Genomic DNA, 115,343 nt, shown 5'->3' with positions numbered 1-115,343 from the left:
GCAAGAAAAACGCTATCACTGGTTACCCGATATCCTTTTTTCGGTTGATAAAGCTTTATACGGCCACCAAGAAAATCATCGTGTGTTTTTTCAAAGTTAGCCATCTTTCAAATCCACAACATTTTCAAGGTTTTCCGCGCGAATCAGGCTGACGGCGCGTTCATGGTTTTCTTCATCCACCATCATACGAGACTGGATTCCCTCTAACCCGACACCATAAAGGCTGGCATGACCGCCAAGCACCACATATTCAATGTTTTCGGCCTCTAACATGGCGGAAATACGTGATATGACGACGGGGTTATCGCTAAAAAGCAGATCTTTCACTAAGCCAAGTCCTTTTTTTCATTGGTTTATCGTTTGTATCCTTGCCATTCGGCGCGGTTCGGACTATTTTGCATTAAATTTTAATGGTCACAAGGAAAAGTGTCGTGGGTGTTGTAATTAATCTGGAAGAAGAAAAGAAGGACAAGGGAAAAGAGGCCCTTACCAACCTTCTTGAACTCGTTCAAAATGATCTGGATAAAGTGAACCAGACCATTATGCAAAAAATGCAAAGTCCGGTTGCACTGATCCCGCAACTTGCCGGTCATTTGATTGCATCCGGTGGCAAACGTTTACGCCCAATGTTGACATTAGCATCAAGCCGACTTTGCGGTTACGAAGGCGATCGCCATATCCAGCTTGCGACATGTGTGGAATTTATCCATTCTGCAACGCTTCTTCATGACGATGTTGTTGATAAAAGCGAACTTCGCCGCGGCGAAGATACCGCCAATGCCATCTGGGGTAATAAGGCAAGCGTTCTTGTGGGTGATTTCCTTTTCAGCAGGTCATTCGAACTAATGACCGAAGACGGGTCACTTGAAGTTTTAAAAATTCTTTCCAATGCATCATCCATCATCGCAGAGGGCGAAGTGATGCAGCTGGTGACCGCTAACGACACCGACACCACAGAAGAAGCTTATATGGAAGTGATCTGTGCCAAGACGGCTGCATTATTCGCGGCCGCCTGTGAAATCGGCGGCGTCATTTCCGAACGTCCAAAATCAGAATGCGATGCGTTAATGAGCTACGGTAAAAACCTTGGTATTATTTTCCAGCTTATTGATGATGTGCTTGATTATTCCGCGGAACAGAAAACACTTGGTAAAACCATTGGTGATGATTTCCTTGAAGGGAAAATCACGCTCCCGATCGTTCTTGCTTTCCGCCGCGGTACTGACGAGGAACGTGAGTTCTGGAAACGCACCATGGAAGATCTTGATCAAAAAGATGGCGATCTGGAACATGCCATTGAATTGATGAATAAATATGACGCCCTTACTGATACCATTGAAAGAGCACGTCATTATTCAAAAATCGCCCAAGATGCACTGGCGATTTTCCCGGATAATGAATACCGCAAATCATTAATCGGTATTCTGGATTTCTGCATTAACAGGGCTTATTAAAGCATGGATGATTTCAAACCCCCATATGGGGAAATGGAAATCATATCCCCAAACATTCGCCGCATCACGGCCAATAACCCTATGCCCTTTACATTTAAAGGCACTGGAACCTATATCATTGGATATGGTGAAGTGGCCGTCATTGACCCCGGGCCCGCGCTTGAAGATCATATTGATGCCATCCTTTCTGAACTCGGCAGTGAAAAGATCAGCCATATTCTGGTAACTCACAACCATATGGACCATTCACCGGGGGCAAAATTATTATCGGAAAAAACAGGCGCAAAAATATTTGGCCCAGATACATCAGATCAGCAATATTCCAATGAAAAAATCGAAGAAGGCATCGATAAATCATTTAAAGCCGATGTCATCATTAATGATGGAATGATCATTCAAGGAAGTAACTGGACCATAGAGGCCATTCACACACCAGGCCACTTGTCCAATCATTATTGCTTTGCATATAACCAAGAAAAGGCATTATTCACCGGTGATCATGTTATGGGATGGTCAACCACCATTGTGTCACCGCCAGACGGTAATATGCAGGATTATATGAATAGCCTTGAAATGTTATTAGGACGCGATGATAAAATATATTACCCAACCCATGGCTGGCCGATTGAAAAACCACATCAGTTCGTCAAACAACTTTATGGTCACCGCTTAAGGCGGGAAAAGGAAATCATCCGCGCAATTGAGGATGATGCCAACACAATCAAAGATATCGTCTTAAAGATTTATGTGACCATTGACGAAAGACTTTATCCCGCCGCAGCCAGAACCATATACGCTCATTTAATCCGGTTGGTTGGACTTGAACAGGTTATATGCGACGGCGAACCATCAGAAGACACACATTACAAACTTCCAAAATAAAAAAACCCCGCAAGCAACGCTTACGGGGTTTTAATTCGTATCAGAAACTGATTAATGAAGCTTTGCGTCAAGCTTGTCTGTGCTTGCCTTAATCAGGCTTGCATGGTCAGCTTTCTTCATATTCGCTTCGATCAGGTCACGTGCAGCATCAGTTGCAACTTTAACTGTCAGTGTGCGAATTTCTTTCAGTGCAGCTGCTTCTGCTTGAGCGATCTTCTGTTCGGCAACTTCAGAGCGGCGCTTGGTCATTTCTTCCACTTGCGCTTTACTGTCGTTTACCATCAGCTTCACTTCTGCTTCAGCGTTTGCCATAAGTTCCGCAGCCTGTTTTTCAGCAGCGTGTTGATCACGCTCGTATTTTGCTAATAGTGCTGCCGCTTCTTCACGAAGGTTTCTGGCGTTATCCAGTTGGTCTTCGATTTCTTTTGCACGATCATCAAGCATTTTTGCAAAGATAGCCGGAACCTTTTTCCAGATAATCAAAACAAAAAATACAGTAATCGCAAGCGACACCCATGTTGATGGGTCAGTAAAGAAAGTTACATGTTCTTCCATTAACCTTCTCCCTTAAGAGCAGCATCTGTTTTAGCATTAACGGTTTTGGCAACTGTTTCACCATCAAGTGAAAGGCCAGAAACCTGAGAAACAATCTCTGCGCAAACTTCGGTTGCTACATCGCGTACTTCACCAAGAGCTTTTTCTTTTGCGTCATTGATGCGTTTTGCTGCTTCGTCTGCTTTGGCTGATAATTCATCAGAAAGCTTTTGATAGTCAGCTTCTGCTTGGGCCTTTAGTTCTTCACGTTTTGAAAGAACAAGTGCCGCCGCATTGTTACGCGCATCTTCTTGTGATTTTTCAAATGCTACACGCGCTTCTTCTGCTTTCGCTTGAAGGCTTTCAGCATTTGCAAGATCATCCGCAATGGTATCCTGACGTCTTTTTAGAACTTCTGAAATTTTCGGTGCCGCATTACGGGCAACAAAAATGTAAAGCGCTGCAAAGACAACAGCTAACCAAAAAATCTGTGGTATAAATACCGCTGGATCTAATTGTGGCATCGTTTCCTCCTTGATCCTTTTATAGGATCAGGCCTGATCATTAATAATCTAAAGTTTCTTGGGGTAGATTATTATACGAACAGGATAATAAAGGCGATAACCAGACCAAATAGACCTGTTGCTTCAGCAAGCGCGAAACCAAGCATAGCTTGACCGAATACTGGGCCAGCTGCAGATGGGTTACGAATAGCTGCAGAAACGTAGTTACCGAAGATCACACCGATACCAACACCAGCACCGATAAGAGCTGTACAAGCAAGACCAGCACCGATGTAACGAGCTGCTTGAATGTCTGCATTAGCAGCAAGAGTTGCGATTTCCATTTCCATTTTATTTTCCTTTAATTATGAAAAGTTCAAATTCAAATTCAATTAATTAATAGTTATACCCCATACACCCTTAGTGCATATGAAGAGCATCATTTAAGTAAATGCAGGTTAGTACCGCAAATACATATGCTTGCAAGCAAGCAACAAGTAGTTCTAGTCCGGTTAGTGCAACAATGAATGCGAACGGTACAATTGAACCAACCGCAAGTACACCACCCGCCGCAGCAAGGCTTACGACGAAACCACCGAATACTTTAAGCATCGTATGTCCAGCAACCATGTTAGCGAACAAACGAACAGAAAGACTGATTGGACGTGAGAGATAAGAAACAACCTCAATCACAACAAGTAACGGTAAAAGCGCAATCGGCGCATCGCCCGGTACAAAGAATTTTAGAAAGCCGATACCGTGTTTGATAAAACCGATAATCGTCACACCGATAAAAATAAAGAAAGCCATCGCGAATGTTACGGCAATATGGCTTGTTACGGTGAAAGCGTGTATCCAAGGAACCATACCAATCAGGTTGGCCGCTAGAATGAACATAAACAGCGTAAAGACGAATGGGAAATACTTGCGGCCTTCCGGTCCGGCTGTATCACCGAGCATCCTAGCTATAAATTCATAACACATTTCAACACTTGACTGCCAACGTCCTGGCACAAGTGCTGTTTTACGCATACCGCCAACCATGAAAATCATGATCGTTGCTAGTGTAATCACCATATATACGGCTGAATTAGTAATAGAGATATCGTAACCAGCAACTTGCAAAGGCACATGCGTAATTACTTCAAACTGTTCGAGCGGGCCTGCCACTTTATTTACCTCAGTATTTAATCGTCATCTTCATCATGCGGTTCGCTTGGCGCTAATTGCTTCGCAGCACGCATAACATTCATTATACCTGCCGCAGCACCTATAATGATCAAAATGATCATCAACCACGGCTTTGTATCCAACCACTGGTCCAAATACCAGCCAAAAAGCACCCCTACCAGTATCCCGGCAATCAATTCTGCAACCAATCTTGTGGCAACGCCATAAGTGGTCGCTTCTTTAAATCCGCGGGCCTCTTTCGGTTTCGAAGCCTCGCGCGCGGCACTTAATCGGGTGTTTAAATCATCCAATGATGCTTTCATTTCTTCCGACTTTTTTTTATCGTCAGCCAAGGAAAGCTCCTTAAAAATCATGGGAAAAAGCGTCAAAAAGACACACCATCCCTACACCCTTAAAATTGTGTGCAACATAGTTTCAGAGACGTGCGGTGTCAAGCACCAAAAATCACAGTTTTTTCACTCTTTATATATTTTTTAACTTATTGATTTTAAAGGATTTTTCAAAACGTTATTTTCAGGGCTTTTTGTGAAAATATTATTACGCGTTCTGAAAATGAGAATCCCCTACCCGATCACGTATTCTTTCAGCACTTTCAAGATCCACTGAAACAAGCTGTGAAACCCCTCTTTCCGCCATTGTTACACCGAATAAACGGTTCATGCGGCTCATGCTGATGGCATTGTGGGTTACGATAAGGAATCGGGTTGATGTATTTTTTCTCATTTCATCAAGCAAGTCACAGAATCGTTCCACATTTGCGTCATCAAGCGGGGCGTCGACCTCATCAAGCACACAAATTGGTGACGGGTTCGTCATGAAGACCGCAAAAATAAGTGATAGTGCGGTTAGAGCCTGTTCACCACCGGATAACAGACCAAGATTCTGCATCTTTTTGCCGGGTGGTGAGGCCATAATTTCAAGACCAGCATCAAGCGGATCATCAGATTCGGTTAATTCAAGATACGCGTCACCACCGCCAAACAGTGATGTGAATAGATTTTTAAAGTGGTTATTCACTTCTTCAAATGCAGATAACATTCTGGCGCGACCTTCACGATTTAGATCCGAGATCGCTTTATTTAACCGTCTGATCGCTTCTTCAAGCTCTTCACGTTCTTTTATCGATGCGTCTAACTGTTCATTAATTTCTTCAAGCTCCGTTTCAGCACGCAGATTAACTGCACCTAAACGTTCACGTTCAATTTTAAGACGCTCTAATTTGTGATGTGATTTATCCTCATCCGGAAGTTCTTCATCTTCTTTAAGCTCTGCCATCGCAAATAGTGCGGCCGGTTCACAATCGAACTCTTCGTGAATACGGCGCACAAGATTATCTTTCTGATCTGTGAACTGCTCAAGATTGGTTTCAAGACGGACTTTATGTTCACGTGCCTCTGCAACTTCGCCTTGAACGTCACGCATTTCACGTTCTTTGGTTGCCAGCGCTTCTTCTGCTTCAGCTAGAATTTTTGCCGCTTCCTGTCTTTCTGTTTCTGCTTCGTCAATCAACTGATTAAGCTTACGACGTTCAACAACAATCTCACCCGGACGATCTTCAAGCTCTTTAAGTTCTTTTGCGGCTTGCTCTTTTCGCACGACAAGATTTTCAAGATGATCATTCACATTACGAATGCGGCCTTGCCAATTTTCATATTCGAGCTTGATTTGCTCAAGGCGATTACGCTTCATTTCGCTTTGGCTTTTATGACTATCGTGCGCGATACGTGCTTCGGAAAGTTCACCACGTTTTGCCTCAACGATCTCACGATTCTTTGCGATATCATTTTCCAGCTCAACTGATTCAGGTAATTTTTCCAGATTTTCGATGGCCGCTTTATAACGAATATTATGTGCTTCCAAATCTTCGTTTAGATGCGCCAGCCTTTCTTTTAATGCACTTTCTTCCGATTGATGACGAGCCGCGAGTTTTTCTGCCTCGGTCAGTTCACGGCGGGCGATGTTTGCTTTTTCATCCGCATCGCGCCATTCATCACGTGCCTTGCGGCTAATCTCTTTGATGGCTTCTCGTTCTTCCTGAATTTTGGCGTGCGCTGCTTCTGCGTCTTCCGCTTCTTTCGTGCGCGCTTCAAATTCTGCCGTCAGATTTTCAAGTCTGTTTTTTTGTGAAAGCCTAATCGCCGCACCACTTGGCGCGTCCGGTGATACACAAAGACCATCCCAACGCCAAACACCACCAGCCATGGTTACAAGACGTTGACCAGCTTTTAATGCGCCCATTAATTCCAGCGCTTTTTCTTCACTTTCGACGACCCCAATATGGCTAAGACGGCGTTTAAGAACCGACGGCGCCTTAACAAATTTATCAAGTGTATCAATCCCGTTTGGAAATGCCTGATTATCTGATAACGGCGGAAGATCACGCCAATGCATGGCCGCAAATTCATCATCGCTTGCGTCCAGGTCACTATCCAGTGCTGCACCAAGTGCGGTTTCATAACCCTTTGTCACTGTTAATTTTTCAAGGATTGGCTCGCCGCCATCTTCGAAATCAACCTTGAGCACTTCTTCTAACGCTTGTTTTTCCGCTCTTACGCGGGCGAGCTTTCCTTCACATGCCTGAAGATGGTTTCTCGCATCTTGTTCTTTTTGCTGAATGGCCTGACGTTTGTCTTCTGCTTCGTTAAAGGCAAGACGCATTTTTGTTATCAGCTCTTCAGCGTCATTTACTTTTTTCTCTGCACCATCCAGATTTTGCGTAAACAGGTTGCTTTCCTGTAACGTTACAAGTCTTTCTTCAACGGTAATGCGCTGGTCCTGCAGGTTTTGAATTTGCGCGCGGCGCTCTTCGATTTCACGGGCGAAGTTCAATCTGTCCGCATTACGTTCCGCTTGACGGCCCATTAATTCTTCAAGCACCAGTTCTGCACTTAATGTATCGGCCTGTTTTTCCGCAAGCAATTGCGCCAGTTTTTCAATATTGCCGCTGGCGCCGTCCATCGCGTCTTCTAATGAACCGCGTTCAAGTTCCAGTCTCGCAAGCGTTTCTTGGCTATCTTTTACAGCCTCTTTTTCACGGATTTCATCGTGGCCGATTTGTTCGATTAGTGCACGAAGTTTTTCCTGTGTTTCAAGTATACGGGCTTCTTCCCCGTCAAGGCCGTCTCGGCTTACGGTGATCCGATGAAGTTTCGCAGCAAGTTCTGCTTCATTCTGGCGCAATTCAGGAAGCTTCGCCGCCAAGATTGCTTGCTCTTTACTCAGTGCAGCAAGCATATTGGTCACTTTAGAAACTAGAATGGAAATTTCTTTATCTTCGCTTGAAGTTTCAAGGATATTTTCCTGAATTTTCTTCCACTCTATATAAAGAAGCAAAGATTGTAATTTACGAATATCTTTGGCGACATTCTTATACCGTGTTGCTTGGCGCGCCTGGTTCTTTAAGCTTCTGATCTGATCATTAAGACCGATTTCCACATCACCAAGACGTTCCAGATTTTTATTGGCGCTTCTTAATTTGCTTTCCGCTTCCTTACGTCTTGAATGTAGACCACTGATCCCGGCGGCTTCTTCCAAAATGGCGCGGCGTTCTTTTGGTTTTGCGCTGATCAATGCACCAATGCGGCCCTGGCTGACAAGCGATGGTGAATGGGCACCGGTTGAGGCATCCGCAAACATCAGCTTCACATCTTTACCACGGATTTCTTTTCCGTTTAAACGGTAAGCAGAACCGCTATCCCGTTCAATACGTCTTGAAATTTCCAGCAGTTTTTCATCATTAAATGCTGCGGGTGCGGTGCGTTCTTCGTTATCAAGGGTCAGGGTAACTTCGGCCAAATTCCGGGCCGGGCGGCTGTTGGTACCGGCAAAGATCACATCGTCCATGCCGGAACCACGCATGCTTTTGGCGGAATTTTCCCCCATCACCCAGCGCAATGCTTCAAGAAGATTTGATTTTCCACAACCGTTTGGCCCTACCACACCGGTAAGGCCAGGCTCGATTACCAGTTCGGTTGGGTCAACGAATGACTTAAACCCAGATAATCTCAGTCGCGTAAAATGCAATTTTCTCCCTTTCTAACCACACTTATTAATTAAGTGCTGCTTCAATTGCCCTTTCAATCGATGCATAATCATTTCCAACCTTATTTTCGTTAATTATGATGGTTGGTGTTGCATTGACTTTATAATGCTGAACGGCGTGTTGCTGCACTTCGAACAGGTATTTGCCAACCTCTTCGTTTGCAAGACATGCATCAATTTTCGCTTTGTTTAGGCCAGCCTGACGCGCGTATTTTTCGATTTCACCCATCACACTTTCAACAAATAATCTATTTGCTGTTTCCTGATCATTGTTTGCTGAAAGTTCCTGATACTTGGCAACATCATACCATTGCATTTGGCGTTCAAACAGCATGTTCATAAACGGAAAATATCTTCTTTCTGGAAGACAGCGTGAAATCGATGATGCCGTCATATCAATGGCATTTAACATATAACTGCGGAATACGATTTTCACTTTTCCTGTATCAACATACTTTTCTTTAATACGTGGAAGAACATTATTATGAAATGTAGCACAGTGATTACATGTTAACGATGCATATTCGATAATTTCAATAGGCGCATTCGGATCGCCCATAACCATATCATGATTTAAGAACCCGGCTTCCTCAGCAGATACGGTCTCAGCTGGTGTTGTATCAGCCACCTGTGCCGTTTCAGCTGGCGCAGATTGCGCAGCCTGTTGTGTTTCTTGTGCGATATCAGCCGCAGCCTGATTATCATCAGCTGCATCACCACATGCTGCTAGCAGCATGCTCGCTGTTGCCAATAATGTAATTTTTATCGTTGAGCCAATTTTTGGCGTATATAGTTGTTTGGTCATACCTCACCTACAATATGTTGTTAATAATATAAAAATGAAAAGTTCGACAAATCAAGTGTCGAATGTAAGAAAATCCAATTTTGTCTTTAAAATATTTATTTCGTTTTCGTGCTGCCCATGCCTCTTCTGGTGAAACGCTTGGCCTGCTTTGGTTTTTTGCGTTCTTGCTGTCCTAGAATCTCTGCACCGACTTTATATAAACTTTTACGAAGTTCATCATCTTTTACATCTTTTAACGTCATTTCCAGCGCATTTTTTTGAGAATCGGAAAGAATCGGCTCACTATATTTAGTAGCCACATCCTGTTTTTCCACATTTCCATGGTGAAATACCAACCGGTCAACGGCTTTAAACCCGAAATAAGAATTGATTCGGTCAATCACCAAATGTTCAAGGTGCTGCATCTCGAGTGCGTAACTGCCCTCAACACGGATGTGAAGCGTTCCGACATTATTCGCATTTTCTTCTTGTGATTTTGGCCTGACTAATCGTTGTGGAATACTTGATTTTGAGAGCACTGGCCCCACAATTTCCGCCCAATGCATATGAATGTCGCTTTTCGCAAAACCAAACCGACGAAAAGCGCGTCCTTGAATCCCTTGCGCAAGTTCGGCAATGGATAATGTCTTATATGTTCTTTTAATTTTCTTTTCGTCTGACATAGAGGGATAATACCCTTAATTTTCCACACAGGATATAAAAATTGCCTTAAAAATAAGACCTTAATCATTTCTATTACAGAATAGTTTCTGGAAAAGGCCCCTCTATATTGTATAGTTCCAAATAAGAATCACTTAAACAGGGTGGAAATGAACTCCATTGCCGAAATAACAGATAAAAAGCCCGAATTCGTGGATGCGCTTCTTGACTGGTATGACCATAATGCCAGAACCTTGCCATGGCGTATTTCCCCCGAAGCAAAACGTGGCGGCATCAAACCGGACCCTTATCACGTATGGCTTAGCGAGATCATGTTGCAACAAACCACTGTTGCAACCGTAAAATCCTATTTTGAAAAATTCATGGAAAAATGGCCGACGCTTGAAAAATTAGCAGAAGCGGATCTTGATGACGTTCTAACCGAATGGGCCGGGCTTGGATATTATGCAAGAGCAAGAAATCTTTATAAATGTGCACGCACCATTCATGATGACCTTGGCGGCAACTTTCCCAAAACCAATGATGAACTGTTAAAATTACCGGGTATCGGTGTCTATACCGCAGCGGCCATTAGTTCCATTGCCTATGATATTCCGGAAACCGTCGTCGACGGAAATGTTGAACGCGTCCTTTCAAGGTTATGTCAAATTGAAACCCCACTACCGGATTCGCGCCCGGAAATCAGGGGGCATGCAGAAATATTAACCCCAGATTATCGTCCAGGTGATTATGCACAGGCCTTAATGGATCTTGGTGCAACCATCTGCACACCCAAATCACCAAAATGTGGAAGTTGCCCTTTACAAGAAGACTGTCTTGCGCGCAAAAATGATCTTGTAGCTGATCTTCCGAGGCGTAAAAATAAAAAAGAAAAAGAAACCAGACGCGGATATGTTTTCTGGGCCGAGTATGATGGCAAGGTTTGGTTAAGACGAAGACCAGAAAAAGGATTGCTCGGTGGCATGATGGAAGTGCCATCGGATGAATGGGCACCAAGCAACAGCTGGCAAAATATTCCAACACCACGCATTCCGATCATTGCAAACTGGAAATTGCTGCCGGGTGTTGTGCGCCATACTTTTACCCATTTTCATCTGGAACTTAAGGTCGTCAAACTGCAGCTTGAAGAAATGATCAACCTGCAGGAAGGGGAATGGTGCGATATTGATAAACAAGATCAATATGCGCTGCCCACTGTAATGAAAAAAGTATTTAACCACGTCGGACAACCATTATTGGATTTATAAAATGTTGATACTCCATGACAATATTGAATCAGGTAACGCCTATAAAGTAAGACTTTTATTATCATTACTGGGTAAAGAATATAAATGCATCCAGTATGATGTTGTAAACGGTGAAACCCGCACACCGGAATATCTAGCGAACATCAATAAAAATGGACGTATTCCTGTCCTTGAATTTGAAGACGGTAGATGCCTGCCGGAATCAAACGCCATTCTTTATTATATGGCAAAAGGGACAAAATATTTTCCTGATGATGACTGGGAACAAGCCAAGGTCATGGAATGGATGTGTTTCGAACAATATTCACATGAACCATTTGTCGCTGTGGCTAAGTTCATCCTGACCATGTTACCAAAAGACACACCACGTCGCGCGGAAATTCCAACGCTTCATGAAAAGGGATATGCCGCGCTTCAAATTATGGAAGATCATTTAAGCGAGCATAAATGGTTGGTTGGTGAACATATGTCCATCGCGGATATTGCCCTTTATGCCTATACCCATAAAGCACATATGGGTGATTTTGATATGTCACGTTTCAAAGCCATTGAAAAGTGGTGCAAAAATATTGAAGCCGAACCCAATTACATAAAGATGTTTTAACATGATCCATAAAGCAAAATGCCTATGTGGAGCCATTGAAATAGAAGCCACGGGCGAGCCAAACTATGCAGAATATTGTCATTGCAATATGTGTCAGAAATCATCTGGTTCCAGCTTTATGGTATGGGTGGTTTTTGATAAAGAAAATGTGCGTGTTACAAAAGGCGACATTAAAAAATATCAATCCAGTGCGGCCCTCGCCCGCGGGTTTTGTGAAAATTGCGGATCAAACGTTTCTATCCATACTGATAAATGTTTTGATTTACCAATTGGGGTTCTTGAAAACCCGGATGACATCGAAATCACGCAACATATCTGGTCAAGCGGTGCGCTTAAACATGTGAAGTTGGATGATGATTTGCCGAAATATGAAAAAGACGCGCCTAACTAAAAAAGGCCGATACCTTATCATAAGGGTCAATATTCATAAGCGGGCCAATCGCGCCAAAGCTTAAATCACTTTTTGAAAGAAATCTTTCCGTGACGCGTTTGATTTGTGCTGCGTCAACAGCTTCGATTTTCTCGATGATTTCTTCTCTTGGAATATGACGATTAAAAATCATTTGCTGACGGCCAAGTTGTTCCATGCGGCTGGTTGTGTTTTCAAGCGACATTAAAATGCCTGCTTTTAATTGTGCCTTGGCACGCATAATTTCCTGATCAGCAATATGATCTGCCATCTTTTTAAATTCTGTCGCCACAACAGGGATTAATTCCGCCGTTTGGTCAGGTCCCGTACCCGCGTGAATTCCAAATGTACCGCCATCAACATATGAAATATTGTATGAATAAATGGAATAAACCAGACCACGTTTTTCTCTTACCTCTTGGAATAGACGTGATGACATGCCGCCACCGAAAATCATCGACATGACTTGTGCCGCGTAATAATCAGGATCGTCGTAAGACACCCCTTCAAACCCGAAAAGCAAGTTTACTTGTTCCAGTTCCTTTGAAACGCGTTTATCGCCACCAACATATTTAGCGGTATTTTTTTCGTAATCACGAACGGCAGCAAATGATGAGAAACCCTTCTCCACCATTTTTACAAAATCATCATGATCAAGGTTACCGGCACCGACCACGGCCATTGTATCAAACCGGTAGTGCCCTTTCATATAACGGTTAAGGTCATCACGGCTATAGGCATTGACGAGATCAGTTGTTCCAAGAATGGGGCGTCCGAGCGGTTGATCAGGATAAGCAGCATCTTGCATCAAATCAAAAATGATATCATCCGGCGTGTCTTCGGCTTGGCCGATTTCCTGAATAATGACGCCGCGTTCACGTTCAAGTTCATCCTGTTCAAAAGTGGAATTTTGCAGAATATCCCCAAGCATATCAACGCCAAGCGCCAAATCATCTTTTAATAGGCGTGCATAATAGGTTGTCTGTTCACGGGATGTATAAGCGTTGAGATAACCACCAACATTTTCAATTTCTTCCGCGATATCAAGCGCACTTCTGCGATCAGTCCCTTTAAACGCCATATGTTCCAGCATATGCGAAAGACCATTTTCCGATGCAGATTCAAATCGACTGCCTACATCAACCCATGTGCCCACCGTCACTGTTTCCACATGTGGCATGTGATCCGTTACAACACGAAGTCCATTATTTAATGTGGTGGAGCGGACGCTCATAAATTTTCCAGAATATATTTTTTAAGCTGTTCCAGATCATTCGAAAGAACATCAAATTTTTCTTCACGGTCAAAAAGATCAGCCATATGCGCCGGAAGTTCCGGATGAATTCCAGTTACTTCTTTCACAGCATCCGGGAATTTTGCCGGATGGGCCGTGCTTAATGTCACCATAGGTGTTTTCTTATCAGCCCAATTTTCACGGGCTGCTTTAACACCAACCGCAGTATGCGGATCGATTAAATGACCGCCATTTTCAAACACGTCAGCGATTGCTTTTTTGGTTTCATCTTCAGAAACGCGCATGGCAACAAATGATTCTTTTGCTTTCTCAAGCTGCGCTTCACCAATATTGAACTGGCCGCTTTGTTTTAAGTTTTCCATCAGATTGCGAATGGCCGCGCCATCACCATCATAAATGTTGAACAGTAATCTTTCAAAGTTACTGGAAACCTGGATATCCATGCTCGGGCTGATGGTTGGGATTGTTTCACCAACTTTATATTCACCACCATTGATAGTACGCGATAAAATATCATTCACGTTTGTTGCCACTACAAGCTGTTCAATCGGAAGACCCATTTGTTTCGCGATATAGCCGGCATAAACATCACCGAAATTCCCGGTTGGTACACTGAATGAAACCTTTTTATCAGGTGCGCCAAGAGCAATGGCAGATGTAAAGTAGTAAACGATCTGCGCCATCACACGGGCCCAGTTGATGCTGTTCACTGCGGATAGGTTAATCTGATCACGGAATTCAAGATCATTAAAGAGCGCCTTCACAAGTGCCTGACAATTATCAAAATCGCCCTCAATCGCGATGTTATGCACGTTGCCTTCAATCACTGTGGTCATTTGGCGACGTTGAACATCGGACACGCGTCCTTTTGGATGCAGCATAAAGATATTGGCGCTATCACGGCCACGGACACAATCAATCGCCGCCGAACCCGTATCACCGGATGTTGCACCAACGATCGTGATTTTTTCGCCGCGTTTGGTCAGTACATAATTAAATAAATGGCCAAGAAGCTGAAGCGCAACGTCCTTAAACGCAAGTGTTGGCCCATGGAATAATTCAAGGATCCATTCATTGTTATCAACCTGACCCAGTGGCACAACCGCATCATGGCGGAATGTTGAATATGCTTTTTCAATTAATCCTTTAAAATCATCTTCTGGAATTTCAGGACAAACAAAAGGTGACATTACCTTAAATGCGATATCCTGATATCGCATTCCTTGCATTTCAGCAATTTCATCACTTGAAAATGTCGGCCATGTTTCCGGCAGATAAAGACCGCCATCACGCGCCAGTCCGGTTAATAGAACTTCTTCAAATGTTAATTCAGGTGCTTCACCACGTGTACTTATATATTTCACTGATTTGTCCTTCAGATTTAAATTTCGCAACAGACATTAGCGATATGTAAATTTCTTTCAAGCTTTTCTGTAGAATTACTGTTCTTTTTTACGGATATGGGCAATCAAATAAATAACAATCAATACAATCGATAGTCCATACCATGTCATTGCATAATCAAGATGATTATTCACAATGTTAAATTCCGTTCTTCCGGCAACCGGGAAACCATTATCCGAATCGATTTTGTCGGCATAAAGGAACATCGGGAAATAGGCATTAATTCCCATATGCATGGCCATACCATTAACATCCCCATAAAACCACATATTGCCGGCCGGATCATTTTCCGGACCATACCATAATTTTTCCCATGGCTTTCTAAGTAACCCTATGATGGTCACTTCACCATCCACCAATGTTTCCGGCCTTACGTTTTGATCTTTGATTTGTTCAGGAACCCATCCACGATTGATTATAATACTGCGTCCATCGGTTAACTTTAACGGGGCGTACAAGTCATATCCCGGCTCCCCATTTGGACCAACGCTATACATGGTGACTTCCGCAGCATTATCGTACCTACCCGTAACCGTCACATGTAGATATTCAAGCTCATCCTGATCCGCCATCCCTTGTGGCAATTCAACCGGTTCGCTTGTTGCACGTGCCTCAATTTTTGAAATTAGGTCTAATTTCCAATCAAGTCGTTCAACCTGCCAATTGCCCAGCAACAGTAAACAAACAAGAATAGGTAAAGTGATGATGGTCGGCCATAGCCGTGGTTTAAATGTATAGGAAGACATATTATGTATCCTGGTCGGTATCCTTATTGACGAGCTGCCCTTCTCTTGCATTATAGCTATATTGCATTGCAATAATAAATGCTTTCATCGGGCGTAACATCCAAATTGATCCACCAATAATCATAGGGCCCCATAAAATAGCATGTAACCATAATGGCGGTTCATAAATCACTTCAACCAGTAAAGCAAAACCCACCACAATAAAGCCAAGAATTAAAATAATGAAAACGGCGGGGCCATCACCCTTTTCAAATTCTGCGTAATCAAGATCACACACTTTACACCCTTCCGCGAATTCAAGAATACCGTTAAATAGTTTTCCTTTTCCGCATCTAGGACAACGACACCCCAGCCCCGCTTTTATTGGCGAGACTGGGGTGTCAGAATTTGAATAATCAGACAAGTGTCTTAACCTGTAATTCCTACGTAGATGCAGAAGAATAGTACGAGCCACACAACGTCAACGAAGTGCCAGTACCAAGCTGCTGCTTCAAATCCAAAGTGGTGATCAGGTTTAAAGTGACCTTTAATACCACGGAACAGATTTACGCACAGGAAGATTGTACCAATTAGAACGTGGAAACCGTGGAAACCGGTCGCCATGTAGAATGTTGAACTGTAGATACCATCAGCAAAACCGAATGTTGCATGGCTGTATTCGTATGCCTGAACACCCGTAAATAAACCGCCAAGTAATACAGTATATAATAGCATTTGAATGAACATCTTACGGTCACCTTCAACAAGTGAATGGTGAGCCCATGTTACCGTACAACCAGAAAGAAGAAGGATCAGAGTATTCACTAGCGGCAGATGCCATGGATCAAGTGTTTCAACACCTTCTGGCGGCCATACAAAACCAACAGCTTCTACTGGGAAGATGCTTGCATTAAAATATGCCCAGAACCATGCTACGAAGAACATTACTTCTGAAATAATGAACAGGAACATACCATAACGAAGACCAAGCTGTACGATTGGCTTATGGTGTCCTTCATGTTCACCTTCACGGATAACGTCACCCCACCAGCTGTATGCACCGAATAGTGTTGCTAGCAGACCAACCGCAAATAACCATGGGCTTTCAAAGTGCATGTAAATTACAGCACCAAAGAATAATACGAATGCTGATAATGAGCATACAATTGGCCATGGACTTGGATCAACCAAGTGGTAATTATGATTTGGAGCATGTGAATCTGACATAAATGATTCCTTACTTTTCTAGTTTAATTATTCAAATTGTTTATTGTAATCGTCTACTGGGAAAAAAGTATATGATAGGGTCAATTCTTTAATTTCATCCACATCTTCGTCTTCAACGAATTCTGGATCAATGTAAAAACTGATTGCCATATCAACTTCTTCGCCAGGTTGTAATGTTTGTTCTGTAAAACAGAAACATTCAATCTTATTAAAATAATATGCCGTTTTAAATGGCGTAACATTATATGTTGCGACACCCGTGATCGGCTTATCACTTTCGTTAATAGCTTTATAAAAAACGAGCGCCTCTTCGCCGACTTTAACTTTTACACGGCGCTGCACAGGTTTAAATTTCCACGGAAGATTTCCGTTAATATCGGAATTGAAAAGCACTGTAACTTCACGGTCAAGAATTACATCCGGTGCATATTCAGCCTGATTTGTTGTTCCGCCGATCCCTGTTACCTGACATAGCATCTGATAAAGTGGTACGGACGCTGCCACAAGGATCGCCATACCGAAAACGATACCGAGCGTTAAAATCAGTGTCTTTGTATGAACATTACTCTGGTTAGCAGGTACAGACATATTTAAATAACCTCTAACTTAACCAAAGTGATAATAAAAAACAGGAACACAAGCCCGCCCAGCACGGCTGCTAGTGCAAAATTGCGACCTTTTCTTTTTTTATGCTCTTCATGAAGTGGCATTTATAATACCCTCCCGATCAAGTTTTCAATCCCAAGTACCGCGAATAATGCAAACAGATAAAAGACAGAAAAGAAAAAGACTTTCTTTGCCTTTGCTGCATTTTCATCAACAGATACTTTATCCGTATAAAGCGCAAAAGATAACCAAATGAACATACCGCCAAGCAGTGCTGCCGTCGCACCGTAAAAGACACCGGCAAAACCGAAATACCAAGGCAAGATGCTTACTGGCACCATCGCAAGCGTATAAAGCATAATTTGTGTTTTGGTCGCTTTTTCACCGCTGACAACCGGCAACATCGGAATGCCTGCATTTTCATAATCTTTACAGGCAAAAAGTGATAGCGCCCAAAAATGTGGCGGTGTCCACATAAAAATAATAGCAAATAGTGTAATGCTTTCGATACTAACATCACCAGTAACCGCAGCCCAAGCCACCATCGGTGGGAACGCACCAGACGCACCACCGATCACGATGTTTTGTGCTGTACGGCGCTTAAGCCACATTGTGTAAACCACAACATAAAACAGAATCGTAACAGTAAGCAGTACCGCCGACATAACATTAACCATTAATCCCATAATAAGAACGGAACCAACAGCCAGTGCTACACCAAAATGCAGTGCAGACGTTGCATCAATTTTCCCAGCAGGGATTGGACGGCTCGCTGTGCGTTTCATTTTCGCATCAACGTCTGCTTCGTACCACATGTTAAGACAGCCCGAAGCACCCGCAGCAACCGCAATACAAAGAATTGCAGTAAATCCAATCACAGGGTGAATTTCACCCGGTGCAACCAAAAGACCAATAAAAGCTGTAAAAATAACAAGAGACATCACCCGCGGTTTAAGCAGGCTAAAATAATCACCCGCAGTCGGCAGATAATAATCCGTCATTTCCTGTTCGTTTGTGATTTCCATGTTACTCATAATTCTATTTGGCTTCTATCAGGTAAAACTGCCGGGCTTCGTTAAAAGCCCGGCAAATTAAAATTATTTAATTCGTGGCAATTCATTGAATTGGTGGAATGGTGGTGGTGAAGATAACGTCCACTCTAGTGTGGTCGCTGCTTCGCCCCATTGGTTATCACCAACACGTTCTTTTGAACGAAGTGTCATCCAGATACCGATGAAGAAGAACACCAGACCAACTGCCATAATGCCATATCCAACTGATGACCAGAAGTTCCATAGCGCATATGCATCAGGATAATCAGGAATACGACGTGGCATACCAGCTAACCCAAGGAAATGCTGCGGGAAGAAGATCACGTTAACACCGATGAATGTAAGCCAGAAGTGAATCTTGGATACAAGCTGCGGGTAAGGTTTACCACTGATTTTGCCAATCCAGTAATACCAGCCAGCATAAATCGAGAATAGCGCACCCATTGACATTGTGTAATGGAAGTGAGCCACAACATAATATGTATCATGCATTGATTGGTCCACACCGGCGTTCGCAAGTACAACACCTGTTACACCACCGATGGTGAATAGGAAAATCATACCGATCGCAAATAGCATAGGTGTTTCGAAGCGGATTGAACCACCCCACATTGTACCAAGCCATGAGAAAATCTTAATACCTGTTGGTACCGCAATAACCATGGTTGCAGCAGTAAAGTATGCTTTAGTATCAACGTCCATACCAACAGTGAACATATGGTGAGCCCACACGATGAAGCCAACTACACCAATCGCAACCATCGCATATGCCATACCAAGGTAACCAAAGATCGGCTTGTTAGAGAATGTTGAAACAACATGACTGATAAGACCAAAACCAGGAAGGATAAGAATATACACTTCTGGGTGACCAAAGAACCAGAATAAATGCTGATAAAGAATTGGGTCACCACCACCTGATGGGTCAAAGAATGCAGTACCAAAGTTACGGTCTGTCAGAAGCATGGTGATCGCACCAGCAAGAACAGGAAGCGCAAGAAGAAGCAGGAACACTGTTACAAGAACTGACCACACAAATAGTGGCATCTTGTGAAGTGTCATGCCTGGGGCACGCATGTTAAAGATTGTACAAATAAAGTTGATCGCACCCATAATCGATGACGCACCAGCAACGTGAAGCGAGAAGATCGCAAGATCCATCGCCGGTCCAGGCTGACCACTTGTTGAAAGCGGTGCGTAAACGGTCCAACCGCCACCAACACCAGTTTGTCCCGGAGGTCCTTCAAACACTGTTGAAAGAACAAGCAGTAATAGAGCTGCAGGAAGCAACCAGAATGAAATGTTATTCATACGTGGGAAAGCCATGTCTGGCGCACCGATCATGATCGGAACAAACCAGTTACCGAAACCACCGATAAGCGCAGGCATAACCATGAAGAAAACCATGATAAGACCGTGAGCTGTAATCAGCACGTTAAAGTAATGATATGCCGCATCAACATCACCACCTTTTAACATCGGTAGGAAGTCCATGCCCGGATACATTAATTCCGCACGCATAAGTCCAGAGAAAATACCGCCAATAACGCCGGCTACGATCGCAAAGATAAGGTAAAGTGTACCAATATCTTTATGGTTTGTTGAAAGCATCCAACGACGCCACCCCGTAGGAGTGTGATGATCGTCATGATGGCCGTCAGCTGTGTGTGCATCGTTACTCATGTAAGATTCTCCAATTATTCTGTTACGTCAGCAGACGCGAACTGCTGTGTACGTGGTGCATCTACAGATGCATATTCTTCTTTAGCCCACTCTAGCCACTCTGCATATTCAGCTTCGGATACAACCTCAACCATGATCGGCATAAAGCCGTGGCGGATACCGCAAAGTTCTGAACACTGGCCGTAGTAAAGACCTTCTTTTGTTGCTTTAAACCATGTCTCGTTCAAAAGGCCAGGTACCGCATCGATTTTCGCACCGAATGCTGGGATGGTCCAAGCGTGGATCACGTCGGTCGCTGTTACTTGCATACGAATAACCTTGTTTACCGGCACAACAACTTTTGTATCTGTACCAAGAAGACGAGGATGTCCTGCCGCTGCAGCTTCTTCATCCGTTAACATGATAGAATCGAACATAATTTCTTCGTGATCAGGATATTCATATGACCAGTACCACTGGTTACCGATCGCCTTAACAGTCACATCCGCTTCTGGAAGGACGTCCTGATTGTAAAGAAGTCTGAATGATGGCACCGCAATCACAACAAGGATCAGAACCGGAACAGCTGTCCAAACGATCTCAAGCAAAGTGTTGTGCGTTGTTTTTGATGCCACAGGATTAGATTTGGCGTTAAACTTAATAAGAATGTAAGCCAAAATCGCAGTCACGAATATAGTGATTGCAGTAATAATCCAAAGCAGAAGATTATGGAAAGCGATAGTTTCTTCCATAATCGGTGACGCAGCTTCCATAAAACCAAGCTGGCCTGGCGCGGCACTATAAAGTCCGTCTTCAGCTGCGACAGCAGAGAAGATCGAACCCACAAATGTTGCTAGCATTGCAGCAATCATCAAATATGTTTTCTTGAACAACATGTTCCTCTTTACCCCTTAAATACGGATATGAACGATTATTTTGACGTAAAATGTATGCGAAAAGAGCTCTTTATAAATATATAAAGATGTTCCCCTTCCTCCACATCAAACGACCTTCGGGTGAGTTTATACCAGAATTTTGATCTAGCTCAAGTCTACAAGTGCAAAAAATATTATTATTTTTGCCCCTTTGATCTATATCAATTGAATAGTTACGCCCCTTTAGCCATACCACAGTTGTAGAATCATTCTCAAAACCGCTCTTTTTCTATGCTTGAAATACAATAAACAAATGGATATTACTGATTTTGTCTATATAATATTCCCAAAAATTACGAAGTATATAAACACCTATGACCATAATTTCAGACGAAAATTCTCACTTTTTTGCAGAATCTAGCGATGATTCTGATATTTCATCATTAGAGACACAGCGCATTGTCGATGAAGCCTTGCATGGCATGGATGACGGCGAACTATATTTACAATATTCGCAATCTGAAACTTTCTCATTTGATGATGGCAGGCTAAAAAATGCCGCATATGATACGTCAAAGGGTTTTGGATTAAGAAGTATACTGGGCGAAGTCACCGGATTCGCACATTCTTCGGAAATAAATAAAGAATCACTTAAACGTGCGGCAGACACAGTCAGTAGTATTAAGTCAGGTTCAGGCGGCACACTTGCCATTCCACCGATCCGAACTAACAAAAAACTATATAGCGACGAAAACCCGCTTGGGGGTGTAGCATTCAAAGATAAAATCAGACTTCTTGAAGAAATTGATGAATATGCCCGTTCTAGAGATCCAAAAGTTTGCCAAGTCAGCTGTTCAATAGCGGGTGAATGGCAAGTCGTTGAAATTATCAGACCTGGTGGTCATCGCGTTCAAGATATCAGACCGCTCGTCAGGTTAAATGTCAGCGTCGTTGCAAAAGACGGGGACCGCATGGAAAGCGGTTACGAAGGCGCAGGTGGAAGATACACATACACCGAACTCTTATCCGAAGAAAACTGGAAAAGACAAACCGATGATGCCATCAGACAAGCAATATTAAATCTGGATAGCGTTCCTGCCCCAGCTGGTGAAATGGATGTTGTTCTTGGGCCAGGATGGCCCGGCGTCCTTCTTCATGAAGCCATCGGACATGGCCTTGAGGGCGACTTCAACCGCAAAGGGACGTCTGCCTTTGCTGGTCTTATGGGTGAACAAATCGCTGCAAAAGGCGTAACAGTTGTTGATGACGGCACTCTAGAAAACCGCCGCGGTTCATTAAGTATTGACGACGAAGGCACGTCGACCAATTGCACAACGTTAATTGAGGACGGCATTCTTGTTGGATATATGCAAGACCGCATGAATGCCCGCCTTATGGGTGTGGAATCAACCGGCAACGGAAGACGCCAAAGTTATGCACACCAACCCATGCCACGCATGACCAATACATATATGTTAAGTGGCGATCAATCACCTGAAGAAATTTTGGCTGGTGTTAAAGACGGCCTTTATGCCGTTAATTTTGGGGGTGGTCAGGTTGATATTACCAACGGTAAATTTGTTTTCAGCTGTACTGAAGCCTATAAGGTAAAGAACGGTAAAATTGATGCACCCGTTAAAGGGGCGACACTGATCGGCAATGGACCTGATGCTCTAAAACGCATTACCGCAATTGGTAATGACCTCAAACTTGATAATGGTGTTGGAATTTGCGGCAAAGCCGGACAATCTGTTCCAGTTGGTGTCGGGCAACCTACGCTTCGCTTAAACGGTATTACTGTGGGCGGCACAGATTTTTAATAAGCTTTAATATATAAATCTAATTTCAATCACATTATAATTTTTCCATAAAAAAAGCCGACCCAATGGGTCGGCTTTCTTCTTATTATTTTCTAGTCTATTAGAACTTAACTCTAAATGTTGCTTGACCGTTATGGCTTGTATAGCCACTTGCAAAGTCACCATTATATCCAACGTTAATTGAGATATTTTCTGAAGTCTGAATATTCAAGCCTGCACCGACAGTACCCATCCAGCGGGATTTATCGTTACCAATTGACAAGAATGTTGCAGTACCACTTGTGAAGCGTGATGTCACATTAACACCGTTATCCAGCAGGTCGTATGACATATGTGCTTCAACATATGGTGTAATGGTTGAGCTATCTGAACCAGTGATTGTTGGTACAAATCTACCGCCCACACTTGCCTTTAATGTTTCTAGTGAATGCTCAAGCACTGTCAGTGATAAATTACCTGCTCCTGTTTCAGAGTATGTATCAACATCGATTTTACCATAGTGCAAGCTCACAATTGGAGTAAATGAACCATTGTCACCAAAGGCAAATCTATGACCCATGTCAGCTTTCGCATGAACTTGTGAGCCAGAGTAATCACCCATTGCTGTGGCAGCATATGATCCCACTTGAATTCTACGAGAGCTTTCATAATCACTGTCACCGTAACCCGCAATCACACCAATGTATGCATTACCGATATTCTTACGTGCGTAACCCGCGATTTGCTTCGTTTCAACCTCTAGTCTGCCACCAGTAAAGCTACCTTCGCCATCAACAGTTGTTTCAGCGAATGAAGCCGCGATTCCGACACGCATATCATCGAAATCTTTATCGAAACCGAATGCTACTCCGTAATCTTTGGATTTAAAGCCATCGACACCAAGACGAGTTTTCTGTCTATCACTTCCGCCAAATGGTCTTACCCATAGATTGTTACCAGGATCAATATCAACACCAATTTGTCCGCTGATGATACCAGCAAAATTCATGATGCTTTCTTCACCCATACGAAGGTCAGCACCTGGCATTACTGATTGAAGTGTATCAACTGCATCTTCACGATCACCTGCATCAGAAATATCATTCAACGCACTAATCAGGTCACCGACCTCATCATCTCCCATATTTTCATCAACCAAATCATCAACAGCATCAGCCACGTCAAGTGTTGGTGCAGATGCATTTGGTGTCAGCACTGTTTCAACTTCGTTCAGTGTCGCGATAAGGTCAACATTACCGTCTGCATCTTCTACCGCTTCGAAGGTATACATTACGTTGTCATTTAGATCATCAACCATAATGTCACCAGATAATACATCCGTTGCATCAATTACATCTTGATATGTTGTTGTCGCTGCAAACGGAAGATTATCCGCTGATACCTGAAGGCTATCATTTGCTGATAGATCAGCATTTCCGCCTACAGTCATTTGACCATGATCCGTACCATCGATACCGATATTAACCGTACCATCACCCACTTGAGTATAATCACCTGTTACATCAAGTGTTTCATTGGCAGGAATTGTTACCGTGCCGGAGTTAGTGATGGACGCAGAACTGAAGCTACCGCCATTCATTTCGATATTCGCACCAGCTGCAACATTAACATCACCGATTGTTGTTGTTTGACCAAAGTCACCAGCAACCATCAGGTTACCCATATTAACATTCATTGTGCCAAAACCATCAACAGATGTTGCACCACTTAGGTCAGCGTTAATGTTAAATGTACCAGCTGCGCCACCTGTAATGGCGCCAACGATATTGCCACCATCAACAGTCAATGTGCCGTCATTCATCATAACATCGCCGTTAATCATACCAGCAGATGTAACATCACCAGCACCCATTGAGATATCACCATTAATGATACCCGAAGCGTTGTTCACTACATTTACACCCGCTGCGGCATTATCAATCAAGATCGCATCGCCGCCGTTACCATTGATGGTACCGGAGTTATCAATGTCACCAGTAATGTCACTTGTTCCATCAACATATATGGCTGTTGAACCGGTAATAACACCGCCAGCCATATTCATAACACCACCAGAGATATCAGATGTTGCAAGCACTTCGATCGCTCTTCCTGCGCCGCCATCAATGACACCGCCATCTTCGTTCGTAATACCACCAGAAATATCAGATGGATCATCTACTGAGATACCAGCATCACCACCGAATATTGTTCCGCTGTTTGTTACACCACCAGAGATATCTGAAGTGTTTGTTACGTAGATACCATAATGTCCGCCAGAAATTGTTCCGCTATTGTTAATGCCACCTGAAATATCAGAAGAGGACGTAACACGAATACCAGCAGAGCTAACATCGATCATGCCTGTATTTATGACACCGCCTTCAATATCTGAAGTGCTGCTTACGACAACGCCTGAGCTTCCGTCGCTAATCGTACCATGATTTGAAACAGCGCCGGTTACAGTACTTCCTGATTCAATGTGAATAGCAATATCAGCATTAATCGTACCGCCAGCAGCGTTCGTAACGCTGTCGACAATGGAACGACCATCAATATTGATACCGGATTCTGCATTAATATAACCACTGTTAACAATGCCGCCAGTTACAGTAGAACTTGATGTGTAAATACCATTAAACCTGGCACTGATTGTACCGACATTGGTGTTTACAATACCGCCCTCGACGTTTGAACTGCTTGTTACCGCAATACCAACTTCAGCATCAATGTAGCCAGCATTGGTAATCGCGCCTGTAACACGACTTCCAGAATCGATCTGAATACCTGTGCTATAGGCTGTGATATCACCGCCAGCTGCGTTCGTGATAAAGTCTACTGTTGATCCATCATCAATTTCAATTGCATCATTATCAGAACTAACAATCGTACCATGGTTTGTAATACCGCCAGTCAGAATTGAACCATCATCAAGTTTAATCGCTTCATTCGTTGCTGAAATTGTACCAGTAACTTGGTTTACAATACCGCCATGCAATTCTGAAGGATCAGGATCACCAATTAGTGCCGCTTCCGGAGCAAGTGATGCTGGGGGTGGCGGAGGAGGAGGTGGCGGAAGAATGACACCGCCCTCAGTATCCATATAGATACCATAAGAACCCTTAATCAAACCGCTATTGGTAATACCGCCATTAACAACGGAACCATTAGTAATCCAGATCGCATTGCTGCTACCAGAAATCGTGCCGCCAGCAAGGTTATTGATACCGCCGGAAATCGTTGAAGGTGTCCCTTCGATATCAGATTCTAGCTTGATACCATGGCTATTCATACCAATGATTTTACCACTGTTGGTAATGCCGCCAGTTACGCTTGATGCGGATTCAATTTCGATACCGGTTGAGTAACCTTGGATCGTACCGCTGTTAGTGATACCACCAGTAACTGATGCACCATCTTCAAGATCGATACCCTGTCCAGATGTAGTCGCAGAAATTAGACCAGTATTAATAATACCACCAGATTCTGCATTACCCACCATTGAACCGTTACGGATATTAATACCGCCACTTTCACCAATAATGTCACCATGGTTGGTAATGGCGCCAGTAACCGTTGATGTATCATCCATATCGATACCAGCAGAGTAACCATCAATCAGGCCACTTTCCGTATTCAGGATAAAGTCAACCGAACCTTCAGTATCAAGTTGGATTGCATCATTATCAGTTGAAATAATATCACCACTGTTTGTGATACCGCCCGTTACTGATGAATTGCTAGCAACTCTGATCGCAGAGCTTGATGCACTAATTGTTGCAGATGCATTATTGGTAATGCCGTTTGTTACGACTGAAGATCCTTCAACGTCGATGGCATAGTCATCGCCATAAATCTTACCATTATTAACAATACCGCCAAGTACTTCTGATGAAGATGCAATTCTAATTGCCGCATCACCAGAAGGTGCAGAAATTGTACCGTTATTTGTAATCGCACCGGTGATTGTTGCTGTATCCTCAATCAGGATCGCTGCATCCCAAGACGATGAACCTGTAATGAAGATATTGCCATGGTTGGTGATGAAATCCACTGATGATTCGTCATCAACGTAAATTGCATGTTCTTCAGCATTAATATTACCGCTGTTGGTAATACCGCCAGTTACTGTTGAGCCGTCATTAATCTTAATGGCTGTATTCGTTGCACTGATTGTCGCGCTTACTGCATTTGCAATACCGCCAGTGATACTTGAAACACCACCTTCTGAATCTGTATCAACATAAATACCGCGATCATCACCAAAGATCGTACCCGTATTATTAATACCGCCGCTAACTGTTGAACCATCTCTAATTTCGATACCAGTTGAATATGCGTCGATTGTACCACTGTTATTAATACCGTATCCGGATGCGTTACTGATACCGGATTCGTTATCAACAACAATACCAGAATCATCTTCTGAACGGATTAAACCAGAGTTTGTAATACCATTTAGAACATCTGAACTTCTATTAATTACAATTGATGCACCTTCAGTATCGATTGTGCCATGGTTCGCGATACCGCCTTGAACCTGTGAACTATCTTCGATCTTGATACCGACACCTTCGGTATCGATTGTGCCGTAGTTGGTAATTGCACCAGTAACAGTTGAACTGCTATCAACTCTGATACCAGTTGCACTGTTATAGTCCGGTGTATAAATCACACCGCTTTCAGCGTTCGTAATGAAATCAACCGTTGATTCATCGCGAATACTAATTGCCGCACCTGATTCCGCCTCAATACGACCACTGTTTGTGATGCCGCCTGTGATTGACGCGCCATCATCAATTGAAATTGCTGTATCTGTCGCAGAAATTGTTGCACCAAGCGCATTATTGATACCACCCGTGATAGATGATCCCGTTGTATGACTACTTAGCGGAATACCTTCAAGGTCATTACTTAAACGAATACCGTAACGGTCACCTGTAATATCACCATAGTTCGTAACACCACCCGTGATGGAACCGCCATTGCTCACGAAGATACCAGCTGTATCGCCGTCAATTTCACCACCCACTTGGTTCATAATACCGCCAGCAACCGTTGTTGGGTTACCTTCGATATCGGTGCCATCTACGCGGATTGCATGATCACCTTCGATACGACCACTGTTATTGATGCCACCTGTGATTGACCCTTGTCTTGAAACATAAATACCTTGATCATCACCGGAAATCGTACCCGCGTTTGTGATGCTGCCAACAGTAGTTCCAGAACCACTTATATCGATCCCATTGTCTAATGTGCCTCGAATCATACCGCCTTCAGCATTAATGATACTTGTTACGGATGAACCATCTACTGAACCACTTTCGATAACGATACCTGAAGTACCGGAAATCATGCCACCTTCTGCATTAGTGATTGTACCAACCGATGATCCTCTTACGCTAACTGCCATCGACACACTAGAAGTAATTGTACCGCTGTTGGTGATGCCGCCATTCACTGTTGAGCTATCTATGAATAATGCTGTGCTATTCGCATCAATATCACCGGTATTAAGGATACCGCCATTTATTTCACTTCCTTCGCGTAAAACTATACCATATCGCGCCGGGTTTGATGGCGCTGTACCGTAAGAACCGATTGTCCCATGGTTTGTAACACCACCAGTAACAGTGGACGCATTACTAATGAATAATCCAGCAGAATCCCCGTGAATTGCACCACCAATATTATTCACAATACCGCCAGAAATTGAGGATGACGAATCAACCACAATAGCGCGGTAACCTGTGATCAATCCTGAGTTCGTAATACCACCAGAAACATCACCGCTACTATCCACATAAAGTGCTGTATGCGTACTACCTGCGTTGATTACACCTGAGTTTGTTAACCCACCAGAAAGATCACCACCCATCACAGAAATATCCGCAGAAATCGTGCCTGTGTTAGAAATCCCAGCATTTGTCACGCCCGAGCCAACAACAATATCTCTTACAAGAGCTGGGCCTGTTTGGTTAACAAGAGTACCGTCATAAATATTGATCTCGCCATCTGCAAAACCGTTTAGGTTTAAGCCACCTGCGTTATTAGTAACCGTTGTATCCGCATCAATACCAATTGAACCAAAACCAGAAACCGTACCAGATACGCCAGATGCACCAGCCGCACCGTCAGCAAATACAAATTCGCCACCATGGCCAGTAACGTTTCCTTCAACAGTACCACCCTCGGCGCGATAATCACCTGTACCCATTGTGACATTACCTTCGATGTCACCACCAGTTTTGTTTGTAACACCAACATCGGAACCAGATGTACCACCATCAATCAGAATTGCATTATCCGCACTTTCCGGATTAATTGCCTGGATTGAACCGCTATTGATAATTGTTCCCGTTACATCAGAAGAGGTACTGATATAAATTCCAGGACCTGTACCACCCGAAATAGCGCCGCCAGCTTCGTTGATAATATCACCATCAATTGTTGAGCTTTGCGCCACAACAATACCGGCTTCACCATCAATCGTGCCGCGGTTAACAATATCGCCATCCATTGTTGAACCACCGCCAAATGAAATACCAGATCTTTCACCAACGATTAATCCTGAGTTATCAATATTTCCGATGATCGCACCACCTTCAACATCGATACCGATATCGGCTAATCTAGTGCCGTCATCAATATTATGGCCAACACCAATTGAACCGCCAACCGCATTGGTAATCGCATTACCGACAGGATTACCTTCGATATCTGCCGTCCCAACACTTGAACCAGCCGTTACAATAATACCAGCAAGATCACCGTAAATTTCACCGCCTGTTTGGTTATTGATGCTACCAATATTTGAACCCATCGCAGTTCCAACACCAACCATACCATAGATATCACCAGCATTTGTGATGCCTTCTGTAACTTCGGAACCAAACAACACAGAAACACCGCCTGCAAATGGTCCGCTATCACCACCGGCAATCGTGCCGCCAGCACTATTTGTGATGCTATTCACTGAAGCATCACCAGCGAGCAATACGGCTACACCTTCCGGATCATTAACCGCAATGCGGCCCGCGTTATTAATTGCACCTGTAACACCAGAACCAGATGCCACAACAATACCGTGCTCGGAACCAGCAATAACGCCACTGGAATGATTAACAATATCACCCGCAACTTGACCATCTTCTACGATAGCCATACCAGATTCACCGTTCGCGATCACACCAGAGTTAACAATATCACCATCAATCTGACCACCTGCAACAAGCACACCAGTTTTTGTCGACAGAATCGAACCTGAACCCACATTGTTAATAGCAACACCAGTGTTAGGACCAGTCGTTGGCGCAACAATAGAGCCACCTTCCAGAACGTTAACACCTGTATCAGACATAATCAGCCCGGTATTCGATACGCCACCATTGACAGTACCGCTTTCGATACTAATGCCGTACATTGATGCATTAATTGTTCCAGTATTTACGATACCGTTTGAAATCGAACTTGTTGATCCATCCATATAGATACCAACAACACCACCAATGGTGCCGTAGTTCTCAATACCGCCAGAAATTGATGCTTCATCAACATAAATACCGTTATAAACACCGCTTGGACCTGTATTAATATTTCCGTTGTTCACCACACCACCGGAAATATCACCACCAGAAATTACAGCCACCGCATAAAAACCGCTAATCGTACCGCTGGAATTATTGGCTATACCGCCTGAAATATCACCTGATCAATCAACCAAAATCGCCTGCTGGTCACCAACGATTACACCATCATTGTCAATGCCGCCGGAAATATCACTACCTGATGTCACACGAATAGCTTGTTGTGAATTACTAATCGTTGCGCTGGTGTCATTGGTAATCGACACACCTGTTGATCCTGCACCAGTGTTATCCACCACAATCTTACCAGTAACCAATCCTTCGTTAGTAAGCGTCACATTAGTATTACCGGAAATCGTCACATCGCCATTTTGCGCAGACCCATTTTCGATATAACCCGTTTCACCATCACCAAGGTTTTCCTGTAGCAAGTTTGTAAAACCAGACGTAACGGAAAAACTATCCGCCGCCGCGTAATTTACCGTTGCCGGTAAAACCATCGGCACCGCAACAAGTGCGGTAGTCGCCATCATGAATGTTTTTACGGATTTTGATGTCTTTGTGGTGTTCTTAATATCAGACATTAGAATATATGCTCCCCTAACCAGGAATTAGTGTTATTATCGGTTTGTATAAAATTTTATAAAAATAATACATTTATCGTTCGGGATACTAAAACAATAATCATTCTAATTTCAAGCATTAAAATATGAAATTTTTCTTTAAATTCAAATTTTTGAATGATAGCTTCACAAAATTATTCAGTTTCCGTTAAAAAAATGACACTTTGTCACATAACTTTAATTTATGACAATAAACATAAACAGTTAGCTTTATATTAGAATTAGGGAATATTTAAGTGATTAAGAAAGCAGACTCTGCAACGGGTAGCGGGCAAATACTCAGTATTAAGGACGCCTTCACGAAAGCAAAAACACTCGCTGAATCCGGCCAATTGGCACAAGCCGAAAAAATCTGCAACGATATAATCAATGCAAATAAAAAATTTCACCCAGCCTATCATATGCTAGGTCGAATGGCAGCGCGTGTTAACAAAAACAAAATTGCCATTGATATGTTAAACAAAGCCATAAGCCTTGATTCTTCAAACGCACAATATCATTGTGACTTCGCGGAAGTGCTCTGCAACAACGCCAATCCCAAAGGAGGCTTAATTGCCATTGAGCATGCATTAAAAATTAACCCAAATGTTTCTCATTTTCATTATATTGCAGGCACAGCCTTGGCAGCACTTGGCAATTCGAAAAAGGCCATTACCGCATACAACAAAGCCATCGAATTAAATCCAAACAACGGTCTTGCATACAATAATCTTGGATCGATTATGGAAAATTCCGGATTACAAGAACGCGCAAAACATGCGTATGCCAACGCCGTAAAAATTAATGCAAATCACCCGGAAGCACAAAACAACCTGGCAGCTATCTTGCTTGCCGAAGGCGATGTCGAAAATGCAAAAATACACTTCGAAGCAGCGATTAAAGCTCGTCCTCTCTTTGTAGAACCGCATTATAATTTGTCCACGATTAAAAACTATGAAGAAGATGATGCACACATTACCCAATTAGAAGCTATAGCAAGGAACAGTGCAGCTCTTCCCGCCGACAAGCGTGTCAAACTTTGTTTTGCACTTGGTAAAGCATATGAAGATATTGGAAATTATGATGCTGCATTTGATCTTTTTGAAAAAGGCAATACCGCTCACCGCAGGACCTTTAAATTCAACGAAAAACGCGCCATTGGAATAACCGAACAATTAAAAACAATTTTCAATAAAGAATATTTCAAAGGCAGTCGCAAAAAGAAAAGTGATGACCCAACACCGATATTTGTAGTTGGCATGCCACGTTCCGGTTCAACATTAATCGAACAAATTCTGTGTAGTCATGATAATGTATTTGGCGCCGGTGAATTAGACACCATGTCAAAAGTCATTAATGAAAAACTCGATATTTTCCCAAATGACTATGAAAAACTAAGTGATGACGATATCAAAGAAATCGGTGAAAATTACATTAGACGAATTCGTTTACTTGAGCCGGATGCCAAAAGAATCGTTGATAAAATGCCTGCTAATTTTCATTATGCGGGAATTATCGCCAAAGCTTTACCCGGCGCCCATATAATAAATACTGAACGCAATCCTATGGATAGTTGCCTTTCCAATTACGGGCGCCTATTCAACCAAACCATGCATTTCGCCTATAACCTTGAAGAGCTAGGACGATATTACAATCGTTATCAGGATTTAATAAAACACTGGCATTCCGTATTACCGAAAAACAGATTGATTGACGTTCATTATGAAAAAGTCGTTGATGATCTTGAAAATCAAGCAAAACGTATCATTAAATTTGTGGGCTTGGAATGGGATGATAAATGTCTGGAATTCCACAAAAACAAACGCACCGTCCACACAGCGAGCGTTGCACAAGTTAGAAAACCAATTTATAAATCATCGGTAGAAAGATGGAAAAATTTTGGTGATCATCTAAAACCACTTAAAGATATTGTTGCTCCCGAATAGAAATGAATTTGTTATGAAAATATTTTTACCCGTCATTGTAGCAAGTGCCATGTTCACAACATTTGCACATGCACAAGACACAGATGCAACATCAGAAAATAATGTAAGATGGGTCATTAATTGTCCAAATGTCCAACCTAATCAACCACCTAGATGTTTTGCAACGCAAACGATGCGCTCCGACGAGAACCAACATCTTTTTTTATCAATGACAGTAAACAAGGCTTCAAATGACACTCCTGCCACTCTTCAAGTCACTGTCCCCCTCGGTATTCAGTTAGCGGGCGGCTTAACATTACAAGCCGGAGAAAATAACCCAGTGAAGATTGGCTACCGTACATGCTTAGCAAATGGATGTATGGCTACAGCGAATATTGCAGATGATATGCTAGCCACAATGCAATCGGTACCAGAAATGAAATTTAACTATACATTGTTAAATCAAAACACTGCCAATGTAGCCTTGAACATGCGTGGCTTTAGACAGGCATACAGCACCATGATACAAAGACAAAATGAACTAAGACAAGCACGTCTTGAAAATCAGGAAATGAATAACGAATAATGACACAAGGTAAATGGCAAGCGCCACCAGCAAATAAACCTACGGTTCCAACCCCTGGACCAAGCAAACAAATTTCTCTTGAACAGGCCATGCAACATGCCTCCCAGCTTCAAACGCAAGGTCAGCTTCAACAAGCAGAACAAATGCTTAACAAAATTCTGGCTGCAAGTCCCGGATATCCGCCAGCCTTTAATTTGCTTGGTGTGATTGCTCATCAGGTTGGCAAGACAGAAATGGCAACTGAACTTCTAGGTAAGGCCATTGAAGGCGATAATAAAAATGCTCTATTCCATAGCAATCGCGGTGAAATGTTCAGACAAATTGGCAAACTTGATGAAGCCATTCATCATGGCAAACAAGCCATTAAAATCGCACCAAAATTAGCAAGTGCCCAAGGCAACCTTGGCATCGCATATTTTGATCAGAAAAATTATGAAAAAGCTGAACTCCATCAAAAGAAAGCCCTGACAATTGACCCAAAACAGCTTTCATCACTTAACAACCGTGGCAGCATTTATAAAGAACAAAAGGATCTTGAAAATGCTGAAATTTGGTACAAAAAAGCACTTGAAATTGATCCAAATTACTTAGAAAGCTTGAACAATCTGGGTACAACGCTGGTTGATAATAACCGCGCTGAAGAAGCACTTCCATACTTGGAGAAGGCCGTAAATTTAAGCCCGAATTATGTAGAGGCACTTAATAATCTAGGTCGTGCATGGCTACAACAAGATGAATTTGACAAAGCGCTTCCCGCTTTCCAAAAAGCAGCAAAGTTAGACAACAACCATTGTTCCGCACATATGGGAATTGCTGCCATTATGCTTGAAAAACAAAATTACGACGTTGCGAAGGTTGCGACCGAACGCGCCATTAACGCGGAAGATGATCGCGCAGAAGCCCATACCATGCTTGGCCGTGTATTCGTAAACCTTGGTGAGGAAGAAAAAGCGCACGAATGTTACGACAACGCAAATAAAATTAATCCGGAACTGGGGTCCGCCTATAATGCGCGCGGATCATTGCTTCTTGATCAGGGTAAAATGAGCGAAGCCGAAGAGAATTTCCGCAAAGGAATGGCACTTGAAACCGAAGATGGCGCAAAACTTGAAAGCCTCTTCAATCTGGTTTCCGCCATCAAAATGAAAGAAGGAAGCGAAGAATATCTTGCCCTTATGGAAGCCGAAAAAGAGATTGATGATCTTTCCGATAAGAAAACAATGTTGCTTCATTATGCGCTTGGCAAAACCAATGACGATTTAAAGAACTATGAAACAGCATTCGAGCATTATTTAAAAGCCTGCGCCTTGAAGCGGGAAACTTTTGAATATAGCAGCGAAGAAATGACTATGACTTACAAGAAAACGGCAGAAGTCTTTACGCCGGAATTTCTAGAAAGCCTAAAACAATATGCAGATCCATCTGCAAAACCAATTTTTGTTCTTGGATCACCAAGATCAGGAACAACCCTAACTGAACAGATTATTTCCAGCCATCCGGATGTATTTGGCGCCGGCGAATTGAAGGATTTTTCTGGATCTTTGGAAAGCATCCCTAATTTTGAAGGCACGGACCGTTATCCAAATATAATGACATCCTTAACTCCCGAACAGCTTTCACATATCCCGGTTGAATATGTAAAAAGAATTACGGCGCATGCACCTGATGCAAAATTTATCACGGATAAAATGCCCGCCAACTATTTTTATGTTGGGCTTATTCATACGTTACTCCCTAATGCGAAAATCGTTCATGTTAAACGTAATGCCCTTGATACATGTATCTCTTGTTTCCAAAGGCTGTTTGGCCACAATCAATATCAAACATATGATTTGACCGAACTGGGAACATATTACAGAAATTATGTCGAACTGATGGATCATTGGCGTACAGTACTGCCAGAGGGTAGTTTTTATGAACTTTGTTATGAAGAACTGGTTTCAAATCCAGAAGAACAATCAAAAGCACTGATCGCACATTGTGGTCTTGATTGGCACGAGGACTGCCTAAATTTCCATAAAAACAAACGCTCAATCAGAACAGCAAGCGTGACCCAGGTCAGAAAACCAATATATAAATCATCAATGGAAAAATGGCGCAGATATGAAAAATATCTCGGCCCGTTGATCAAGGCATTAGGACATGCCTCTCCAGTGTAAAAAAATAAAAAGCCCGTTCAAATTGAGCGGGCTTTTTCAATATTAAAGCGCTAAGCGGGCCAAAAGCGCATTGCGCGCAGCGCCGCATATAAAAGAAGATCCCGCGACAAAGAAAAAGGACTTAGCCAAATTCGACTAAGTCCTTTTCTATTTGGTGGAGCTAAGCGGGATCGAACCGCTGACCTCCTCGCTGCCAGCGAGGCGCTCTCCCAGCTGAGCTATAGCCCCGTTATTCTTTTCTCATTTCTATCTGGTTTGAAATGATCCGGGTAAATTTCTTGCGCAATCTATGCGCAGTCTAATTTTTAATCAAGCACAAAGCTTAAAAAAATTAATCGTCCGCGTTTGGATTTGCAATTGGCGCATCAACAACATCTGCAACATTGGTTTCATCGTCATCTGATAGCACAACAGTGTTATCATCTGCTTCTAATTCAATGTCATCATCATCGTCATCGCTAAGTAGCGCATCATCATCTAATAGATCTGTTTCATCATCATCTTCATCACTTTCTTTCTTGTCAGTGATAAGTTCGATAGAATGCGTTTTACTTTTCAGAATAATCTCAGGTTGGAACTGATTCCCACAGCTGATGCACGTAATTGGATCATCTTCGCCTAAATCATAAAATCTTGTTCCACATTTAGGGCATTGACGTTTTTCGCCCCACTCAGCTTTTGCCAAAGTTTTTCTCCTTAGAACATTATAAACTGTTCGTCACTTCGTAAAAAAACATCATTTGCCATTTTATAGCCCCCCTGTCAAAGCCTATTCTTATAAAAGAGCCCTCAATCGCGATAAAAAATGTATTTTTCCGAGAAATTAACGATAAAAAGTGACACTTTGTCATAAAACTATGGTATCTGACTTGGAAAAATTTAACTTCTAATAAAAATGTAGAAATTATGAATCAGTTATCATCATCAAAATCAGGACCACTTAACGGCAATATTACTGTTCCTGGCGACAAATCTATTTCCCACAGATCACTAATCATGGGATCGCTCGCCATCGGTGAAAGCGTCATTTCCGGCTTACTTGAAGGCGAAGACGTGCTTGGTACAGCCGCCGCAATGAAAGCATTAGGCGCAGATATTTATAAAGATGATGATGGTTATTGGCATGTGCATGGTGTTGGCATTGGTGGCTTAAAGCAACCTGATGCACCACTTGATATGGGCAACAGCGGTACGGGTGTTCGTCTATTGATGGGACTTGTATCCACACACCCGATTACGGTGACATTTACAGGCGATGATTCGCTCGAAAGTCGCCCGATGAAACGTGTAACAGATCCACTTACCGGATTTGGCGCAGAATTTGAAGGTAGTGATGACGGTACCTTACCTATTACAGTTAAGGGTACGTCTAATCCTATGCCTATCAAATATGAATTACCCGTTGCCTCTGCGCAGGTGAAATCTGCGGTGATGTTGGCGGGTCTTAATACACCCGGCATCACAACAGTAACCGAAACCATTCCAACACGGGATCATTCAGAACGCATTTTCAAATATTTCGGCGTACCAACGTCTCTTGAAGGGGACGATATCCATGTAACCGGACAAGCTGAAATCACAGCCAAACAAATGGCCGTTCCGGCGGATCCATCATCCGCAGCATTTCTTGTTGTTGCGGCACTTATCACACCGGGATCAGATATTGTCATTAAAAATGTAGGAATGAACCCGGCAAGAACCGGTCTATTTTCCACACTAGCTGAAATGGGCGGATATATCAGTTTTGAAAATAAACGCGAAGAATGCGGCGAAAATGTCGCCGACCTTCATGTGAAATATTCTGAACTAAGCGGCATTACTGTGCCAGAATCACGCGCACCATCAATGATTGATGAATATCCCGTACTTTGTGCTGCTGCCGCAGCCGCAGAAGGGGAAACAGTGATGCGCGGCATAGAAGAATTACGCGTAAAAGAATCAGACCGTATTTCTGTTATGGTCAAAGGGCTTAAAGCATGCGGTGTTAATGTGACAGAACATGAAGACGGTATGACCGTTTCAAAATCCGATGTAACAGGTGGCGCGGTTATTAAAACCCATCTTGATCACCGCATTGCCATGTCATTCCTTGTGCTTGGAATGATCGCAGAAAATCCAATTACGGCGGATGATGGTTCCGTTATTGAAACCAGTTTCCCAGGATTTACTGATTTAATGAACGGTCTTGGGGCTAATATATGCAGTTAAAAAAACCAACCATTATTGCACTTGATGGTCCGGCGGCATCCGGAAAAGGAACACTTGCAAGGAAACTGGCAGAACATTTTAATCTTGCACTTCTTGATACGGGTGCACTTTACCGTGCGGTTGGTCTTGGTGTTCTAAAGGCAGGCGGCAATCCTGAAAATGAAAAAGATGCCCTTAATGCTGCGTCAAAATTAAACGAAGAAATTCTTAAAAGCCCTGAAATCCGCGGCGAATCAACCGGCGCGGCCGCATCAAAAGTGGCCGCCATGCCTGCCATCAGGCAGAAATTATTGGAATATCAAAGGAATTTTGCGGTAAATCCCCCATTGGGCAAAATTGGCACTATACTAGACGGGCGTGATATCGGCACTGTAATTTGCCCTGATGCACCCTATAAGATTTTCATCACAGCAGACGTTGAAACCCGCGCAAAACGGCGCTTTTTGGAAGAATTTGGTCCTGATGGTTCTAATGATGACTATCAAAAAATTCTATTCGACCTTAAAGCGCGTGACGAGCGGGATATGAACCGTAGCGAAGCCCCTTTAAAACCTCATGAAAATGCATACTTGCTAGATACTTCAAATTCGTCTATAGAGGCCGTGTTTGAAGCAGCCGTTAAGTATGTTTCAGGCAAAAATGTAAAGTAAGACAAACAAATGTCAGTTTCAACCGATCCTATCGGATGGGTTGGGGATGCATTTGTCTTTCTTTATGAATATTAACACTAACCCCTTTATGAAGATATTCTTCATAAATTTCGGATGTTTTATCATCCGATATAATAGGTAAATTATAATGACTGAACTTAATGTTCCATCCACTGAAGACTTCGCAGCAATGCTCGAAGAATCATTTGGCCCTGAAGGCAAGTTTGACGGTAAAGTTGTCACAGGTACAATCATCGCAGTTGATAAAGAAGCTGCAACAATCGACATCGGCTTAAAAGCTGAAGGTCGTATCCCTCTTAAAGAATTCGCAGCTCACGGACAAACAGCTGACCTAAACGTAGGTGACACAGTTGAAGTATTCGTAGAGCGCATCGAAAACGCCAAAGGCGAAGCCATGCTATCACGTGAAAAAGCACGTCGTGAAGAAGCATGGACAGTTCTTGAAAAATCTTACGAAGCTGAAGAGCGCGTAAACGGCGTTATCTTTGGTCGTGTTAAAGGCGGCTTCACAGTTGACCTTTCCGGCGCTGTAGCATTCCTACCTGGTAGCCAGGTAGACGTTCGCCCAATTCGCGACGTAACACCACTTATGAATATCGAACAGCCGTTCCAAATTCTTAAAATGGACCGCAAACGTGGCAACATCGTTGTATCACGTCGTGCTATCCTTGAAGAAACACGCGCTGAACAACGTTCTGAGATCATCACGAACCTTGCTGAAGGCAAAACTGTTGAAGGTGTTGTTAAAAACATCACTGATTACGGTGCATTCGTTGACCTTGGCGGTATCGACGGTCTTCTTCACGTTACTGATATTTCATGGAAACGCATCAACCACCCATCAGACATCTTGAACATTGGTGACACAATCGACGTTCAAATCATCCGTCTGAACCCAGATACACAACGTATCTCACTAGGTATGAAGCAACTTACAGAAGATCCTTGGGAAACAATCACGAAGAAGTACCCAATTGGTTCAAAACTTACTGGTCGTATTACAAACATCACCGATTACGGTGCGTTTGTTGAACTTGACGACGGTGTAGAAGGTCTTGTCCACGTTTCAGAAATGAGCTGGGTTAAGAAAAACGTACACCCTGGCAAGATCGTATCTAGCAGCCAAGAAGTTGAAGTTATGGTTCTTGAAATCGACAGCGAAAAACGTCGTATCTCACTTGGTCTTAAGCAGTGCATGGATAACCCATGGCTTACATTTGCTGACAAATACCCTGTTGGCACAGAAATCGAAGGCGAAGTTAAGAACATCACTGAATTTGGTCTGTTTGTTGGTCTTGAAGATGAAATGGACGGCATGGTTCACCTTTCTGATCTTGACTGGAACAAATCAGGCGAAGAAGCAATCGCAGAATACAAAAAAGGCGATGTGGTTAAAGCTGTTATCCTTGATATCGATACAGATAAAGAACGCATCTCACTTGGTATTAAGCAACTAACTTCTGACCCAGTAGAAAGCATTTCTGGCCTTAAGAAAGGCGGAACTGTTACTTGTACTGTTACTGATGTTAACGAAAACGGCCTTGAAGTTTCACTTGGTGAAGACGATGAAGACGGCTTCAAAGCCTTCATCCGTCGTTCTGACCTTAGCCGTGACCGCGCAGAACAACGCCCAGAGCGTTTCTCTGTAGGTGACAAAGTTGACGCTAAAGTAACAACAATGGACAAGAAGAACCGCAAGATTGGTCTTTCAATCAAGCAGCTTGAAATTTCTGAAGAAAAAGAAGCTGTGGCACAATACGGTTCATCTGACAGTGGCGCTAGCCTTGGTGATATTCTTGGTGCGGCTCTTGCTGACGCAACTCCTGCGGAAGAAGAAAAGCCAGCTAAGAAAAAAGCAGCCCCTAAAAAGAAAGCTGCACCTAAGAAAAAAGCTGCTGCTAAAGACGAAGAATAATTTCTTAACTCTTTTAGTTTTATCCAATTTAAGCCCGACAGGTCATTCCTGTCGGGTTTTTTATTGAATTGATTCTACATGATCACAGGTTGTATTTCTTCATTTCATGGTTTTTTCACCCAAAATCATGCCTTAAAGAGGCATATTTTAAAAAAAATATATTTAATTTCATAAAAATCGTGATCCAGAAGGCACTTAGCCTTGACACCCATAAGACTCTCTGGCAACTTACTAGAACAAAGTAAAAAGCAATATTAACTACATATAGGGGTCTAACGATGATAAAGTCGGAGCTAATAGCTAAGTTGGTTGACGCCAATCCCCACCTTTATCAACGCGATGTTGAACGTATCGTAAATACTATATTTGAAGAAATTACAAATACACTTGCAGATGGAAACAGAGTAGAATTACGTGGTTTCGGTGCTTTTTCCGTTAAACACCGCCCTGCCCGCACGGGACGTAATCCACGCACTGGCGAAGCTGTCGAAGTTCCTGCGAAAAGTGTCCCATATTTCAAAACGGGCAAAGACCTAAGAGAAAAGCTGAACAATAAATAATTGTTCGGATTACTCGGCATAGGATAATTTCAAGAGGCAAACATGCGCTTTATATTTTATGCTGGTTTTATATTCTTCACTTGTTTTTGTATAATTGTCGCTGTATCGAACGGCGACAATGTTACGTTTAGCCTATTCCCATTACCGGTACTTGTTGATCTTCCTGCCTATATGCTTGTCTTTATGGGTATATTGATCGGGCTTGGTGGTGGATGGCTTGTTTCAATATATTCTGGCATCCGTCACGCACGACGCCATAGACTTGCCGATAAAAAGATTAAAGAGCTTGAAAACAAGTTAAAATCAATGGGCGTAAGCAATATTGAATTGTCAAATGACAAAAAGCATGGCAAAAGCACATCATAAATTTTAATGGAACGAATGATGAGCGAATTAAAACCTTCTGAACGCATTCTGTGTGCTCTTGATACAATCAGTACAGATGAAGCATCCAAGCTTGCCCGTGACCTTGGTCCACATGTTGGTGGTGTCAAATTGGGGCTTGAATTTTTTGGCGCCAATGGCCCAGCAGGTTTTAATGAAGTTGCAAATGCCGACCAGAATATTTTTCTGGATTTAAAACTTCATGACATTCCAAACACGGTTGCCAAGGCCATTCATTCATTAATGCCGTTAAAACCAAAAATCATGACAATTCATACAGCTGGTGGACCAACAATGATGCGTGCCGCAGCAGAGGCCGCAACTGAAGCTGCCAAGAATGTTGGCTGTGAACGCCCACTTATTGTTGGCGTAACGATTTTAACCAGCCTCGATAACGAAGACATGTGTGCAATTGGTTATCAAAATAAAGTTTCCATGCAAGTGGTGAAACTTGCCCGCCTTGCAAAAGAAAGCGGCCTTGATGGTGTGGTTTGTTCATCACATGAGATCAAATTAATAAAAGAATCCTGCGGTAAAGATTTCAAATTGGTTGTGCCGGGCATTCGCCCAGCGGGCAGCGCCATTGGTGACCAAAAACGCACAATGACCCCGGCCGAGGCAGTGGCCCTTGGCGCTGATTATTTGGTCATTGGGCGCCCTATTACACAAGATGACAACCCAGCCGAAGCAGCAAAGAAAATCGCTGACGAAATAAACGGATAATCATGACAGCCAAAGCCAAAATATGCGGGTTATCAAACCTTGAAACAATGAATGCTGCCATTGATGCTGGGGCAAGTATCATTGGTTTTGTATTTTTCCCCCCTTCCCCAAGAAATGTTGATCCAGTAATTGCCGGAGAATTATGTAATTCTGCCAAAGGGAAAATCCAAACGGCGGGTGTATTCGTAAACCCTGATGACGCGCTTCTTGGTGAAGTATTAAAAGAAGCGGATCTTGATTACATACAACTTCATGGAACAGAAACACTTGAACGCATTCAATATATCAAAAGCAGATTTGGTAAAAAAGTGATCAAAGCAATTTCCGTCGCATCCGTCAGTGATATTGCACGGGCACGTGAATATGAAAATCATGTTGATATGCTTTTATTTGATGCAAAGCCACCTACTGATATGGAAAATGCGTTACCGGGCGGCAATGGTCTTGAGTTTGATTGGCAACTGATTGCTGGAAAAGAATGGAAAGTGCCCTGGCTATTATCCGGTGGATTAGACGAGACAAATGTTGCGCAAGCCATTAAAATCAGTGGCGCAAAAATGGTTGATGTATCCAGTGGCGTAGAAGAGACGCCGGGAACAAAGAATATAGAAAAAATTAACGCCTTTATGAAGGCGATACAGGAAATTGAATAATGGTTGATAGCATTAAAAATAGTTATCGTAACGGTCCAGATGAAGAGGGACATTTTGGTATTTTCGGTGGCAGATACGTCGCAGAAACATTGATGCCGCTTATTCTTGATGTTGAAAAAACATATAACGAAGCAAAAAATGATCCTGCCTTTAAACAGGAATTTCATGAACTGTTAAAAGAATTTGTCGGGCGTCCAAACCCGCTTTATTATGCGAAACGTATGACCGAACATCTTGGTGGTGCAAAAATCTATTTCAAGCGTGAAGAGCTAAACCACACGGGCGCACATAAGATTAACAACTGCATCGGTCAAATCCTACTCGCGCGCCGTATGGGTAAAACGCGTATCATTGCGGAAACGGGCGCTGGACAGCACGGCGTTGCAACCGCAACCGTTTGTGCATTATTTGGTATGCCTTGCGTTGTTTACATGGGTGCGAAAGACATTGAACGCCAAAAACCAAATGTATTTCGCATGAAATTATTGGGTGCAGAAGTTGTCCCTGTGACCTCCGGCTCTGAAAGCCTTAAAGATAGTATGAATGAAGCGCTTCGTGATTGGGTTACCAATGTAAAAGACACATTTTACATTATTGGCACCGCAGCCGGACCACACCCATATCCGGAACTTGTGCGTGATTTCCAATGTGTGATCGGTGATGAGGCACGTGAACAAATACTCGCAAAAGAAGGGCGCCTGCCCGATAGCCTTGTTGCTTGTGTTGGTGGCGGGTCAAACGCCATTGGCCTATTTCATCCATTCCTTGATGATGATGTTGATATTGTTGCCGTTGAGGCGGCGGGACACGGCGTAAATACAGATAAACATGCCGCATCCCTTTCTGGTGGTGCGCCGGGCGTGCTGCATGGTAACCGTACGTTCCTATTGATGGATGACGATGGTCAGATTTTAGAGGCACACTCCATTTCAGCGGGCCTTGATTATCCGGGGATCGGCCCAGAACACAGCCATTTACATGATATTGGCCGCGTGAAATATGTGCCGATTGACGATAAAGAAGCGCTCGAGGCATTCCAGCTTTGTACACGCCTTGAAGGCATTATCCCTGCCCTTGAAAGTGCACATGCCATTGCCCATGTCATGAAGATGGCACCAGAACTTCCAAAGGATCATATTATCGTTATGGGCTTAAGCGGCCGTGGTGATAAAGATATCTTTACTGTGGCTGACGCCCTTGGGGAGGAAATCTAATGGCCCTTGATCGTATTGAAAAAAGATTTGCAAAATTAAAATCAGAAAACCGCGCTGGTCTTGTTACATTTACCACTGCGGGTGACCCTGATCTTGATACATCGCTTGAAATTTTAAAAGGATTACCATCCGCTGGCGCAGATATTATTGAAATCGGCATGCCATTTTCCGATCCGATGGCCGATGGTCCTGCCATTCAGGAAGCCAGCATCCGCGCCCTTAAAGGCGGCATGACGCTTACCAAAACGTTGAATATGATTAAAGCTTTCCGTGAAGATGATCAGGATACACCGATCATTCTGATGGGATATTACAACCCGATTTATATTTATGGCGTTGATAAGTTTTTAACAGACGCTCTTAGTGCGGGCATTGACGGATTGATTATTGTTGATCTGCCCCCGGAAGAGGATCAAGAACTTGCTATTCCTGCAAAAGCAGCCGGCATGGGTATGGTACACCTTGCAACCCCAACGACTGATAAAACACGCTTGGCGCAAATTCTGGAAAATGGTTCGGGCTTTTTATATTACGTTACAATCGCTGGCATTACCGGCACTGCAAAACCGGACCTGACGCCCGTAAAAGCGGCGCTTGATAATTTCCGCGAAGACACGGATATTCCGATGGCCGTTGGCTTTGGCATTAAGGATCCGGAAGATGCAAAAAGGTTCGCCGAATTTGCCGATGCCGTTGTTGTTGGATCAGCAATTGTTGATATAATTAAGCAGAATGTGAACCAAGAAAATGTTGCAAATTCTGAACTAACAGGTAGAGTCCTATCTTTTGTAAATGAACTCTCAAACGGTGTAAAAGCCGCAACAAGAGAAGATTGAGGTTAAAATATGAACTGGTTAACAAATTTTGTGCGTCCAAAAATTCAAAGCATTATTGGACAAAAATCAGAAACACCAGACAATCTTTGGCATAAATGTAAGGGCTGCGGACAGCTTCTTTATGTAAATGACATTGAAAAAAATCAAAGCATTTGCCCAAATTGTGACCACCATGAACGTATTGGCCCAACCGAAAGATTTAAGCATCTTTTTGATGAAGGTAAATATTCATTGGTTGAACTGCCAAAGGCAAATGAAGACCCGCTTAAATTTAAAGATCAAAAGAAATACACTGAACGCCTTAAAGCCGCCAGAAGCAAAAGCGAATATGAAGATGCGATTGCCGTTGCGCTTGGTAAAATGGGCAATGTTGAAACTGTTATCGCCGTTCAGAACTTCCTGTTTATGGGTGGTTCAATGGGTATTGGTGTTGGTAACGGCATCATTGCCGCTGCAGAACAAGCGCTTGAGAAAAAAGCACCGCTTATTTTATTTACCGCCGCCGGTGGAGCACGCATGCAGGAAGGCATTCTTTCACTTATGCAAATGCCGCGCTGTACTGTTGCTGTGCAGAAATTAAAAGATGCTGGTATTCCTTATATTGTTGTGTTGACTGACCCAACAACGGGTGGTGTGACAGCGTCATATGCGATGCTTGGTGACATTCAAATTGCTGAACCAAACGCGCTAATTTGTTTTGCGGGGCCACGTGTGATTAAAGATACCATTCGCGAAGAACTACCAGAAGGTTTCCAACGCAGTGAATATCTTCTTGAGCATGGTATGATTGATATGATCGTTCACCGCAGAGATATGAAGAACAAATTAAGCCAGCTTATCGGACTTCTGATGAAAAAGGCGGCCTAAGGCCAACAAAATGCAAAAAAGTGATGCCATTCTGGAAAGATTATTAGATCTTCATCCAAAGATCATTGACCTGTCTTTGGATAGAATGCATGACATTTTGCAAAGACTTGGAAATCCTGAAAAAAATCTACCGCCTGTTATCCATGTCGCCGGGACTAATGGTAAAGGGTCCACGATTGCCTATCTTCGTTCGATCTTAGAAGCCGCAAATCTATCCGTTCATGTTTATACTTCACCACACCTCGTGCGTTTTAACGAACGGATTAGGCTAGGTGGTAAGCTGATTAATGAAGATTACCTTTCAGAGCTACTTGAACATTGCGAGCAGGTCAACGACGGCGATCCAATAACATATTTTGAAATCACAACCGCTGCCGCATTCAAAGCATTCGCCGACAATCCGGCGGATGTGCTTATTCTTGAAGTTGGACTTGGTGGCAGATTGGACGCAACCAATGTAGTTGATGAGCCGCTTGCTTCTGTTATTACGCCGGTGTCATTTGATCATGAACAGTTCCTAGGTTCTGAAATAAGACATATTGCGATGGAAAAAGCTAACATTGCCAAAAAAGATGCTCCGCTTATCATTGGAAAACAATTGCCCGATGCGGGTGAACAGATATTAAAAACCGCAAACGATAAACGGGCGAATATTATTTCTAACTGGGGCTATGAAATTAAAGAAGATGGTTTTTCATATGAAGATGAGAAAGGCATATTAAATCTTTCTAACCCAAATCTGAATGGCCCTCACCAAATTTCAAATGCGGCCCTTGCTATTGCTACATTAAGATCTCAAGAAACACTCATCATCCCCGAAGAATGTTACAATCAGGGTATATCAAACGCCAATTGGCCCGCGCGCATGCAAAATATCAGTAAAAGCAGGTTCGGTGAAATTTTACCAGAAGGGTCAGAACTTTGGCTTGATGGTGGTCATAACCCGGCAGCTGGTGATGTTATTGCAAGTTCATTTGGTGACAAAAGGCTTATTTTAATTTGTGGTATGATGGAAAATAAGGATACTGCAGGATATTTAAAACCATTAGCACCACTGACCGATCAACTTTATGGCATTCATGTTGACGGGGAAGCAAGTCACCCCGCGACAGAAATTGTCAAATTTGCATGGAGCCACAACATCAAGGCCGAAACAGCAGATAATGTTCTGGATGCTATTCAAAAAATTGATGCAGATGCCCCCGTAACAGTGGTTATTTGTGGGTCACTTTATCTTGCTGGTCAGGTTCTTCGTGATAATGACTTGATCCCTGAATAGCTATTGATACAATAAAATAAAAACAATCAGGTTTGACCATGACAGACACACGCTTATATCTAATCACCCCTTCAAAATTTGATCTTGATGCCTTTGCCGGTGAACTTGAAAATGCACTGGAAGGTGGCGATGTTGCAAGCCTTCAACTGCGGATGAAGGACAGCTATGACGAAGAAATCATTCTGGCAGCGAAACGATTAATGCCGATTTGTCATGCAAAAGATGTGGCTTTCATCATTAATGATCGCCCAGATATTGCCAACAAAGTGGGTGCAGACGGTGTTCATGTGGGACAAGAAGACATGAGTTACGCCAAAGCACGTGAACTTCTCGGCCCAGATAAAATCATTGGTGTTACCTGTAAAGATAGCAAACATTTGGCCATGACCGCCGGCGAACAAGGCGCCGATTACGTGGCCTTTGGTTCATTCTTCCCAACACCAACTAAAATAACGACGAGTGTCGCGGGGCCCGAACTGCTCACATGGTGGCAGGAATTGTTTGAGGTCCCATGTGTCGCGATTGGCGGCATCACCGCAAACAATGTCACGGACATCGCAAATGCCGGTGCTGATTTTGTCGCCATATGTTCTGGTGTATGGGACCATAATGATGGTCCCCAGAAAGCAGTTGAATTAATTAATAAAGCCATTTCAAATAATGAATAATTCAAATTATCCTATTCTTTATAGCTTCAGAAGATGCCCTTATGCCATGCGTGCGAGGCTCGCGCTTTATGCCTGTGGCATCACATGCGAATTACGTGAAGTCGTGCTTAGAGACAAGCCAGAAGAAATGCTTGAAATCTCACCGAAAGCCACGGTCCCTGTACTTCAGTTACAAGACGGCGCTGTTATCGATGAAAGCCGCGATGTGATGTTCTGGGCCATTGAACAAAATGATCCTCATGGCTGGTCAAAATTTATTGATGAAACAAAAGAGCTCGTTGATATTAACGATAATAAATTCAAACAACATCTTGATAAATATAAATATTCCAGCAGACACCCTGAACTCAGCAAAGAAGAACACCGTGAAAACGGCGACTTTTTTCTTGCCTTACTTGATGAACGATTAAAAGATAAACCGTTTCTAAATGGGGATCAGATAACCGTGACGGACCTTTCTGTGTTCCCCTTCATCAGGCAGTTTGCCTTTGTTGATAAAGATTATTTTGATAGTCGTCCTTACCCGCATTTACAAAAATGGCTGGAAAGAAATCTTGAAAGTGATTTGTTCAAATCCATAATGACCAAATACCCAAAATGGGAACTCGGTCATGACATCATTCTATTCGCGAACAATTAATCAATCACGCTTCATACGTTTTTCAAATTGTCGCTGTTCCCAATCGGCGCCAAAGACACCAAACAAACCAAATAATGTAAACCCATGAAGAATGATAGCCGCGCCCCATCCAAGCGCCGGCCAAATCACCCACAAATATCCTGGGGTCACAAAGATATTAAGCAGATACAGCCCTGGTATGATTATTAAATAAGTCATCCAACTAATGTGAAAACCTTTTAAGTTCTTTACATATTCAATGGCTTCTTCTTCTCTTCGGTCTTTTAGTTTTTTTGAACCGTTTCTTGCTTCGACTTCGTTCATTTCATCCTCATTTATTAAATCTCGAATATTTACATCAAACGCAGCCGCCAATGCTTTAAGTGAATCCAGTCCTGCTTTTCCACCTTGTTCAATTCGTTGAATGGTTCTGACGCTTAATCCTGAAATTTGAGCAAGCTGTTCTTGTGACCATCCATTGTCTTTACGTAATTTTCGAACTGACATTTTTATTTCCTTTTATTGGCTTTGCGTAACTACAATCTAAACCGAATGAAATGAATTAAACACGTCACTGTCGTGACATGTCACGATAATATCATGATTTTTAAAGTGTTCTACATTTTGATTATTAACTGAAATTTGATCCAGATCATTAAATTTAGCAGGACTTGGCGATATTTTTTAAAAATGATATTATATAAGTTAATAAAGAGGTGCTGTTATGATTCCTATTAACGAAGACAAAGTAGAATTTATTATCTCAGTGGCCCGTGAATATCGCGAAGGTTCAATGGCCATGGTAAGCGAAGAATTATCAGAAAACCATGCGGCTGATAATTATACCGAACATTCCGTCGCGAATATGGTTGAAAGCTTCACATCCGAAGATCACGCCATGAACAGTTCCTATGAAGAGCTGAAAAGCGCTATCGAAAACCTAAACGAAGAAGAAAGGTACGCCCTCGTTGCGCTTATGTGGATTGGACGTGGTACCTATAATCCTGATGAAGCGGAAAAAGCAATGAATAACGCCAGATCATCTGACAATCAGCATACAGCGGAATATCTAATGGACACTCCGCTGCTACCTGATTATTTGGAAGAAGGTCTTATTCAAATAGGAAAGTAATTATTCCTCAACCAAAAGAACGACCCCGTCGGCACCAACCACCTTAACGGACGTGCCGACATCGGCGGTAAAATCACCGCGCACGAGCCATAAACTATCGCCAATACGTACTTTGCCCTCACCGTTTTCCATTGGACGTTCCAAATTATATCTATTGCCAATATATCGAGCACCACGATCGTTTAATTTGTCATCTTCACTTTCAATTGGGTTTTTGCGCAGGTAAGTGCGGCCCGCATAAACGCTAATAATGCCAAGAACCGAGAAAATGATAAACTGCATTTCCCAACCCATAGAAGGGTCAATTAACACCACCCCACCGACAATGATCCCTGCAAAAGCAAGCCACATGAAAATCACACCCGGCACCGCCATTTCTAGTGCGAACAGACATAAGGATAAAATAAACCAAAACCAGTGATTAAAAACAAAATCATCAAACATTTATGTTTCCTTCTCTTATCGGGTTATGGAAGATGCTTGGCGTTTCCGCCATCTTTTTTAAGGTCTAAGTTTTTAAGCATATCCGTCATACCGCCAAGTGCACCAATTACGCCACTGGCTTCTAATGGCATAAAGACAAGTTTTTCGTTATTTGAATTTGCAAACCCGGCAATTGCATCAACGTATTTTTGTGCGATGAAATAATTAATCGCCTGCGGATCACCGCTTGCAATAGCATTTGAAACCATGTCAGTCGCTTTTGCTTCCGCCTCGGCCTCTCTTTCTCTTGCCTCGGCATCCCTGAATGCCGCTTCTTTACGGCCTTCTGCTTCAAGGATTGCTGCTTGTTTCTCACCTTCGGCACGTAAAATTTCTGCTTGCCTTTCACCTTCCGCATCCAGAATGTTGGCGCGTTTAATACGTTCTGCTTTCATCTGTTTGGCCATAGCATCAACAATATCACGGGGTGGTTCGATATCCTTAATTTCAATACGGGTTGCCTTAATGCCCCATGGCTGCGTTGCATCATCAACAACATCCAAAAGCCTTGCATTAATCTGATCGCGCATGGAAAGAAGCTGATCTAGATCCATTGAACCCATTACCGTTCTTAAGTTCGTCATCGTCAAATTGAGAATAGCCGTATACATATCATTCACTTCATATGATGCTCTGGCAGCATCAATCACCTGAAAGAAGACAACACCATTTGCCGTTACCATGGCATTATCTTTGGTAATTACTTCCTGCGATGGAATATCAAGAACCTGTTCCTTCATATTCATTTTTGCGCCGATTTTGTCAAAAAACGGTACAATTAAATGAAAACCCGGCTGTAAAGTTTTGGTGTATCTACCAAATCGTTCCACAGTATAATTATAACCTTGCGATACTGTCTTTACACCTGCGAAAAATAAATAAATTACAAGTACAACAAGACCTATCGCGAAAATATTAAGCTCAGCCATAAACATATTTTTCCCCTTTAATTATAAATATTTAATGTATGTGTGAAATTTCTGCATACTTTAAATATAAGTCTAAAATGATAAATTGCAATATATTCGAATTTCACACTTTTGAGTATCACCAACTATATTTACCTTTCCTTCGGCTTTCATGAATTTAAAACTATTGAACTTGACCAGCGAATTAACGCTAACTATTATAAAAATATAAGTTTTTCACATTTTTTAAGACTGAGAATAAAGGGTGACAAAACAAGGATATCTAAGCGGACAATTACTACTCGCCATGCCAGCCATGACAGACCCACGGTTTGCTAATGCTGTTATCTATATGTGTACACATACAGAAGAAGGGGCCATGGGACTTGTGATTAATAAATTATGTGACAACATTGACTTCCCTGATCTTCTAAATCAATTGAGCATCTCAACACCATCTGACATTGAAAAACAAATTCCCCTTGAAAAAATTACACTTCACGAAGGTGGCCCAGTAGAATCAGGCAGAGGCTTTATTCTTCATAGTGCCGATTATGTTCAAGAAACTACACTCATTATATCTGAAACAATTGCACTCACTGCCACTATTGATATTTTGACAGCCATTGCAAATGATGAAGGGCCGCAGGATTATCTTATCGCACTTGGTTTTTCCGGCTGGGGGCGCGGCCAACTCGAAAGCGAGATTAAAAGAAACAGTTGGCTTTCAATCGAAGCCGATGAGGAACTCGTTTTTCGCACGGATTTGGATCTAAAATATCCCCGTGCGATGGCAAAATTGGGCGTAGATCTATCCATGCTATCTTCAGAGTCTGGCTCTGCTTAAATTCACATTTTTTTACAAAAAAACCACAATTAAACTTTTATAAAAACAATTACTACCTTGTTTTTATTGGAATAAACGCGAATTTAGTTGCAAAAATGCAACATAATGCAAAAATGCAACAAAAATTGAACTGATATAGGTCAAACCCCCCATAATTGTTTGATTTATGCTGAATTATCTTTTACAAAGATTCGCAGTGGAATCCGTAATAAGGAAATAATAGTATTCTACGCAGGGGAGTTATCTCAAATATTCTCCACTATATAGGGCACGAGTTATATTCTAAATTTACGTTTCGCAGTAATTGGTTAGGTGATTATTGATCCTAATCTTTCGTGGGATAATGTTTGTAGTAAGACGTTATCCTGAATTTTAAAACACAATCAGTCATGTGACTTATGTTACTGGCTTTTTGGGAGGAATTTTTAGATATGAAAAAATTACTACTTCTATCTGCTTCTCTACCTGCTCTTGTAATCGCTGATATGGCGGTTGCGCAAGACGGTCAAGAAGAAGATACAATCACAGTGGTTGGTTCTCGTGTGAAGGGCCGTACGGCTCTTGACTCAAACGTTCCAGTTGACGTTATCCAAGCTGCTGAACTTCAAGCTACACCATCACTAAACATGAAAGATGCGATGCAAGCTGTATCTCCATCTTACTCTGTGGAACGTGATGCGATCTCCGATGGTGACTCACTAGTTCGTAGTTCATCACTTCGTGGTCTACACCAAGGTGAAGTTCTTACACTTCTAAACGGTAAGCGTATGCACCGTTCTGCAATCATCACTTACGGTGGTTGGCAGGCTGCTGACGTTGGCTCACTTTCAGTAAACGCTCTTAAGAGCCTTGAAATCCTACGTGACGGTGCTGCTGCTCAGTACGGTGCTGACGCGGTTGCTGGTGTTGTTAACCTAACACTTGACGACTCAGAAGGTATTTCTGCTGAAGCTAACTTCGGTCAATACTATGAAGGCGACGGTTTCTCATACGTACTTGCTTCTAAAGCTGGTATCTCACTTGCTGACCGTGGTTTCCTAACAGTAACAGCTTCATATGGTGCAACTGATCCAACAGATCGTGCAACAAACCATCTGTTTGCTCTTGACCACATTGAAAAATACAATGCACAAGAAGCTCACGTTTCTGCATTCCTAGCTGCAAACTCAGGTGCAACACGTAACGATGCTCTTCTTGACTGGGGTAACAGCGGTGAATTCGCTGACCAATTCTTCCTAGACGGCGAAAGCGGTTACAGTCTTCCAGGTATGGACGGCTCACAAGGTTGGCAATATGAATTTGCTGATCCAGGCGATCTAGACCCTGATACAGTAGCTCCTTACGGTATTAACCGTGAGACACAGTTCACTGTAACATGGAACTCAGAAATGGAAATCGGTGAGAACTCATCTGTATATGCATTTGGTAACTTCTCACGTAAGTATCACAAAGAGCCATTCAACTATCGTCCAAGCTTCCCATCAACATACCGTTCAGGTGCTGGTGGTGCTGGTGCGACATTTGATGGTTCAACACGTGATAACTTCGGTGTGTTTGACGTAGTATCTTTCGATTATAACTCATACAGAGATGCATATGGCCAAGCTGCGGCTGACCAATATTCATACCTGCTAAGAACAATCGCCCCACAAGCTCCTCTACATCCAAGTACTCTAAATCCAAATGGTGGTTTCCAAGCTCGTAACATCCATCCAAACGGTTTCACACCTTGGTTTGAAATGGATTCACAAGACCTAGGTTCATACCTTGGTTTCAAAGGCGAACTTGACAATGGCCTAGGTTGGGATATCTGGGGTTCTGTTGGTCGTAACCGCGTTGACAACTACATCTATGACACAGCAAACCCATCAATGGGCGCGCCTATGAATGATGATGGTTCAATCAACTATGGTGCTGCTCCTACTGCGTTCTACATTGGTTCACTTGTGAACATCGAACGTCAAGTTGGTGCTGACTTTGTTTACACAGTAGACACAGACGCTGTTGAAAACCTAAACGTAGCGTTTGGTGGTACATACCGTACTGACCAATACTACAAAATTACTGGTGCTGGTGAAATCGAACGTTCTGGCCGCACATACAGCGGTTGGGGTTCATGGAGACCAGGTCCACTTGCAGGTGACCTAAACGTTGGTTCTGACGGCTTCGGCGGTTTCGCACCAGGCGTTGTGTTTGACGCTCGTCGTTCAAACTGGGCTGCTTACCTTGATATTGATGCTGACGTAACAGAAGACTTCAATATCGCTATCGCTGGTCGTTACGAAGACTTCACAGACTTCGGTGACAACTTCTCATGGAAAATCGCAACTCGTTACCAGTTGATCGAAGATACACTTGCTTTCCGTGGCGCTGCCTCAACAGGCTTCCACGCTCCGACAGTGGGTCAGATCAACAATACACAGGTACGTACAGGTTTCCGTGCTGACGGTACGCAAACTCAGTCTGGTACATTCGTAGCAGATAGCCCAGTAGCACAAATCTTCGGTGGCGTGGTACTTGGTCCTGAGCTAGCTCGCAACCTTTCTGCTGGTTTTGTTTGGACACCAGGTGATGACACAAACATCACTGTTGACTTCTTCCAAATCAAGCTACGTAACTCTATCACAGACTCACCAACATTTGACCGTGATGATTACCCAGCTGAATTTGCTCAAATCGAAGCTCTTGGTATCCCAGGTGCGGAAACACTTAACCGTGTTGACTTCCTTGTAAACGAAGGTGCGCGTCGTGTTCGTGGTATCGAAATCGTTGCTACACACAACATCGATCTTGAAGACAGTACACTACGTCTGACAGCTGCTTATGCTCACGTTAAACTTAACGTGACAGAGCACGCTATGAGTGACTATGACCTATTCAACGAAGAAAACCTAAACAACTTCCCTCACAAAGCTACGTTCACAGCTAACTGGAACATGGACAATGTGAGTGTTATGGGTCGTGCTCGTTGGTGGTCAACAATGCGTCGTGTAACTGGTTTCGACAACAACGGTGACTACATTGGTACAACTTCTGACCTATCTGCTTACCGCGTTGACGAAAACCCAAGCCGCGTTTACTTTGACCTAGCCATCACATATGATGTTGATGAGCAGTTCTCTGTAACAATCGGTGCTGACAACATCATGAATACCTTCCCTAAGAAGAATCCTGAAGTTGTTGAGCGTTCCGGTCTACGTGGTCGCCAATACCTAGACTTTGGTGGCATGGACTGGATGGGTGGTAAATACTACGCACGTGTTAAAGCTAACTTCTAATTCTATTAGAAGAATGTGAGCTGCTTCGGTGGCTCACAACACAAAAGATAAAATTAGCCCCCCTTGAGAAATCAAGGGGGGCTTTTTTATCCGCAACATATAAATGCTACATATTCTTTATTTTAAGTTTTATAGACACACTAAAGAATCACTCACAGCAATAGCAACCGCCTGCGGAATTGTTGCTGCTTTAAGCTTAATTCTCGCAGATGAAATTTGCTTTTCTACCGTACGTACACTCGTGCCTAATTGGAATGCGATTTGTTGATATCTTAACCCTTGAGCCAGATACTCCAAGCATTCCTTTTCTCGTTTTGATAATAATATATTATGTCCCATAACAACCCCCACGTTGCTTTAACTTCCCTTGTTTATAGATCTTTAATTCTTCCCTACTATTAACCTATCTATCATATATCATATCTTGTATTTTGTATATAATCTTCTTATAAATTTACACGACAGCTCCCTCAAATCTCAATTGGGGGAATCCCCCTATTAAGAAATTATTAAAAACTGCATATTTCCTATTAAGTTTAAAACAATTAAAATAACTTGAAGGAATCATATGAGAAACTGGCAGTATCTACACAATCAAACCGTATCACTTAAACGTGAGATTGAAACAATCGCCCCCCCTACCCGTTTAAAGAGTAATAAAGCAGATTACGCTTTGCAAATTACATTTTCTTTAGCGAGAGATTATAAAATCTTTCTCATAAACTAAAACGGACGAGATGAACTCGTCCGTTTACGGTAGTAAGATGTCTTCTATACAATCATTTGGAGGAATTTTCTATCAAACGAAAATATACTTAATATGCAAAGACGATTGACTCTAACAAACAAACACATAGTTATGCATTAGGGTGAATCCCCCAATAGCCAACATTTTGCGATTAATTTATGGTATCGGCTAGCAATTAATTAGAAAAATTAAACATTTAGCATTGCTATATAATCATAAAAAGAACATCTCGAATGGTCCTTATGAATAAACTTTCTGATTATTGCTAATTACACCTATTGGCAGGATTGCTGTTATTTTGGATATCCTTTTGGTTATCATTTTAATTGCAACAATCTTGTCATTCGCGAGGTTGGGATATTGATCTCAGCCTTTAAGTATAAACTATCAATCAGTCATGTGACACATGTTACTGGCTTTTTGGGAGGAATTTTTAGATATGAAAAAATTACTACTTCTATCTGCTTCTCTACCTGCTCTTGTAATCGCTGATATGGCGGTTGCGCAAGACGGTCAAGAAGAAGATACAATCACAGTGGTTGGTTCTCGTGTGAAGGGTCGTACGGCTCTTGACTCAAACGTTCCAGTTGACGTTATCCAAGCTGCTGAACTTCAAGCTACACCATCACTAAACATGAAAGATGCGATGCAAGCTGTATCTCCATCTTACTCTGTGGAACGTGATGCGATCTCCGATGGTGACTCACTAGTTCGTAGTTCATCACTTCGTGGTCTACACCAAGGTGAAGTTCTTACACTTCTAAACGGTAAGCGTATGCACCGTTCTGCAATCATCACTTACGGTGGTTGGCAGGCTGCTGACGTTGGCTCACTTTCAGTAAACGCTCTTAAGAGCCTTGAAATCCTACGTGACGGTGCTGCTGCTCAGTACGGTGCTGACGCGGTTGCTGGTGTTGTTAACCTAACACTTGACGACTCAGAAGGTATTTCTGCTGAAGCTAACTTCGGTCAATACTATGAAGGCGACGGTTTCTCATACGTACTTGCTTCTAAAGCTGGTATCTCACTTGCTGACCGTGGTTTCCTAACAGTAACAGCTTCATATGGTGCAACTGATCCAACAGATCGTGCAACAAACCATCTGTTTGCTCTTGACCACATTGAAAAATACAATGCACAAGAAGCTCACGTTTCTGCATTCCTAGCTGCAAACTCAGGTGCAACACGTAACGATGCTCTTCTTGACTGGGGTAACAGCGGTGAATTCGCTGACCAATTCTTCCTAGACGGCGAAAGCGGTTACAGTCTTCCAGGTATGGACGGCTCACAAGGTTGGCAATATGAATTTGCTGATCCAGGCGATCTAGACCCTGATACAGTAGCTCCTTACGGTATTAACCGTGAGACACAGTTCACTGTAACATGGAACTCAGAAATGGAAATCGGTGAGAACTCATCTGTATATGCATTTGGTAACTTCTCACGTAAGTATCACAAAGAGCCATTCAACTATCGTCCAAGCTTCCCATCAACATACCGTTCAGGTGCTGGTGGTGCTGGTGCGACATTTGATGGTTCAACACGTGATAACTTCGGTGTGTTTGACGTAGTATCTTTCGATTATAACTCATACAGAGATGCATATGGCCAAGCTGCGGCTGACCAATATTCATACCTGCTAAGAACAATCGCCCCACAAGCTCCTCTACATCCAAGTACTCTAAATCCAAATGGTGGTTTCCAAGCTCGTAACATCCATCCAAACGGTTTCACACCTTGGTTTGAAATGGATTCACAAGACCTAGGTTCATACCTTGGTTTCAAAGGCGAACTTGACAATGGCCTAGGTTGGGATATCTGGGGTTCTGTTGGTCGTAACCGCGTTGACAACTACATCTATGACACAGCAAACCCATCAATGGGCGCGCCTATGAATGATGATGGTTCAATCAACTATGGTGCTGCTCCTACTGCGTTCTACATTGGTTCACTTGTGAACATCGAACGTCAAGTTGGTGCTGACTTTGTTTACACAGTAGACACAGACGCTGTTGAAAACCTAAACGTAGCGTTTGGTGGTACATACCGTACTGACCAATACTACAAAATTACTGGTGCTGGTGAAATCGAACGTTCTGGCCGCACATACAGCGGTTGGGGTTCATGGAGACCAGGTCCACTTGCAGGTGACCTAAACGTTGGTTCTGACGGCTTCGGCGGTTTCGCACCAGGCGTTGTGTTTGACGCTCGTCGTTCAAACTGGGCTGCTTACCTTGATATTGATGCTGACGTAACAGAAGACTTCAATATCGCTATCGCTGGTCGTTACGAAGACTTCACAGACTTCGGTGACAACTTCTCATGGAAAATCGCAACTCGTTACCAGTTGATCGAAGATACACTTGCTTTCCGTGGCGCTGCCTCAACAGGCTTCCACGCTCCGACAGTGGGTCAGATCAACAATACACAGGTACGTACAGGTTTCCGTGCTGACGGTACGCAAACTCAGTCTGGTACATTCGTAGCAGATAGCCCAGTAGCACAAATCTTCGGTGGCGTGGTACTTGGTCCTGAGCTAGCTCGCAACCTTTCTGCTGGTTTTGTTTGGACACCAGGTGATGACACAAACATCACTGTTGACTTCTTCCAAATCAAGCTACGTAACTCTATCACAGACTCACCAACATTTGACCGTGATGATTACCCAGCTGAATTTGCTCAAATCGAAGCTCTTGGTATCCCAGGTGCGGAAACACTTAACCGTGTTGACTTCCTTGTAAACGAAGGTGCGCGTCGTGTTCGTGGTATCGAAATCGTTGCTACACACAACATCGATCTTGAAGACAGTACACTACGTCTGACAGCTGCTTATGCTCACGTTAAACTTAACGTGACAGAGCACGCTATGAGTGACTATGACCTATTCAACGAAGAAAACCTAAACAACTTCCCTCACAAAGCTACGTTCACAGCTAACTGGAACATGGACAATGTGAGTGTTATGGGTCGTGCTCGTTGGTGGTCAACAATGCGTCGTGTAACTGGTTTCGACAACAACGGTGACTACATTGGTACAACTTCTGACCTATCTGCTTACCGCGTTGACGAAAACCCAAGCCGCGTTTACTTTGACCTAGCCATCACATATGATGTTGATGAGCAGTTCTCTGTAACAATCGGTGCTGACAACATCATGAATACCTTCCCTAAGAAGAATCCTGAAGTTGTTGAGCGTTCCGGTCTACGTGGTCGTCAGTACATGGACTTCGGTGGCATGGACTGGATGGGTGGTAAATACTACGCACGTGTTAAAGCTAACTTCTAATTCTATTAGAAGAGTGTGAGCTGCTTCGGTGGCTCACAACACAAAAGATAAAATTAACCCCCCTTGAGAAATCAAGGGGGGTTTTTTAATTTATAAAAATGTATGTAAAACTTATTTATTGCCGGACAAATTGGCGAAATCAGCAACCGACCTACCATCGTCCGCTTTTGCATCCTTATCTGCACCCGCGGTAATTAATAACTCCGCAATTTCTTCATCTTCGAGGGCATAAGCTGTCATAAGAGGTGTAAAACCACCCATCATTTTGACATTCACATCCGGATTAAATTCTAGCAGCACCTTTAATGCCTCAACATTACAATTTGATACCGCACTTTGTAAGGGCGTAAGATCGCTGCCATTCATGGCAAGTTTGTCCACTTCTGCCCCATGATCCAATAATAGCTTCACAACATCGGCATGACCAAAATAACTAGCCACATGAAGCGCGGTAAATCCATCCCCACTATATTCATGAACTGATTTTGGTTCCGTAGCGAGTATCACAGATATCTGCCCTGCCCCACCGAGTGCAGCCAGATCATAAATATCAAGATCCGGTTCATAGGAAAGCAAAACTTCAGTGATTTCCGGTCTATTGATATAAAGCGAAAATAAAACCGCCGACATACCATCATTGCTGCGGCATGATGCCAGATTAGCATCTTGTTCCAGCAGCAGCTTTAAGGCCACGCTATCAGCAACATCAATTGCTTTAAAAACTTCATCACGCATAAATTATAACACCTTGTAATTATTCATACCCATATTGGCGAGTTCATCAGCGCGTTCATTTCCTTCGTCGCCATCATGACCTTTAACCCATTTCCAGGTTATGTCATGACGAGATACCGCCTCATCAAGCGCTTGCCACAGTTCAACATTCTTAACCGGTTTTTTATTGGATGTGCGCCAGCCGTTATTCTTCCAATTTTCGATCCATTTGGTAATGCCGTCTTTCACATATGTGCTATCTGTATGTAAAATGACCTTACATGGTTTTTTCAAAGCATTTAACGCTTCGATGGCCGCGGTAAGTTCCATACGGTTATTGGTGGTTTCAAACGCACCTTCCATGATTTCTTTGATGTTATCACCGTGCATCAAAAGCGCACCCCATCCCCCCGGGCCGGGGTTACCTGAACATGCACCATCGGTATAAATAATCACTTCTTTCATCATGATGTTTCCACGCCATATTCACCAGCAGATTTAACTTTCTGATGAAATTGAAGCTTGGATAAATATTCAAGCGGATCTTTCACTTTTACTAGTGCCCCTTCAACCTGATTTAACCAATCATATAAACGGGTTAGCAAAAATCTCATTGCTGAGCCGCGACAAAGAATTGGCAAAGCATCAATTTCTTCATCTGTCAGGGGCCTTATGCTTTGATATCCCTTAACAAGGTTTGCGGCCTTAGTTGCGTTAAATGATCCATCCTCTTCAAAACACCAGGCATTTATACAAATCGCAACATCATAGGCAAGCGCATCATGACATGAGAAATAATAATCAATTAAGCCGGATAGCTCATCATCAAGGAAGAATACATTGTCAGTGAAAAGGTCGGCGTGGATTATCCCTTCCGGTAAATTATTCGGCCATGCATCCTTTAAAAATTCCATTTCATTATGAACGATGGCTGATAAACCCTGCTTGCATTCATCAGCGCGAGTTTCACATTTTTCAGCAAGTTCAACCCAACCAGCAAGCGAAAGATCATTGGCACGGCTCATGTCAAAATCCGCAACGGCTAAATGCATTTCTGCCATCGCAATGCCCAGATCACGACAATTTTTTGCAGATGGCTTTGTGACAGACAGTCCATTAAGAAAGCCAATAAGCGCCGTTGGACGACCACATAATGTTTTTAAAACCTCGCCATTTTTATCGGCGACTGGCTCTGCACAATTTATGCCCTTATCAGATAAATGTTTCATTAGGTTCATAAAAAACGGCAAATCATCTTCATTCACACGTTTTTCAAATAACGTCAGAATGAATTTATCCTTGGTCGTGGCTAGAAGATAATTTGAATTTTCAACGCCTTCCGCAATGCCTTTAAAGGATACAACCTCGCCAACATCAAAAGCTTCCAAAAATTCTGCAATGTCATTGGCTGTCACATGTGTATAAACGGCCATTATGCATCATCCTTCGTTAAAATTGCCGGTACTTTAAAGGTTACGTTTTCTTCAACGGTAAGAATATTCTCCACCTTCGTTTCAAATTTTTCTTTAAACGCGTTCATCACTTCTTCGACCAAAATTTCCGGTGCAGAAGCTCCCGCAGAAATCCCAACAGATTTAATGTCATCAAACCATTCCCAATTTATTTCAGCCGCCCTTTGGATAAGCTCTGATCTACATCCATATTTACGGGCAACTTCAACAAGTCGCCTTGAATTGGAACTATTCGGCGCCCCAATAATCAAAACCATATCCGCTTTTTTAGCTAACTCCTTAACCGCGTTTTGACGGTTTGTTGTTGCATAACAGATGTCTTCTTTTTTCGGGTCTTTAATGGATGGAAATTTTCCTTTTAACGCTTCAATAATTTCTGATGTGTCATCAAGGGATAATGTTGTCTGCGTGATATATGCCACATTGTCAGAATTGCTTAATTCAAGCTTTTCAACATCAGAAGTATCTTCAACCAGATGAATTGCCCCTTCTGGTAACTGTCCCATCGTGCCGATGACTTCAGGATGACCTTTATGGCCGATCATAACAATTTCTGAACCTTGCTTATCATATCGTTCTGCTTCGCGGTGAACCTTACTGACCAGCGGGCATGTCGCATCGATATAAAGCATTTTTCTGCTTTCGGCCTCAGCCGGAACAGATTTTGGAACGCCATGCGCGGAAAAAACAACCGGCTTATCGTTTGGCACTTCATCAAGTTCATCAACGAAAATTGCCCCACGTTTTTGAAGCCCCTCGACAACATATTTATTGTGGACAATTTCATGGCGTACATAAACAGGTGCGCCATATTTTTCCAGTGCCAATTCAACAATATGAATGGCACGATCCACGCCAGCACAAAAGCCACGCGGATTGGCAATATAAAGGTTCATTTCTGTATTCATCATAGAAAGACCTTATACACATAGTTCAGGGAAATTCAACATTCCGCATCAATATTGAGGATTAAATCCGTCCACACAGGTTAAGCACAATAAATAAGCATGTCCCGGATCATTCATCATGCTGAAAAGTGATAAATTATCTCTTATTTTCTTTAACAAAATCTGTTCCGGACTAATGGATCTTTTATCCAGTGTATTTTGCAAATTGCCGTCTTGGTTCATAATGCGTCTAATAAGCTGCATTTCAAATGGTAGCTCATCTTCCCAATGAATGACCTTATAATCACTTAGTTCCGCGAGCTCGACTGCGGCGGCGATCGCTTGATCAATATTTCCAATGTTATCAACTAATCCTAACTCTAATGCCTTTTCACCAGTCCAGACACGACCTTGTGCTATTTCATCAACTTGCTCCGTGGTCATGCCACGTCCTTCGGCAACAATATTTAGAAAGCGTTGATAGCCATTTTCAATATTACTTTGAATAATATTGCTTACCTTTTCCGGTAATGGTTTCACAAGTCCCGGTGCGATCAGATCCGTTGTACCAATACCATCTGTATTAATTCCAATTTCCGCAAGCGTTCCTTCAATATTTGGAACCGCGCCAAAAATACCGATAGATCCTGTGATGGTTGTTGGGCTAGCCCAGATTTGATCCGCATTAGCCGCGATCCAATATCCGCCGCTTGCTGCTACCGATGCCATTGATGCGATAACTGGTTTGCCTGCTTCTTTAAGAAGCAACACTTCCTGACGGATTAATTCCGATGCAAATGCGCTGCCCCCTGGCGTATCGATCCGAAGAACCACGGCTTTTACATTGTCATCCTGCCTTGCTTCACGAAGTTGACGAGACATGGTATCGCCACCAACTGTGCCCTGCGGCATATCACCATCCATAATGGTACCAGTTGCGTAAACAATGGCGATTTGATTGCCGCCAATTTTCAAATTATTAAGGCCATTTTTATCGATAAGATATCTTCTAAAGCCAATAACATTGACCTCTGAATCGTTTGGTCCCTCACCAACAATATCCTGCAGAAATGTAACCCATTCCTCACGCGTTTTAAGCCCGTCAACCAATCCACTTTCCAGTGCCAATTTCCCAAGATCACCACCCAAAGCAGATAGTGCACTATCTGAATTATCAATCGCCGAACGAAGGGCATCTTCACTTATCCCTCTTTGCGATGAAACATCCGAGACATAATGATCCCAAAGACCACCGTATAATTCCATATTGGCTTCTTTAGCCTCATCTGACATATCACTGCGGGTGTATGGTTCCATTGCGGATTTATATTTTCCGACACGGAATAACTGAACTTCGGCTTTAATTTTTTCAAGGAACCCTGCAAAATAATTCTGAAATCCGCCATAACCATAAAGAAGAGCCGCACCGTGCGGATGCATATAAATTTCATCGGCATGAGACGCGATTAAATAGTCACCCTGGTCATATAAATTGCCGTAAGCATAAATTTTCTTGCCGCTTTCTTTAAAATCATCAAGCTTGCTGCCAATATAATGAAGCTTGGATGGCATACCGCCATTAAACTTTTTAAAATTCAGAATAATTGAACTGATATTGTCATCATTCTTTGCATGTTCAATTGCCTGCACCACATCACGCAATCTGGTATTGGCTTCAACCTCACCGGCGAGTAGTTGTTCATATGGATCACTACTGTAAGCTTCTTGTTCAACCACAGTTCCTTTGAAATCAATCAGCAACGCCGCATTTTTCTGATCTATTTTTTGTTCGGACGAATCAAACAGGACCCCACCAATAAAAAGACTACAGAGTATGATCATTACGATCAAAAACAGTAACGTTCCAACAAAGGATTGTAAATTTTGTATAAATTTCCAAAAGGATTTTAAGAGTTGCATCTGAGCTTACCTGTTTATTATTCCATGAAAAACAATCTATTACATTGTTGCTTTATAATCTCTTAATTTCAATGGATAAATTGAAAGAGAAAATATTTTTCTACTTTGATTGACTCATAAAGATTAAAACGTATTATGGGCTCGCAATTACTTTCCCGGCGGGAGAGATCATTTGTGACGCCGAAGGAGCAACCGCCCCGGAAACTCTCAGGCAAAAGGACCGCCAGGAAAACATGCACTCTGGAAAGTGAGGTTAAATCCTCCGCCGACGGGGTAAACCCATTCAAAATGGGTCAAATCTCTCAGGCATCAATGACAGAGGGGGCACCGATGGTACGGGTTTGCGTACTGAACGTGCTAGCTCTGGAGAAAATAGATGGGTGCAGAAGAACAAAACCTATTAAAAACACCACTCTTTTCCTTACATGAAGAACTTGGCGGTAAAATGGTTCCATTTGCGGGTTACCTTATGCCAGTTCAATATCCACTTGGCGTTATGGGTGAACATAACCATACCCGTGAAAAAGCAGGTCTTTTTGATGTTTCACACATGGGACAAGTGGTCATTACAGGAAATAATGCGGATGAATGGCTGGAAACACTGGTTCCGGGCAATATCATCGACCTTAAAGAAAACCGAATTCGTTATACGACATTTACCAACGAAGATGGCGGCATTTTAGATGATCTTATGATCACCAAACGCAATGAAGACATTTTCATGGTGGTCAATGCCGCATGTAAAGAACAAGATATCGCACATATGCGCGCCGCTCTTCCAGATCATCTGGAACTAACTGAACTGACTGACCGTGCGCTTGTTGCACTTCAAGGGCCAGTTGCCGCATCCGTTCTTGCACGATTTGCGGATGGTGTAGATGAAATGCCGTTTATGTCATACACAGAAGCGGAAATTGACGGTGTAGCATGTTTCATCAGCCGCTGTGGTTACACTGGCGAAGATGGTCATGAAATTTCAATTCCAGCTGAACATGCCCAAGCCGTATGCAGAAAATTACTTGCAGAAGCAGAAGTTGAAGCAATCGGTCTTGGTGCTCGTGATAGCCTAAGACTTGAAGCAGGTCTTTGCCTTTATGGCCATGACATCACAACGGAAACAACACCAGCAGAAGGTGCGCTTAACTGGTCAATCGGTAAACGCCGCCGCGAAGAAGGTGGCTTCCCGGGGGCAGAAAAAATTCTTGCACAAATTAATTCCGGTGAAACAGAAACACTTCGTGTTGGTATTTTACCATCAGGTCGCGCCCCCGCACGTGAAGGTACAGAAATTCTGGATGCAGATGACAATGTAATCGGTCAAATCACCAGTGGTGGTTTTGGTCCGACATTTGGTGGCCCTGTTGCCATGGGGTATGTGAAGTCAGAATTTTCAAAAGTTGGGACAGAAGTATTCTTACAGGTCCGTAAGAAGAAACTAGAAGCAAAAGTGGCAGCAATGCCTTTCGTTGAACAAAGATATTATCGTAAATCAAAGTAGAAGGGATACGTTATGACCGTATATTATTCAGAAGATCATGAATGGATTAGTGTAAATGGAAACGAAGGAACAGTGGGCATCACAGATTATGCTCAAAACGCACTTGGCGACATCGTTTTCGTAGAAGTTCCGGAAGTTGGTGATGATTTTGCAAAAGGTGACGAAGTTGCCGTTGTTGAATCAGTAAAAGCTGCTTCAGAAATTTATGCACCAGTTGGCGGCGAGATTACAGCCGTAAACGAAGAATTAGAAGACAATGCAGCACTTGTTAATTCATCACCAGATGGTGACGGATGGTTTTACAAAGTAAATATTGCTGACGCTGATGAACTTGAAGGTCTTATGGACGCGGATGGTTACAAAGCGTTCGTAGCAGGACTTGAATAAAATTTTAAAGTAAGGTTTAACCTCATGCGTTATTTACCATTATCAGCCGATGACCGTGCAGAAATGCTTGGAAAAATCGGTGTAGACAACGTTAACGACCTGTTCGTTGATGTGTCAAACGGCGCTCTTCTTAAAGGACTGGTTGATCTACCGACACATATGACAGAAATGGAAGTTGAGCAAAATTTTGAAGCGTTTGCTGCAAAAAATGTTGCTGCCGGTTCTGTTCCGTTTTTCGTGGGCGCGGGTGCATATCGCCACCACGTACCATCATCAGTGGACTATCAGCTACAGCGCGGCGAATTTCTAACGGCCTATACGCCATACCAGCCGGAAATTTCACAAGGAACCCTTCAAACCCTTTATGAATTTCAAACGCAGGTAGCACAAATCACCGGAATGGATGTTGCCAATGCATCAATGTATGATGGCTCGACCGCATGTGGTGAAGCAGCCCTTATGGCAAGACGCATCACAAGAAAGAAACGCGTTGTTGTCAGTGGTAATCTACATCCGCAGTATATTGATGTTGTTAGAAGCGCGACAAAATATACCGATGATGTGGTCGTGGTAAATGACCCGACAGTGAATAAATCAGAAAACCTTCTTGATCAGGTTGATGAAAATACCAGCTGTGTGATCGTTCAAAACCCTGACTTTTTCGGTAACGTCAATGATTTCACGGATCTTGCAGATGCACTTCATGAAAGAAAAGTGCTTCTTGTTGTTGTAACAACAGAGGTTGTATCTCTTGGCGCGATTAAATCACCCGGCTCCATGGGTGCGGATATCGTTGTCGGTGAAGGACAATCAATCGGTAACGGTTTAAACTTTGGTGGCCCATATGTGGGGCTTTTTGCAACACGCCAAAAATATGTTCGCCAAATGCCGGGTCGCCTATGTGGTGAAACAATTGATGCGGATGGCAAGCGCGGGTTTGTGTTAACGCTTTCAACACGTGAACAACATATCCGCCGTGAAAAAGCGACCAGTAACATTTGTACCAATGCTGGTCTTTGTACACTGGCCTTTACCATTCACATGACGCTTCTTGGTGAAGCGGGTTACCGCAAACTTGCGAAAATCAATCATGCTGGCGCAGTGAAACTTAAAAACAAGTTGGCTAACGTTGACGGTGTTGAAGTACTGAACAAGACATTCTTTAACGAATTTACTGTTCGTTTAAATAAAGACGCAGCAGAGGTTGTTGAAGCACTTGTTGAACATGACGTTATTGCCGGCCTTCCGGTTTCAAGGCTTTATCCTGATAATGAAGAACTGAAAAATGATCTTCTGATCGCAGTGACAGAAACCACATCGGAAGATGACATTGATATTCTGGTTGCCGAACTTAAGGAGGTGCTAAATGCTTAATAATCAGGGACGCCCGACTGGTGTTGAGGAAATTACCGAAACACAGTCAACTAAGTTCGAAACTTATACCGGAAATCGTGGTTTATCACAGGTTGAGGGTTTGATTTACGAAATCGGTGACACGCAAAGAACAGGTGTTGATCTTCCGGACGTGGAAGATTTCGATGACTGTCTTGGTGGTGTAACACGTGATAATGAAATCGGTCTTGCTGGTCTTTCAGAGCCAGAATCCATGCGTCATTACACACGTCTTAGCCGTAAGAACTATGCCATTGACCTTGGGTTATATCCGCTTGGTTCATGTACTATGAAACATAACCCGCGCCTGAATGAAAAAATGGCGCGCTTGCCTGGTCTTGGTGATATTCACCCGCTTCAGCCGCAAAGCACAGTTCAAGGTGCGTTGGATCTAATCGATACACTGGCCCATTGGCTTAAAACTTTAACTGGTATGCCAGCCGTTGCCATGTCACCAAAAGCAGGTGCCCATGGTGAATTATGCGGCCTGATGGCAATTCGTGCGGCGCTTGAAGCAAAGGGCGACGCAAGATCAGTGGTGCTTGCACCGGAAAGTGCCCACGGCACCAACCCGGCGACAGCGGCACTTTGTGGTTATAAAGTAAAACCAATCCCAGCAACAGAAGATGGCCGCGTTGATCTTGACGCAATGAAAGAAGCGCTTGGCCCTGATGTTGCGGCGATAATGGTCACAAACCCGAATACATGTGGTCTTTTTGAACGCGAAATCATTGAAATTGCCGATGCTGTTCACGCAGTTGGTGGGTATTTCTACTGTGATGGCGCGAACTTTAACGCCATTGTTGGTAAGGTTCGCCCAGGTGATCTTGGTGTTGATGCCATGCACATTAACTTGCATAAAACATTCTCAACGCCACATGGTGGTGGTGGTCCGGGTGCGGGCCCTGTTGTGCTTTCCGAAGCTCTTGCCCCATATGCACCAATTCCATATGTGGTTGCCGGCGATGAAGAGTTCAGCATCAAAGAACATGATGATACAGGTAACAGCTTTGGCCGTATGACCGCATTCCACGGTCAAATGGGAATGTTCATTCGTGCGCTATCATATATGATGTCACACGGTTCTGACGGTCTTGCACGCGTCGCAGAAGATAGTGTTCTAAACGCTAACTATGTACTTGCGAGCCTTAAAGACATCATGAGCGCCCCATTTGAAGGGCCATGCATGCATGAAGCATTGTTTGACGATCGCTTCTTAAAAGATACGGGCGTTAGCACACTTGATTTCGCGAAAGCCATGATCGACGAAGGCTATCACCCAATGACCATGTATTTCCCACTTGTGGTCCATGGCGCAATGCTGATTGAACCGACGGAAACCGAAAGCAAACAAGCCGTTGATCAATTCATCGGTATGATGCGTTTCCTTTGTGAAAAGGCAAAAGCAGGCGAAACAGAACGCTTTACTGGCGCACCATATAATGCGCCGCTTAGACGTCTTGATGAAACAGGCGCTGCTAGAAAGCCAAAGTTACGCTGGACGAAAGAAGAGCAAGAATAAAAAAGAAAAGGCCGGGTCATCTGATCCGGCCTTTTTTAATCATACATATTCATCATGACGTTTTAGCCATGACATGGGGCCATCTTCCTGACGGCCGAGCGGTGTAAGATCAATATATTGATAAACGCCCATCAATGTGTCCACGCCACGGGAATAGGTGGAATAAGTATGATAAATCTTGCCATCATCATCCTTATAAAAACAACTTACCCCATGCAGTTCCGTCATATCCCCTTGCTTAGGGGCATAATTATATTGCCCATCACCCTGTTCAATTTGTTCAGCGGTAAATGAAACATCAAAGTCGTAATTAAATGGTGACCCAAGTGAGGAATACCATTCAAAACCCCATCCCATACGTTTTTTATAAGCATCCAATTTATCAAGTGGCCCATTGGATATCACCACAAGCCGCACACCCGCCTGTTCAAGATGGGTATGGACGCCTTGATGGCTATCCGCCATTAATGAACAGCCCGGACAACCTGCTTCCCACTCTGGTCCATACATGAAATGCTGAATGATAAGTTGATTATGATCTTTAAAGAGTTCAGCCAGACCGACTTTTCCATCAGGCCCATCAAATTGATAATTTTCCGTGATTTCCACCCACGGAAGCGCGCGGCGTTCTGCGCTTAGGGCATCCGCCGCTTTTAAATGCGCTTTTTCTTTTTTCAGGAAGGCTTTCCGCGCTTCTTGCCATTCCTCTTTTGAAACGATGTTACGCGAAATACCCATTATGCTCTCCTGAATTTAAATTATTTGGCTTTATCCTTTATTTGGCTTTATCCCGGGTGGTTTTAACGTCCATGACAAAATATTTGCAGGATTTTAATTCCTTATCCCACATAAGCCTTTTATCAAGTGTTTCTAAACCACGGCCATAAAAATGAAGGTGTCTTGTACTTTCCCCATCATTAATGGCGATCGAATGAATATCATCCGGCAGTAAGGCAACGCCCTGCCCCGGCTTCACGACGATTGTTTCAGAAAGTGTAATTTCCCGATCACCCGGTAATAGTGGCCCATCATCCACTGTATCATAAAGATAATTATACTCTTCCCCCTCAACCGCTGCAATGCAGGCCCACGTGGTATGGTTATGGGGTGGTGCCTTTTTACCCGTATGCATCACATTCAAATATAGCGCATAACTATCGTCATCGTCCTGACTTAAAAGATACCTTGTATGAACTTTGCCATCCGTTGGGGCGGGAAATTGATCTTCCGCCCAATATTCGGATTTATCCGCAATGGCGATCAGATCATTTTTAATGTCTTCCAAGTTTTCACGGCTGACCGCTGATGGTTCAGCAAGTGATCTTGCTTTATTCAGTAAGGCATCAATGTCTGCGTTTCTTTGTTCTGCGACTGTTGTCATTTATTTCGTCCTGTATTCAATTAGTTTATCAGCAAGTTTTTGTGAAAAATCATGATACGGCTGGCCAGATGTATTGGACATCCACACGAACCCGATGTCAAGTTCCGGTATCATCACAACATATGATCTAAATCCATCGCTACCACCATGGAAAATCGTTTGATAATCGCCCTGCTTGCGACGCTGCCAGCTTACACCAACGCGGTCAAATGTTTTCCCGTTTGATGCGACCGTTGGCGCCCACATATGATCCAATGTTTCTTTCTTTAAAATTTGGTTGCCTTCAATCATACCGCCATTCAAGTTTAACTGCACCCAGCGGGCCATGTCATCAATATTGGAAATCAGTGTCGAACTTGGCCCATGCATTCGGTTATATGGAAATACATCTGCGACGCGCCATTTATCATCCCTTTTTTGATGAAGGCTATTAAGCTTTGTCATATCCGCTTCCTGAATTAGTAACGTACTATTCATCATACCTGCCGGAATCAGAATATTTTCACGCACATAATCTTCGAAACTCATGCCTGATGCTTTTGCGATTACATCACCCAAGAGTTCATATCCGGTATTGCAATATTGATATTCGGTTTCCGGTGGGTAGGTCAGAAATTTATGTGAAATAAAATTACGGGTAAATCTTTCCAGCGCCCCTTCATCATATTGTGGGTTATGCCACGGGTTACTGTCAAAATCCGGCATACCGGAAATATGGGACGCGAATTGGCGAATGGTCAGGTCTTTATAACGGTTATCCACCAATACAAAATAGGGAACCACATCAACAACAGGCTGATCAATATCAAGCTTGCCCGCATCATGTAACTGCATAAGAGCAGTACCGACGAATGTTTTGGTGACAGAAGCCATGTGGAACAAAGATTCATTTGTTTCTGGTTCACGGGTATACATATTTTTAATACCCATTGTTTTCTTTAAAATTGGCCCGTCTTTTGTGACCACAGAAAATACAAAGCCCTGAATATTGCTTTCAGCCATCATGTTTTCAATCATGGGCGTTAATGTTGCATCCAGTTCTTTGTCGTTTGCAAACGATACTACGGGTAATAAAATGATACCCAACATCACCAATAAATATTTTTTCATGTTCCGTCCCTATATTTTTATTTTACTATTTTTAGTACGCCGCAAGCCGCAATGCAATAAATGTCTGTTGACGGGCCCCCAAGGATACGGTTTTATAGGGGTAATCATAAAAATTAAGGGAGGATAAGATGCCGTTAAAAAAAATGGCGATAGCATCAACCGCGTTTGCGATGGCATTTACCACAGCACAAGCCGCGGATGTACCGCCACAGGAATTACCGCTACTGCATGAACTGGTCAAGGATGTATCAGCAGAACGCATCGAAGCAGATATTAGAAAACTGGTAAGTTTTGGAACCCGTCACTCGTTATCAGATACAAAATCAGAAACGCGTGGCATTGGTGCCGCACGCCGTTGGATATTTTCTGAATTTGAAAAAATCAGTGCTGATTGTGGTGGATGTCTTGAAGTTATGTATGTTAGCGATACGGTTACCGGTAACCGCATTCCTGAACCAACCGAAATCGTCAGCGTTGTTGCCATACAGCGTGGTGAAAGCGATCCGAACCGTTATGTGGCCATGTCCGGTGATATTGATAGCCGTGTATCTGATCCGTTAAATGGTATTGATGACAGCCCCGGTGCCAATGATAATGCATCCGGCATGGCGGGTGCGATCGAAGCAGCACGTGTTTTAAGCAAACATAAATTTGCGGGATCTATTATCTATATGGGTTTATCTGGCGAAGAACAGGGCCTATTCGGGGGGCAGATTGTCGCTCAGCACGCACTTGATAACAATTGGCGTGTGAAAGCAGTGCTGAATAATGACATGATCGGCAATATTACCGGCATTAATGGTGTAACCAACAATACAACGGCCCGTGTTTTTTCAGAAGGCACACGTGACGTTGAAACACCGGAAGAGGCCCGCATCCGCCGTTTCAGCGGCGGTGAGGTTGACAGCCCATCCAGAAACATTGCTAGGTTTATCGACAGACAAGCCGATAAATATATCCCGAATCTTGATGTGATGATGGTTTACCGCCTTGATCGTTTTGGCCGTGGTGGTCACCACCGCCCGTTTAACGCGGTAGGTATTCCTGGTGTGCGTATCATGGAAACTAACGAACATTATGACCGTCAGCATCAGGACATCCGCGTCGAAGATGGCCGTGAATATGGCGATGTGATAGAAGGTGTTGATTTCGATTATGCCAGAAAACTGACGGCACTTAATATCGTTTCGCTCGCTGAAATGGCTGCGGCACCACCATTCCCAGCAGAAGTGGAATTAAAAGGCGCGGTCCGTGCCAGCGCCGTCATCAGCTGGAAACGTCCAACCGGTAAAGAAGCAGAAAATCTGGCCGGATACAAAGTTTACTGGCGCCTTACAGATGCCAATCAATGGACCCACAGCAAATTTGTCGGTGACGTCGAAACATACACATTCGAAAACTTAGTGGTTGATAATTACTACTTCGGTGTCGTCGCAGTTGCGAAAGACGGCGCAGAAACTCCCGTCGTTTTCCCCGGGCCAATGGGCAACTTCGGTGGATACGAGGAATAAATATTAATTCATAAAAAACAAAAGGCCGGATCAAATGATCCGGCCTTTTTGGTTGTATAAAAATCCAGTATCACGAAATATCCTGAATGATATCAGTGTCAACCAATAACGTCGCACCACTAGCTGTATAAGTATGATAAGTTTCTGTATCAATTACCTGATCAGCACCCTGCACCCATCCTTGACCAGTTGAGGTGACTGTTTGATTTACATTTCCATCAATCTGAAGAATATTATCGTCATCTGTAATACCCAATAGATCATCTACCGTCAATGTAATCTCTATCACATCTGAATCTGTTGTCTCAAATATTTCAATGTTAGTACATTCTAATGCAGCAAGATTTATTTCACTATTCACATAATTATCGAGATTAATAGTATCTTCATCTAAACCACCATTAATATCGCCATTATTAGTAACAATATAAAACATATCGTCTCCATCACCGCCAGACATCAGATCGAATTCATCACCTGCATAGATAATATCATTTCCTAGGCCTCCATACATACTGTCTTGCCCCAGTCCCCCATAGATTATATCTTCTCCAGACTGTCCGTTTAGAATATCATTCCCCTCTAAACCATAAATAATGTCATTTCCATAACTACCCTCAATTTCATTATTCTCGTTATTGCCTATTAATGTATCAGAATATGTAGAACCGATGATATTTTCAAATCCAGAAAAAGTTAAATTTTCTGCATGCCCTCCACTTGCAGTTTCATTAAACATGTCCAAGAATACTGCACTTTCGGAACTTTCAAATCTTAATGTATCAACCCCTTCGCCACCATATAATGTATCACCACCGCCTGAGCTGTGAATAACATCATTACCTTCTAGGCCATCAATAATATTAGCATTAGAATCCCCCTTAAAAATGTCTTTACTAGAAGTTCCAATAATATTTTCAATATTTAGAAGTTTACCATGAGTAGGTTCTTCTAAATTAGCAGAAGTTAATCCTACAATAGTATCAACTCCTTCTCCACCATCTACATAATCAGTGTAATACAGATAAATTGTATCATTTCCTTCTCCTGTATAGGCATAATCGGTTCCATTGCTATAAACATATGTATCATCTATATAGACGATATCATCACCTGATCCCGTATATATAGTAGCTTGTCCATTGGTTAGCTCATTAGCTATAATAGTAAGATCTTCTGAAGTGTCAGATAAGTCTAAGGTACTCTCATCTGTACCTTCTTGCACCCATAAATTATTTACCACTTCAACAAATGAACTATTTAAACCCAAAAATGAATTTTCTTCACCAATTGTGTTATAAACATAAATTGTTGCACCACCGCTTTGATAAACTTGATATGTATACTGCCCATCATCACCTTCGGTAACATATGTCCATTCATCACCTGTTCTAAAACTGTCATTATGGCCCGCAAATATCATTAGCTCGTTATATTCATCTGTCATATTTATGACATCTTGTGCCGAGAAAGTAAGTTCTTCTGCCTCTAAACTTGGATAGGTACTGATAAATTCAATATTAGAAACATCAAGTGTTGATAAATCAATTTTAAAAGTATCACTATTTCCATAAAAGAATAGCCCGTCAAACCCAGCACCACCATCAATGATGTCTTCCACGGAACCATCAGTTTCATAAATGATAAATTTATCACTTCCCCCTAACCCGGAAAGCGTATCTTTTCCTTCATTTCCGATAAAATAATTATCGTTATCATCGCCAGTTAATGTATCGGCAAATTGAGATCCATTAACATCTTCGAAATTTGATATTATGTCGCCTTCTGCATCGCCACCACTAACACCACCTGTTGAAAGATTAATAGTTACACCTGACGCAGAATAATAATAACTTAAAAGATCAATACCATCACCGCCATCTAGCGTATCACGACCTACGCCGCCCTCGACCCTATCATTGCCACCTAAGCCATAAATTTTATCTGAACCAAGACCACCAAAGAACCAGTTATCATTCTCATCCCCTGTTAAGGTATCGTTATAATCACCACCTTCGAGCCCCTCAAAATTAGATAAACGATCCCCAGCAGCCGTACCACCACTTCCTGTGCCCGTAGTCAGATTTACGTTAACAGCTGCATCAGAATAAAAATAGCTAATCAGATCTTGGCCAAATCCACCATCCAAAATATCGGCACCATCATACCCTATTACAATGTCATCACCGGAACCCATGATTATATTATCCGAATAAGTCCATCCTAGTACAATTGTATTACTATATGAATATACATTGTTATAGGTAGCCGCAGCATCAGTCGTCACCTCAAACAAGTTTGAGCTAGTCTCGGTGAAATTATTGATAGTAATAACTTCATCATCATTGAGACCATCTACCCTTACAGTTAATGTGCCTTCTGCATATCCACCATATCCATCAATAGTCACATATTTTACCGTTACATTAATACTTTGCCCAAAATTAAGGCTGTTGAAATCCCCTGCAGTATCAAAATTGATTTTGTCACCAGAAATTGATACTTGTCCACGACCACCAACAACACTTACATCATACAATGATAAATTATCGCCATTTGGATCATTATCATTTGAAAGCACATCAATTAATTTGCTGCTACCTTCAAATAAATCATCTGTATCATTCGTAGTTTCAGGATTATCATTTGTGCCGTTAATGGTAACAGTCACAGTACCTTCACTAATGCCGTTTAATCCGGAGACAACATATGTAATAGTTGCAGTTCCCGTTTCACCAACCCCAATTGTTGTATCATCGGCGGCAGTATATTTAATGCGACCGTATTCTACAGTGACAATTCCCTTGTCAGTTTCCGCCGATACAAGCGTCAGTTCCCCGCCTTCTGGATCACTATCATTAGAAAGAACGTCAATATAAACTGTATTGCCCTCTCTAACCTCACCTTCATCAGCAACCGTGATCGGATCATCGTTAACGCCATTAACAGTGATTGTTAATGTGCCTTCTGTTTGATCAATACCGTCATCGGCAGAATATGTGATATCGACATCAACAGATTCACCGTCCTTCAGATAATCGAAATCAGAGCCGGGATTAAACTCAATTTTGCCATCAACAACGCTGACGGAACCTTTACCTTCATCCACAGAAACATCGGAAATGCTTAAATCGTGACCATCTGCATCCGTGTCATTCGCGAGAACATCAACAAGTATGGTCTCATTTTCACCTGCAGTTGCCGTATCATTTGTTGTTTCAGGAGCTTCATTTGGGCCAACAACCGTAATCGTTAATGCCCCAGAGGCCGTTTTTTGACCATCAAAGATGACATAATCTAATACTACATCTTCTTTTTCACCTGGCGCTAATCCATCAAAATCACTGCCTGGATCAAAATGAATTTTCCCATCGACAATTGATGCTATACCCTTTCCATCTGGCCCAGAAACATTATTGATTACGAGAACATCGTTCTCTTCATCTTCATCATTGGCAAGCACATCAACGGTAGTGGTTTCCGTATTCAAAATTTCATCAAAATCGTCAACCGTATTCGGTCCATCATTAACACCTGTTACAGTAACCGTCACAGATCCCAGATTCACTTCACTTTCATCAGATAAAGCATAATTAATTATGATCTCTTTGGTTGCGCCTGTGGCCAGATAATCGAAATCCGTGCCCGGATCGAATTTTATCTTGTTATCTACAATTTCGATACTTCCACCACCCTCGGGATCGACAAGGTAAGCATCAAAGAATGAAAGGTCATCATTTTCTTCATCAATGTCATTTGCTAAAGCATCGATCAAAATTATTTCATTTTCATCCGCATCCGCAGTATCATCAACGGCAATTGAAGGATCATTTACGCCTGTTACGGTAATGGTTAATTTACCATCCGTCGTATCATCACCATCACTGACGGTATAGGATATATCCACATCTTCGGTTGCGCCCGTCGCAAGATCATCAAAATCCGTACCCGGATTAAATAAAACCTTACCATCAACTATGGAAACACTGCCTTGCCCCGCATTATCAACTGACGCTGCTGTAATAGACAAGGTATCATTTTCAATATCGCTATCATTGGCAAGAACATCGAATGACTTACTGTCATTTTCGAATGTATTTCCAGTATCATTTTGTGCCGTCGGCGCATCATTATCGCCGTGCACCGTGATCGTTAACGTGCCCTCATCCGTATCACTGCCATCCGTTACCGTGTATGTAACTGTAACATCACGCGTTTCCGTATCATCCAGATCGTCAAAATCCGATCCCGGGTTGAATTGCACCTTACCATCGACGATCGATACGCTACCCATGCCACTTGGAACAGACACTGACTGTAGGCTTAAGGTATCATTATCAATATCACTATCATTCGCGAGTACATCAACCAATATGGTTTCATTTTCACCGCTTTTATCTATGTCGTCATTCGCATACGGGACACCATTCACGGCAGGGTCAATTGTAACACCATCAAGTGCCGTATCCACAGCAGACGATCCATCTGTTTCAATAGTACCTGTTCCGCTTATATCACCAAGTGCTACATCCGTGACCGTCGCTGGGTTGGTAACAGTCAACGTCACCTGATCATCAAGGATGATTTCATCAATTTTATCAAAAGTATCCGCAATCACATCAAGATCGATTGATGTATCTGTACCACCGTCAATTACTTCTAATTTTACGGTACTGCCGTCTGTAGAAGTGATTTCGGTAATTCCGCCAAAATCATCTTCATCACTTACTTTAACGGTCAAATCGCCATCAATATTGATTTCACCAATATCACTCATATCAATGACTGATAAATCAAGGATATATGTGTCCCCATCTGGAACTTCGATGTTTATGACCGAATTACCATCACCATCCACTGTGATGAATTGCGCGAGCTGTTCTGGTGTTAGTGTAACAACAGAATGCACTTCAAGAATAGTCACATTGGATATGGTAACACCGGTTAAATCAACAGTACCGTAAATGAACAGCGTATCGGTACCTGGTCCACCATTAATGACATCACCCGGTTCAACATCGCTAACGGCATTATCATTAATGTCATCTAATGAAATTAATGATGATAAATTATAACCATTTCCTGCATTTGTAATGTCACCGTTATCATACTGTCCCGCTGTTGTCGTCCCGATCAACACAATAGCGTCATTTCCATTGCCGCCATTCACAGTATCCGCGCCTGCGCCGGATCTTATTAAATCATTACCGCTGGCGCCATCAATCGTATCCGCACCAGCACCAGTATTAATGACGTCATTACCACCTTTACCGGTAACCGTTAGGTCTGCTGTCGCCACTTTTTGGTCAAGTGTGGTGTTGCGATTATCCCTTGCAATAAATACGTTAGCAGGATCTTCGATAAATTCAGCCGGCAATGTTGGTGCGGGTGCTGGTGTATTATTTCCACCGCCACCACCGCCGCCGGCTGTTCCGCCGCCGCCACATGCCGCAAGTGGTAATACGGTCATCAAAATAGATGATTTTTTAGAAAGTTTTGATTTAAGTTTATTATCTTTATTAGGCGCACGCATGCAACTATCCCCCAATACTATTTTGTCATTATGATCAAAACACTACTGGGGTAAGTTTACTGTTGCAAGTAATTTTTCAATTAAAAACTGCAATCCTTAAAAATATTTGAAATATCACCATTCCACGCACCGTGATAACAATCCAACATCCGCTGTGCAGTGGTTTTTCCGCTTTCCACCACCTCAAAAAGTGGTTTTAAGAACACACGTTCATCTTCACCCATATTGTTAAGATTTGCCCGTCTTTCAAGACCACCTGCGGAAATTTCAAGCATTTGTTTTGCAAGTCCCTGAACATTGGTGTTTCTAAACGGCACATTAAGTGCATCACGCGGCACATTATCACGTAGTGCTTGATGCTCGTCCGCGGTCCAGTCTTTGATCATATCCCATGCTTCTTCAAGGGCCTGATCATCATATAAAAGCCCAACCCATAATGCAGGTAATGCACAAATTCGGTTCCAAGTACCGCCATCGGCGCCGCGCATTTCAAGGAATTTTTTAAGTCTGACTTCCGGGAAAAGCGTACTCATATGATCTTCCCAATCTTTTATCGTTGGGACTTCGCCCTTAAACCCTTCTAAGGTTCCGTTCATGAAATCCTTAAATGATTTACCGCTGACATCATGATATGTGTCACCGCGATTGATAAAATACATTGGTACATCAAGCACATGGTCAACATATGCTTCGTATCCCATTCCGTCTTCGAATACAAATGGCAGAATGCCACAACGATCCGGGTCTGTATCTGTCCAGATATGGGAACGGAAACTTTGGAAACCGTTTGGCTTTCCTTCAGTAAAGGGGCTAGCGGCAAAAATCGCCGTTGCCAGCGGCTGAAGCGCGAGCGATACACGGAATTTTTTCACCATGTCCGCTTCTGACGAATAATCCAGATTAACCTGAATTGTTGATGTTCTAAGCATCATATCTAGGCCAAGGTCACCCTTAGTCGGCATATAGGCACGCATGATATTATAACGCCCCTTTGGCATAACCGGAACATCTTCGCGTTTGGTATTCGGGTTAAAACCCATACCAATATAATTAATACCAAGCTTTTCACTGACCGCTTGTGCCTGCCTAAGATGGCTTGTGCTTTCCGCGCAGGTTTGATGAAGCGTTTTGAGCATCGCACCCGATAATTCAAGCTGCCCACCGGGTTCAAGTGTCACGGATTGCCCATCTTTTTTAAGGCCAATGATATTGTCACCTTCCATAATCGGAGACCAGTCAAATTCATCACGCAGAGCTTCCAAAATCGCCTTAATACTGCGTTCACCGTGATAAGGAACAGGTTTACCGGAATCGACACAATAGACAAATTTTTCGTGTTCCGTACCAATGGTCCAGTCCGATTTCGGTTTCGCACCAGAGGCGATATAATCGATTAATTGCTGCTTACTTTCAATGGGGGCGTTTTTTGATATGTCGCTCATTTCCTTGCCTTTTTATTATTACCCTGCTCTTCATCAGTTGCTGTTCCGCCGGAACAGTCATCATGTGGTGATTAAGGATATAATGTCAATAGGCCGTCACGCACTTCGTAACCACTTAAGCGATTTAAAAATGTCATGCCTAATAATGATGTGTCCATTTCGCCTTCATTAACGAACCCTTCGACCCGTTCCAATCTAATGGGGCCCAGTTCCATGACATTCAATCTAACTGGCGCATTATATACAGTACCATTTGCCGTCGACGCTGGCGCCATAAACGAAAGATCATTAAGATTATATCCAATTCTTTCCGCGTCCGCCTTGGTTAAAACGACGCTACTGGCCCCCGTATCAACAACAAAATCGATTTCCTGCCCATTCACAAAGGCTCTTACCATATAATGGCCGCTTCTATCTGCGCGAAATGTAATTGACTGATCCGATGCCATTCCGTTTGATGGGTTAAGTTCACCGGATAACATACCACCACCATTCCAGATCGAATAACCAAGTCCAAGAATACCAAAAATGATCACCCAGCCCGCAATATTGCGAAGTGCCTGCCCCGGGTTACCGATCACATGCCCGATTAAACCTGCGCCGATTAAAGCAAGTAATAGAAAATCATAAACAAGACTTGCACTTTGGCCACTGGTCAAACCATCACTTAATACCCAACCAATTAAGGCGACAATAACGACAACACCAATCACGATCACCATAAATGAACCCATATTGCCTTTTTCTGGCTCTGGTTCATTTTCATTGGATGGTCGTCCCCATGGTGATTGTTCGTTATTCATGCTGCCAGTCCCCTATGTATGATTGCCATAACGATATTGCCGCAACGGCCGCGGTATCCGCCCTTAAAATTCGTGGTCCAAGTGTGACCGGAATGCTATTTTGATGTTCTCTGATCAAAGCTCTTTCTTCGGCGGAAAACCCACCTTCGGGGCCGATTAGAATTGCCCACTTATCAAATTTCTTTTCTATTTGAATGAATGGTTTAGCATCGCCCGCTTCATCACAGAAAATCAATCCTCTATCATCTGGCCAATTTTCAAGTAAATCATCCAGTGACGTCATGACGTCAAGTTGCGGTACGGTCATACGCCCACATTGTTCGGCAGCCTCAATCATATTGGCAATAATTTTTTCATCCTTGATACGGTCCAAATTGGTGTGCTGTGTCATCACAGGGCGAATATACCCTACACCAAGTTCCGTTGCTTTTTGGATCATATAATCGACACGTGCTTTTTTAACGGGTGCAAAAATGTACCATAAATCAGGATCACTGGTTTGGTCGGCGACCTTATCCAATATAACTAAAAAAGCTTTCCCCTTTTTAACTTTGGTGATTTCAGCATGCCATTCACCCTGATCACCGTTAAAAAGTGTGACCAATTCACCTTCACGCACCCTTAAAACATTCACCAGATAATGCCCCTGATTACCATCAACCAGAAATTCCGATCCTTTGATAAAGGCTTCATTGATAAATAGACGCGTTCTTGAACTTTTATTCGACATTTTTTTTATTTCAGTTATGACTATAGACTTAATGATAGCATTAAATGCGTAAAGGCAAATGACAAAATTACCAAAAAGTGAATTTAGTGAGCGCATAAAAAACGCGCCAGAAGACACAATAGAGCGAAATTGGGTCAATAAAATGTCACCTGATTTTGCCCTTGGATATCTTCAGCTTATGCGCGCCGATAGGCCGATTGGTACCTGGCTTTTGCTATGGCCTTGTCTTTGGTCAATTTTGCTTGCCAGTCATTATTATAGTGATGCTTCAATGCTTCCAAATTGGCAATTAATGCTTTTATTTACTGTTGGTGCTTTTGTAATGCGTGGTGCTGGATGTGTGGTCAATGATCTTTGGGACCGCGAGGCAGATGCAATGGTTGAACGCACCAAAGGAAGACCACTACCAAGTGGACGCGTCAGTGTATTCGGTGCACTTGTATTTTTAGGGATGCTCTGCTTAATCGGGCTACTCATTCTATTACAGTTAAATATGTTCACAATCTATGTGGGGGCGGCATCAATTGTTTTGATTGTAATCTATCCACTGATGAAACGAATTACATATTGGCCGCAATTGATCCTTGGCTTTACATTTAACTGGGGTGCGTTACTGGGCTGGGCCGCAGTTAGTGGAGAAATTAAGTTACCCGCCGTTATTCTTTACGTCGCAGGTATTTTCTGGACACTCGGATATGACACCATTTACGCCCATCAGGATAAAGAAGATGATATTCAGGTTGGCGTTAAATCAACGGCATTAAGACTTGCTGATAATACCCATAAATGGCTAACAGGTTTTTACCTGATTTGCTTCACGCTTATTCTCGTGGCCGGCTATTTTTCTGGCTTAAGCATGCTTTTCTTTATCGGCATGGCCGCGGCTGGTGCGCATCTGGCATATCAGCTTAAAAAATTAGATATTGATGACCGGGATTTATGCTTAAACCTATTCCGTTCAAATCATCATTTTGGTGCCATTGTCTTTATCAGTATATTACTTGGCCATATATAAAAAAGGCCCCCGAATATCGGAGGCCTTCTTCATTTTAAAAGGTAATAATTATGAAAGCAGTGGTGCAATAACCAAGCTTACAATTGCCATCACATTGATCAGGATGTTCATGGACGGGCCAGATGTATCCTTAAATGGATCACCAACCGTATCACCAACCACCGCAGCAGCATGGGTTTCAGAACCCTTACCACCAAGGTTACCTTTTTCAATGTATTTCTTGGCGTTATCCCACGCGCCACCAGCATTGGCCATCATCAACGCCATTAGCACACAACCAAGCAGCGCACCACCAAGCATACCACCAAGGCTTTCCGCGCCAAGGCCAAGACCAACGATTACCGGAACGCTCACCGCGATCACGCCAGGAATAATCATTTTCTTGAGGGCCGCTGTTGTTGCGATATCCACACATTTTTCTGTGTCCGGATCTGCATTACCTTCTAGAAGGCCCGGGATTTCCTTAAACTGACGACGGATTTCCACAATCATTTCCATGGCCGCATCACCAACCGCTGTCATTGTAATCGATGCAATCAAAAACGGGATTGTGCCGCCAATGAATAGACCAATAAGAACGGCTGGTTTATCAAGTGATAAACTAAAATCCGGAATATTTTGTGAAACGGTCGCGGTGAATGCCGCAATAATCGAAAGCGCCGCAAGCGCCGCCGCACCAATCGCAAAACCTTTACCAATCGCCGCCGTTGTATTTCCAAGCTCATCAAGGCTATCTGTAATATCACGGGTTTCTTTACCAAGTCCCGCCATTTCAGCGATGCCGCCTGCGTTATCCGCAACCGGACCATATGCATCAATCGCCATGGTGATACCAACGGTCGCAAGCATCGCAATCGCGGCCAAGCCAACACCATAAAGGCCAGCGCTTTGAGTTGAGATAAAGATAATCCCACAAATGGTCAGGATCGGTAAAACCACTGACTGCATTCCCACAGCAAGACCCGTAATCATGACAGTCGCAGAACCGGTTTCACCGGATTCAGCAATTCGGCGAACAGGCGCCGCAGCCGTATAATATTCGGTCACAAGACCAATGATCACGCCACCAACAGCACCGCACACGATGGCGTAGAACTTACCAATATCAATGCCAAAATGTTGAAGTACCATATATGCCGCAGCAACAAAAAGAACCGCAGCACCAATCGTACCAGTACGAAGTGCCTTTTCAGCAGCACTGTTTGACATCATTTTCACAAGGATAATACCAAGGATCGAACAAATCAGACCCACTGATGAAAGAAGCAGTGGTAATGACATTAAGTCCGCCTGATTGGCAACGCCCATTGTCGCAGCCAATGCAACAGTCGCAATCGTCGCACCGCAATAACTTTCGAAAATATCAGAACCCATTCCGGCAACATCACCAACGTTGTCACCAACATTATCGGCAATCACGCCCGGGTTACGTGGGTCATCTTCAGGAATACCGGCTTCCACTTTACCCACCAGGTCGGCACCAACATCAGCGGATTTGGTATAAATACCGCCGCCAACACGAGAGAATAGAGCCACCGTAGAAGCCCCCATACCAAAACCATGAACGGCTTCTGCATGTTCAGCACCGAAGAAATAATATAATAGACCTAATCCTAATAGACCGAGTGCAGCAACACACATCCCCATAATAGAACCACCAAAGAAAGCCACCGTTAACGCGGCACCTGCGCCATCTTCATGTGCGGCAGTGGTTGTTCTTACGTTCGCTTTTGTTGCTGAAAACATCCCCAGATATCCGGCAATACCGCTACAAAGTGTACCAACAGCAAATGATATCGCTGTTTCCATACCTAACGCCAGATAAAGCGGAATGATAAGTACGATATTAAACATAAGAAGCATCTTATATTCTCTATTCATAAATACCATGGCTCCGCGGTGAATAGCATCCCCTATTTTTGCAACTTTTTCATTTCCTTCGTCGTATTTCATTACTAATCCGTACAATATAAACGCGACGACCAGACCAACTGCCCCCAGCAGTGGTGGAATGAGTGCTAAATCCAATTTATTTCTCCCTTATTTTCTCGTATATTTTTTAAAAACCTCTTCTTACTTCAACTTAGTGATGAAACGGTAATCGAAGAATTTAGAAATAGCAAGTTTACTGCTGACAAAATTCTATTTTTAGCTATATTGCGCCCAAATGATTCAACTTATGAAATACAGGTTTTAAAAATGCCAAATTTAGACTACATCAACGCTGGCCTTAACCCGCCGGAAGAAATCAACGTAATCATCGAAGTACCAGCAGGCGGTGCACCGGTAAAATATGAAATGCATAAGCGAAGCGGTACTATCCTTGTGGACCGTATTCTTCATACACCAATGCGTTATCCGGCAAACTATGGTTATATTCCACATACACTTTCTGATGATGGTGATCCATGTGACGTGCTTGTGGTTGTTGGTGAAAGTCTTGTACCGGGTTGTATGATCCGTGCGCGCCCGATTGGCGTTCTTCTGATGGAAGACGAAGCTGGTGGTGATGAAAAAATCCTTGCGGTTCCTGATGTAAAAACGGACCCGACATATAAAAAAGTAAACACATACGAAGATCTTCCAGAGCTTCTAATCCAACAAATCCAGCATTTCTTCGAGCATTATAAAGATCTTGAAGGCGACAAATGGGTTAAGATCATTGGATGGGAAGGCCCGGAAAAAGCCAAAGAAATGATCGAAGCAGCGATCGAACGCGACAAAGCAGAGAACGCATAAACGTAATTTTTGCTTATCATTTATGATGTTATCTCTTATAAGAAGTCATGGCTTATTCATCATTAAGAGATTTTATCGAACATCTTGAAAAGACCGGAAAACTGGTTCGGATTACCGAAACGGTTTCCGCTGATCTTGAAATGACAGAGATCGGCTGCCGCGTGCTTAACGACGGTGGCCCTGCTCTACTTTTTGAAAATGCAATAAAATGCGATGGCAGCAAGGCTACCATGCCTGTGCTAACCAATCTGTTTGGCACCGTCGAACGGGTCGCCATGGGCATCGAAGCAAAACCGGAAGACCTACGCGGTATTGGTCATACGCTCGCGGAACTACGTCAACCGGAACCACCAAGCGGTTTCAAGGACGCCATCGACAAATTACCAATGCTGAAAAAAGCAATGACCATGCGCCCGAAAACGGTGAAGAAAGCACCCGTTCATGAAGTGGTGCTAACTGGCGATGATATTGATATCAACGAATTCCCAATTCAGAAATGCTGGCCGAATGACGCAAGCCCATTAATCACATGGCCGCTTGTGGTCACCAAAGGCCCCGGTAAATTACGTGAGGATGATTTTAATCTTGGTATTTACCGTATGCAGGTTTTAAATAAAAACCAGACCATCATGCGCTGGTTAAAACATCGTGGTGGAGCACAGCATCACCGCAGATGGAAAAATGAAAAATCAGAACCGCTACCCGCTGCGATCGTTCTTGGTGCGGATCCGGCAACAATCCTTGGTGCAGTAACGCCTGTGCCGGATACACTAAGTGAATATCAATTCGCAGGACTTCTTCGTGGAAAGAAAACGGAACTTGTTGATTGTAAAACAATTCCAATCAAGGTACCCGCAACTGCCGAGATCGTTATCGAAGGCCATGTTTCATTAGACGATTACCGTGACGAAGGGCCATTTGGCGATCACACCGGTTATTATAATAACGTGGAAAAATTCCCTGTATTCACCGCCACTGCCGTGACCATGAGGAAAGACCCGATTTATCTTTCAACCTATACCGGAAAACCACCTGATGAGCCCGCCATTCTTGGTGAAGCATTAAACGAGGTGTTTATACCACTGCTTCAGCAACAATTCCCGGAAATTGTTGATTTCTGGTTACCGCCGGAAGGATGCTCTTACCGCGTTGCTGTGGTATCCATGAAAAAGGCATATGCGGGCCACGCCAAACGGGTCATGATGGGCGTCTGGTCCTATTTAAGGCAATTCTTATATACAAAATTTGTGATTGTCGTCGATGAAGATATTGATGCACGCGATTGGAAAGAAGTGATCTGGGCAATGTCAACTCGTATGGACCCTGTGCGTGATGTAACGCTTACTGAAAATACACCTATTGATTATCTTGATTTTGCATCGCCTGTTTCCGGACTTGGTGGTAAGATCGGTATTGATGCCACCAATAAGATGGACGGTGAAACCGACCGTGAATGGGGTGAGCTGATCGAAATGGATGACGACATCATCAAAACGGTTGATGCCAAGTGGGACAAATTAAACATAAAGTGAAGAAATCATGAGCAATAAAAATTCAATGACCCCGGATAGATTAGCTGACCTTGTAAACAAGGCCAAAAAAGCAGGCGCGGATCAGGCAGATGCCGTTTATTTCACAGGCATTTCAAATGCGGTTTCTTGGCGCCTTGGCAAGTTAGAGGACATTGAACGTTCAGAAAATTCTGATCTTGGTTTACGAGTGATCATTGGCAAAAATCAGGCAATTGTTTCTTCCAGCGATATGTCAGATGCAACCCTTGATGAACTGGTTAGCCGCGCTCTAGATATGGCAAAAAATACACCAGAGGATCCATACGCGGGTCTTGCAAGTAGTGAACTCCTTGCCAAATGTGATCTGCCTGAACTTGATCTTTTTGATGATAAAGAACTGACCGAACAAGAATTAAAGGATATGGCCGCGGAGGCGGAAACCACCGCATTAGAAGTAGGCGGTATCACCAATTCGGAAGGCGCAAATGCCAGTTTCAGTAAAGCTCATATCACGCTCGCTAACACAGATGGTTTCTTGGGCCATTATGGTTCCAGTAATTTCGGATGCAGTGTTTCTGTGATCGCCGGTGAAGGCACAGCAATGGAACGTGATTACGCATGGACATCACGCCGCCATTTCGAAGACTTGGATAGCCCTTATAAAATCGCCCGCGAAGCCGCAGAACGCACTTTAAAAAAATTAAACCCGCACAAGGCAAATACTTGTGAAATTCCGGTTGTCTATGACCCCCGTGTTTCAAGATCACTGGTCAGCCATCTGGCCAGCGCGATCAATGGCTCATCCATTGCGCGCGGTACAAGTTTCTTACTTGAAATGATGGAAAAACAAATTTTTCCGGAAAATATCAATATTACCGATAACCCCCACATTGCACGCGGGCCATCATCAAGACCATTTGATGGAGAAGGCGTCAAAAACGCGCCGCTTGCGATTGTGCAAAATGGTGTTCTAAAAAACTGGATTCTTGATAGCGTCAGTGCGAGACAGCTTGATCTAGTGACCAATGGTCGCGCCAGCCGCGGTACATCAAGCCCACCGGCACCAGCCAGCACTAATCTGTTCCTTGAGGCGGGATCGATCAGCCCGAAAGACCTGATTTCCGATATTAAAGACGGTTTTTATGTCACAGAACTAATCGGCAGTGCGGTTAACGGCATTACCGGTGATTATAGTCGTGGCGCCAGCGGTTTCTGGATTAAAGACGGCAAACTGGATTACCCAGTGAACGAAATCACTATCGCCGGCAATCTAAAAGATATGTATATGCAAATGACCGCTGCCGATGATCTCGAATTAAAATATGGTACCGACGCCCCGACATTGCGTATTGATAAAATGATGCTTGCTGGGAATTAGGATTCTTGTTTTTCCAAAAACTGCTTGAAGGCTTGCTTAGCTTCGTCACTTTCAAGGCATTCAGCGAATTTGATCATTTCTTGGTCAAATGCATTTCGTAAAACTTCATTATTTGATGACATCAGTTTTTTTGTATCCTGTAAAGCCTTTGGAGAAAGTCCTGCTAAAAATTTTGCTTTATCCATTGCCATTCCTATTGGATCATCAACAATGCGAGTAATGATGCCATCCCTCATTGCCTGTTCAGATGAGATGACATCACCAAGCAGCAGCCATTCCCCCGCGCGGGCGCGTCCCATCATTTTAGGCATAATATGACTTGCCGCCGCTTCTGGGCATAACCCAAGGTGCGTGAAGGGCGTTCTGAATTTTGCCATTGACGATGCATATACCAAATCACAATATAATAATAACGTTGTACCAATACCCACAGCATAGCCATCTACGGCCGCAATGATCGGTTTTGAAAATTCCCGGATCGTATCGACAAAAATTGCAGCATCACTATCACGTGCCATCCCCCCTTCTTCAAGGACACTCACAAAATCTGCAATATCATTACCTGCTGAAAAATGCTCCCCCATGCCGGATAAAACAACAACACGAACGCCATCTGATTTTTCCGCTTTGTTTAAAATTTCGGTAAGCGACCTATACATTTCAAATGTAAAGGCATTCATTTTATCCGGCCTCTTGAACTTAACCGATAATACTGGCCCAGAAGCCACAACATTGATCTGAGAGGAAAGAGATGTAATAGTCATAAAATACCATGCTTCCATAACGTTAGTGATATTTTAATTTTATCCATTTATCGTCTTGCAAGATATGAAAAAGGCAAAATATGCTTGAAATAAAAAAAATCAGTAAATCATATGGCGAGGTAAAAGCCGTTCAAAGCCTGTCATTCACCGCACATGAGGGGCAAATAACAACGTTACTAGGTGCCAACGGTTGTGGCAAAACAACGACTTTACGGGCAATTGCTGGCTTAATCCCTCTGGATCAGGGGTCTATTATCCTAAACGGTATTAATGTTCATGAGCACACTATTGAAGCCAGACAGCATCTTGGCATTTTCCCTGACATTTTCGGCCTATACCCCAGATTAACCACCATCGAGCATCTTGAATATTTTGGTAAGCTCCACGGATTAAAAGGTCATATTCTTGATAAAGCCGTAAAGAATACAGTTGAAATTTTGAATATGTCTGATATTGCCGATCGACGCACAGAAGGTTTTAGTCAGGGTCAAAGAATGAAAGTGGCCCTTGGCCGGTCTTTCATTCATTCACCAAAAGTGCTGGTCCTCGATGAACCGACACGGGGCTTAGATATTTTTAATGTCCGTCTTTTAAGAGACCACCTGCGAAAACTTACCAAAGAAGGGGTATGCATTTTAATGTCTTGCCATGTAATGGCAGAAGTTGAAGATTTATCAGATAAAGTTGTATGCATGGCTGATGGTAAGAAAAAAGCAACCGGCAGTCCGGCAGAACTAATTGAAAGAGCAGGCACAGACAATCTAGAAGATGCCTTCGTGCAATATGTCAGCTAGGAAAGAAGGATAATTTGTTAAACGGTATTTTCATCATCGCACAAAAAGAAATTAAAGACGCCCTTCGTGACCCTGGCGCCATGATTGCTGCCATTCTATATACAGTCATCGGCCCTGCACTGCTAATGACCGTATTTGCATTTATGCCTCCCAATGGAACCGGTAATCTTAAAAAATCAATTGATTTGGTTATTGATGATAAATCCACTGAAATTGCAAGATTTCTTGAAGAAAATAATTTTATATTAGATGAGAATTCCCCCATTAAAGTCATCGTTCCCAATGATATTGATAGTGCACTTGCAAACGGTGAGCAACGCCGTATTGTTATCGACGCTGATCTTACAAAAACCCGTGCCATTGTCACGGATTTACGTGCAACACTTGAAGAGTATAACAATGAAATTTTACGCGAGCGATTAAAAGCATACGACCTGACGATCGAATATATTGAACCGATAAGGTTACAAACAGATACAGTGGTTCAGGTAAGAAGTGCGCTTGGAAAAACATTGATCAGTATGATTTCCCTTAGTTTCTTTATGGCTATTGCCTTTACGGGCATGTCGCTATCCATCGACATGACGGCCGGTGAACGTGAAAGAATGACTCTGGAACCATTGCTTGCGCAACCAGTCAGTACGCTAACAATCATTAGCGGTAAGTGGCTCACGTCATTTTCTGTTGCCATGTTTGGTAGCGCTATCACTGCAACATTACTGACTTTAATTTTTATGTATAAACCCGAAGTAGCCGACAGATTTGATGTTTATCTTAATGGCTTCGATGCGCTAAAAATATATATTTCCCTAATTCCGCTGTGCGCGATGTTTGCAGCACTTCAGGTATCCGTCGCACTTTTTGCCAAAAGTTATAAAGAGGGAATTTATTACTTAAGTCTTTCTGGTATCGGACCAATGACCGCAGCATTTATGGATCCAGAAATCGTGGAAAATTTTACTTTCCTGCCTCTTCTTTGGGAAGCAAACACCATTAGGAATATCGCGACACCATCAGTAAATGCTGCCAATTTACCGAATATTGCCTTATTAATTTCAATAGTATTTGTATCAATCTGTCTTTATTACGCACAAAGACGCTTGAAACAAGAAACGATGCTAAAATAGTCTTAGAAGAACGCAGCAATACTGAAAATTACACCGCTATCTGCACGTTTACCTAGGCCAGTCACATTGGTATCAACATATGAAATACCAAGTTCAAATTGTTCAAATGTAACGCTCGTACCGATTTTCCAGTCAATTTTTTCATTGCCGAAATAACCGTCTTCAAACCCAAGATGAAGATCGATACTGAACGGGGTATCCGGCACATAAATCTTCGTGTCGTTATAAACGTAAATGTTATCCATATCCATCAAGTTGCTCTGTTCCGGCATATAGGCAACACCAACAGAACTGGTAAAAAGACCAAAATCAAGACCAACAGAACCGTAGGTTTCGATATGATTAATGTTGCTGCCGCCGGGGAATAAATATCCGGTTACACCGAAATCATAAATCATGCCTTCGTTTTCACCGCTATATCCCACATAAAGATTGGTTTCTGCATCCGCGCCATTAAAACCATCAACATTGGATGCCCATGCCCCAACATAAAGGCCGCTATCGGAATAGAAATCAATACCGCCCTGAATAGCGAAGTCATTATTGGTTCTGGACATACCGCGGAAACGATAATCACTAACCGCTTGTGCATTTATCTGCACATCACCACTGAATAACCCTGATTGGGCATTTGCAAATTGAGTACTAAGAAAAACCCCTGACAAAAATACGATTAAGAATTTGATTTTCATTTTTTTATTTCCTCTTATTCAATTCCAAGAGCGATACCGGCATTTAATCGTTCACCATACCAGTTCATTCCCCAATGAAGATGTGGCCCAGTTGCACGGCCCGACATCCCCACTGTACCAATTGGATCACCTTTTGCAACCATTTGACCTTCCTTGGCAATGGCCTTTTCCATATGGGCATATACACTACTGATACCATGACCGTGATCAATTACCATGGTATTGCCAGTAAGATACTGATCACTAACGAGCGTCACTTTACCGCCCAAAGGTGCCACAATTAAGGCACCCTGGCCCGGTGCAATATCAAGCCCTGTATGCGGGCTTCTTGGTTCACCGTTTAAAATTCGGTGATTGCCAAACCTGCCGCTTATGCGCCCCTTGACCGGCCAAATCATATCATCACGGAAATTTTGTAAATCACTATCGATGGTTCTCACGCGTCTCACGTCTGCTGCGTCCTTGGCAATGCGTTCCTGAACCGCTTTTGGCGGGGCAACATATTTAGATGGCAATCCCGAAATTTCTTCTACATCGTAATCATGTTCCTTAACCGGAATATGATACATGGTGTGCCCACCGGCCATATGATCCACACGGATGTTGGCTTGCGATTTATATTTCCAACCAAGACCAATGACGAAATATCCATCTTCAGAAACTTTTACCCGTTTACCATGAAAGGTAACCTTATCTTTTGGGTTGATTTTCCCAACGTAATATCCGCCCTGTTTTAATGTATCCGGCATACCCAGATCATTATCGGCATAAGCGTGGATGCTGGTAATTAGAAATGCAATGACCCCAAAAATTAATTTCATAATAATGTACCTTGTTCAGGTTTTTCTGCCTGTTTCTTTTTCTTCGGCGCGGGCTTTCCTGCCCTTACCACATCAACGACGCCATCACGGAATTCGACACCTAGTGCTGCGCCTTTTGCAATTCCCTTACCTTCGCTGATGGCTTTTCCTTTTTCATCACGGATAACCGCAAAACCACGTTCAAGCACACGATGATAACTTAAACTTTCAAGAAGTCTTGCCGGGCTTTCATATTCGCTTCTTTTGGCGCCTATTCTATTTTCAATTGCCCTGTTCATTCTTTCTTCTAAGACGTTTAATTGATCATCTTTTCGTTTCATATCCGAAATAATTGATTCCGGGCGTAACATACGACCAATACCATCAAGGCGCATAGATTGCCTTTCAACACCAACTTTAAGTGCACGTGGTAAACGGTCACTCATTTCATCAAAACGTTGACTTGCAAGACCCAACAGTTCTGATGGTTTCGGCAGGCCTCTTCCAAGCCCTTCAACGCGTTCATTAAGTTCATTAATACGCCGTCTTATGGCTTTTTCATGGCGGGTATCCAAATCACGGACTGTATAAATCAAATCCGCACGTACGGGCACGGCTTTTTCGGCTGCAGCCGTTGGCGTTGGTGCACGAAGGTCCGCTACATAATCAATTAGTGTTGTATCTGTTTCATGACCCACCGCTGAAATTAGCGGAATATCCGACCTCGAGACCGCACGCACGACCTCTTCTTCGTTAAAGCACCATAAATCCTCAAGACTACCACCACCACGGGCGACAATAAGCACATCGGGTTTTGGAATTTCGCCACCCTCTTCAAGGGCATTAAAACCGTCAATGGCTTCTGCAATTTGGGTTTGTGCCCCCTCACCTTGAACAAGAACCGGCCAAACAAGCACATGTCTTGGGAAACGGTCCGATAGACGATGTAAAATATCACGTATTACGGAACCCGTTGGCGACGTTACAACGCCAATGACTTTTGGCAAATATGGAATGAGAAGTTTACGGGCCGGATCAAATAGCCCTTCTGCGGCCAGTTCTTTTTTCCTTTTTTCCAAAAGCGCCATAAGCGCCCCTTCACCGGCGACTTCCATTTTATCAATGACGATCTGGTATTTCGATCTACCGGGATATGTCGTAAGCTTTCCTGTGACCACCACTTCAAGGCCGTCTTCAGGGCGGAATGTCAGTTTTCCAGCAACCCCTTTCCACATAACGCCATCCAGCACGGATTTATCATCCTTAAGCGCAAGATAAACATGACCAGACGCTGCGCGTTTACTGCCGGAAATTTCCCCCCTGATTCTAACGTAGCCGAACTGGTCTTCAACGGTTCTTTTTAAAGCAAGACTTACTTCCGTAACGGAATATTCCTGCGCATTTGTTGGTGAATTATTTGATGAATAAGGATAATCGCTCATAAAGTCGGAATTTGTTTTTTGTCATATTGCTAATTGTTTTTACTATGATACAAGAGGGAAAAGAATTTAAAAAGGAAATTGCGCATGAATATTCTTGTCATTGGCTCTGGTGGTCGCGAACATTCACTTTCTTGGAAAATTGCACAGAGTGATCTATGTGATGAGCTTTACGTTGCCCCGGGAAATGGTGGCATGGGTGATATTGCCACTTGCGTATCCTTAGATGACAGCAATCATGCAGAGGTTATTAATTTCTGCCGTGATAAGAATATTGAATTTGTGGTTATTGGGCCGGAAGCCCCTCTTGTTGGTGGCTTAAGTGATGCCCTAACTGAAGCCGGCATAAAAACATTTGGCCCAAGTGCCGCCGCATCAATTCTTGAAGGATCAAAAGGTTTCACGAAAGATCTATGCGCAAAATATGATATTCCAACAGCCGCATACGGCAGATTTACAAATGCAGAAGCCGCAAAAGAATTTACTGCCAAACAAAATATCCCTGTGGTCATTAAAGCGGACGGCCTTGCCGCCGGTAAAGGTGTGATTATTGCAGAAAGTATGGATGATGCCTTCGCCGCCATTGATGACATACTTGGCGGACAATTTGGTGACGCGGGCGCGGAATTAGTCGTCGAAGAATTCCTTAGCGGTGAAGAAGCAAGCTTTTTCGTTCTTTGTGATGGTGAAAACATTCTGCCGTTCGGTACGGCTCAAGATCATAAACGCGTCGGCGAAGGGGATACGGGTCTAAACACAGGTGGCATGGGTGCTTATTCACCAGCACCAGTGATGACCAATGAAATGATTGACCGCACCATTAATGAAATTATCATGCCAACTGTAAAAGGCATGGCCGCAGAAGGAAAACCGTTTAAAGGCGTATTCTTCGCAGGTCTTATGATTACGGATAAAGGTCCGGAACTTATTGAATATAACGTTCGCTTTGGTGATCCTGAATGTCAAACATTGATGATGCGTTTAAACAGTGACATTGTACCTGCGCTTATGGCATGTGCGGACGGTACACTGGATCAGATTTCAGTGGATTGGTCAGAAAAAACCGCCATGAATGTTGTAATGGCCGCGAAAGGGTATCCCGGTTCATACGAAAAAAATACAGAAATTAATAATCTGGATGATGCAGGCGCCGCAGACAATGTAACCATTTTCCATGCCGGCACAAAAAAGGATGGCGAACAAATATTAGCAACAGGCGGTCGCGTTCTTAATATCACTTCCCTTTCCGATTCTGTCACAAATGCCGCAAAAGATGCCTATGCCGCCTTAGATAAGATCGAATGGCCGGGTGGTTTTTGCCGCAGAGATATTGGCTGGCGCGCCATTGAACGCGAAAAAAACTAAGCGCTTCACAAACTGTAACAAAAGTTTCATAATTCAATTGTTACAAAATTATTTCATTTTTGTTACAACGCCAGTTGTTACAGATTTGTTTCAATTTTGTTACAGAATGAATTTGTGTTTTATATTAATTATTGATTATGGACTTTTGATATGGCTGAAACGTCACAGGGGATCGATACTCCCAAAAGTACTTTAACCACGACCCTCCAATGGATAACAATTGCATTATTGGTATATTTACTGATCAGTTCAGTAGGTATGATTGGTGCCGGCTTTAAAGGCGCCACCAAAGGGCAGGCAAGCGAACTGTTCCAGTTTGCGACAAACCCGTTTACCGGTCTTATTATTGGTATTCTTGCGACCGCAATGATCCAGTCATCATCAACGGTTACATCAATCATCGTTGGGCTTGTAGCCGGCGGTTTACCGGTTGAAACGGCCGTTCCCATGATTATGGGGGCCAATATTGGTACAACAATTACCAATACAATCGTTAGCCTCGGTCACGTCAGACGGAAAAAAGAATTCAGACGTGCCTTTGCATCCGCAACCGTCCATGATTTCTTTAATGTGATGGCTGTTGTTATATTCCTGCCGATTGAAATTATGTTTAAGCCATTATCCACTGTTGGCGGATATTTTGCAGAAATGCTTGTTGGTGGCGAAAACATGAGCGTTAAGGGCTTAAATTTCATTAAACCTGCAACGAAACCTGTCATTGAGCTATTTACCAATATTTCCAACGCAATCTCAGAAAATATTGCTTTTTATCTGCTGATCGCGTTTGGCATCATGATCATCTTTTTGGCGATTACCGTGATCGGTAAACTTCTGAAAAAATTGATGGTTGGTCGCGCAAAAATTATTATGCATAACGCCATTGGTAAGGGGCCAGTAACCGGTATTTTCTCTGGTGCAATTATCACTGTACTTGTACAGTCATCATCAACAACAACCAGCCTTATGGTCCCGCTCGCGGGTTCAGGGGTATTCAGGTTAAAACAAATTTATCCATTCACGCTTGGTGCTAACATCGGTACGACCATTACGGCCTTACTTGCAGCAACGGCCATTTCCGGTGAAACAGCCGTGTTTGCGTTACAAATTGCGCTGGTACATTTATTCTATAATTCAAGTGCAGTGCTTCTTATTTACGGCATTAAGAACCTTCGTAAAATTCCAATTCGTGGCGCCCTATGGCTTGCGCGCGTTGCAACAGAAAATAAAATGATCGCTCTCGGTTATATATTAGGTGTGTTTTTCGCCTTACCTGCAGCGCTTATTTTTATAACAAATTAAGAAGTGGGGATAGTTATGTACGATCAATATGAATCCTTATCGAACAAAAAGCTTAAGAAACTGATCAAGCAAACCAAAGAAACCCTGAACGAACTTCAGGAAGAGCTTGAAAGTAGGAAACTTGAAAAAAGACACAATGAAATTGACCACCTTGAGGAACACATGGAAGAAGTGGAGCACGGTTTTGCAAATTTCATGAATTTCTTAAAAACGGTTATGAAAGAAAAGAAATAATTATTCTTTAAAGTCAGTCTTTCCATCAGGCATCGAAACAATCCGGATATCCCGTTGTGGGAACGGAAATTCGATGCCTTCTTCGTTGAACTTTTTCCAGATCAACAAATAAACATCACTGGCGATATTGGAAACGCCGTTTTCACTGTCCCTGATCCACATACGAAGCTCAAGATCAATACCATTATCGCCAAAGCTTTTAATCAGCACACGCGGTGCCGGGTTCTTAATCACACGCGTTGTTTCAGTGGCCGCATCCATCATTAACTGCATCGCATGTTCAATATCGCTGTCATATGAAACATTAACCGGCAAATGTCGTCTTACACGTTTATTTGAAAACGTCCAGTTGATAACAGGCTGGGTAATGATGTCTTCATTCGGCACCAGATGTTCACGCCCATCACGTGAAATAACCGATGTATAACGTGCCGCCAGTTTATTAATACGGCCATATGTGCCGGAAATTTCGATCACATCGCCCGGTTTAATCGATTTATCAACGAGCAAGATCACGCCACTGATAAAGTTCGACACAACCTTTTGAAGACCAAAACCAAGACCAACACCGATCGCACCACCAAATACCGCAAGAGCTGTCAGATCAATACCCATGCTCGACATGGCAAAAAGAAACGCAAGCACCACCAATACAATACGTGAAACTTTACTAAGCAATACACGTGCAGAAGGGGTCACATTCGGTGCTTCCTTCAATTTTCCTTCAATGAAATTGGATAAAAAGACCGCTGACCACAGCAACACGACAAGGCTAATTGCCCCGGTAATGATACCAAGTAAATTTAAAGTATTTCCGCCGACAGTAAAGGTTGTTCCTCCAAGAAAATCAATGAACGGCACCAACAAACCAAATATATTGAGGATCGCCATTGTCCAGGCTGTTACCCTTATGATCTTTGATATTGCTTCACTTTCGATCATTTCCGTGACAAGGGTGATCACCACCCAAACGGCAATCAACGAACTGGCCATCCTTAGTAGAATGATTGGATAGCCCAAAGTTTCAGTCACTTGCCACGCCGTAAAGGTAAAGAGCCACCATATTACAGGCAAATAAAGCGCCTTAAGAAACACTTCCGTTTTCTGATAAATGCGTTTTTCTTCAAAAAGCTTATGCATAAAAGGTTTTAGACGGCTGCAAATCAAAACGCTGGTCAAGTATAACGTGGCAATAACACCAATTTGTATTAAGCTATCATAAGTAAACAGATTGACTTCCGCCCAATTTAACAGGGACGCAAAAAGTTCGGAAACTCTTGCAAGAATTTCATCTTTTGAAAGCAGTTCGCTTTGATCCATTTATCGTCGTTCCTTAAAAAAGTCCTTTAAAATCTTACTGGCCTGTTTGGCCATGATATCACCATATACTTCCGGTTTATGATGACAGCTTTTTGCATTAAATACAAATGCACCATTTTCAACGCCACCACCCTTTTCATCAGCAGCCGCAAAATAAAGCCGTCTTATACGGGCAAATGATATGGCTTGCGCGCACATGGGGCACGGTTCTAACGTCACATATAAATCGCAATCAATCAGTCTTTCACTGTCCAGTTGATTGCATGCTTCACGTATGGCAAGCAGTTCCGCATGGGCGGTTGGATCTTTTAATTCCATCACGCGATTTGACGCCACGGCGATTACCTTGTCGGTTGGGCCATGTACGATCACAGCACCAACGGGGACCTCTTCCCTCATTGCGGCTTCTTTGGCAGCGTCAAGTGCCCTGTTCATATGCATATTTTCAAATAAAGACATATGAACAGATTGCGTAAGCCTATGAAAAAGGTCAAGCAAAGATTGCTTTTTTCCGTAGTTTCCCTATGGTGTCAGAATTATGGAAGAAAAAACACAAGATAACACCCTAAAAGGTGAAAGAATTGCAAAAGTATTGGCACGTGCTGGTATCGGCTCACGCCGCGCTGTGGAACGTATGATTGCCGCTGGTATGGTGAAAATTGACGGGAAAATCATTGATACCCCCGCAATGCTCATCACGTCAGTTGATGGTATTACTGTAGACGGGCAAAAGGTACAGGAACCGGAACAAGAACGCCTTTGGGTTTATCACAAACCAACAGGCCGCCTGACCACATACCACGACCCAGAAGGACGCCCGACAATTTTCGAAGCACTACCGGCCAATATGCCGCGTGTCATTTCCGTTGGCAGACTTGATTTAAACACCGAAGGGTTATTGCTGCTGACCAATGATGGTGGGCTTGCCAGATGGCTTGAATTACCATCAACGGGGTGGGTTCGCACTTACCGCGTACGTGTTAATGGGCGTTTCCACCACAAAAAGCTAGAAGAAATTAGTAAGGGCGTTACCATTGACGGGGTCAATTACCGCAAAGTCGACATTGAACTTGATGACCGCAAAGAAGGCGTCAATCAATGGATGACCGTCAAAATCCGCGAAGGTAAAAACCGTGAAGTTCGTAAGCTGCTTGAATATGCCGGCATGACGGTCACAAGATTGTTGCGCACTTCATATGGCCCGTTTGAACTTGGAAAAATTCAGCGCGGAAGCGTCGAGGAAGTATCACGAAGTGATTTGCTTATTAACTGTAAGGAATATTTCAAAGACAAAAGTGTTGAAATTCCTGACGTTAAAATCAGTGACAAACCAAAAGCCAAAAAAGCAGGTTGGGCGAAAAGTAAGCCAAAGAAAAACGCCAAACCAAAACGCAATAAATTTAAGCGTAAATCAAAAGAGAAATGAGAATAATCGGCGGTACATACCGGGGTAAGAAATTAATCCCGCCACAGGATAAAAACATCCGTCCGACAACCGACCGTATGCGGGAAACACTGTTTAATATGCTGGAACATGGTGCGGGACCCGGCATTCGCGGATCAAAAATTCTTGATTTATTCGCCGGTACCGGCGCATTGGGCCTTGAGGCGCTATCAAGGTCCGCAGATCATGTTACCTTCGTAGAAAACAATCATAGATCAATGAAGCTTATCAAGGAAAACGCGAAGCTTTTGGGTAATCCTGATAATGCATCATATTTGTCAATGGATGCTTCCAAAATCAGTAAACGATCCGGAACTTTTGATGTCATTTTTATGGACCCGCCCTACCGTAAAGATTTGGTTGAGCCAACCTTGGAAAACATTCTGAAACAAGAATTACTAACAGAAGACGGTATTATCGTTGCGGAATATGCATCGGATGAAGAGATCGTTTTTCCGGAAAAGTTTGAAATTCTGAAATCAAAGAAAATGGGTGACGCCACCTTTTCAATTTTGATGCTTTCCACTTAACGACGACCGAACAATCGTTCTACATCAGCCAGTTTTAATTCCACATAGGTCGGACGGCCATGATTACACTGCCCTGAATGCGGTGTTTCTTCCATCTCACGTAAAAGCGCGTTCATTTCGGCGGTCGTAAGACGCCTACCGGAACGGACACTACCGTGACACGCCATTGTACCGCACACTTCTTCAAGGCGTTCTTTTAAGGCAAGTGCCTGATTAAGTTCCGCAAGTTCATCCGCAAGGTCCCTGATCAAGCCAATGATATCCGTATCACCAAGAAGTGCTGGAACTTCACGCACCACAATCGCACCATCACCAAAGGCATCAAATACTAGTCCAAGCTTAGAAAGCTCTTCCTGTCTTGTCATTAATCGGTCAACGGCATCTTGTTCTATCTCCACCACTTCCGGCAGCAGCAACACTTGTTTTGGCACATCCCCTTCGGACATGTGTTTTTTCATACGTTCATAGACAAGACGTTCATGTGCCGCATGCTGATCAACGATGATAATGCCATTTTCGGTTTGCGAAATGATATAAGTTTCATGAAGCTGCCCACGCGCCGCACCAAGCGGGAATTCCGTTAAATCTTCGGCAGGTGCAGCGAATGACACGGTTGTATCTTGTTCAAGGTCCTCATTCCGACCCATCGGTGGGGCAAATGATTCTGTATTTTCCCGAATTGGCGCATAATAATCACGTGATGTATCAGAAAGGCCAGGCGTTACCCTTGGCGTCGTTGGTGGCATCTGAAACGTTGACTGTCTGCCGCTATGAAACGGCATTGTCGGCATAGGTTCAGCGTTAAAGGAACCAAGGGCGGCATTTGACACGGTTGTTGAGGCCCGGTGTCCTGCTTCCTGTAATGCATGGCGTAACGCACCAACGATTAATCCCCTGACGACACCACTTTCACGGAAACGAACCTCTGCCTTTGCAGGATGGACGTTAACATCAACCATATATGTCGGCACTTCTAAAAACAGCGCCAGAACCGGATGACGATTACGGGCCAGGAAATCCATATAGGCGCCACGTACCGCACCCGTTAACAGCTTATCTTTCACAGGACGGCCATTGACGAATAAATACTGGTGCTGTGCATTACCGCGGTTATATGTGGGAAGACCGGCGTATCCGGTTAATTTCATATTTTCACGTTCCGCATCAATTGGTAATGCGTTATCGGTAAATTCCGCACCAAGTATCGCACCAAGTCTGCGCAACCGTTTATCCAACAGTTCACCTTGCGCGGAAGAAACCTGAAACGCCCTTTTTTCATCATTATATAATGAAAAGGCAACATCCGGATTGGCCATCGCCAACCGCTTAATCACATCAAGTGTTTGTGAAAATTCGGTCCTGTCTGTTTTTAAAAATTTTAAACGCGCGGGTGTTGAATAAAAAAGATCGCGGACCTCTACATGAGATCCCTTGTTAAGGGCCGTTGGTTCAACCCCATTGGTTTTGCCACCATTAATAACGATCTGCCATGCTTCGTCGCTGCCGTCGGCACGGCTTTTGAAGGTAAATTTACTGACAGACGCAATTGACGGCAATGCTTCGCCGCGAAACCCCATTGTGTTGATATTGGAAAGGTCGTCTTCTTTTAATTTGGATGTGGCATGACGCTGAACAGCAAGTTTTAATTCATCCGCTGTCATACCATGACCATCATCAGTGATGCTGATTAATTTACGGCCACCTTCGACCATCACCACATCAATATTTTTCGCGCCCGCATCAATAGCATTCTCGACCAGTTCCTTTACGGCACTGGCCGGGCGTTCGATTACTTCGCCGGCGGCGATCTGGTTTATGGTATTTTCAGAGAGTAACCGAATGGTCACTTTTTACTGTCCTTCACCGAATAAGGCGCGTTTTGCGATTGCCTGTGGGTCATTCACATCAATAAGATCTTCATTCGCATCACCCGGTGATAAATGATATTCAGGCGGCAAAGTTAGAGGCGCATTCTTAAGAACTAGAAACTCATCCGGAGCCTGTTTACCGCTACAGCCGGAAATCATTGCGACTAACGCAGTCATAAATGTCACTAAGACTAATTTATTTTTCATAGGGTTGAACCTCAATTTTGATCTTTTTGTTCTTCCGGATCATCGCCGAAAGTAGAATTTATAATTAATAACACAGCACCGATAAAGATGAAACTGTCTGCGACATTAAATACAGCAAAATACCAATCGTTCCAGTGGAACTGGAAATAATCAATAACCGCGCCGAATTTTACACGGTCATAGATGTTACCAAATGCGCCGCCAATCACAAGCCCTATTGCACCGGATTGCCAAATATTTTGTGCGGCCCTTAACCAGTGTACAAGTACACCAACAATAACAAGGGTTAAAACAACAAGGGCCCATCTTCCAACTTCATCACTTGCCGAAAACATGCCGAAACTAACGCCACGATTCCACACCATAACAACATTGAATATTGGCAGAATTTCGACTACACCTTTATTCGGTAAATCGAAAATATCAAGGAACCACCATTTGCTGATGCGATCAAGAATGAACGCAATCACAGCAAATATGGCGCCATGCTTCATCATAATTAAAGTGCTTCTACCGCTTCCGCACAGCGACCACAGATATCTTCGTGACCATCAATGGTGCCAACTTCCGGTAATACTTGCCAACAACGTTCACATTTCCCGCCCTCGGCAAGGGTGCTGATCACGGCAATGCCATCGACATCATCCATCGTAAACGCGCCGTCCGGTGCGTCGCCCTCGGATAGTTTTGCTGATGATGTAATACTAATCTCCGCAAGATCAATGCCATCCATCACGTCAATGTATGATGCATCCTTAACGTAAACATCAACGGCACCCTGAAGGCTTGAACCGATACGTTTTTCACGGCGCTCTACCTCAAGCGCGCCAGTAACCACTTTACGAAGTGTTCTGATTTTTTCCCACTTTTCGCCAAGCGCTTCGTCACGCCATTCAGCAGGGATATTGTGGAACTGCTGTAAATGCACACTATCACTTTCACTTGGGAAACGTGACTGCCAAATTTCCTCTGCTGTAAAGGCAAGGATCGGTGCGAACCATTTTGTAACCGCTTTAAAGACTTCATCCATGACGGTTCTGGCTGCACGGCGGCGTGTCGTCATTTTACCATCGCAATAAAGAGCATCTTTTCTGATATCAAAATAGAAAGCAGATAAATCAACCGCGCAGAAATTATAAAGCGCATTATAGACACGATGATAATTATAATCATCAAATCCGCTGCGTACTTTTTCTTCTACTTCCGTCAGGCGGTGAAGAACCCATCTTTCAAGTTCCGGCATTTCATTAATCGGTAGAATTTCTGCTTCGTCAAATTCAGCAAGGTTACCGATCATGAAACGCATTGTGTTTCTGATTTTACGGTATGCTTCCGCCTGATTTTTAATGATTTCATCACCAATGCGATGCTCACTGAAATAATCGGTCGATGTCACCCAAAGACGCAGAATATCCGCACCATATTGTTTGATAACCTTAAGCGGATCAACACCATTACCAAGTGATTTGGACATTTTCTTGCCGTCTTTATCAACGGTGAAACCATGGGTCAGAACCTGATCATATGGTGCATCACCACGCGTACCACATGATTCAAGCAAGGATGACTGGAACCAGCCACGGTGTTGGTCTGTCCCTTCAAGGTATAGGTCCGCGCTTCGTTTTCCTTCGCCACGGTCAAGTTCATCACGTTTTTCAACAACAAATGCATGTGTTGAACCACTATCGAACCATACGTCTAGAATATCTGTTACCTGTTCATAATCAGCCGCATCATATTTGTCACCAAGCAGCGCCTGCGGATCAGATGTATACCATGCATCGGCGCCTTCTTTTTCAACGGCAGCGGCAATACGCTCATTCACATCTTCATCACGTAATAATTCATTGGTACCTTTATGTACGAACACAGTGATTGGAACACCCCAAGCACGCTGACGGGAAATGAGCCAATCCGGACGATCCGCAACCATCGCGCTGATACGGTTTTTACTGTTTTCCGGCACCCAACGCACGCTATCAACGGCCTTCATCGCATTATCACGAAGGTCATTTGTATCCATGGAAATAAACCATTGCGGTGTATTACGGAAAATCAGCGGTGCTTTTGAACGCCAACTATGTGGATAGCTGTGAACAATTTTTGATCTGGCAAGAAGCGCACCAGCGTTTGTTAGTTCCTCACAAACATGGTCATGGACCTTATAAACATGTTCACCGGCAAACATTGGGATATTGTCATAATAAAGTCCACCCTCATCCACCGTAAATGGTGTTTCAAGGCCGAACTGTTGACCGACTTCAAAGTCTTCCTGACCATGGCTTGGGGCGATATGCACAAAACCAGTACCAGAATCAGTTGTTACATGGAATCCTTCCACCACAAGCACATCATAATCATATCCTTTGCCATTCCATGGGTGGTGACAGATTGTACCTTCTAATTCCGCACCCTTGAATGATGCAAATTCATTGTGGCCCGTGATGCCTGTACGGCCACAGAATTCTTCCATCAGATCACGTGCGATGACAAGTTTTTCACCAACCTTAACACGGGATTCTTCGGAAACCTCTGTGACTTCGAATGCAAGATAATCATAATCAACGCCATATGCGATACCGCGGTTACCCGGCATCGTCCAAGGTGTTGTTGTCCAGATCACGATCTTGGAACCAATGATTGCGTCAATGCCTGATTTCACGACATTAAAACCCACATCAATCATATGTGATGTGTGGTCCATATATTCCACTTCAGCTTCCGCGAGGGCTGTTTTTTCAACAACCGACCACATGATGGATTTTGATCCACGATAAAGACCACCATTCATTAAGAACTTCAAAAGCTCACGAACGATTTGTGCTTCACTGTCATAATTCATGGTGAGATATGGTTTTTCCCAATCACCAAAAATTCCAAGGCGCTGGAACTGTTCTTTCTGTGTGCCAACCCATTTATCGGCAAACGCACGGCATTCTTTACGAAATTCAACCGGATCAACTTCGTCTTTATTTTTACCAGCGTTTTTGTATTTCTTTTCGATCATCCATTCGATCGGCAGACCGTGACAATCCCAACCCGGAACATATGGTGCATCCTTACCGGACATTTGTTGCGTACGCACAATGATGTCTTTCAAGATTTTGTTCATGGCATGGCCCATGTGGATGTTACCGTTCGCATATGGCGGTCCATCATGCAAAATATATTTTTCACGACCCTGTGCGTTCTCACGAATACGGTCATAAATACCAATTTCGTTCCAACGTTCCAGCCACTGTGGTTCACGGTTCGGCAGGTTGCCCTTCATAGGGAAATCTGTCTTCGGCAGAAAAATAGTTTCGCGATAATCTTTGGTCATAACTTTTGCTTGTCTAATGAATTAAAATTTACACTATGTAGCAAGCATACTACCCCCATGTCGAGCTTATTTTGCGATATTTAACTATATATGATCGCTTAATGCTGGTGCTGGGATAAATGATTGCTGATTTTCTTGTCTATCTAGGATTTCTCTTGCGATCAGGCAATCTTTTTCAATTTGTTCACGTAATTTTTCAAGACCGTCAAATTTCATTTCCGGCCTGATGAAATCAACAAATTCAACCTTCACTGGTTGTTCATAAATATCGCCTTGAAAATCGAAAATATGGCTTTCAAGAAGTATGTCTTCTTTATTAAACGTTGGACGCCTGCCAACATTTGCGATTGCCTTCCATGTTCCTTTATGGTCTCCGGCCTCAATAATAACCCTTACAGCATAAACGCCATACTTTGGTTCAATATAGCCATCCATCAATAAATTTGCCGTTGGGAAATCGATGGTACGGCCACGCTGGTCCCCTTTTCTAACGTGCCCTTCCACATGCCACCAATGACCAAGCCTATCGGCCACTTTACGCACATCGCCCAATTCAAGTGTTGCGCGAATATTGCTTGAAGAATAAGTATGATCATCTTCCATGACTTTTTCGACAACGGTTAATCCGAATTGTTCTTCTTTGGATAACCAGCCAAGCACATTTACACCGCCGCTTCTACCGGCGCCGAAACAATAATCATAACCAACAACAACATGTATCGCCCCGATATTTTTCACAAGCACATCAAGCACAAAATCCTGTGCTTTCATGGTTGCGAGCTCTTTATCAAACGGCAGTACAATAAAATGGTCAACCCCGAATTCCTGCAACAAGTGCGCCTTTGTTCTAAATGATGTTAGTCTGAATTCACGCTGTTCTGGATTAAAAAACATCCTTGGATGCGGTTCCATACTTAAGACAGAAAGAGTGGTCCCCATTTCATGGGCGATCTTTCCCGCTTGGCCGATTACTTTTTGATGACCTTTATGAAAACCATCAAAATTTCCAAGTACAATGACGGATCCTCTGCATTCTTCAGGGAAAGAATCAATGTGTCTGAATATTTTCATGGAGCATTACTTTAGGCCAAATAAGTTGTAGTTTAAGCGAAAAAACGATATTATTTACTCACCCTAGTGCAAATAAATCAATTATTACAGTCATTTTTATAGGGTTTTTTGAACAAATTTTATGTTTTTTTTACAAAAATTGCCTGATTAACCATTCTATTAACCCTTTTTTTAGGCTCTAGCGATAAGTTGAAATCATTCGCTGGCAAATTTTATTCAGCAAAGATAATTTTTTTAACCATAAATAAGGACAGGGAAAAAAATGGCCGTAGATATGTCATTATCCATCTTGATCGTAGATGACTATAAAACAATGCTAAGAATTATTCGTAATTTGCTAAAGCAACTTGGCTTTCACAATGTTGACGAAGCCACAGATGGCGCGGAAGCGCTAAACAAGTTACGTACAAAAAATTATGATTTGATCATTTCCGACTGGAATATGGAACCAATGACTGGTTATGAACTTCTTAAAGAAGTGCGTGCAGATGACATGCTTAAATCACTGCCGTTTATCATGGTCACTGCCGAATCAAAAACGGATAACGTTATTGCTGCGAAAAAAGCAGGCGTTAACAATTACATCGTTAAGCCATTTAACGCAGCCACATTGAAAGCAAAGCTTAGTAGCGTGCTTGGAGAATTTTAATGTCATCAGGATTATTGCCAGACCATATTGGACCACTTGTCGATCGATTACGGGCCGGCGATCATCTTCCTATTGCATTACCGGATGTAGCGGCGGTTACAGAAATTCTTATGCGTTCGCTTGAAAGTTATTTCAAGTCTATTGACCTGACGCTTTATAAAGAGTGTCAGGACCTCGCAGATTATATCGAAGATGCGCGCGCAGAAATTTCATCATTATCCCCAGATCATGCGGATAGTGCAGGAATCCCGCGTGCGGGACAAGAACTGGATGCGATTGTTGAGGCAACAGAATCAGCAACAGATACAATCATGCAGGCAGCCGAAGATTTAATGAGCTTCGATTCTGATGATTTTGATGAATATAAAGCTCACATCAATGACGAAGTGATGAAAATATTCGAAGCATGCTCGTTCCAGGATATTACCGGACAACGCATCAGCAAGGTGGTTAAAACACTAAACCATGTTGAAGATCGTGTTGGTAAGCTAATTACTATTCTTGGTATCGCAGAAGGCGCGGCAGGTGGTCAAGGCACCAAGCCAATCATTGATCCAGAAACAGGTGAACTTAGCGAAGAAGCATCAGATGAAGATCTATTAAATGGCCCAGCTTTAGCCGGCGAAGGTATCGACCAAGGTGATGTTGACGCCCTTATTGGCGGCGATTTTGATGAAGCACCAGAAGCATCTGCTGATGATGCTGAAGAAACTTCAGAAGATGATATTGAGAAGAAAGAAGAAACCTCTCAAAACGATATTGATAGTTTATTTGGCTAATATCTAATAGAAGAATTCACAAAAGGCGTGCTTTAATTTAAAGCGCGCCTTTTTTTATAACTTGCTGGTGATATCACTGCTTAGAACTGGCTCGCCAAACAGGTATCCTTGTCCACGCTCAATACCACATTCAAGTATTTCAACAAGCATGTCATCCTGTTCGATTTTTTCAATAATAAGCTCAATCTCATAACGGGCGTATGCTTCTTTCAAGTCACGTCGATCTATATCAAGCTTATCATCAAGGAATAAATCCGGTTTAATTTTCACATAACGGAAATAACGTCCTGCCAGATTAGCGATATCATGATTAAGAACATCCACATTATCCATTGAGAAACTAAAGCCTTTACGCCCCAAACTTCCGAGTGATTGCCAAACGTCATTGGACTGTCTCATGACATCTTGCTGTGTAAATTCAAACACAAGGCGGTCTGCCAGTTCCTGATTATCCAACATGAAATCAACGAATTGCGGGAAGAAGTCCTTATCATTCAGTGACACCGATGAAATGTTACAGAAGAAGCGCATATTCGGACGACGCGCGCCAAGACGGCGGATCACTTGAATACAGCGGAACAGCAGTAAATTATCAAGTGTGCTCACCAGTCCGGAGTCTTCCGCTAGTTTGATATATTGTGAAGGGAAGATTACCTCCCCCTTATCATCTCTTACCCTTGAGTATGCTTCATAGTGAACAGTTTTACGGGATGGAAGTGATACAATTGGCTGAAGATATAAATCAATACGGTTATCTTCGAGCGCATAATGCATCACATTCAGGATTTCATCTGCCTCACGCTCTATTCCCTGTGCATAGTCATCTGTTTTCGGTGTTTTAAGTGCCTTAGAAAATGATTTTCCAGACTTTTCAACAACCTGATTTAACAGCGTTTGCAACAGGCGCATTTCATTAACAATTTCTTTGTTATCGCCCTTATCAAGTGTATTAACATGCTCTTTCAAACTATCCGCTTCATGAGACAGTTCTTCGATACGATCAAGATAAACCTGATTGTCCTGATGCAGCGCCAGTAAACGCGCCTGCAGGTCTTCTTTGGTTTGACGCAGAACATAGATTAGATGAATTTGCCCGCCCAGTAAAAAGACACAGCCGCCAACAATTAAGGAAGCAAAGTTTCCAAGTTCAGGATAACTACTTAATGTCATCATCGATGCAAAAGTCGATATGATTAAATTACCGATTAATAAAATGACATGTGTTGCGAAATTCATCAACAGCCCCGTTTGTCGCGTTATTCAGACAAAAAAAGATTTAAAATCAATGAACTCACGATAAAGCAATTCACTTTATCAATCAAGGAACAGTTCAATTTGGGGGCTTGAAATTTGGGGCGCAGTTTAAATTGCGCCCCGAAGGATTATTTTTCCAATTTAAATTCTAATGTCGTTGTCATTCCCGTAACTGGTACAGCGACACCATCAACCACTTTGGGTTTATATTTGAATTTTTCAACGGCTCGCAATGCGTTTCTTTCAAAGCCCCGGTGGCTACTTTCAATAACAGTTGCATCTTTAACACTGCCGTTAACAGTGATTGTAAAGCTTACTTTTACATAACCTTCGATCCCTTTCGAGGCCATATTCGTGGGATATTGCGGCGCTACTCTTACGATTGGTGTGTGTCCACCTTCAATGTCAAAACCAGTTGGATTTTTCTTATGTGTTACTACTGGGTCAACTATTACGATTTCCCCTCCTGTGGGAATTACATTAGTTGTATCACCAGGAACTAAAGGAATGTTAACTTCTGGTATTAGTTCAACGATAGGTTCTTCAGGCATACGCTCCCTCGTTTTGGTTTCTTCTACTTCTCTAGGTTTAATAAATATTATTGGTACTGTGTTTTCCTTTTCAACCAACACCGTCTCACCGTTACTAATCAACAAATTCATCGCAAAAAATAGCGAGATTGTGATCAATGCAGCTAAGTTGAAGGATATAAAATATCTTGAAATCATGGTTAGTCTCCTTTTTCAATCAGTTTCTATTTGCTATAGCCTGACCTTAGTCGTGACATGATAACCGGTATCCCCGTTTTCAAGTTACAACCAAGCAAAGGGACGTCCCACTTGGGCATCTGCTTTATATTAAAGCATTAATGTAATAGTATAACATTACTAATTTTGAGTCAAGGGTGCAAAACCCCCATAAAAAAAGCAGGGTCAAAAACCCTGCTTTTTAATTATCCATCTACTCATATGAAAATGAATTTATATGTATTTAATCTGACGTTGCAAGCACGTGATCTCTAAATCCAGCCATATTCAAAGAGTCCAAAATACGGGCAATAACACCTGTTGACGAATCTCTTTCAGCTTGAACAACGATTGCACCATCTGGATTTTCTGCTTTAAGGCGTTCCACGTTCGCGCGAACTGCACGAACATCGATTTGGCGAGCTTCCATCCATACTTCGTCTTCTGCTGTAACCAGGATCATAATATTTTGTGAATCTTCTGGGCTATCAGGTGGCGCACCACCTTCTGGACGGTTCACGTCAATTCCTGCTTCTTTCAGGAAAGATGCCGTCACAATGAAAAAGATCAACATAATAAACACAATGTCAAGCATCGGTGTCATATCAATGTCGGCATCTTCTTGGCCTTTTGAATGTTTTTTACGCATATTCTGTTCTTTCCTTCCTTTTATGTTCACTAATATTGAACATTTAACTCTTATCAATTTTCCCAGAACAGAATATTCATGAAAAACTGATATCGCCTAAATTGGCGTTTGTTCATTTAATCACATAGATATTTTTTATAAAGTAACATATCTATTTAATAGTCAAGATAGGTTACTGTTCTTAAAAGCAGGGCATTTAACCCTGCTTTCAAAAGTATTTTTCTTCAGATATTAAGAAAGATATTCTTTAATATCATTGATACGCTTTTCTTCTGCATCAGTATATCTAAGAAGCTGATTTGCATTACGTCTTGATCTGTCGTCCTTAGCCGCTTCACGGAATGATTCACGTGCTTTATCAAACATTTCAAGGCTTAGATATGCTTGACCTTGAAGCAGACGGCTTTGGTCTTCACGACGTACGCCACCTTTTTCAATGCCCATATCAATTGCTGCTGTTGCTTCTTCATATCTATCAAGATTTAGAAGAATATTAGCAAGCTGGATGTACATATTACCATCATCAGCAAGCTCAGCAGTTTTTCTTAGAGGTTCAACTGAATCTTCATAATCTTTACTGTTCAACAGACCGATCGAAAGAAGATTAAGGTTTTTAAAGTTTTCTTCTGACGTTCCAGCATCTAAAGAGTTCTTCATAACCTTAGTCGATTGGTAAGCAGCTTCGTGATAAAGATAAAGCTGTGCCATTGATTCAAGTTCACGACCTGATTCTAATAGCCCCTGACGATAAAGAAGCTCAAACGCAACCATCTGTCTTTTTTCATACTCAAAAGCTTGCTCTTCGGTTAAACCTTCAGCAGAAGCTTTCTGTGCATAAAGACCAGACAACTGTGTCCAGTAATCTTTTTTCGGCCAGCGTACAGCAAGAAGTTCTGTGTACTCAACGGCTTTGTCGATATCTTCCAGACTGTTATAAATTGCGCGAAGAATACCATACCATTCTTCTTTGTCTTCCTTACCTTCGGCTTTTGATTTATCAATCGCCCAATGAAGGAATTCAGCTGCCGTTCTGAAATTACTTTCAGCATCGGCCTTAGCAATGCCATCACTAATACCAATTGTATAGTGAAGGTTCGCAAATGTTACAATCTGTGTGATTGATGGCGTTGGTTGATATTGCAGCCACTCATAAAGATATTGAAGTGCAACATCATAATTTCCTTCTGAGAATTCAATCTGACCAACGTTAAAGGTCACCTGATCTCTCATTGTGTTGGAAATTGTATCCATCTCGAGAATTGCTTTAAAGTTCACAAGTGCTGATGATAGGTTACCCATATTGGATTTCGCCATCGCCATAAACTGGTGAACAGAAAGTTGTTCCGCAGGGTTCAACCTATCCATTCTCTCGCCTTCAAGGATATTAAGAATTTCCTGATAATCCGGATTCTCGCCTGAAGCAATTTCCTGAACTTTCTTCAGAAACTTACCAGCGCGTTCACCGATACCAGTCGTAGACCTAATTTTCGGGCGGTTTGCTCTTGCAGCAGTTGCTGCATCAGCGCGTGCCTGAGAAGCAAGAGGTGGGTTAGATTGAGCAGAAGCTTCAATTCCAGCCAGATCAGCTACCGCTGGAACAACAGCTGATGACATTACTGTCGCTGTTGATAAAGCAGTTGCCATTAAAAGGACTTTTGAAACTTTATTCATCTTTTTCATAATTTAATCCTTTCCTGACTATTCAAGTTTGAATTCAATACGAACACGGATACCTGTAACTGGTACTGGCTCACCATCTACCACACGAGGTTTGTATTTGTATTTCTGCGCTGCGCGAACAGCGTTTCTTTCAAACATTTTATGACTTGATTCAATCACGATTACGTCAGCAGTTGACCCATCAGGTTGCACTGTGAATTCCACAAGCACATATCCTTCTACACCGTTTTCAGCGGCGCGGCTTGGGTAAGCCGGGTTAACACGAACGATCGGAAGAAATTCACCGTCAGACGCTGAGAAACCACCAGTTCCAGTAGAAATTGGTGCTGCTTCCATTGCGTTTGCCGAAATTTCAACACCAACACCAGAAACATTGTCTACTGATGATGACATATCAATTGAAATTTCCGGTGCTGCTTCAACTTCAGTCGGCGCTTCCGGTTTACGTTCAACTTCACGAACTTCCTGAACTTCACGAACCTGAGCCATTTCGACGCGAATTCTTTCTTCCTCTTCACCAATCTCTACCTTATTCATAGCGATAAGCCATTGCATTCCGAAGAATAGCCCGAACGTGATTAGCGCGGCAAAAGTAAAAGAAATAGCATAACGTGCGATCATTATAGCCTCCTTAGGTTAGTTAACGTCAGTTGCAAGAACGTGATCCGTAAATCCTGCTTGGTTAAGCGAATCCATAATATCTGCAACGATACCTGTTGATGAATCTTGGTCCGCCTGCACCACTATAGTACCCTCTGGGTTCTCAGCTTTCAAGCGTTCAACGTTCGCACGAACGGCACGTACGTCTACACGACGTTTTTCCATCCATACTTCATCATCAGCAGTAATCGCGATCATGATATTAGCTTTTTCCTGTGCTCGTCCTGAATTACCTTCAGGGCGATTCACCTCGATACCGGCTTCCTTAAGGAAGGATGCGGTAACGATGAAGAAGATCAGCATGATAAACACGATGTCGAGCATCGGCGTCATATCAATCGCTGCTTCATCTTGAGTTTTTGCGGAATGTTTTCGCATATCTCTTCTTTCTTAATGATCCATTGTTAAATGGTCTTCGACCAGCTCGGCTTCTTTATTAACGCGTCCTTCAATGTAGGATGATGCGAACACGCCAGAAAGCGCGCCGACCATTCCGGCCATTGTAGGAATTGTAGCTTTTGAAATACCGGCTGACATCGCTTTAACGTCAGCGGATCCAAGTACTGCAAGTACGTCAAACACTTCGATCATACCCCACACTGTTCCAAGTAGTCCCATAAGAGGAATAACAGCAACGAGTGTTTTAATATGTCCAAGAGAGCCGCGTAGATCCATTGTAATTTGACTAATCATGGCCTCACGAATTTTGTGTGCGTACCAGGAAGTGCGCTCATCGCGCCCTTCCCATGTACCCATAACTTCATTCACTTGACGGTTATGACCCGTTTTAAAATAAATCAAACGTTCCAGAACCATAGCCCATAATACCAAGATAGCCACGAAGATCACGACGAGTACAGGCCCCCCTTTTTCCATAAAGTCGCGAACTTGTTCAAAGATATCTATTAGGGCGTACATGATTATGCTCCCTTATTCTGTTCAGCGTGAACAGCAATAATGCCAGCACTCTGTTCTTCAAGAGTATGCACTACGCGTTGGCTCATACCATTCACGATTGAGTGAAGGAATAGAGTTGGAAGCGCAACAACAATACCTAGAACAGTAGTCACAAGAGCCTGCGAAATACCACCAGCCATTAGTTTTGGATCACCTGTACCGAATAGTGTCATTGATTGGAAGGTGTTGATCATACCAGTCACCGTACCAAGTAGACCCATCAGAGGAGCAATCGCTGAGATAAGCTTGATCATAGTTAGGAAGCGCTCTAGAGGAGGCATTTCCTTCAAGATTGCTTCGTCAATCTTAAGTTCAAGTGTTTCAACGTCCGCACCTTTGTTTGCTTCATGTACAGCAAGAATACGTCCAAGTGGGTTGTTTTCATTAACAACGTCAGATTTGATTTGTGCTTTAACTTTACCAGAAATAGCAGTTAGGTAAATTACACGCTCGATCCAAAGAAGGATACCAATAGCACCAACGCCAAGAATCAAGTAACCAATTGTACCACCAAAATCTACACGCTCACGAAGGCTAGGAGCCTGAATAAGTAGCGCAAGAATTGAACCACGTGATGGGTCAACACCAAATGGCGCAACGCCTGATGACGCACCTTGAAGAGCCGCTGTTGATTCAACGAAACGTGCTTCAGGTTGACGATCTAGTTCAGCAACAAGACCTTGTTCGAATTTAAGGTATTTACCAGCTGTAGCAATGTTAAACACACCAATACGAGTAACAGGAAGAGTTTCTTCAGAACCGTCAGTCATTTTAACTGAGCGATCAAAAGTAACAACACGACCTTGTTCAGTCATTTCACGTTGTACTTCAAACCAAAGACGCTCGATTTCCTCGATGCTTGGAAGCTGTGTACCTGATGATGTTTTTTCAATAAGAGAAGTAATGAACTCGTCACGACCTTCGAATTGAGTTGTTGTTAGTGATTGTTCCATTTGTGAACGGGCATCACCAGCAACCATTGTTAGTACACCAAGCACTTCTTTAAGAGCACCAAGTTCATTTGTAAATTCTGTCTCAAGAGCAGCTAGCTGATCATCGTTAGCAGCAAATTGTGCTTCTAGTTGATCTGAGCGACGCTCTTCAGCGCGTTGTGATGCGTTTGCATCAGCAAGAAGTTGCTGTTGCTGAGCTTGGTTGTTACGGAATTCCTGTTCACGTTGACGGAATTCAGCTGATTCATTCACTTTACCTTGACGAACAATTTCAAGTAGCTCGTCCAGATTAGCAGCTTCCTGTGCGTTTGCAGAGAAAGCAAAACCGCTAAGTGCAATAGCGATTACAACATTAAGAAATTTTCTCATTACATTCTCTCCGGCGCAGAAATTGGTAGAATCAGGATTTTGTCAGCAGCTTCTTGTGCGTTAGCTACGCGGATTGCTGATGTAATCGATTTACGGTAAGTTGCTTCGTCAACAACTTCAAACTGTTTAGTTTCTTTGTTGTAAGCACCTGAAACTGTACCATCAGTTGTTTGATACAGAAGCGCAACACGACCAACCATTAGCATATCTACGATACGCTCTTGACCGTTTACTTCCATTGTTTGCTGATAGCTTTGGAATACACGACCATAGTCACTTTCGATCTGATATAGTTCGAAAACAGAACGGAAACGCTCTGATGAATCAACATCAGGGTTTGTCATTAGGTCT

The 115,343-nt window shown here is 42.9% G+C and carries 103 protein-coding genes, 1 tRNA gene and 2 riboswitches (2 of these 106 only partly in view); of the genes, 44 read left to right on the top strand and 60 right to left on the bottom strand.

Features of this window, described 5'->3' with window-relative positions; all coding sequences use genetic code 11:
- Nucleotides 1–104 carry the 5' end (the start) of a tRNA1(Val) (adenine(37)-N6)-methyltransferase gene (locus KW060_RS02445; RefSeq protein ID WP_249036963.1) on the bottom strand. The gene continues 634 nt to the left of window position 1, outside the view, so the window shows 104 of its 738 coding nt (coding positions 1–104); its start codon is at nt 102–104; its stop codon lies off the left edge, out of view.
- Nucleotides 97–327 (bottom strand): putative signal transducing protein, encoded by a 231-nt coding sequence (locus KW060_RS02440; RefSeq protein ID WP_249036964.1) that lies wholly within the window; start codon nt 325–327, stop codon nt 97–99. The genes KW060_RS02445 and KW060_RS02440 overlap by 8 nt, the downstream gene beginning before the upstream one ends.
- Before the next feature lie 104 nt (nt 328–431).
- On the opposite strand from KW060_RS02440, the gene KW060_RS02435 reads away from it, so the two are divergent.
- A complete protein-coding gene (locus KW060_RS02435; RefSeq protein ID WP_249036965.1) occupies nt 432–1,454 on the top strand; it encodes a polyprenyl synthetase family protein in 1,023 nt (340 codons plus the stop codon).
- 33 nt (nt 1,455–1,487) lie between these two features.
- Nucleotides 1,488–2,336 (top strand): MBL fold metallo-hydrolase, encoded by an 849-nt coding sequence (locus tag KW060_RS02430; RefSeq protein ID WP_249036966.1) that lies wholly within the window; start codon nt 1,488–1,490, stop codon nt 2,334–2,336.
- A gap of 51 nt (nt 2,337–2,387) precedes the next feature.
- Here the strand turns inward: KW060_RS02430 and KW060_RS02425 are convergent, their stop codons facing one another.
- From KW060_RS02425 to KW060_RS02390, 8 genes are all read right to left on the bottom strand, one after another.
- Nucleotides 2,388–2,891, bottom strand: coding sequence for a F0F1 ATP synthase subunit B family protein (locus KW060_RS02425; protein ID WP_249036967.1), 504 nt, complete (start codon nt 2,889–2,891; stop codon nt 2,388–2,390).
- Nucleotides 2,891–3,394 carry a F0F1 ATP synthase subunit B family protein gene (locus KW060_RS02420; RefSeq protein WP_249036968.1) on the bottom strand — a complete coding sequence of 168 codons (504 nt, stop codon included), beginning with the start codon at nt 3,392–3,394 and terminating at the stop codon, nt 2,891–2,893. Before KW060_RS02420 ends, KW060_RS02425 begins: the two co-directional genes overlap by 1 nt.
- 71 nt (nt 3,395–3,465) lie before the next feature.
- Nucleotides 3,466–3,717, bottom strand: coding sequence for a F0F1 ATP synthase subunit C (locus tag KW060_RS02415; protein WP_338050559.1), 252 nt, complete (start codon nt 3,715–3,717; stop codon nt 3,466–3,468).
- A gap of 76 nt (nt 3,718–3,793) precedes the next feature.
- Complete coding sequence (locus KW060_RS02410; protein WP_249036970.1) at nt 3,794–4,543, bottom strand: F0F1 ATP synthase subunit A; 750 nt, start codon at nt 4,541–4,543, stop codon at nt 3,794–3,796.
- Between the two features lie 17 nt (nt 4,544–4,560).
- Complete coding sequence (locus KW060_RS02405; RefSeq protein WP_249036971.1) at nt 4,561–4,896, bottom strand: AtpZ/AtpI family protein; 336 nt, start codon at nt 4,894–4,896, stop codon at nt 4,561–4,563.
- A 205-nt stretch (nt 4,897–5,101) separates the two neighbouring features.
- A complete protein-coding gene (smc, locus tag KW060_RS02400; protein ID WP_249036972.1) occupies nt 5,102–8,587 on the bottom strand; it encodes a chromosome segregation protein SMC in 3,486 nt (1,161 codons plus the stop codon).
- 25 nt (nt 8,588–8,612) lie between these two features.
- Nucleotides 8,613–9,410, bottom strand: coding sequence for a thioredoxin domain-containing protein (locus KW060_RS02395; RefSeq protein WP_249036973.1), 798 nt, complete (start codon nt 9,408–9,410; stop codon nt 8,613–8,615).
- A gap of 95 nt (nt 9,411–9,505) precedes the next feature.
- Nucleotides 9,506–10,072: a DUF721 domain-containing protein gene (locus KW060_RS02390; protein WP_249036974.1), complete on the bottom strand. Its 567-nt coding sequence runs from the start codon at nt 10,070–10,072 to the stop codon at nt 9,506–9,508.
- A 147-nt stretch (nt 10,073–10,219) separates the two neighbouring features.
- Here KW060_RS02390 and mutY point away from each other — a divergent pair, with 147 nt between their 5' ends.
- From mutY to KW060_RS02375, 3 genes are read left to right on the top strand one after another with little or no spacing between them, the layout of a single operon-like run.
- A complete protein-coding gene (gene mutY / locus KW060_RS02385) occupies nt 10,220–11,317 on the top strand; it encodes an A/G-specific adenine glycosylase (RefSeq protein ID WP_249036975.1) in 1,098 nt (365 codons plus the stop codon).
- Nucleotide 11,318: 1 nt separating this feature from the next.
- Nucleotides 11,319–11,921, top strand: coding sequence for a glutathione S-transferase family protein (locus tag KW060_RS02380; protein ID WP_249036976.1), 603 nt, complete (start codon nt 11,319–11,321; stop codon nt 11,919–11,921).
- Nucleotide 11,922: 1 nt separating this feature from the next.
- Nucleotides 11,923–12,312, top strand: coding sequence for a GFA family protein (locus KW060_RS02375; RefSeq protein ID WP_249036977.1), 390 nt, complete (start codon nt 11,923–11,925; stop codon nt 12,310–12,312).
- Here the strand turns inward: KW060_RS02375 and KW060_RS02370 are convergent.
- The 9 genes from KW060_RS02370 to coxB form a co-directional block, all read right to left on the bottom strand.
- Nucleotides 12,305–13,564: a M16 family metallopeptidase gene (locus tag KW060_RS02370; RefSeq protein ID WP_249036978.1), complete on the bottom strand. Its 1,260-nt coding sequence runs from the start codon at nt 13,562–13,564 to the stop codon at nt 12,305–12,307. The genes KW060_RS02375 and KW060_RS02370 overlap by 8 nt on opposite strands.
- Complete coding sequence (gene thrC / locus KW060_RS02365; protein WP_249036979.1) at nt 13,561–14,949, bottom strand: threonine synthase; 1,389 nt, start codon at nt 14,947–14,949, stop codon at nt 13,561–13,563. Before thrC ends, KW060_RS02370 begins: the two co-directional genes overlap by 4 nt.
- A 75-nt stretch (nt 14,950–15,024) precedes the next feature.
- Nucleotides 15,025–15,735, bottom strand: coding sequence for an SURF1 family protein (locus KW060_RS02360; protein WP_249036980.1), 711 nt, complete (start codon nt 15,733–15,735; stop codon nt 15,025–15,027).
- Between the two features lies 1 nt (nt 15,736).
- Nucleotides 15,737–16,138: a DUF983 domain-containing protein gene (locus tag KW060_RS02355; RefSeq protein ID WP_249036981.1), complete on the bottom strand. Its 402-nt coding sequence runs from the start codon at nt 16,136–16,138 to the stop codon at nt 15,737–15,739.
- 5 nt (nt 16,139–16,143) lie between these two features.
- On the bottom strand, nt 16,144–16,941 hold the full coding sequence (locus KW060_RS02350; protein WP_249036982.1) for a cytochrome c oxidase subunit 3: 798 nt from the start codon (nt 16,939–16,941) through the stop codon (nt 16,144–16,146).
- A gap of 27 nt (nt 16,942–16,968) precedes the next feature.
- Entirely contained in the window at nt 16,969–17,529 is a 561-nt protein-coding gene (locus KW060_RS02345) for a cytochrome c oxidase assembly protein (protein ID WP_249036983.1), read from the bottom strand.
- 122 nt (nt 17,530–17,651) lie between these two features.
- Entirely contained in the window at nt 17,652–18,581 is a 930-nt protein-coding gene (locus KW060_RS02340; RefSeq protein WP_249036984.1) for a heme o synthase, read from the bottom strand.
- A gap of 63 nt (nt 18,582–18,644) precedes the next feature.
- Nucleotides 18,645–20,282, bottom strand: coding sequence for a cytochrome c oxidase subunit I (gene ctaD / locus KW060_RS02335; protein ID WP_249036985.1), 1,638 nt, complete (start codon nt 20,280–20,282; stop codon nt 18,645–18,647).
- Between the two features lie 14 nt (nt 20,283–20,296).
- The gene (gene coxB, locus KW060_RS02330) at nt 20,297–21,157 is read right to left on the bottom strand and encodes a cytochrome c oxidase subunit II (RefSeq protein WP_249036986.1); all 861 of its coding nucleotides are present in this window, start codon (nt 21,155–21,157) and stop codon (nt 20,297–20,299) included.
- Between the two features lie 353 nt (nt 21,158–21,510).
- On the opposite strand from coxB, the gene tldD reads away from it, so the two are divergent.
- Nucleotides 21,511–22,956, top strand: coding sequence for a metalloprotease TldD (gene tldD / locus KW060_RS02325; RefSeq protein WP_249036987.1), 1,446 nt, complete (start codon nt 21,511–21,513; stop codon nt 22,954–22,956).
- Nucleotides 22,957–23,056: 100 nt separating this feature from the next.
- Here the strand turns inward: tldD and KW060_RS02320 are convergent, their stop codons facing one another.
- On the bottom strand, nt 23,057–30,586 hold the full coding sequence (locus tag KW060_RS02320; RefSeq protein WP_249036988.1) for an autotransporter domain-containing protein: 7,530 nt from the start codon (nt 30,584–30,586) through the stop codon (nt 23,057–23,059).
- Between the two features lie 63 nt (nt 30,587–30,649).
- Nucleotides 30,650–31,108, bottom strand: coding sequence for a hypothetical protein (locus KW060_RS02315; RefSeq protein ID WP_249036989.1), 459 nt, complete (start codon nt 31,106–31,108; stop codon nt 30,650–30,652).
- Between the two features lie 275 nt (nt 31,109–31,383).
- Between KW060_RS02315 and KW060_RS02310 the strand changes: the two genes are divergently transcribed.
- Genes KW060_RS02310 through KW060_RS02300 form a run of 3 tightly spaced genes read left to right on the top strand, consistent with a single transcriptional unit; the run spans nt 31,384 to nt 35,796 of the window.
- The gene (locus KW060_RS02310) at nt 31,384–33,072 is read left to right on the top strand and encodes a tetratricopeptide repeat-containing sulfotransferase family protein (RefSeq protein WP_249036990.1); all 1,689 of its coding nucleotides are present in this window, start codon (nt 31,384–31,386) and stop codon (nt 33,070–33,072) included.
- Between the two features lie 13 nt (nt 33,073–33,085).
- A complete protein-coding gene (locus KW060_RS02305; protein WP_249036991.1) occupies nt 33,086–33,637 on the top strand; it encodes an invasion associated locus B family protein in 552 nt (183 codons plus the stop codon).
- Nucleotides 33,637–35,796, top strand: a complete 2,160-nt coding sequence (locus tag KW060_RS02300) for a tetratricopeptide repeat-containing sulfotransferase family protein (protein ID WP_249036992.1) — start codon at nt 33,637–33,639, stop codon at nt 35,794–35,796. The genes KW060_RS02305 and KW060_RS02300 overlap by 1 nt, the downstream gene beginning before the upstream one ends.
- Nucleotides 35,797–35,948: 152 nt before the next feature.
- Here the strand turns inward: KW060_RS02300 and KW060_RS02295 are convergent.
- Together KW060_RS02295 and KW060_RS02290 are read right to left on the bottom strand one after the other, a co-directional pair.
- Nucleotides 35,949–36,024 (bottom strand) — tRNA-Ala (locus tag KW060_RS02295).
- A 103-nt stretch (nt 36,025–36,127) separates the two neighbouring features.
- Nucleotides 36,128–36,481, bottom strand: coding sequence for a TIGR02300 family protein (locus tag KW060_RS02290; protein WP_249036993.1), 354 nt, complete (start codon nt 36,479–36,481; stop codon nt 36,128–36,130).
- A 221-nt stretch (nt 36,482–36,702) separates the two neighbouring features.
- Between KW060_RS02290 and aroA the strand changes: the two genes are divergently transcribed.
- The 13 genes from aroA to KW060_RS02225 all read left to right on the top strand — a co-directional run bounded on the left by aroA (nt 36,703) and on the right by KW060_RS02225 (nt 48,414).
- The gene (gene aroA / locus KW060_RS02285) at nt 36,703–38,004 is read left to right on the top strand and encodes a 3-phosphoshikimate 1-carboxyvinyltransferase (RefSeq protein WP_249036994.1); all 1,302 of its coding nucleotides are present in this window, start codon (nt 36,703–36,705) and stop codon (nt 38,002–38,004) included.
- Complete coding sequence (cmk, locus tag KW060_RS02280) at nt 37,995–38,654, top strand: (d)CMP kinase (protein ID WP_249036995.1); 660 nt, start codon at nt 37,995–37,997, stop codon at nt 38,652–38,654. The genes aroA and cmk overlap by 10 nt, the downstream gene beginning before the upstream one ends.
- A 148-nt stretch (nt 38,655–38,802) precedes the next feature.
- A complete protein-coding gene (gene rpsA / locus KW060_RS02275; RefSeq protein WP_249036996.1) occupies nt 38,803–40,590 on the top strand; it encodes a 30S ribosomal protein S1 in 1,788 nt (595 codons plus the stop codon).
- Between the two features lie 278 nt (nt 40,591–40,868).
- Complete coding sequence (locus tag KW060_RS02270) at nt 40,869–41,150, top strand: integration host factor subunit beta (protein ID WP_249036997.1); 282 nt, start codon at nt 40,869–40,871, stop codon at nt 41,148–41,150.
- A 42-nt stretch (nt 41,151–41,192) separates the two neighbouring features.
- On the top strand, nt 41,193–41,516 hold the full coding sequence (locus KW060_RS02265; protein ID WP_249036998.1) for a LapA family protein: 324 nt from the start codon (nt 41,193–41,195) through the stop codon (nt 41,514–41,516).
- A gap of 18 nt (nt 41,517–41,534) precedes the next feature.
- Nucleotides 41,535–42,257, top strand: a complete 723-nt coding sequence (gene pyrF, locus KW060_RS02260) for an orotidine-5'-phosphate decarboxylase (RefSeq protein ID WP_249036999.1) — start codon at nt 41,535–41,537, stop codon at nt 42,255–42,257.
- Nucleotides 42,258–42,259: 2 nt separating this feature from the next.
- The gene (locus KW060_RS02255; RefSeq protein WP_249037000.1) at nt 42,260–42,910 is read left to right on the top strand and encodes a phosphoribosylanthranilate isomerase; all 651 of its coding nucleotides are present in this window, start codon (nt 42,260–42,262) and stop codon (nt 42,908–42,910) included.
- Nucleotides 42,910–44,124: a tryptophan synthase subunit beta gene (trpB, locus tag KW060_RS02250; RefSeq protein WP_249037001.1), complete on the top strand. Its 1,215-nt coding sequence runs from the start codon at nt 42,910–42,912 to the stop codon at nt 44,122–44,124. Before KW060_RS02255 ends, trpB begins: the two co-directional genes overlap by 1 nt.
- Complete coding sequence (gene trpA / locus KW060_RS02245) at nt 44,124–44,960, top strand: tryptophan synthase subunit alpha (RefSeq protein ID WP_249037002.1); 837 nt, start codon at nt 44,124–44,126, stop codon at nt 44,958–44,960. The genes trpB and trpA overlap by 1 nt, the downstream gene beginning before the upstream one ends.
- Before the next feature lie 9 nt (nt 44,961–44,969).
- Nucleotides 44,970–45,827: an acetyl-CoA carboxylase, carboxyltransferase subunit beta gene (gene accD, locus KW060_RS02240; RefSeq protein WP_249037003.1), complete on the top strand. Its 858-nt coding sequence runs from the start codon at nt 44,970–44,972 to the stop codon at nt 45,825–45,827.
- 10 nt (nt 45,828–45,837) lie between these two features.
- Nucleotides 45,838–47,106 (top strand): bifunctional folylpolyglutamate synthase/dihydrofolate synthase, encoded by a 1,269-nt coding sequence (locus KW060_RS02235; protein ID WP_249037004.1) that lies wholly within the window; start codon nt 45,838–45,840, stop codon nt 47,104–47,106.
- A gap of 38 nt (nt 47,107–47,144) precedes the next feature.
- The gene (gene thiE / locus KW060_RS02230; protein WP_249037005.1) at nt 47,145–47,774 is read left to right on the top strand and encodes a thiamine phosphate synthase; all 630 of its coding nucleotides are present in this window, start codon (nt 47,145–47,147) and stop codon (nt 47,772–47,774) included.
- Nucleotides 47,767–48,414, top strand: a complete 648-nt coding sequence (locus tag KW060_RS02225) for a glutathione S-transferase (protein ID WP_249037006.1) — start codon at nt 47,767–47,769, stop codon at nt 48,412–48,414. Before thiE ends, KW060_RS02225 begins: the two co-directional genes overlap by 8 nt.
- Here the strand turns inward: KW060_RS02225 and KW060_RS02220 are convergent, their stop codons facing one another.
- Nucleotides 48,415–48,900, bottom strand: a complete 486-nt coding sequence (locus KW060_RS02220; protein ID WP_249037007.1) for a 2TM domain-containing protein — start codon at nt 48,898–48,900, stop codon at nt 48,415–48,417. It abuts the gene before it with no gap.
- A gap of 217 nt (nt 48,901–49,117) precedes the next feature.
- Between KW060_RS02220 and KW060_RS02215 the strand changes: the two genes are divergently transcribed.
- A complete protein-coding gene (locus tag KW060_RS02215) occupies nt 49,118–49,525 on the top strand; it encodes a DUF3775 domain-containing protein (RefSeq protein WP_249037008.1) in 408 nt (135 codons plus the stop codon).
- Here the strand turns inward: KW060_RS02215 and KW060_RS02210 are convergent, their stop codons facing one another.
- Nucleotides 49,526–49,969: an NfeD family protein gene (locus KW060_RS02210; protein WP_249037009.1), complete on the bottom strand. Its 444-nt coding sequence runs from the start codon at nt 49,967–49,969 to the stop codon at nt 49,526–49,528.
- A gap of 23 nt (nt 49,970–49,992) precedes the next feature.
- Nucleotides 49,993–50,937: an SPFH domain-containing protein gene (locus KW060_RS02205; RefSeq protein ID WP_274757314.1), complete on the bottom strand. Its 945-nt coding sequence runs from the start codon at nt 50,935–50,937 to the stop codon at nt 49,993–49,995.
- Between the two features lie 244 nt (nt 50,938–51,181).
- Between KW060_RS02205 and KW060_RS02200 the strand changes: the two genes are divergently transcribed.
- Both KW060_RS02200 and KW060_RS02195 read left to right on the top strand, forming a co-directional pair.
- Nucleotides 51,182–51,763 (top strand): YqgE/AlgH family protein, encoded by a 582-nt coding sequence (locus tag KW060_RS02200; RefSeq protein WP_249037011.1) that lies wholly within the window; start codon nt 51,182–51,184, stop codon nt 51,761–51,763.
- A gap of 431 nt (nt 51,764–52,194) precedes the next feature.
- Nucleotides 52,195–55,041: a TonB-dependent receptor plug domain-containing protein gene (locus KW060_RS02195; RefSeq protein WP_274757313.1), complete on the top strand. Its 2,847-nt coding sequence runs from the start codon at nt 52,195–52,197 to the stop codon at nt 55,039–55,041.
- Between the two features lie 129 nt (nt 55,042–55,170).
- On the opposite strand, the gene KW060_RS02190 is transcribed toward KW060_RS02195, so the two are convergent.
- Nucleotides 55,171–55,380 carry a response regulator transcription factor gene (locus KW060_RS02190; protein WP_249037193.1) on the bottom strand — a complete coding sequence of 70 codons (210 nt, stop codon included), beginning with the start codon at nt 55,378–55,380 and terminating at the stop codon, nt 55,171–55,173.
- 848 nt (nt 55,381–56,228) lie between these two features.
- On the opposite strand from KW060_RS02190, the gene KW060_RS02185 reads away from it, so the two are divergent.
- Nucleotides 56,229–59,075: a TonB-dependent receptor plug domain-containing protein gene (locus KW060_RS02185; RefSeq protein ID WP_274757312.1), complete on the top strand. Its 2,847-nt coding sequence runs from the start codon at nt 56,229–56,231 to the stop codon at nt 59,073–59,075.
- A gap of 111 nt (nt 59,076–59,186) precedes the next feature.
- Here KW060_RS02185 and KW060_RS02180 read toward each other — a convergent pair whose 3' ends face one another.
- The 5 genes from KW060_RS02180 to sppA are packed head-to-tail and all read right to left on the bottom strand — an operon-like array spanning nt 59,187 to nt 64,068.
- Nucleotides 59,187–59,810 (bottom strand): ankyrin repeat domain-containing protein, encoded by a 624-nt coding sequence (locus KW060_RS02180; protein ID WP_249036840.1) that lies wholly within the window; start codon nt 59,808–59,810, stop codon nt 59,187–59,189.
- Nucleotides 59,811–59,813: 3 nt separating this feature from the next.
- Nucleotides 59,814–60,254 carry a ribonuclease HI gene (gene rnhA, locus KW060_RS02175; protein WP_420833168.1) on the bottom strand — a complete coding sequence of 147 codons (441 nt, stop codon included), beginning with the start codon at nt 60,252–60,254 and terminating at the stop codon, nt 59,814–59,816.
- Nucleotides 60,254–61,222 (bottom strand): homoserine kinase, encoded by a 969-nt coding sequence (locus tag KW060_RS02170; RefSeq protein ID WP_249036838.1) that lies wholly within the window; start codon nt 61,220–61,222, stop codon nt 60,254–60,256. The genes rnhA and KW060_RS02170 overlap by 1 nt, the downstream gene beginning before the upstream one ends.
- Complete coding sequence (ispH, locus tag KW060_RS02165) at nt 61,222–62,172, bottom strand: 4-hydroxy-3-methylbut-2-enyl diphosphate reductase (protein ID WP_249036837.1); 951 nt, start codon at nt 62,170–62,172, stop codon at nt 61,222–61,224. Before ispH ends, KW060_RS02170 begins: the two co-directional genes overlap by 1 nt.
- A gap of 45 nt (nt 62,173–62,217) precedes the next feature.
- Nucleotides 62,218–64,068: a signal peptide peptidase SppA gene (gene sppA / locus KW060_RS02160; RefSeq protein ID WP_274757311.1), complete on the bottom strand. Its 1,851-nt coding sequence runs from the start codon at nt 64,066–64,068 to the stop codon at nt 62,218–62,220.
- Between the two features lie 149 nt (nt 64,069–64,217).
- Nucleotides 64,218–64,301: riboswitch (glycine riboswitch) on the top strand.
- Nucleotides 64,302–64,397, top strand: a riboswitch (glycine riboswitch). It begins immediately after the preceding riboswitch.
- Nucleotides 64,398–64,444: 47 nt separating this feature from the next.
- Between sppA and gcvT the strand changes: the two genes are divergently transcribed.
- From gcvT to gcvPB, 4 genes are read left to right on the top strand one after another with little or no spacing between them, the layout of a single operon-like run.
- Nucleotides 64,445–65,566 carry a glycine cleavage system aminomethyltransferase GcvT gene (gene gcvT / locus KW060_RS02155; RefSeq protein WP_249036836.1) on the top strand — a complete coding sequence of 374 codons (1,122 nt, stop codon included), beginning with the start codon at nt 64,445–64,447 and terminating at the stop codon, nt 65,564–65,566.
- A gap of 12 nt (nt 65,567–65,578) precedes the next feature.
- On the top strand, nt 65,579–65,953 hold the full coding sequence (gcvH, locus tag KW060_RS02150; protein WP_249036835.1) for a glycine cleavage system protein GcvH: 375 nt from the start codon (nt 65,579–65,581) through the stop codon (nt 65,951–65,953).
- Nucleotides 65,954–65,977: 24 nt separating this feature from the next.
- Nucleotides 65,978–67,327, top strand: a complete 1,350-nt coding sequence (gene gcvPA / locus KW060_RS02145) for an aminomethyl-transferring glycine dehydrogenase subunit GcvPA (RefSeq protein ID WP_249036834.1) — start codon at nt 65,978–65,980, stop codon at nt 67,325–67,327.
- Entirely contained in the window at nt 67,320–68,867 is a 1,548-nt protein-coding gene (gene gcvPB, locus KW060_RS02140; RefSeq protein WP_249036833.1) for an aminomethyl-transferring glycine dehydrogenase subunit GcvPB, read from the top strand. Before gcvPA ends, gcvPB begins: the two co-directional genes overlap by 8 nt.
- Nucleotides 68,868–68,906: 39 nt before the next feature.
- Here the strand turns inward: gcvPB and KW060_RS02135 are convergent, their stop codons facing one another.
- The 3 genes from KW060_RS02135 to KW060_RS02125 are packed head-to-tail and all read right to left on the bottom strand — an operon-like array spanning nt 68,907 to nt 71,358.
- Complete coding sequence (locus KW060_RS02135; RefSeq protein ID WP_249036832.1) at nt 68,907–69,605, bottom strand: DUF899 domain-containing protein; 699 nt, start codon at nt 69,603–69,605, stop codon at nt 68,907–68,909.
- Nucleotides 69,606–69,642: 37 nt separating this feature from the next.
- Nucleotides 69,643–70,248: a cysteine dioxygenase family protein gene (locus tag KW060_RS02130; RefSeq protein WP_249036831.1), complete on the bottom strand. Its 606-nt coding sequence runs from the start codon at nt 70,246–70,248 to the stop codon at nt 69,643–69,645.
- Nucleotides 70,249–71,358, bottom strand: coding sequence for a serine hydrolase domain-containing protein (locus KW060_RS02125; RefSeq protein WP_249036830.1), 1,110 nt, complete (start codon nt 71,356–71,358; stop codon nt 70,249–70,251).
- 170 nt (nt 71,359–71,528) lie between these two features.
- Between KW060_RS02125 and KW060_RS02120 the strand changes: the two genes are divergently transcribed.
- Complete coding sequence (locus KW060_RS02120; RefSeq protein ID WP_420833167.1) at nt 71,529–72,869, top strand: M28 family metallopeptidase; 1,341 nt, start codon at nt 71,529–71,531, stop codon at nt 72,867–72,869.
- 70 nt (nt 72,870–72,939) lie between these two features.
- Here the strand turns inward: KW060_RS02120 and KW060_RS02115 are convergent, their stop codons facing one another.
- The 4 genes from KW060_RS02115 to KW060_RS02100 all read right to left on the bottom strand — a co-directional run bounded on the left by KW060_RS02115 (nt 72,940) and on the right by KW060_RS02100 (nt 81,377).
- Nucleotides 72,940–78,402 (bottom strand): Ig-like domain-containing protein, encoded by a 5,463-nt coding sequence (locus tag KW060_RS02115; RefSeq protein ID WP_249036828.1) that lies wholly within the window; start codon nt 78,400–78,402, stop codon nt 72,940–72,942.
- A gap of 80 nt (nt 78,403–78,482) precedes the next feature.
- Nucleotides 78,483–79,844: a glutamate--cysteine ligase gene (locus KW060_RS02110; RefSeq protein WP_249036827.1), complete on the bottom strand. Its 1,362-nt coding sequence runs from the start codon at nt 79,842–79,844 to the stop codon at nt 78,483–78,485.
- Nucleotides 79,845–79,915: 71 nt separating this feature from the next.
- Nucleotides 79,916–80,647 (bottom strand): retropepsin-like aspartic protease family protein, encoded by a 732-nt coding sequence (locus KW060_RS02105; protein ID WP_249036826.1) that lies wholly within the window; start codon nt 80,645–80,647, stop codon nt 79,916–79,918.
- Nucleotides 80,640–81,377 (bottom strand): 16S rRNA (uracil(1498)-N(3))-methyltransferase, encoded by a 738-nt coding sequence (locus tag KW060_RS02100; RefSeq protein WP_249036825.1) that lies wholly within the window; start codon nt 81,375–81,377, stop codon nt 80,640–80,642. The genes KW060_RS02105 and KW060_RS02100 overlap by 8 nt, the downstream gene beginning before the upstream one ends.
- A 58-nt stretch (nt 81,378–81,435) precedes the next feature.
- Between KW060_RS02100 and ubiA the strand changes: the two genes are divergently transcribed.
- Nucleotides 81,436–82,392 (top strand): 4-hydroxybenzoate octaprenyltransferase, encoded by a 957-nt coding sequence (gene ubiA / locus KW060_RS02095; RefSeq protein ID WP_249036824.1) that lies wholly within the window; start codon nt 81,436–81,438, stop codon nt 82,390–82,392.
- Between the two features lie 48 nt (nt 82,393–82,440).
- Here ubiA and KW060_RS02090 read toward each other — a convergent pair whose 3' ends face one another.
- Nucleotides 82,441–84,420, bottom strand: a complete 1,980-nt coding sequence (locus tag KW060_RS02090; RefSeq protein ID WP_249036823.1) for a sodium-translocating pyrophosphatase — start codon at nt 84,418–84,420, stop codon at nt 82,441–82,443.
- A gap of 171 nt (nt 84,421–84,591) precedes the next feature.
- On the opposite strand from KW060_RS02090, the gene ppa reads away from it, so the two are divergent.
- The 3 genes from ppa to KW060_RS02075 are packed head-to-tail and all read left to right on the top strand — an operon-like array spanning nt 84,592 to nt 88,020.
- Nucleotides 84,592–85,131 (top strand): inorganic diphosphatase, encoded by a 540-nt coding sequence (ppa, locus tag KW060_RS02085; RefSeq protein ID WP_249036822.1) that lies wholly within the window; start codon nt 84,592–84,594, stop codon nt 85,129–85,131.
- A 47-nt stretch (nt 85,132–85,178) separates the two neighbouring features.
- A complete protein-coding gene (locus KW060_RS02080) occupies nt 85,179–86,663 on the top strand; it encodes a UbiD family decarboxylase (RefSeq protein WP_249036821.1) in 1,485 nt (494 codons plus the stop codon).
- A gap of 7 nt (nt 86,664–86,670) precedes the next feature.
- On the top strand, nt 86,671–88,020 hold the full coding sequence (locus KW060_RS02075) for a TldD/PmbA family protein (protein ID WP_249036820.1): 1,350 nt from the start codon (nt 86,671–86,673) through the stop codon (nt 88,018–88,020).
- Here KW060_RS02075 and KW060_RS02070 read toward each other — a convergent pair.
- Complete coding sequence (locus KW060_RS02070; protein ID WP_249036819.1) at nt 88,017–88,784, bottom strand: enoyl-CoA hydratase-related protein; 768 nt, start codon at nt 88,782–88,784, stop codon at nt 88,017–88,019. The genes KW060_RS02075 and KW060_RS02070 overlap by 4 nt on opposite strands.
- An 80-nt stretch (nt 88,785–88,864) precedes the next feature.
- Between KW060_RS02070 and KW060_RS02065 the strand changes: the two genes are divergently transcribed.
- Nucleotides 88,865–89,578 carry an ABC transporter ATP-binding protein gene (locus tag KW060_RS02065; RefSeq protein WP_249036818.1) on the top strand — a complete coding sequence of 238 codons (714 nt, stop codon included), beginning with the start codon at nt 88,865–88,867 and terminating at the stop codon, nt 89,576–89,578.
- Between the two features lie 14 nt (nt 89,579–89,592).
- Nucleotides 89,593–90,705 carry an ABC transporter permease gene (locus KW060_RS02060; RefSeq protein WP_249036817.1) on the top strand — a complete coding sequence of 371 codons (1,113 nt, stop codon included), beginning with the start codon at nt 89,593–89,595 and terminating at the stop codon, nt 90,703–90,705.
- A gap of 2 nt (nt 90,706–90,707) precedes the next feature.
- On the opposite strand, the gene KW060_RS02055 is transcribed toward KW060_RS02060, so the two are convergent.
- From KW060_RS02055 to xseA, 3 genes are read right to left on the bottom strand one after another with little or no spacing between them, the layout of a single operon-like run.
- Nucleotides 90,708–91,397, bottom strand: a complete 690-nt coding sequence (locus tag KW060_RS02055) for a TorF family putative porin (protein WP_249036816.1) — start codon at nt 91,395–91,397, stop codon at nt 90,708–90,710.
- Between the two features lie 14 nt (nt 91,398–91,411).
- On the bottom strand, nt 91,412–92,218 hold the full coding sequence (locus tag KW060_RS02050) for a M23 family metallopeptidase (RefSeq protein WP_249036815.1): 807 nt from the start codon (nt 92,216–92,218) through the stop codon (nt 91,412–91,414).
- On the bottom strand, nt 92,215–93,639 hold the full coding sequence (xseA, locus tag KW060_RS02045) for an exodeoxyribonuclease VII large subunit (protein WP_249036814.1): 1,425 nt from the start codon (nt 93,637–93,639) through the stop codon (nt 92,215–92,217). The genes KW060_RS02050 and xseA overlap by 4 nt, the downstream gene beginning before the upstream one ends.
- An 84-nt stretch (nt 93,640–93,723) precedes the next feature.
- On the opposite strand from xseA, the gene purD reads away from it, so the two are divergent.
- From purD to KW060_RS02030, 3 genes are all read left to right on the top strand, one after another.
- Nucleotides 93,724–95,001, top strand: a complete 1,278-nt coding sequence (gene purD / locus KW060_RS02040) for a phosphoribosylamine--glycine ligase (RefSeq protein WP_249036813.1) — start codon at nt 93,724–93,726, stop codon at nt 94,999–95,001.
- 150 nt (nt 95,002–95,151) lie between these two features.
- On the top strand, nt 95,152–96,300 hold the full coding sequence (locus KW060_RS02035) for a Na/Pi symporter (RefSeq protein WP_249036812.1): 1,149 nt from the start codon (nt 95,152–95,154) through the stop codon (nt 96,298–96,300).
- A gap of 15 nt (nt 96,301–96,315) precedes the next feature.
- Entirely contained in the window at nt 96,316–96,534 is a 219-nt protein-coding gene (locus tag KW060_RS02030; RefSeq protein ID WP_249036811.1) for a hypothetical protein, read from the top strand.
- On the opposite strand, the gene KW060_RS02025 is transcribed toward KW060_RS02030, so the two are convergent.
- Together KW060_RS02025 and KW060_RS02020 are read right to left on the bottom strand one after the other, a co-directional pair.
- Nucleotides 96,535–97,854 carry a mechanosensitive ion channel family protein gene (locus tag KW060_RS02025; RefSeq protein WP_249036810.1) on the bottom strand — a complete coding sequence of 440 codons (1,320 nt, stop codon included), beginning with the start codon at nt 97,852–97,854 and terminating at the stop codon, nt 96,535–96,537.
- The gene (locus KW060_RS02020) at nt 97,855–98,289 is read right to left on the bottom strand and encodes a nucleoside deaminase (RefSeq protein ID WP_249036809.1); all 435 of its coding nucleotides are present in this window, start codon (nt 98,287–98,289) and stop codon (nt 97,855–97,857) included.
- Between the two features lie 103 nt (nt 98,290–98,392).
- On the opposite strand from KW060_RS02020, the gene KW060_RS02015 reads away from it, so the two are divergent.
- Both KW060_RS02015 and rsmD read left to right on the top strand, forming a co-directional pair.
- Nucleotides 98,393–99,280, top strand: a complete 888-nt coding sequence (locus tag KW060_RS02015; protein WP_249036808.1) for a pseudouridine synthase — start codon at nt 98,393–98,395, stop codon at nt 99,278–99,280.
- Nucleotides 99,277–99,828: a 16S rRNA (guanine(966)-N(2))-methyltransferase RsmD gene (gene rsmD, locus KW060_RS02010; RefSeq protein WP_249036807.1), complete on the top strand. Its 552-nt coding sequence runs from the start codon at nt 99,277–99,279 to the stop codon at nt 99,826–99,828. The genes KW060_RS02015 and rsmD overlap by 4 nt, the downstream gene beginning before the upstream one ends.
- On the opposite strand, the gene mutL is transcribed toward rsmD, so the two are convergent.
- From mutL to KW060_RS01985, 5 genes are all read right to left on the bottom strand, one after another.
- Entirely contained in the window at nt 99,825–101,675 is a 1,851-nt protein-coding gene (gene mutL / locus KW060_RS02005; RefSeq protein ID WP_249036806.1) for a DNA mismatch repair endonuclease MutL, read from the bottom strand. The two genes, rsmD and mutL, sit on opposite strands and share 4 nt — an antisense overlap.
- 3 nt (nt 101,676–101,678) lie before the next feature.
- On the bottom strand, nt 101,679–101,903 hold the full coding sequence (locus tag KW060_RS02000; RefSeq protein ID WP_249036805.1) for a DUF3035 domain-containing protein: 225 nt from the start codon (nt 101,901–101,903) through the stop codon (nt 101,679–101,681).
- Between the two features lie 11 nt (nt 101,904–101,914).
- Complete coding sequence (lspA, locus tag KW060_RS01995) at nt 101,915–102,400, bottom strand: signal peptidase II (RefSeq protein WP_249036804.1); 486 nt, start codon at nt 102,398–102,400, stop codon at nt 101,915–101,917.
- Between the two features lie 2 nt (nt 102,401–102,402).
- Entirely contained in the window at nt 102,403–105,225 is a 2,823-nt protein-coding gene (gene ileS / locus KW060_RS01990; RefSeq protein WP_249036803.1) for an isoleucine--tRNA ligase, read from the bottom strand.
- A gap of 84 nt (nt 105,226–105,309) precedes the next feature.
- Entirely contained in the window at nt 105,310–106,296 is a 987-nt protein-coding gene (locus tag KW060_RS01985) for a bifunctional riboflavin kinase/FAD synthetase (RefSeq protein ID WP_249036802.1), read from the bottom strand.
- A gap of 262 nt (nt 106,297–106,558) precedes the next feature.
- Here KW060_RS01985 and KW060_RS01980 point away from each other — a divergent pair, with 262 nt between their 5' ends.
- Both KW060_RS01980 and KW060_RS01975 read left to right on the top strand, forming a co-directional pair.
- Nucleotides 106,559–106,945, top strand: a complete 387-nt coding sequence (locus tag KW060_RS01980; RefSeq protein ID WP_249036801.1) for a response regulator — start codon at nt 106,559–106,561, stop codon at nt 106,943–106,945.
- Nucleotides 106,945–107,724, top strand: a complete 780-nt coding sequence (locus KW060_RS01975; protein ID WP_249036800.1) for a protein phosphatase CheZ — start codon at nt 106,945–106,947, stop codon at nt 107,722–107,724. The genes KW060_RS01980 and KW060_RS01975 overlap by 1 nt, the downstream gene beginning before the upstream one ends.
- A gap of 54 nt (nt 107,725–107,778) precedes the next feature.
- On the opposite strand, the gene KW060_RS01970 is transcribed toward KW060_RS01975, so the two are convergent.
- The 9 genes from KW060_RS01970 to KW060_RS01930 all read right to left on the bottom strand — a co-directional run.
- Complete coding sequence (locus tag KW060_RS01970; RefSeq protein WP_249036799.1) at nt 107,779–108,960, bottom strand: EAL domain-containing protein; 1,182 nt, start codon at nt 108,958–108,960, stop codon at nt 107,779–107,781.
- 146 nt (nt 108,961–109,106) lie between these two features.
- Nucleotides 109,107–109,706: an energy transducer TonB gene (locus KW060_RS01965; protein ID WP_249036798.1), complete on the bottom strand. Its 600-nt coding sequence runs from the start codon at nt 109,704–109,706 to the stop codon at nt 109,107–109,109.
- A 262-nt stretch (nt 109,707–109,968) separates the two neighbouring features.
- Complete coding sequence (locus KW060_RS01960; RefSeq protein WP_249036797.1) at nt 109,969–110,373, bottom strand: ExbD/TolR family protein; 405 nt, start codon at nt 110,371–110,373, stop codon at nt 109,969–109,971.
- 231 nt (nt 110,374–110,604) lie between these two features.
- A complete protein-coding gene (locus KW060_RS01955) occupies nt 110,605–112,053 on the bottom strand; it encodes a tetratricopeptide repeat protein (protein WP_249036796.1) in 1,449 nt (482 codons plus the stop codon).
- Nucleotides 112,054–112,071: 18 nt separating this feature from the next.
- Nucleotides 112,072–112,674, bottom strand: a complete 603-nt coding sequence (locus KW060_RS01950; RefSeq protein ID WP_249036795.1) for an energy transducer TonB — start codon at nt 112,672–112,674, stop codon at nt 112,072–112,074.
- A 15-nt stretch (nt 112,675–112,689) separates the two neighbouring features.
- Entirely contained in the window at nt 112,690–113,091 is a 402-nt protein-coding gene (locus KW060_RS01945; protein WP_249036794.1) for an ExbD/TolR family protein, read from the bottom strand.
- 12 nt (nt 113,092–113,103) lie between these two features.
- Nucleotides 113,104–113,631, bottom strand: a complete 528-nt coding sequence (locus KW060_RS01940) for a MotA/TolQ/ExbB proton channel family protein (protein ID WP_249036793.1) — start codon at nt 113,629–113,631, stop codon at nt 113,104–113,106.
- Between the two features lie 2 nt (nt 113,632–113,633).
- The gene (locus KW060_RS01935; protein ID WP_249036792.1) at nt 113,634–114,992 is read right to left on the bottom strand and encodes a MotA/TolQ/ExbB proton channel family protein; all 1,359 of its coding nucleotides are present in this window, start codon (nt 114,990–114,992) and stop codon (nt 113,634–113,636) included.
- Nucleotides 114,992–115,343 carry the 3' end of a DUF3450 domain-containing protein gene (locus KW060_RS01930; RefSeq protein ID WP_249036791.1) on the bottom strand. Its footprint extends 437 nt past the window's final position, so the window shows 352 of its 789 coding nt (coding positions 438–789); its start codon lies off the right edge, out of view; the stop codon is at nt 114,992–114,994. The genes KW060_RS01935 and KW060_RS01930 overlap by 1 nt, the downstream gene beginning before the upstream one ends.

The sequence above is a fragment of the Pseudemcibacter aquimaris genome (assembly GCF_028869115.1).
Taxonomy (GTDB): domain Bacteria; phylum Pseudomonadota; class Alphaproteobacteria; order Sphingomonadales; family Emcibacteraceae; genus Pseudemcibacter; species Pseudemcibacter aquimaris.
The sequence above is the reverse complement of the archived record's forward strand: the minus strand, read 5'-3'. Positions and strand labels throughout refer to the sequence as shown.

What these genes read in the sequence shown, in the direction of transcription:
- KW060_RS02430 (WP_249036966.1), top strand. Translation starts at nt 1,488, where the DNA reads ATGGAAATCATATCCCCAAACATTCGCCGCATCACGGCCAATAACCCT.
- KW060_RS02425 (WP_249036967.1), bottom strand. Translation starts at nt 2,891, where the DNA reads ATGGAAGAACATGTAACTTTCTTTACTGACCCATCAACATGGGTGTCG.
- KW060_RS02420 (WP_249036968.1), bottom strand. Translation starts at nt 3,394, where the DNA reads ATGCCACAATTAGATCCAGCGGTATTTATACCACAGATTTTTTGGTTA.
- KW060_RS02415 (WP_338050559.1), bottom strand. Translation starts at nt 3,717, where the DNA reads ATGGAAATCGCAACTCTTGCTGCTAATGCAGACATTCAAGCAGCTCGT.
- KW060_RS02395 (WP_249036973.1), bottom strand. Translation starts at nt 9,410, where the DNA reads ATGACCAAACAACTATATACGCCAAAAATTGGCTCAACGATAAAAATT.
- KW060_RS02390 (WP_249036974.1), bottom strand. Translation starts at nt 10,072, where the DNA reads ATGTCAGACGAAAAGAAAATTAAAAGAACATATAAGACATTATCCATT.
- mutY (WP_249036975.1), top strand. Translation starts at nt 10,220, where the DNA reads ATGAACTCCATTGCCGAAATAACAGATAAAAAGCCCGAATTCGTGGAT.
- KW060_RS02380 (WP_249036976.1), top strand. Translation starts at nt 11,319, where the DNA reads ATGTTGATACTCCATGACAATATTGAATCAGGTAACGCCTATAAAGTA.
- KW060_RS02375 (WP_249036977.1), top strand. Translation starts at nt 11,923, where the DNA reads ATGATCCATAAAGCAAAATGCCTATGTGGAGCCATTGAAATAGAAGCC.
- KW060_RS02370 (WP_249036978.1), bottom strand. Translation starts at nt 13,564, where the DNA reads ATGAGCGTCCGCTCCACCACATTAAATAATGGACTTCGTGTTGTAACG.
- KW060_RS02360 (WP_249036980.1), bottom strand. Translation starts at nt 15,735, where the DNA reads ATGTCTTCCTATACATTTAAACCACGGCTATGGCCGACCATCATCACT.
- KW060_RS02350 (WP_249036982.1), bottom strand. Translation starts at nt 16,941, where the DNA reads ATGTCAGATTCACATGCTCCAAATCATAATTACCACTTGGTTGATCCA.
- KW060_RS02345 (WP_249036983.1), bottom strand. Translation starts at nt 17,529, where the DNA reads ATGTCTGTACCTGCTAACCAGAGTAATGTTCATACAAAGACACTGATT.
- KW060_RS02340 (WP_249036984.1), bottom strand. Translation starts at nt 18,581, where the DNA reads ATGAGTAACATGGAAATCACAAACGAACAGGAAATGACGGATTATTAT.
- ctaD (WP_249036985.1), bottom strand. Translation starts at nt 20,282, where the DNA reads ATGAGTAACGATGCACACACAGCTGACGGCCATCATGACGATCATCAC.
- coxB (WP_249036986.1), bottom strand. Translation starts at nt 21,157, where the DNA reads ATGTTGTTCAAGAAAACATATTTGATGATTGCTGCAATGCTAGCAACA.
- tldD (WP_249036987.1), top strand. Translation starts at nt 21,511, where the DNA reads ATGACCATAATTTCAGACGAAAATTCTCACTTTTTTGCAGAATCTAGC.
- KW060_RS02315 (WP_249036989.1), bottom strand. Translation starts at nt 31,108, where the DNA reads ATGTCTGATATTAAGAACACCACAAAGACATCAAAATCCGTAAAAACA.
- KW060_RS02305 (WP_249036991.1), top strand. Translation starts at nt 33,086, where the DNA reads ATGAAAATATTTTTACCCGTCATTGTAGCAAGTGCCATGTTCACAACA.
- KW060_RS02300 (WP_249036992.1), top strand. Translation starts at nt 33,637, where the DNA reads ATGACACAAGGTAAATGGCAAGCGCCACCAGCAAATAAACCTACGGTT.
- aroA (WP_249036994.1), top strand. Translation starts at nt 36,703, where the DNA reads ATGAATCAGTTATCATCATCAAAATCAGGACCACTTAACGGCAATATT.
- cmk (WP_249036995.1), top strand. Translation starts at nt 37,995, where the DNA reads ATGCAGTTAAAAAAACCAACCATTATTGCACTTGATGGTCCGGCGGCA.
- rpsA (WP_249036996.1), top strand. Translation starts at nt 38,803, where the DNA reads ATGACTGAACTTAATGTTCCATCCACTGAAGACTTCGCAGCAATGCTC.
- KW060_RS02270 (WP_249036997.1), top strand. Translation starts at nt 40,869, where the DNA reads ATGATAAAGTCGGAGCTAATAGCTAAGTTGGTTGACGCCAATCCCCAC.
- KW060_RS02265 (WP_249036998.1), top strand. Translation starts at nt 41,193, where the DNA reads ATGCGCTTTATATTTTATGCTGGTTTTATATTCTTCACTTGTTTTTGT.
- pyrF (WP_249036999.1), top strand. Translation starts at nt 41,535, where the DNA reads ATGAGCGAATTAAAACCTTCTGAACGCATTCTGTGTGCTCTTGATACA.
- KW060_RS02255 (WP_249037000.1), top strand. Translation starts at nt 42,260, where the DNA reads ATGACAGCCAAAGCCAAAATATGCGGGTTATCAAACCTTGAAACAATG.
- trpB (WP_249037001.1), top strand. Translation starts at nt 42,910, where the DNA reads ATGGTTGATAGCATTAAAAATAGTTATCGTAACGGTCCAGATGAAGAG.
- trpA (WP_249037002.1), top strand. Translation starts at nt 44,124, where the DNA reads ATGGCCCTTGATCGTATTGAAAAAAGATTTGCAAAATTAAAATCAGAA.
- accD (WP_249037003.1), top strand. Translation starts at nt 44,970, where the DNA reads ATGAACTGGTTAACAAATTTTGTGCGTCCAAAAATTCAAAGCATTATT.
- KW060_RS02235 (WP_249037004.1), top strand. Translation starts at nt 45,838, where the DNA reads ATGCAAAAAAGTGATGCCATTCTGGAAAGATTATTAGATCTTCATCCA.
- thiE (WP_249037005.1), top strand. Translation starts at nt 47,145, where the DNA reads ATGACAGACACACGCTTATATCTAATCACCCCTTCAAAATTTGATCTT.
- KW060_RS02225 (WP_249037006.1), top strand. Translation starts at nt 47,767, where the DNA reads ATGAATAATTCAAATTATCCTATTCTTTATAGCTTCAGAAGATGCCCT.
- KW060_RS02220 (WP_249037007.1), bottom strand. Translation starts at nt 48,900, where the DNA reads ATGTCAGTTCGAAAATTACGTAAAGACAATGGATGGTCACAAGAACAG.
- KW060_RS02215 (WP_249037008.1), top strand. Translation starts at nt 49,118, where the DNA reads ATGATTCCTATTAACGAAGACAAAGTAGAATTTATTATCTCAGTGGCC.
- KW060_RS02210 (WP_249037009.1), bottom strand. Translation starts at nt 49,969, where the DNA reads ATGTTTGATGATTTTGTTTTTAATCACTGGTTTTGGTTTATTTTATCC.
- KW060_RS02205 (WP_274757314.1), bottom strand. Translation starts at nt 50,937, where the DNA reads ATGGCTGAGCTTAATATTTTCGCGATAGGTCTTGTTGTACTTGTAATT.
- KW060_RS02195 (WP_274757313.1), top strand. Translation starts at nt 52,195, where the DNA reads ATGAAAAAATTACTACTTCTATCTGCTTCTCTACCTGCTCTTGTAATC.
- KW060_RS02190 (WP_249037193.1), bottom strand. Translation starts at nt 55,380, where the DNA reads ATGGGACATAATATATTATTATCAAAACGAGAAAAGGAATGCTTGGAG.
- KW060_RS02185 (WP_274757312.1), top strand. Translation starts at nt 56,229, where the DNA reads ATGAAAAAATTACTACTTCTATCTGCTTCTCTACCTGCTCTTGTAATC.
- KW060_RS02180 (WP_249036840.1), bottom strand. Translation starts at nt 59,810, where the DNA reads ATGCGTGATGAAGTTTTTAAAGCAATTGATGTTGCTGATAGCGTGGCC.
- rnhA (WP_420833168.1), bottom strand. Translation starts at nt 60,254, where the DNA reads ATGAAAGAAGTGATTATTTATACCGATGGTGCATGTTCAGGTAACCCC.
- KW060_RS02170 (WP_249036838.1), bottom strand. Translation starts at nt 61,222, where the DNA reads ATGGCCGTTTATACACATGTGACAGCCAATGACATTGCAGAATTTTTG.
- ispH (WP_249036837.1), bottom strand. Translation starts at nt 62,172, where the DNA reads ATGATGAATACAGAAATGAACCTTTATATTGCCAATCCGCGTGGCTTT.
- sppA (WP_274757311.1), bottom strand. Translation starts at nt 64,068, where the DNA reads ATGCAACTCTTAAAATCCTTTTGGAAATTTATACAAAATTTACAATCC.
- gcvT (WP_249036836.1), top strand. Translation starts at nt 64,445, where the DNA reads ATGGGTGCAGAAGAACAAAACCTATTAAAAACACCACTCTTTTCCTTA.
- gcvH (WP_249036835.1), top strand. Translation starts at nt 65,579, where the DNA reads ATGACCGTATATTATTCAGAAGATCATGAATGGATTAGTGTAAATGGA.
- gcvPA (WP_249036834.1), top strand. Translation starts at nt 65,978, where the DNA reads ATGCGTTATTTACCATTATCAGCCGATGACCGTGCAGAAATGCTTGGA.
- gcvPB (WP_249036833.1), top strand. Translation starts at nt 67,320, where the DNA reads ATGCTTAATAATCAGGGACGCCCGACTGGTGTTGAGGAAATTACCGAA.
- KW060_RS02135 (WP_249036832.1), bottom strand. Translation starts at nt 69,605, where the DNA reads ATGGGTATTTCGCGTAACATCGTTTCAAAAGAGGAATGGCAAGAAGCG.
- KW060_RS02130 (WP_249036831.1), bottom strand. Translation starts at nt 70,248, where the DNA reads ATGACAACAGTCGCAGAACAAAGAAACGCAGACATTGATGCCTTACTG.
- KW060_RS02125 (WP_249036830.1), bottom strand. Translation starts at nt 71,358, where the DNA reads ATGAAAAAATATTTATTGGTGATGTTGGGTATCATTTTATTACCCGTA.
- KW060_RS02120 (WP_420833167.1), top strand. Translation starts at nt 71,529, where the DNA reads ATGGCATTTACCACAGCACAAGCCGCGGATGTACCGCCACAGGAATTA.
- KW060_RS02115 (WP_249036828.1), bottom strand. Translation starts at nt 78,402, where the DNA reads ATGCGTGCGCCTAATAAAGATAATAAACTTAAATCAAAACTTTCTAAA.
- KW060_RS02110 (WP_249036827.1), bottom strand. Translation starts at nt 79,844, where the DNA reads ATGAGCGACATATCAAAAAACGCCCCCATTGAAAGTAAGCAGCAATTA.
- KW060_RS02105 (WP_249036826.1), bottom strand. Translation starts at nt 80,647, where the DNA reads ATGAATAACGAACAATCACCATGGGGACGACCATCCAATGAAAATGAA.
- KW060_RS02100 (WP_249036825.1), bottom strand. Translation starts at nt 81,377, where the DNA reads ATGTCGAATAAAAGTTCAAGAACGCGTCTATTTATCAATGAAGCCTTT.
- ubiA (WP_249036824.1), top strand. Translation starts at nt 81,436, where the DNA reads ATGACAAAATTACCAAAAAGTGAATTTAGTGAGCGCATAAAAAACGCG.
- ppa (WP_249036822.1), top strand. Translation starts at nt 84,592, where the DNA reads ATGCCAAATTTAGACTACATCAACGCTGGCCTTAACCCGCCGGAAGAA.
- KW060_RS02080 (WP_249036821.1), top strand. Translation starts at nt 85,179, where the DNA reads ATGGCTTATTCATCATTAAGAGATTTTATCGAACATCTTGAAAAGACC.
- KW060_RS02075 (WP_249036820.1), top strand. Translation starts at nt 86,671, where the DNA reads ATGAGCAATAAAAATTCAATGACCCCGGATAGATTAGCTGACCTTGTA.
- KW060_RS02070 (WP_249036819.1), bottom strand. Translation starts at nt 88,784, where the DNA reads ATGACTATTACATCTCTTTCCTCTCAGATCAATGTTGTGGCTTCTGGG.
- KW060_RS02065 (WP_249036818.1), top strand. Translation starts at nt 88,865, where the DNA reads ATGCTTGAAATAAAAAAAATCAGTAAATCATATGGCGAGGTAAAAGCC.
- KW060_RS02055 (WP_249036816.1), bottom strand. Translation starts at nt 91,397, where the DNA reads ATGAAAATCAAATTCTTAATCGTATTTTTGTCAGGGGTTTTTCTTAGT.
- KW060_RS02050 (WP_249036815.1), bottom strand. Translation starts at nt 92,218, where the DNA reads ATGAAATTAATTTTTGGGGTCATTGCATTTCTAATTACCAGCATCCAC.
- xseA (WP_249036814.1), bottom strand. Translation starts at nt 93,639, where the DNA reads ATGAGCGATTATCCTTATTCATCAAATAATTCACCAACAAATGCGCAG.
- purD (WP_249036813.1), top strand. Translation starts at nt 93,724, where the DNA reads ATGAATATTCTTGTCATTGGCTCTGGTGGTCGCGAACATTCACTTTCT.
- KW060_RS02035 (WP_249036812.1), top strand. Translation starts at nt 95,152, where the DNA reads ATGGCTGAAACGTCACAGGGGATCGATACTCCCAAAAGTACTTTAACC.
- KW060_RS02030 (WP_249036811.1), top strand. Translation starts at nt 96,316, where the DNA reads ATGTACGATCAATATGAATCCTTATCGAACAAAAAGCTTAAGAAACTG.
- KW060_RS02025 (WP_249036810.1), bottom strand. Translation starts at nt 97,854, where the DNA reads ATGGATCAAAGCGAACTGCTTTCAAAAGATGAAATTCTTGCAAGAGTT.
- KW060_RS02020 (WP_249036809.1), bottom strand. Translation starts at nt 98,289, where the DNA reads ATGAACAGGGCACTTGACGCTGCCAAAGAAGCCGCAATGAGGGAAGAG.
- KW060_RS02015 (WP_249036808.1), top strand. Translation starts at nt 98,393, where the DNA reads ATGGAAGAAAAAACACAAGATAACACCCTAAAAGGTGAAAGAATTGCA.
- rsmD (WP_249036807.1), top strand. Translation starts at nt 99,277, where the DNA reads ATGAGAATAATCGGCGGTACATACCGGGGTAAGAAATTAATCCCGCCA.
- KW060_RS02000 (WP_249036805.1), bottom strand. Translation starts at nt 101,903, where the DNA reads ATGAAAAATAAATTAGTCTTAGTGACATTTATGACTGCGTTAGTCGCA.
- lspA (WP_249036804.1), bottom strand. Translation starts at nt 102,400, where the DNA reads ATGATGAAGCATGGCGCCATATTTGCTGTGATTGCGTTCATTCTTGAT.
- ileS (WP_249036803.1), bottom strand. Translation starts at nt 105,225, where the DNA reads ATGACCAAAGATTATCGCGAAACTATTTTTCTGCCGAAGACAGATTTC.
- KW060_RS01985 (WP_249036802.1), bottom strand. Translation starts at nt 106,296, where the DNA reads ATGAAAATATTCAGACACATTGATTCTTTCCCTGAAGAATGCAGAGGA.
- KW060_RS01980 (WP_249036801.1), top strand. Translation starts at nt 106,559, where the DNA reads ATGGCCGTAGATATGTCATTATCCATCTTGATCGTAGATGACTATAAA.
- KW060_RS01975 (WP_249036800.1), top strand. Translation starts at nt 106,945, where the DNA reads ATGTCATCAGGATTATTGCCAGACCATATTGGACCACTTGTCGATCGA.
- KW060_RS01970 (WP_249036799.1), bottom strand. Translation starts at nt 108,960, where the DNA reads ATGAATTTCGCAACACATGTCATTTTATTAATCGGTAATTTAATCATA.
- KW060_RS01965 (WP_249036798.1), bottom strand. Translation starts at nt 109,706, where the DNA reads ATGATTTCAAGATATTTTATATCCTTCAACTTAGCTGCATTGATCACA.
- KW060_RS01960 (WP_249036797.1), bottom strand. Translation starts at nt 110,373, where the DNA reads ATGCGTAAAAAACATTCAAAAGGCCAAGAAGATGCCGACATTGATATG.
- KW060_RS01955 (WP_249036796.1), bottom strand. Translation starts at nt 112,053, where the DNA reads ATGAAAAAGATGAATAAAGTTTCAAAAGTCCTTTTAATGGCAACTGCT.
- KW060_RS01950 (WP_249036795.1), bottom strand. Translation starts at nt 112,674, where the DNA reads ATGATCGCACGTTATGCTATTTCTTTTACTTTTGCCGCGCTAATCACG.
- KW060_RS01945 (WP_249036794.1), bottom strand. Translation starts at nt 113,091, where the DNA reads ATGCGAAAACATTCCGCAAAAACTCAAGATGAAGCAGCGATTGATATG.
- KW060_RS01940 (WP_249036793.1), bottom strand. Translation starts at nt 113,631, where the DNA reads ATGTACGCCCTAATAGATATCTTTGAACAAGTTCGCGACTTTATGGAA.
- KW060_RS01935 (WP_249036792.1), bottom strand. Translation starts at nt 114,992, where the DNA reads ATGAGAAAATTTCTTAATGTTGTAATCGCTATTGCACTTAGCGGTTTT.